Below are 111,682 nucleotides of genomic sequence, written 5' to 3'. Positions count from 1 at the left end.
TCAGTAGATCCGTCGGCCCTGTCGTGTGCCGGTCGCCGACGAGGCGGCGGCGCGGGCCTGGGCGTCCGGCCAGGAGCGGGATGGGGAGCGGGGGCGCGGACGGCAGATCCGGGTGCGGGTGGAGCCGGCCCGGCGGCTGGCGTACACCCGGATCGCCAAGGCGCAGGTCGCGCATCCGCAGATCATCGCCGCCTTCGAGGCGGTGGAGGCATGGATGAAGCGGGAGGGCTGGGAGTACGACGGGCCCTGCCTGGTCGCCCGGGTCACCCCGGTGACCCCTGCGATCTCCGTGAAGCATGCGTAGCCGGTGAAAGCACCGGGCCCTCTCGGCTAGGACGGCGATCTGGACGAGAGGGCCCGTGGTTGGTTCTTATGCAGTTGTCGCGGTAACCGGCCCCTATGACTTGACCGATGCCACGAAGTCGCTCCACGCGTCGGCGGGGAAGACGAGCGTCGGACCGTCCAGAACCTTGGAGTCCCGGACGACCAGCGCCTGTACCGGCGACTTGACCTCGACGCACGCACCGTTGCCCGTGGAGTACGAGGACTTGGTCCACGTGTGCGCGCTGCCCTGACGAATTGCCATTTTTGCTCCGGAGTGCAGTTGTTGAGTTGCGGTTCGCGCCAACCTTGTTGCTCGATGGCGTGATCGACGCTACTCGCCAACATCGACTGACGAAGCGACTATTCACTCGACCGGATGACATATTCCAATGGAAACTTCCATCCTGACGGGGTGAGGGTTTATCATGCGGCACTTCCCGCTCACGGCACGTACTTCTTGGCGATGTCGGCGATGAACTGACGCGACTGGTCCACGTTCAGAGCCTGCGCGCGCAGATGCTCGTACATCACGCTGTACTTCTGCACATCGTTCGGCTTCTCCAGGTAGAGGTCACTGGTGACGCCCTCGATGTAGACGACGCTGGAGTCGGCCGTGTCCGGGAACTCCAGGATCGCGTACTGGCCGTTCAGACCCGGATGCGCGCCCATGTCGAACGGGATCACCTGCACGGTGACATGCGGCAACTGGGACTGCTCGACGAGGTGTTCCAGCTGCTCCCGCATCAGCTCACGACTGCCGACGACTCTCCGGAGCGCGGATTCGTCCATGACGCTCCACAACCTGAGCGGGTTCTCACCGGAGGAGACACGTTCCTGCCGACGCATGCGCACCTGCACACGCTTCTCGATCTCCGTGTGCGCGGTCTCCGGCAGCGCGCCCGAGATCAGCGCCTCCGCGTACTGACGGGTCTGCAGCAGCCCGGGCACCACCTGCGGGTCGTACACGCGCAGGCTCGCCGCGTCCGTCTCCAGGCCGATGTAGACGCTGTAGGGGACATCGCCGAAGGCATGCCACCAGCCCTGCTGGCGGGAGTCCTTGGCCATCTCCATCAGCGAGTCGACCATCCGCTGGTCCTCGACCTCGTACACCCCGCACAGGTCACGGACGTCACGCTGACTGATGCTGCGCCGGCCGTTCTCCAGCCGGCTGATCTTCGACTGGGACACCAGCAGGCGCTCGGCGACCTCTTCGGCCGTCATGCCCTTGAGCTCACGGAGCCGACGCAGCTCCTGGCCCAGCCGGCGTCGCCTGACAGTGGGATTGACATTGGACGCCACGGGACGTGCACCTCCGGCTGCGTGCCTGTAACTAACACTTTGCGTATCTGCTGTTGAGCAGACTGCCACCAAGGTGCTTTCTACCGCTGGAAAACGGTGGATATGCGGCCGGTACACGCCAGTTCGGGTCAGTCCCCCGACAGGCTTCCGGCCAGGCTCCAGGGCCCCAAGGTCTGTCCGGACTCCCGACATGCGTCCGCGCGGGGCGATGGGTCAGTGACGTCCCATCACCCCGCGCGGGCCGCGGCGGCTCCCGAACGGGTCCTAGTTTGTTGCGTTGTTGCGTTGTCGCCTGTTTGCGCTACTGCGTTGTCGCCCTTATTACGTTGTTGCTTGTCTGCGGTCCTGTGTGCGCGGTGTCGTGGGACTGCGGCTCAGTGGGCCACGACACGCGCCATGGGACCGCGGCGCGGCTGCGCCGGAACGCCACGGGCTGGCTCCGGAGCGGGCCTGGCCGCCCCCGGTCCGGCCTGACGGCCGGGGGGTGCTGCCTGGTTGCGGCGCGGCTGTGCAGCCGCACCGTTCTGGACGTCCATCACGGCGTGCGCCACGAGGCCGCCCATCGGGTCGTGCCTGATCAGGTCCCGCAGCCGGGAGCGGGACGAGCGTCCCTCGTTCCCCGGATACAGGTGCTTGCCGAGGCCGACCGCGTGCGCCAGTGCGGCGAGCGCGGCAGTCCGCGGGTCCGGCGGTACGCCGGTGCGGATCGCGGAGTCCAGTCGGGCCTTGATCTCCCGGCTGATCTCGTTGTCCGTCGCTTGATAGCGAGTCGTCGGCAAGACTCCGCACATCTGGCCCGCCACGGCATGCACCATGCCGCACCGCTCCAGATGCGAGAGGTAGGTCTGGCGCAGCCCAAGGCGCGGCCCGCCGATCCAGTGGACGGCACGTACCGGAGCGCCACGCCTTCGCAGCAACTCCAACGCACAGTCCAGTGTCGGATCTCCAGTCGGCCGTGGTGCCACCACGGCGATACGATCCCCGTCAGGGGCTATCCGTCCGGCCAGCGCGAGCTCCACTAGCTGCGCTCCGGCCAGACCGAGGTCGAGCGACTGCGGCTGTGCGGTGGTACCCGTGGTCGGGTCCAACGCCAGCAGCAAAAGCTCTTCCGGAAGTGTTCTGCGGCTCCTGCCCATCCATGCCTCCCCGCGTGGATGAATGACAGGGTGACCCCTCTCACATTGGTCTGTCGAGGGTGCGTGACCTGTTTGTAGTGGAACCAGTAGGTATGTCGTTCTCGTCTACCGCAGGAGCCAAGCCCACTACACAGGACACTGGTACATGGTTCGGACACCTGCAAGACGGTCCGGGGCGGGGCGGGTTCACGGTTCGGCAGGCGCGCGCGGTGGGCGTGCGGCACAAGGAGGAGGCATCGGTGGCGGGCGAGTCCCCCGACAGGTCGAAGCAGCGCGAGTCGTCGGCAGAACCGACGTCGGGGAGCGCGGGCACGGTTCCCGAAGCACGCGAGTCCCGTGACTCCGGCGGCGTCCGCGAGGTCCGCGACCCGCGGGTCGCGGTGGCGCGGGAGGCCGAGCCGTCCGCGTCGCGCGGCGGCGTGGACACGGCGACGCGCGTGTTCTCGGTACGGGACCTGAAGACCGAGGACCCGGAGGAGCCCACGAGGGCGGCCGCGGAGTCCGAGGCCGAGGACGGCGAGACCGCCGAGAGCGCCGGGAGCGCCGCCGAGACCGAGACCGAGGCGGAAGCCGCGGACGAGGGCGAGAGCGAGCCCGAGGGCGACGGGGAGCCCGAGGACGCCGAGGAGCCCACAGAGGCCGCTGCGGAGACCGAGGCCGAGGAGGACCCCCAGGACGGCCCTGAGGGCGTCGAGGAGGCCGTGAGCGCCTCCGAGGGCCCCACGGGCGGCTCCGGGGGCGGTGACGAGCGCCTGCGGGCGGCTGTGGCCCAGTGGGTGGTCTCGGCGGACGAGGCCACGGACGAGGACACGGACGGCGAGACGGACGGCGAGACGGACGGCGATGCCGACACCGATGTCGGTGCCGACGCCGACGCCGGCACCGACGTGGAGGAACGTTCCGAGAGCCTCACCGAGGAAGCCGACGAGTCCGACGAGCCCGAGGACTCGGCACCCGAGGCCGAGGCCGAGGCCGAGCCGGTCTCCAAGCCCGCGCCGAAGTGGGCCTCCGGCGTCGACGAGACGGACAAGAACGGCAAGGCGGACAAGGCCGACGAGCCCGACGAGCCCGAGGCCGCGGACGACTCCCCCGTCGACCAGCCCACCGCCGTCTTCAAGGCTCCCCGTCCCAAGCCCGCCGTCGACCAGCCGACCACCATGCTGAAGCTGGGCGACGTCGCCAGGCCCAAGCCCAAGCCGGGCAAGGACGAGGCCGAAGCCGAGACCGAAGCCAAGGCCGAGGCTGCGCCCAAGGCCGAGGCCAAGACCGGGGCCGAGGCGCCCCCCGCCGAGCGGACCAGCCGGTTCGTCGCGCTCAAGCCGCTCGACGAGCCCCGGCTGCCCAAGCAGGACGTCACCGCGCTCGTCCCGCAGGTCGGCCCCGAGCGGACCACCCAGCAGCCGCTGCCGCCGAAGCCGCCGCTGGACCTGCTGGCCGAGCTGACGAACACCCCGCCGCCCCCGCCGACCCCGATGCGCACGCTCGGCCGGCGGATCAAGATCTGGACCCCGCTGGTCATCCTGCTGCTGGTCGTGTTTGCGATCGCGCAGGCCGTCCGACCGCTGCCGGCGCCCGCGCTGACGCTCACCGCGAAGGACGCGTACACCTTCGACGGCGGCAAGACGCAACTGCCCTGGCCGAACGAGGGGCAGGGCTGGATGGACATCGACGGCGTCGGCACGATGGGCAGCTTCGGCAAGCAGACGCCCGTGGCCATCGGCTCGGTCGCCAAGACGATGACCGCGTACATCATCCTCAAGGACCACCCGATGAAGGCCGGGGAAGAGGGCCCGGAGATCGAGATCGACGCGACGGCGGAGAAGGAGGGCGGCTACGACGTCACCGGCGACGAGTCGACGCTCAACACCGTCAAGGCCGGCGACAAGCTCACCGAGAAGCAGGCCCTGTCGGCCGTTCTGATCCCCTCCGCCAACAACATCGCGCGGCTCCTCGCGCGCTGGGACGCGGGCTCGGAGGAGGCGTTCGTGAAGAAGATGAACGCCACCGCCAAGGAACTGGGGATGACGAACACGACGTACACCGACCCCTCGGGCCTGAAGGAGACCACCGTCTCCACGGCCGAGGACCAGGTGAAGCTGGGCCGCGCGTTCGTGCAGGTGCCGGCCCTGGTCGCGATCTCCGGTGCGGCCAGCTGGACCGACCCGTCCGGCAAGTACTGGAACAACTACAACGAGCTGCCGTACCTGATCGGCGCGATCGGCATCAAGACCGGCAGCACCACCGCGGCCGGCGGCAACCTGCTCTTCGCCTCCCGCAAGGAGGTCGACGGGCGGACGGTGACCATCGTCGGCGCGGTCCTGGGCCAGCACAAGCAGAAGATCCTCGCCACGGTCAACGCGGTCAGCAAGACCGCGCTGCTCGCCGCCCAGGACGCGCTCACCTCGGCGAAGATCGTGAAGAAGGGCGACGTCGTCGGGTACGTGGACGACAAGATGGGCCACCACACGCCGGTCGTCGTCACCAAGGACGTCCCGGCGGTCGGCTGGGCCGGGCTGACGGTGAAGCTGTCCTTCGCCGCCGGCGAGGTCCCGCACACCGCGAAGGCCGGCGCCCAGGTGGGCACGCTCACCGTCGGGGACGGCTCCAGCAGCGCGGTCAAGGTGCCGGTCACGCTGCAGACGGACCTGGTCGAGCCGGGCTTCACGGACAAGCTGACCCGCATCGGCTGACCCTCGTCCCTCGCACACAGCCTCCGTCACCCCGTCGGGCAGCCGCCCGGCGGGGTGCGTGCTAGCGTCGCGAAACGGGACAGGTCGCCGGTCGCAAGGGCGCAGCCGTGAAGCGGACGCGAACGGGACGCGACCGAGAGCAGAAGACGGGACACGGGGAGTGCCTTCAGGTGGCCACTGCGGAGCCGACACGCGCCGACGACACCGGTCCGGGCCCGGACGCCGGCCCGCGGGCGAGGGTGCCCGCACCCCAGTCCGGCGACCACGACCGCGACAGCCGTGACCCGGTGGTCGACCCGGTGGTAGACATCGAGCAGGGCCACGTCCCGGAGCACACGGAGGCTCCGCGTGAGCCGTCCCGGCTGCGCTCCGCTCTCGACCGGCTCGGGGCCCGGCTCCGCCGGCACCTCGTCCTGTCCATGACGGCGCTGTCCGGCGTTCTGCACCTCGTCTGGTTCTTCACTTTCGCGAACAGCGGCGGCGACCTGGCCGCGCAGGACGCGTGGGCCGAGTTCGTCGGCCGGCATCCCGACTCCGCGTACAACCTCGCCTGGTACGGCGGCATGCACCCGGTGTCGTACAGCATGGTGTCGCCGTATCTGATGTCCGTGCTCGGCGTCCGGACGACGATGATGATCGCGGGGACGCTCTCGGCGGGGCTGCTCACCCTCGTCCTGCTGCGCTGCCGACCGGTGAAGAACCCCGTGTGGCCGGCGCTGGCCGGGGTCTTCGCGCTGCTGTGCAACGCCGCGTCCGGACGCGTCACGTTCGGGCTCGGCAATCTGTTCGCGCTGGGCGCGGTCGCCGTCGTCTTCTGCTGGCCGCACAGCTGGCGGTATCACCGGTACTGGAAGGCCGCCTGTGCGGCGCCGCTCGCCGCGCTCGCCACGATGGGCTCGCCGGTGGCCGGGCTCTTCGTGGGCATAGTCGCCGTCGCGCTGTTCCTGCAGAAGCGGCGGCCGGGCGCATGGGCGCTGGGGCTGGCCCCGACGGCCGTCGTCGCCGTCTCCGCCTGGCTGTTCCCGTTCTCCGGCACCCAGCCGATGGCCTTCGGCTCGGCGTCGCTGCCGCTGATGTCGGCGGCGGTCGTCTACTACGTCGCCCCGCGCGACTGGAAGACCGTGCGGATCACCGCGGCCGTGTACGGGCTCGGGGTGCTGCTGGTGTGGCTGATCAGCTCGCAGATCGGGTCCAACATCACCCGGCTCGCGATGCTGTTCACGGGCGTGGTGCTGATGGCGGCGCTGCCGTTCGCCGTGCCGCGCAGCCGCAAGTGGTACGTGATCGTCGTGGCGTTCGTCGGGTTCGTGGGCTGGATCGGCTTCAAGTCGGTCGACGACGTCGTGCGGACGACTCCGGCAGCCTCCTGGGCGCGTGAGCTGGCGCCGCTGATCAACGAGTTGCAGGAGGTCGGCGCGGAGAAGGGGCGGGTGGAGGTCGTGCCGGCCCGCTCGCACCGGGAGGCGTCCGCGCTCGCGCCGTACGTCAACCTCGCCCGCGGCTGGAACCGTCAGGCCGACATGGAGCGCAACCCGCTCTTCTACGACGACACCCTCAACTCCGCGAACTACCACGACTGGCTCCAGCGGTGGGCCGTGCACTTCGTCGTCGTCCCGAAGGAGGCGCTGGACGGGGACGGGGGCGAGCGGGAGCGGGAGCTGGTGCAGCGCGGGCTGCCGTATCTGGAGCAGATCTGGGGCGACGCCAACTGGCAGTTGTTCAAGGTCACCGACCCGGCCCCGCTCGCGGAGCCGAACGCGGTCGTGCAGCGGGCCGAGCAGGGCGAGATGACGATCACCGTGCGCAAGGCGGGGCGGATCCTGATCCGGATCCCGTACTCGCCGTGGCTGAGCGTCGTCGACGCGGAGGGCAAGAGCCTGAAGCCGCCGCAGGAGACGGACGCGTCCAAGGACCGGGCGGAGGGGGAGCCGAAGACGTACGACAACGTCAACGGATGCCTGTTCGAGACGGAGGAGGACGCGGAGGGCGACAAGTGGACGATGCTGGTCGCTCCGCAGGCGGGGGTGTACCGGCTGGCCGCGCCCTACCAGCTGCCGCGGGGCACACCGTGTCCGGACGAGCTGAAGCAGCCGTGATCAGTGGCCGCTCCGAAGCGGCTCACCCGTGCCGACGGCCGCAGACCAGAATCAAGCCGCTGTACCCGTCCCGTACAAGGCTCCCTGGATCCTCGATACGGTACGTCTTCATCTCCTGGGCATATGCGTCGAGCGCCTCCTCGACATCGGAATAGTCAACAGCGCAGGCCGGGAACTCGACATCGCCCACGTGATATCCGTGGGAGTGCTCCATGAACGCGGCGGCGAAGGGAGCCCCTGGTGCAAGAGAGCGCATGAAACAGCCCGCCCCGTGCAGGAATTCATGGCGCGATGCGGTGATGGATTCGGCGACGAAGAACATCGTGCCCACATCCCAGCGGCCGGGGTGATCGCCGAGGTCGAAGAGACTGCCCTGCTGGAGGTGCACGGCCTGCCTGAAGCGCTCCCGGGGCGGGACGTCGAGTAGGGCGTAGGCCGGCTCCTCGCACAGGACGCCCCAGAACTGATCCCAGTGCGGGTGGTAGGCGTCGCGCTGACCTCTCAGGTAGTCCAGGTTCCGAGGGGAGCGCTCCAGGAGCGTGATGTTCTCGGCCCAGGGCAGCATGGCGAGGGCGGGATACAGATTGCCCCCGGCGCCGACGTCGATGCCGGAATGCGCCCGGCCGTTACCCTGGAAATGGTCACTGAAGTGATCGCGCACCCGGGAAACGATCTCTGCGTCCTCCCGGCTCATCAGGGCGTAGTTGCGCACGCTGTACTCATGCGGATCGAATGCATCCCAGGGTGCGTCGTCATTCAGTGTTTCGTCCGCCCTGCGGCCGCTTCCCCCAGTCTGCGCCTGCACGGCGGAGAGCCGGGATCGCACCGTCGCGGCGCCGACCGGCACCGCCCGTTCTGCGGAGTTCTTCGGGCCCTGGCCGCGGTGCTCCTCGGTGAGCTCCCGCACCTGGCCGCGCAGCACCTTGATCTCCTGCCGCAGCTGCCGCAGTTGCTCCCGCTGGGTTTCGAGGAGGGCGTCGGAATTCCTGGCGTACTCCGCCGCCGCGAACAGTTGTCTCCGGGCCTCGGTCACCTCGGCGGCGGCCTCCTCAGTCTGGCGCTCGGCTTCCTCGACACGCCTTTCCGCCTGCTTGCGCCGCTTGCGCTCCTTCACCCGCCTGCCGCGTTCCTGGTCGGCACGCCGCTCTTCTGTCTGGACGAGTTCGAGAAGCCGGTCGACGCGTCGCAGGAGACGGGGCTTGGTGTCCTCGACTCCGTGGACGTGGCCGTGGAGGGCCGCGACGCGGGCTCGGAGATCTTCGACCTGTTCCTGAAGGTGGGGGTAGTCGACTTGGTCGGATGCAAGAGGTGCGGGAAGCCCGTCGGCGGCGCCGACGTGAGCCGGGTCCCGGCGCCGCGCCGGAGGACGGGGAGGCTGTGCCTCGTCCAGCAGGGTCCGCCATCTGCTGTCGTCGCATGGCACGCCCGCCCACGAACTCCACAGCGTGACCACGGCCATCAGCTGCTCGCCGCTGCTGGGATCCGGTGTCCTCGCGTCGCCCCACTCCTCGGGCAGCCACTCCGCGAGGCGCCTGTCCAGGGTCGATTCGGGGCCCTCGGCCTTCCGCGCGGCCTCACGACGCGAATACTTCTGGCCCTTCTGTCTCTCGTGCGCGGCTTTGGCTTTCGCTTCCAGGGCCCGCAGCGCGTCGTACAACTCGCGAGCCTTGGGCGGCTTCCCCATCCGTGCCCCCGCTTCGTCGTGCCCGTCGTGCCAAGCCGCCCGCCCCGGGCACGGCGGGCACGCCCCTGACAAGGAGCGTAGAGGGACTTTGCCCGCAGTGCCCGCCTTATCGGACATCGCCTGCCCGCACCGGCACGATCTTTCTGCCCGGCCACTCCGGCCGACGGCGATCAAGGGGAGGCACTCGTGGACAGGACCAAGTTCTTCAGCCGCGCGCTCGGCCGCGCCGCGCTGTTCAGCCTGGTACGCGGCGCAGCCTGGGCAGCGGGTTCCGCGCTCGGGGCCGCCATCGTGTGGTGGGTGCAGAGCCGGTAACCCGCCGCGGCGGGCGTGGGGCCGGGAGCGGCCCGGCCCCACGCCTGCACCGCCACGCTCCGTCCCCGGCCCCCGGCCCCCGACTCCGGGCGACGGCGCTGACGACTCACCGCAACGCGGCCACGTACCGGTCCGTGCCCGGGACCGTCGGGATGAACGGTGCGACCAGTTCATCCCGGCCCAGTCCGGATTCGCCCACCGCCTCCGCAAGGTCCCCGAAGTGCTGGTCCCAGCAGTCCCTGGGGTCGGTCTCCAGGAACCACAGGAGGGTCAGGCGGGTGTCGACGCCCTCGACCTGCTTGACGTAGGTCATGCGGTCGCCGGGCAGGGGGGTGGGGCGGAAGACGGTGACCATGGCCGTCGGGGAGCCGGCCAGCCGCTTGGGGAGGTGGCGGGCGCGCAGCCATTCGAGGAGTTCGGCGCGCTGCTCGGGGCTCTCGGCGTCGATCACCTGGAGCACCAGGCCGGCGTACGGGTGGTCCAGGGCGTGGAAGTCCCGCGGTCCCGCCGCGCCGTCCCGGTAGACGGTCGCCTCGTGGTCCTGGAAGGCCGTGAAGACGTGGGTGCGGTCCTGGTAGACCCGCGCGTCCCGGTTGAGGCGTTTGTTGATGCCGACCGTCCATCGCATGTGGTCGTCGTAGCGGCCGTCGGTGATCCAGTAGGTGGAGAGGTAGCAGCCCGCGGTGACGGGCTGGGCGATCGCCGACTTCTCCGGCTGCCGCAGCAGCTGGAGATCGCGGGTCGCCACCCATCGCCGGCCGGCGAACATCCAGGGCATGGCCATCGCGCCGGCGTAGTAGTGGTCGTCCTCGTACCAGCGGTTGTAGGCGTACTCGTGGCCGGGATGCGGTTCGACCATGGTGATCAGGGCGTGTCCGGGGCTGACCCCGTAGGGGCCTACGGCGGCCAGTTCGGCGTATGTCTCGCTGCGGGTCTCGTCACTCATGGGTCGTCCCCTTCCGTCCTCTTCCGTCCTTCTGCACCGGCCCCTACTCTGACGCCCCGTCAGATAAGACGCCAGAGCCGGGAGGTCATCGATGTCACTGCTCGCGGGCAAGACGGTCGTCGTGTCGGGGGTCGGAGCCGGGCTCGGTCACCGGATCGCGGCCGCGGTCGTGCGGGACGGCGGGAACGCCGTGCTGGGGGCGCGCACCGAGGCGCATCTCGCCAAGAGCGCGGCCGAGATCGACCCGTCGGGGGCGAGTACGGCGTACCGGGCCACCGACATCACCGACGAGGGGCAGTGCGAGGCGCTGGCCGCGCTGGCGCTGGAGCGGTTCGGGGGGATCGACGCGGTGGTCCAGGTCGCCGCCTGGGACTCCTACTTCGGCGGGCTCGCGGACGCCGACTTCGCGACCTGGCAGTCGGTGATCGACGTGAACCTGCTGGGGAGTCTGCGGATGACCCGGGCCTGTCTGGCGGGGCTGCGGGCCCGCGGGGGCGGGTCGGTCGTGTTCATCGGGACGCAGTCGGCGGTGGCCGCGCCCTCGCAGGTGCGGCAGGCGGCGTACGCGGCGTCGAAGGGGGCGCTGACCAGCGCGATGTACTCGCTGGCGCGGGAGCTGGGGCCGGACCAGATCCGGGTCAACACGGTGCTGCCGGGGTGGATGTGGGGGCCGCCGGTGCAGGCGTTCGTCCAGTTCACCGCGCACACGGAGGGCGTGCCGGAGGAGGAGGTGCTGGGGCGGCTCACCGGGCGGATGGCGCTGCCCGAGCTTGCCACGGACGGGGATGTGGCGGACGCGGCGGTGTTCCTGGCGTCGGACCGAGCTCGGGCGATCACCGGACAGTCGTTGCTGGTCAACGCGGGGGAGCTGATGCGATGAGTTCACGTATCTGAACACGAACCACCATATCGAATTCCTTTACCTCCCTTTGACCCGACGGTTACTTGTCGTGTCCACGCGGTAGCGCCCACGATGAGCGCCGGGCTGAACCCTGGGAGGGCGCACATGAACGGTCTCGACTGGGCCGTGCTCATCGGCTATTTCGGCGTCATGGTCGCCATCGGCGTCTGGTCGCACAAACGCGTCGACAACGTCAGCGACTTCTTCACCGCCGGCGGCAAGATGCCCTGGTGGCTGTCCGGCATCTCGCACCACATGTCGGGCTACAGCGCGGTGATGTTCACCGGCTACGCGGGCATCGCCTACACCTACGGCGTCACCTCGTTCGTCACCTGGTCCTTCCCCATCGCCCTCGGCATCGCCATCGGCTCGAGGCTGTTCGCGCCACGCATCAACCGACTGCGGTCCCGACTCCATGTGGCTTCCCCGCTGGAGTACCTGAAGAACCGCTACGACCTCAAGACCCAGCAGGCGCTGGCCTGGTCCGGCATGCTGCTGAAGATCGTGGACGTCGGCGCCAAGTGGGCGGCGATCGCCACCCTGTTGTCCGTCTTCACCGGCATCTCCCTCAACCAGGGCATCCTCATCACCGGCGCGATCACGGCCGTCTACTGCACGATCGGCGGCCTGTGGGCGGACGCGCTGACCGAACTCGGCCAGTTCGTCATCCAGTTGCTGGCCGGTGTCGCGATGTTCGTCGCCGTCGTCATGAAGCTGAACGACAAGGGCATCGGGTTCTTCGGCGCCTGGGACGAACCGGCACTGCAGGGCCACGGCGAGCCGCTGGTCGGCCCGTACGGCACGGTGTTCCTGCTCGCGTTCCTCTTCATCAAGCTCTTCGAGTACAACGGCGGCATGCTCAACCAGGCCCAGCGGTACATGGCCACGGCCACCCCGAAGGAGGCCGAGCGGTCGGCCCGGCTGTCCGCGGCGCTGTGGCTGATCTGGCCGGTCGTCCTCTTCTTCCCCATGTGGATGTCCCCGCTGCTGGTCACCGCGCAGAAGCCGGACGGCTCCGACAGTTACGGCCTGATGACCGAACAGCTGCTGCCGCACGGACTGTTGGGCCTGGTCATCGTCGGGTTCTTCTCGCACACCATGGCCATGTGCTCCTCCGACGCCAACGCCATCGCGGCCGTCTTCACCCGGGACTGCGCACCCGTGCTCTCGGCCAGGGCGCGGGCGTGGGACGCGCGTTCGGGACTGATCGCGGCCCGGATCACGACCGTCGTCTTCCTCGGCCTGTCCATGGCGGCGGCCACGCAGGTCAACTCCCCCGCCTTCAAGGACATCATCACGGTCGTCATCAAGTGGGTGGCCGGTCTGATGGGCCCGATGGCGATCCCGATGATGCTCGGCCTGCTGCGCCCGTTCCGCCGCTCCGGCCCGACCGCCGCGCTGGTCAGCTGGTCGATGGGCCTGTTCGCCTTCTGGCTGGTCAACTACCCGATCAACTGGAACGTCGACGGCGGGGTCCCGCTCCAGTACCAGGTCTCGATCCCGCTGGCCGTGTCCCTGGTCCTCTACATCCTCGTCGGCTTCCTGAAGCCGGAAGACACCCCGGAGCGCCTCGCGATCATCGAGACGATCAACACGGACGACGACTCGTCGGGCGCGGCGGCGGCGATCCCGGCACCGCGGGACGCCGTACCCGTGAAGGACTGACCGTCAAAAACTAGCCTCGGGGATATCTGGCCAGCCAGCCCGGGGAGGCGGACGCCGGGTTGTGGAGGGCCGGGCCCTGGGTCATCTCCATGGCGAAGTCGTCGGCCAGCTCCAGGATCGTGGGACGGCCCTCCAGTTCGGCCAGCCAGGCCGGCGGGAGGGCCGTTTCGCCGTGCAGGGCGCCGAGGAGGCCGCCGGCCAGGGCCGCGGTCGGGCCCGAGGGGGCGCCGTGGTTCACGGCGAGGCGCAGGCCGTGGCGGACGTCCTCCGCCACCAGGGCGCAGTAGACGGCCGCGGCGAGGACCGCCTCCGCGGTGCCCGATCCCGCCAGCTCCTCCACCCGCGCCGGGCCCGGCAGCCCCTGACGCACCGCGCCCAGCGCCCGCTGGAGGGCCTCCGACACCGGCTCGTGGCCCGGGCGGGCCGCCAGATGGGCGAGTGCCCGTTGCACCCCGCCGTCCAGGCTCTCGCCGCGGGCCAGTGCGTGCACGGTGACCGCGTACGCGCCCGCCGAGAAGTACGCCGTGGGGTGGCCGTGGGTCTGCGCCGCGCACTCCACCGCCAACTGCGCGACGAGCTGCGGCTCCCAGCCGACGAGCAGCCCGAACGGCACCGAGCGCGGGACGACCTCCGGCCCGGCCGCGCCGGGGCTCTTGGGCGCGTCCAGGGTGCCCATGCGATCGTCGCCCAGGCCCAGGAGCAGGGTCCGGGTGGGATCGCGGCGGGCGTACAGCCACTCCTCGTGAGCGAGCCAGCCGTCGTCCTTGCGGCGCAGGTCGGGGCCCCAGTCGCGCTGGGTCGCCGCCCATCTCAGATACGCCCGGTGCAGATCCGTCGGCGGATGCCAGGCGCCGGTGTCACGGCGGACCTGGGCCCGGATCAGGCCGTCCACGGTGAAGAGGGTGAGCTGGGTGAGGTGGGTGATCGCGCCGCGCCGCCCGTAGGCGGGGGCCAGGTCCACGACGCCCTCGGGGCCGTGCGCCTGCCGGATCTTCTCGATGCCCAGCCCGTCGACGGGCGCCCCCAGCGCGTCCCCGACGGCTGCGCCCAGCAGCGTGCCGCGCACCCGGCTGCGGAAGTCCTGCTGTTCGGTACGGCCCCAGACGGGCCCGGCAGTCGCACCCACCAAGTCCTCCCGGGCACCGTCCGTACGTACGACGCTCGTCACTGTAATCGAACACCGCTCTGTCGCCGCCTGGTGCAGGGGCCGTCCTGTGGAGGGGTGGAGGAGACCTCGTGGGGCGAAGTCGGCTGCGGTGCGGCAGCACCTTAAGGGGCGCGAGGAACTGCGCGACAAGCCACGACGGCGCCGCAGCGAACGACGGCGCATCTCGGCACTTCCAGCGGAGCGCCTCGCGGAGCGCCTACTCGACGACCCTGACCTTCGTTCCCGTCTCGCCGAAGGCCCACAGCGCGGTGCCGTCCGCCTTGGCCATCCGGATGCCGCCGGTCTGCGCGCCGGCGGCGGCCGGGGGCGGGGAGGAGCCGTCGACGGCGTTGGAGAACGCGATGTTGACGCCCGACACGGCGGAGAAGTAGACGACGTGCTCGATGGCCACGCCGTCGGAGCCCGTGATGGCGTCCTTGCGGAGCGACACCGTGTAGCTGCCGACGACCGGGTCGACCGTGCCGGGCCAGACGGTGAAGGTGCGGCGGGCGGTGTCGTCCGCGTCGACCAGCCAGAGCCGGTGCTGTCCCAGGGAGTAGACGATCCGGCGGCCGGTGCCCGAGCTGTCGGGCACCTGGGCCGCCTTGGGGGTCGCCGACGGCTTCGGTGTGGCCGAGGGCTTCGCGTCGGCCGAGGCCGAGGTCTTCGGGCGGTCGGCCGCGGACGCCGTGGGGTGCGGGCCCTTCTCGGCCTGTGCCGTCAGGGCGACGACCACGGCGATCGCGCCGGCCGTCAGGCCGGTGACCCAGGCCCAGGAGGGAAGCCGTCGGGCAGGCACGGGCACGCATCTCCTCAGCTACGGGACCCCTCGGTCAGGAGGGGTCCGATCATCGTACTGTGAGGCGGCTGTCCCACGGTTCCGCAGCGGGTTCTCAGTCCAGTACCGGGAGCAGTTCCGGCAGGTGGCCGTCCGAGGCCGTCGCCGCCCGCTGCCGTTCCTCCGGCACCTCGCCGTAGAGCGTGGTCCGGGGCTTCGCCGGACGGCCGGCCGCTTCCGCGACGGCGATCAGGTCCTTGACGGACTTGTAGGAGCCGTACGACGAGCCCGCCATCCGCGAGATCGTCTCTTCCATCAGCGTGCCGCCCAGGTCGTTCGCCCCCGAGCGGAGCATCTCCGCCGCGCCCTCCGTGCCCAGTTTCACCCAGCTCGTCTGGATGTTGGGGATGTACGGGTGGAGGAGGAGACGGGCCATCGCCGTGACGGCACGGTTGTCGCGCATCGTCGGGCCGGGCCGGGAGATGCCGGCCAGATACACCGGCGCGTTGGTGTGGATGAAGGGGAGCGTGACGAACTCCGTGAAACCGCCGGTCTGCTGCTGGATGCGGGCGAGGGTGCGCAGGTGGCCCAGCCAGTGCCGCGGCTGGTCGACATGGCCGTACATCATGGTCGAGGACGACCGGATCCCGACCTCGTGGGCCGTCGTGACGACCTCGATCCAGGTCGCCGTCGGCAGCTTGCCCTTGGTCAGGACCCAGCGGACCTCGTCGTCGAGGATCTCGGCCGCGGTGCCGGGGATGGAGTCGAGCCCGGCCTCCTTCGCCGCCGTCAGCCACTCGCGGATCGACAGGCCGGTGCGGGTCGCGCCGTTGACGACCTCCATCGGCGAGAAGGCGTGCACATGCATCCCGGGGACGCGGGCCTTCACGGCGCGGGCGATGTCGAAGTAGGCCGTGCCGGGCAGGTCGGGGTGGATGCCGCCCTGCATGCAGACCTCCACCGCGCCCAGTTCCCAGGCCTGCTGGGCGCGGTCGGCGACCTGGTCGAGGGAGAGCGTGTAGGCGTCGGCGTCGGTGCGGCGCTGGGCGAAGGCGCAGAACCGGCAGCCGGTGTAGCAGACGTTGGTGAAGTTGATGTTCCGCGTGACGATGTAGGTGACGTCGTCGCCGACCGCCGCGCGGCGGACGTCGTCGGCGATGCGGGTGAGGGCGTCGAGGGCCGGGCCGTCGGCGTGCAGAAGGGCGAGGGCCTCGGCGTCGGTGAGCTTCGTCGGATCGTCGGCGGCGGTCGCCAGGGCCTGGCGGACGTCGGTGTCGATGCGCTCGGGCGCCATGCCGGGGGCGGCGGCCTCGCGCAGGGCGCCCCAGTCGCCGTACACCTCGTCGAAGTCGTCGCGGCGGTCGGAGGTGCGGCCGTCGGTGTCGATGGTGCGGTGCAGCTCGGTGCGGCCGGACGCGACGAAGACCTCCTCCGGCTCCTGCCACGGACGGCCCTCGACGACGGCGTCCGGCAGGGCGAGGCCCGTCTCGGGGTCGGCCAGCGCGCGCACGTGCGGCAGCAGCCGCGGGTCCAGCCAGGGCTCGCCGCGCCGGACGAACTCCGGGTAGGCGCAGAGCCGTTCGCGCAGTTCGAAGCCGGCGGCCCTGGAGCGTTCGGTGAGTTCCTCGATCTGCGGCCAGGGACGCTCGGGGTTGACGTGGTCGATGGTCAGCGGCGAGACCCCGCCCCAGTCGTCGATGCCCGCGCCGATCAGCCGCTCGTACTCGCTGTCCACCAGGTTGGGCGGGGCCTGGATGTTGGCGGCCGGGCCCATGATGTGGCGGGCGACGGCCACCGTGGCGACCAGCTCGTCGAGTTCCGCGTCCGGCATGCCGCGCATCGCGGTGTCCGGCTTGGCGCGGAAGTTCTGGATGATCAGCTCCTGGACGCCGTGGTAGGCGCGGGAGATCTTCCGCAGCGCGAAGAGGGAGTCGGCCCGCTCCTCGAACGTCTCGCCGATGCCGATCAGGATCCCGGAGGTGAACGGGACGGAGGAGCGGCCGGCGTCCTCCAGGACGCGCAGCCGGACGGCGGGCTCCTTGTCCGGGGAGCCGTGGTGGGGGCCGCCGGGCTCCGACCACAGGCGGGTGGCGGTGGTCTCCAGCATCATGCCCATGCTGGGCGCCACGGGCTTCAGCCGCTGGAAGTCCGTCCAGGTCATGACGCCCGGGTTGAGGTGCGGGAGCAGTCCCGTCTCCTCGAGGATGCGGATGGAGATGGCGCGGACGTAGGCGATGGTGTCGTCGTAGCCGTGCGCGTCGAGCCACTCCCTGGCCTCCGGCCAGCGCTCCTCGGGCTTGTCGCCGAGGGTGATGAGGGCTTCCTTGCAGCCGAGGGCCGCGCCGCGCCGGGCGATGTCGAGCACCTCGTCGGGAGACATGAACATCCCGTGGCCCGCGCGGCGCAGCTTGCCGGGGACGGTGACGAACGTGCAGTAGTGGCACTTGTCCCGGCACAGCCGCGTGAGGGGGATGAAGACGCTCTTCGAGTAGGTGATGACCCCGGGACGGCCGGCGGCCTCCAGTCCGGCGTCCCGCACCCGGGCGGCCGACGCGGCGAGATCGCGCAGCGCCTCGCCGCGCGCCTGCAGCAGGACGGCCGCCTCGCCGACGTCGAGGGCGACGCCGTCCCGAGCGCGTTTGAGGGCACGACGCATGGAGTTCTCGGTCGGACCGGTGGCGCCGGGGCGCTCGGTGGGGCCGGTGGGTCCGGTTCCGGAGGTCGCGGAGGTCGTCATCCTTTGAGCATACGTTCGGGCTGATCAGGGCCGATGGGGACGTCCGATTCGTCCCTCCCGGACACCGTTACACGGTGTCACTGGAATCGGGCGAGGTCGTCGAGTACCCGCAGCACCTCGGCCTCCCCGGCCGGCGGCAGCTGCACGACGGTCTCCTCGATGCCCAACTCCGCGTAGTGCGCGAGCTTGCCGGGGGACGGCTGGACGGCGTACGGCACGACCTGGAGCGCTTCCGGCTCCCGCCCGGCGTCCGCCCACGCGGCGCGCAGGGCCGGGAGGGACTCCGACAGCCCGCGGCCGCCGATCGGCAGCCAGCCGTCGGCGTACTCGCAGATGTGCGAGAACAGCTTCGGGCCCGCGGCGCCGCCGATGAGGGTGCGGGGGCCGGTGACCGGGCCGCGCGGCTTCTGCACGGGCTTGGGGTGGGCGGAACTGGCCCGGACGCTTCCGTACTCGCCGTCGTACGCCGTCGGTTCCTCCGCCCACAGGGCCTGCATCAGCCGCATCCGGTCCCGGACCAGCTCCCGGCGGGTACGCCACGCGACGCCGTGGTCGGCGGCCTCCTCCACGTTCCAGCCGTAGCCGAGGCCCAGGGTGAGCCGGCCGCCGGAGAGGTGGTCCACGGTCGCGATCTGCTTGGCCAGGTCGATCGGGTCGTGCTGGGCGACGAGCGTGATGCCGGTGCCGAGGCCCAGCGTCTGGGTGACGGCCGCCGCCTGGCCGAGGGCGACGAAGGGGTCGAGGGTGCGGCCGTACTCGCGGGGCAGGTCGCCGCCGGCGGGGTAAGGGGTCGTGCGCTCGACGGGGATGTGCGTGTGCTCGGGCAGGTAGAGCCCGGCGAACCCGCGCTGCTCCAGCTCACGGGCGAGGCGGGTGGGGGTGATCGTCTCGTCGGTGAGGAAGATCGTGACGGCGATGCGCATGGGGGGCATGGGGGGCCTTTCGCTGCGTACGGCGGCTTCGGACGGGTGGGTCGGCGGGTGCGTCCGCGGGGTCGTCCCGGGTGACGTTGTCATCTGTACCGGGAGACGGGGCGAGTGTCCATACCGACTGGTCGGCATTGCTGGCGTTCGACACCCGCCGGGCCTGTGTACATGACATCCCGACAGGGGCCGATTCCCTTGCCGTTCACGGGAGTTCACACGGGCCGGAGAAACTGGCGGGCATGTGTGACGACGCACACCCCATCGCCCGTAGAGCCCTGTTCGTGACGGGGGCCGCCACCGCGCTCACACTGGGAAGCGTGAGCTTCGCAGCGGCGGCCGGCCGCGAGGAGGGGGCCCAGGAGACGCGCACGCTCCAGGGCACTCTGCCCACCGGATCGCCGGACTTCGTCTACGTGCCCGTGGAAGTCCCGGCGGGAGTACGGGAGTTCAGGGTCGGGTACAGCTACGAACGGCCCTCCGTCCCGGCCGGCACGCCCGGCAATGCGCTCGACATCGGCGTCTTCGACGAGCGCGGCACCGAGCTGGGCGGGAAGGGCTTCCGGGGCTGGTCGGGAGGCGCCCGCAGCGAGTTCTTCATCCGGACGGACGACGCGACCCCGGGATATGTGGCGGGCCCGGTCCGCGAGGGCGTCTGGCACATCGCCCTCGGCCCCTACACGGTGGCGCCGCAGGGCCTGGCCTACCGGATCACGGTGACGTTGACGTACGGCGAGCCGGCGCCGGTCGCGCGGCCCTCCTACCCGTCGTCCCGGGCGCGCGGCCGGGGCCGGGCCTGGTACCGGGGCGACTGCCACCTGCACTCCTGGTACTCCGACGGCCGCCGCACGCCCGCCGAGATCGGCGCGCTCGCACGGGCGGCGGGACTGGACTTCGTCAACACCTCGGAGCACAACACCCACGCGGGGCACGCCCATTGGGCGGACGTGGCCGGGGACGACCTGCTGGTCATGCTGGGCGAGGAGATCACGACGAGGAACGGCCACGTCCTGGCCCTGGGCACGGATCCCGGGGAGTTCGTGGACTGGCGCTACCGGGCCCGCGACAACCGCTTCGGACGCTTCGCCCGCCAGATCCGACGGGCCGGCGGCCTGGTCGTACCGGCGCATCCGCACGCGACCTGCATCGGCTGCGGCTGGAAGTTCGGCTTCGGCGAGGCGGACGCGGTGGAGGTGTGGAACGGCCCGTACACGCCCGACGACGAGGTGGCCCTGGCGGACTGGGACGCGATGCTGGTGGCGGGGGTGCGGGGCGGCGGCCCTCCGGGGACCCGGCAGTGGCTTCCCGCCGTCGGCAACAGCGACGCCCACCGGGATCCGGACGTGGTCGGACTCCCCCAGACGGTGGTCCTGGCCGAGGACCTGACCCGGGAGGCGATCCAGGAGGGCATCCGGGCGGGCCGGTCCTACGTGGCCGAGTCGCAGCACCTGGCCCTGGACTTCACCGCGACGGGCGGACGCGGCCGCCGGGCCGGGATCGGGGAGTGCCTGAAAGTGGGCAAGGAGGCCCCCGTGACGATCCGCCTCGCGGTGACCGGCGCCCCACGCTGCACGATCCGCTTCGTGACGGACGAGGGCCTGCTCTTCACGAGCGCCCCGCTGCCGGACTCGGGCGCGGGGGTCGCCGAGTGGCGTACGACGCCGTCGTACGCGGCCTACGTACGGGCGGAGGTCCGCCACGAGGCGACGGCCCCTCCGCTCCCCGGCGCACTGGCCGCGTTCACGAACCCGGTGTTCCTGGAGTGAGCAGATCGATCACGAGCTCGTACCGCTCCCGGTCCGGTCCCAGGTCCTCCGAACGGTGCTCGAGCGCCCTGCGCGCCGACGCGAGTGCGCGTGCCGTGGGCTGCGCACCACGGTCGAGCAGCAGCCGCACGACCTCCACATGCCCGCACCAGGCCGCGACGCCCAGGGGTGTCGTGCCGTTGCGCATACGGCGGTCGTCGACGTCCGCGCCCCGGTCCAGGAGCAGCGCCACGGTCGCCTGATGCCCGCCGCCGGCGGCCACGACCACCGGCACGAGCCCACTCCGGTTGCGTTCGTCGACCCGGACCCCGGCGTCGAGCAGCACCTCGACGACCTCGGTACGCCCGAGCATCGCCGCCAGGCACATCAGGTTGAGATCGTGGTACGGCCCCGCCGGCCCGTCCAGCGGGGCCCCGGCCGCGAGCAGCACCCGGACCACTTCGGCATGCCCCGCGTGCACGGCGAGGTCCAGCGCGGTCCGGTGCTCGCGGTTCGTGGCGCTCAGGCCGGCGCCCGCGTCGAGCAGCCGGGCGACGAGACCGGCGTCGCCCTCCCACGCGGCCTGCGTCAACTTCTCGGCAAGGTCCATACGTTGATCATCCCGGGGTCACGGGCTGATCGGAACGACCGGAACGACCGGAACGACCGGCGGCGGCGTATTGGCGAATCCCCGAGGAGACTCCCGCCCCGACGGCGAGCACACAGACCGTCAGACCGCCGAAGACGACCGGGTTCACCCAGCCCGGCACGATCTCGGTCCCCACGCCCTCCTCCGTCACGCACTGCACGCTGACCGGCAGCGACATCCGCGTCTCGATGTATTCGCCCGCCGCGCCCTTGGCCGCGCACAGCTGATCCGGGTCCAGGACGAAGAAGCCGGACATCACACCCCACGCATACGCGCCGAGCGCGGCGGCGCCGGCCATGACCGTCACCAGCACACAGGAATGGACATTCGGCAGCCGCCACCCGCTGCCCGCCTCCCGCCGCCAGGCCCGCACAGCGAGCGCGAGGGCAGCGCCCACGACGACGAACGGGGTGAGCAACGGCGCGAGAGTCAGAACCAGGAAGAGTAAGGTCGCCACGCCTTACCAGACATCGTTGGGGGACGAGTGGTTCTGGCCGAGGGCGGCGGTCAGTCCACCAACGGGACTTCACTCACGCCTTGCCTCCACCGGCGCGCGCGTCCTCCAGGGCTGCCATGACCTCGGGCGAGTTCCTGATCAGGATGCGGTGTCGGTAGGCCCGCACCACCGCCGCGGCACCCTCGAAATCGTTCGTGAGCGAAGCTCCTATGGCCGCCGCCAGCTCCTCCTCGAACCGCTCCCGGTCTCCCGGGAAGCCGTAGCGGCTGAGGGCGCTGCGTAGGTCGTCCACGGTTCGGATCTCCGGGAGGGGCGTGATCGTCACTTCGTTCCGCCCCCGCAGTCCGCCCACAGCAGTTTGCCGCCCTTGGATGCGCCCAGGTGGCGGAGTACCGATACTCCGACGTCGTCCGCGCACGCCCGTACGAGGTGCAGGCCTCGGCCGGTTTCGGCGTCCGCCGGGGGTGCGGTGCCGAGGGGGCCTTCCTTGAAGCCGGGAGGGACGCGCGGGTCCGTGTCCCAGACGGCCACGCGGACTCCGCCCGGCCGTGTCGACATCAGACGCAGCGCGTACGCGCCCTCGGTGTGCAGGTGCGAGTTCGCCAACAGCTCGGCCGCGAGGAGCTCCGCGGTGGGGGTGAGGTCGGGTACCTCGTGGGCGGCGAGGATGAGTCTGAGGGCGCCCCTTGCGATGCCCGGTGCGCGTGGATCACGGGGAAGGTGCAAGGTGTAGTTCCAGGACGGCGATACGGTGGCCATCGGAAGTCTCCGGTCACTGAGGGGAGTTGAACGGGTGCCTGGTGTCGATGCCGTGGCGTCCCACGGTGCGCTTCCGGGCGGGGCGCCTGGTTCAGTAAGCTACCGGCCCGCCACCTAATACATTTCCCATTCCGGCAATCGCATGAGGTTTTACCTCGTGTGGGTGACACCAATGCGCGGCTTTGCAAGGAGAGTTGCCCCATGGCTCCCAGGACCGCCACGAGCGCCCGCCGCCTCCGCCTCGGCACGGAGCTGCGAAGGCTTCGTGAGAGGGCGGGTCTGTCCGTCACCGAGGGGGCGCGTCAACTCGGCGTCAGCCAGGCCCAGCTCAGCAACATCGAGGCCAGCCGATTCGGCGTGAGCGCGGACCGCCTGCGCGCCCTGGCCCGCATTTACCGGTGCTCCGACGCCGCCTACCTCGACGGACTGATCGATCTGGCCGGGGAACGGAAGGGCGGCTGGTGGGAGACGTTTCGGGAGATGCTCCCCGCCGCGCTGCTCGACCTGGCGGAGATCGAGCACAATGCGGCCCGGCTCCACGCGGCGAACACGGCGCACATCCCCGGTCTGCTCCAGCTCGCCGACCACGCCCGCGCCATCTTCGACCACGCCGTGCCCGAGTTCAGCCGTCGCGATCTCGAGCTCCGGGTGAACTTCCGGCTCCAGCGCCAGGCGCTACTGGACCAGGACACCCCGGTGCCGTACCAGGCGATCATCCACGAAGCCGCACTCCGCGTACCCGTGGGCGGGACAGTGGTGGCCAAGCGCCAGTTGCAGCACCTGTTGGCCCAGAGCGAGCGCGACGGGATCACGATCCGGGTGATCCCCTTCACCATCGGGGCCTACCCGGGTTCCGGACAGACGTTCGTCCACATCCATGGCGCGGTCCCCCGACTCGATACCGTCTCGCTGGACCAGTCGCACGGCCCGGCGCTGGTCGACGCAGAAGCCGAGCTGGACGTGTACCGGAGCCTGCTGCAACGCATGGAATCCGTAGCACTTGCCCCGGAGCGGACCCGGGACTTCATCCACGACCTGGCCGCCGAGCTATGAGAGGACCCCGCATGACCGCCTACGCCTGGCAGAAGTCGTCCTACTGCGCCCAGGGCGACTCGTGCCTCCATGTCGCCGCTACCGCGCAGAAGTCGTCCTACTGCCAAGAAGGCGACGCCTGCGTCCACATATCCGCCGGCGCCGCCACCATCCACCTCACCGAATCCGCCGACCCCTCCCGCTCCGTCCTCTCCACCACCCCCTCCGCCTTCGCCGCCCTGGTCGACGCGTTCAGCCGGCCTTCGCCGTGACCTAGCCGTTCACCTCGTACTGGCCGACCTCGATGAAGTACCGCAGTTCTTCCGGCGTGCCGTCGATGACCTGCTCGGCTGCCGCTCGGAGGGCGTCGCTGATGGTCGGGTCGGCCAGGATGCGGAAGACGGCGACAAGGTCGTCCTCGGCCTGGGCCAGGCGGTAACCGGTCGCCAGGAAGGCGCGCAGGGCCTCCGGGGTGCCGATCTCCAGGGCCTTCGCGGCCTCCCGGAGGACGGCCTTGCCGGAGTTCTTGTCTCCCAGGATGCGGAAGACGGCGACCTGGTCGTCCTCGAACTGGGCCAGACGGTAACCGGTCTTCAGGAACGTGCGCAGGTCCTCGACGGTGCCGTCGAGAGCCTTGTTGGCCTCGCGGACGACCGCCTTGCCGCTGTCCTCGTCCGCCAGGATGCGCAGGACCGCGATGCGGAGGTCGTCGTCCGACATCTCGTCCACCGGCGTATCGGACGTCGCCGTCGTGGTCGTCGTGGTCGTCGCGGTCGTCGCGCTCGTTGCCGTCGTGGTCGTCCCAGTCGTGGCGAACGCCGGGGTCGTGAAGAGGATGGCCGGCGTCAGAGCGATGGTCGCTATGAACAGGGCCGTGCGGTGCTGGTTCATGGGGTTCCCTCCGTTGTGTGCCACCAGTGTGAAGATCCTCTCCGTGGAGCGCCAACGGATTCTCGATCACGGCGGCCCGGCCAACTCCCCTGCATGTCAAGGGTGTTCGGCGGCCTTACGTGGGAGGTAATCGCGTGGGCCCGGCGGTTCCGGTCAGACTGGCGGCCGCTTCGCGTCAGCGGGACGCGGCTCCAATGGGGAGGGATCGACCTTGTCGTCGGACACGCAGTCGTCAGCCACAAGCACCACCACCCGCGCCACCGTGCAGGAACTGCTGCGGCGGATCGGGGAGGGGGATCCCGAGCGCATCGCGGAGCTGTACGCCGAGCGGGGTGACTGGAAGCTGGACTGGCCCGCGGCCGAGCACGGTCGTCCGCTGAGCGCCACGCCGTGGATCCGGCATCGGTCCACCCGTGCCGACGCCGCCGCCCACTACCGCGAGCTCGCCGAGCACCACGTGCCCGGGGCGGCCGCCACCGAGATCGAGCGCATCCTCGTCGACGGGGACGACGCGGTCGTGCTCGGCGAGATCCGCCAGACCGCCCGCTCCACCGGACGGGCCTACCGCGCCCGGTTCGCGCTGCATCTCACGATCGAGCAGGGCAGCGGTCTCGTCGTGCGGCATCACGTCTATGAGGACAGCCTTGCTGTCGCCCGCGCGTTCGATTCGGTGGCGGACTGACCCTCCGCCAGGTCCGCCGCCACCGCCGCGTGGTCCGAGGGCCAGACCCCGTCGACAGGGCCGTGGCCCGCCCGCCACACCTTCCGCACGTGCCCCTCGCCCGCCGGGCCGGGCAGGCCCACGTGGATGTAGTCGATGCGGGCCGGCGGTTCCAACACCCGGGCCGCGTAGGGGTTCTCGGGGGTCCAGGTGGCCGCGGGGGCGGTCGGGTCGGCGTAGTCCCAGGCGTCGTAGAGGATCTGGCCGGGGACGGCCGGCGCGGTCCTCGTCCCGCCGAAGAGGCGCACCTCGTCGGAGTCCGGCCAGGCGTTGAAGTCGCCGGTGACGACGGGCGGGAAGAGGGTGTCGGCGCGGTGCCGGGCGACGAACTCCGCCAGCGCGGTCACCTGGGCACAGCGCACCGCCGACGCGTGCGTGACCGAGGTGAGGTGCGCGGTGAAGACGGGGACGTCGAAGGCGGGGGCGGCCACGCGCGCGTAGAGGGCCATGCGGCCGTCGGCCAGGTCGGGGGGCGTGGGGAGCGGCAGCGTCTCGCGCTCCACCACCGGCCAGCGGCTCAGCACCGCGGTGCCGATGTCGACCCCGTCGTCCCCGATACGGCGCCGCCAGCGTTCCGGGGCCGGCGACGGCGCCCATGTGCAGTGCAGACCCAGCTCGCCGGCCAGCCACTCGGCGAGGTTCTCGTCGCCGGCCGCCCACACCTCCTGGAGGCCGACCACATCGGGTCGCAGCTCCCGCAACACCGACAGGATCGCCTTCTGACGTTCCCGCCAGGGGCCGAACCGCCACCACAGGTTCCAGGTCACCACGCGCATGTGCAGCCACCCGCTCTCGTCGCACAGAAGGGGTCGGGGGACCATTGAAGCAACAGCAGCGACAGCAGTAACTCTGTCTGCGAAGGAGTCCCACGGATCATGGCCCGGCCCACCGACCTCCGTTTCCGCGCGACCACCGCCGTTCAGCGGTATGTCGCCAACCCGCTCATGCGCCGCCTGCCGTTCCACACGCTCCTGGAGACCACCGGCCGGGTCTCCGGCCTGCCCCGCCGCACCCCGCTGGGCGGCCGGCGCGAGGGCGACTCGTTCTGGCTGGTCTCGGAGTTCGGGGAGCGGTCGCAGTACGTCCGCAACATCCAGGCCGATCCGCGGGTGCGGGTGCGGATCGGCGGGCGGTGGCACCACGGCACCGCCCACCTGCTGCCCGACGACGACCCGGTCGCCCGCCTGCGCACCCTGCCCAAGGCCAACAGCACGGCCGTACGGGCGCTGGGGACGGGGCTGCTCACCGTGCGGGTGGATCTCACCGACTGACGTCCGATCGGGCGAAGCGCCTCGGCTCAGGCCGGGGCTTTGGCCGCCCGCGTGTGCAGGCTCGCCACCAGTTCCGCCACCGCCCGCGGTGCGCGCAGCGTCGGGAAGTGGTCGCAGTCCGGTTGGCGGAGCAGCTCGCAGCCGGGGATGTGGGCGGCCATCTCCTCGTTGCAGCGCACCACTTCGGGCTGGTCCCGTTCGCCGAGGAGCAACGCGCAGGGCAGGTCCAGCTCGCCGAGGCGGTCGAAGAGCGGGGGCTCCTCGGCCTCGTGGCCGTAGGTCGTGAACCAGGCGGGGATCGCCGCGCGCAGGGCGGCGGTGGCCTCCGCGTCGGGGGGTGTGCCCGCCCCTCCCCACAGGCGCAGCCCGAGGGCGACGAGGCCGTCCATGTCGCCGGCCTTGGCCAGGGTCTCGATCTGTTCGGTCACCTCCCGCACCTCCACGTCGGGGTAGCCCGAGACGCCCGGCACCAGCAGTCCGAGTCCGGCGACTCGGCCGGGCTCGTCCAGCGCCATGCCGATCGCCGTACGGCCGCCCATGCTGGAGCCGACGAGCACGGCCCGCTCCACGCCGAAGTGGTCGAGGATCGCGCGCAGGTCCGCGCGCTGGCTGTAACCCGTCGTGGGCTCGGGCGAGTTGCCGTAGCCGCGCGCGTCGTAGCGGATCAGACGGGGGAGGTGGGTCAGGTGGGGCAGGACCGGATCCCAGAGCCGGGAGTCCCCGACTCCGGGGTGGAGCAGGACCACCGGTAGGCCCTGGCCGCCGCCGGCCCCCGTCTCCGCCGCCCAGATTTCGCCGTTCTCGACCGTCACCATACGTTCCATACCGGTCACCGTACGTTGCCATGGCGACGGGGGCCATGGTGCGGCGGCCGGAACGCCGACGGGGTGCGGCCCGCGCGGGGCGCGGGTGCCCGCAGATGCAGAGGATTCGCACGAAAGTGCTAGTAAGGTAATGTGACCGCGCGTGACAAGCCTCAATGACCTCACCGCCGCTTCTCAGCAACGAGCAGGCGATGCGGGGTCCTCCGGAACCCGCCGGAGAAAAGGCGTACGACTGTCGCGCCGGTGGATGCTCCCCGCGCTGATTGCCATCGCGTACATAGTTCTCCAGATCGTCGGCAAGCCCACCCTGGCACCGGCCAACGACGCCTACCGCTACAACAAGGCTGCACTGCGGCTCCTCGGTGACTCTCCGGAGCAGGCGCACCGGACCGCTTTGAAGGCGTACTGCCACGACCAGGTGCGATGGGAGACCCGTCGCCACGGGCTGAGGCCGGAGAGTCTGCGTGACGACGCTGCTCCGTACCCCACGCCAGAGAAGCGTTTCTCCGCCTGCATGGCAGCGTCGGCGGACGGGCTGAAGCCGACCAGTCCTCGCTATGAGCGCATATTCGACGTCCGGCCGGGGTTCCCGGTGCTGGCCGCGCCGTTCGTCGCCGTGTTCGGCGCGGGTTCGGGACTGCTCGTCACCTCGGTCCTGTTCACCGTTGCCGGCGGCCTCTTCGCCTTCCTGCTGCTGCGCGCGGTGGGGGCGCCTGCAAGAATCGCCCTGCTCGGCCAGGCCTTCTTCTACGCCTGTCCGATCGGCTGGTGGGGCGGATACCCCCTCACCGAGGGCCCTGTCCTGGCTCTCACCATGAGCGCCTTGCTGGGTGCGTGGTGGATGTTCAACCGTCGCCTTGCCGAAGGAACGCTCCTGCTCGCCGGGTCCATGGTGGTGGGCACAGCTGTCAAGTACTCGACCTTCCTGCTCATTGCGGGCGCATTGGCGGCTGCTGCGACGGTGTGCCTGGCACTGGTGGCCGGCACCAGGCATCGGGGCACGTACCTCATGGCAGCCCTGAACGCGGCCGTGGTTCTCGGGATCGGTGCGCTGAGCATCCGCTACAGCCTGCCGGGAAGCGCCGAGACGTTGCAGGACACTTTCACCGACCACTTCGCCCAGTCCGATGTCGCCGCTCCCTGGCCCATGCTGGGCGAGCTGAACGGCAACTACTGGACCAGCTGGATTCAGGAGCAGGTCCGCAGCCCCTGGCTCATCGCTGCTGTCGGCCTCGGCACATGGGGCCTGTTCCGGCACAGCCGCGTGCTCGGCTGGCTCGTTGTGGCCGTCGGACTGACGGGAATCGCGGCCGAGGTCGCGCACCCCGTCGACAGCCAGGGCGACCGGCTCATGCTCAACGTGTGGGTCATCGCCGTCCTCGGTCTGCCGCTCCTGCTCCACCAGCTCCTCCGGAAGCGTTTGACATCCTCCCCCTCTTAAAGAGGGGGATTCCAACCCACTTTTGCTGAGCTTCACGGGCACTCGAACGGCCGGCGTCCGCCGCGACGAGGACGCCGGATCGCCCTGACGGCGATCCGGCTGCCCCTGCCCCGCTGCGCGGGAGCGGGCATTCAATCCGGCCCTGAAGGACCGGGCACCCTGCCCGAAAACCAGGTGGGCCAGAGCCTTACTTCGGGTCGCGGTTGAACGTCGAGGCCGACCAGAAGTAGCCGAGCACCGCGAGCCCCAGGCACCAGGCGACCGCGAGCCACCCGTTGTGGCCGATCTCGGTGCCGAGGAGCAGTCCGCGCAGGGTCTCGATGGCGGGGGTGAAGGGCTGGTACTCGGCGATGGGCCGGAACCAGCCCGGCATGGTGTCGGCCGGGATGAAGGCGCTGGAGATGAGCGGCAGCAGGATCAGCGGCTGGGCGCTGTTGGCGGCGGCCTCGGCGTTCGGGCTGGCCAGGCCCATGCCGACGGCGATCCAGGTGAGCGCCAGGGAGAAGAGCACGAGCAGCCCGAACGCGGCCAGCCATTCCAGGGGCGTGGCGTCGGTGGACCGGAAGCCGATGGCCACCCCGACGCCGCCGACGAGGACCACGCTAGCGACGCACTGCAGCACGCTGCCGACGACGTGCCCGATGAGCACGGAGCCGCGGTGGATCGCCATCGTGCGGAAGCGGGCGATGATGCCCTCGTTCATGTCCGTGGAGACGGACACCGCGGTCCCGACGACGGTGCCGCCGATGGTCAGCATCAGGATGCCCGGGACGATGTAGGCGATGTAGTCGGAGCGGTCCGTGCCGCCGATGCCCACGCTCATCACGTCGCCGAAGATGTAGACGAAGAGCAGGAGCAGCATGACCGGGGTGAGCAGCAGGTTCAGGGTGAGGGAGGGGTAGCGCCGGGCGTGCAGCAGGTTGCGGCGCAGCATCGTGGACGAGTCGCGCACGGCGAGGGAGAGGGAACTCATCGGACAGACTCCTTGGACTGGCTGGGCCGGCTGGACTGGCTGGACTGGCCGGGGACGTCGGCGCTGCCGGTCAGGGCGAAGAAGACGTCGTCGAGGTCGGGGGTGTGCACGGTGAGTTCGTCCGCCTCGACGCCGGCCGTGTCCAGCCGGTCGAGGAGAACGCGCAGTTCGCGCTGGCTGCCGTCGCCGGCGATCTGGAGCGCGAGTGCCTCGTCGTCCCGGGTGACCTCGCCCAGCGCGGAGGCGGCGGACCGGTAGGCCTCCGGGTCGGTGAAGCGGAGCCGGACGTGTCCGCCCGGGACGATCCGCTTCAGCTCCTCGGCGGTGCCCTCGGCGGCGATCCGGCCGTCGTTGAGCACGGCGATCCGGTCGGCGAGCTGGTCGGCCTCCTCCAGGTACTGGGTGGTGAGGAACACCGTCACCCCGTCGGAGACCAGCTCGCGGATGATCTGCCACATGTTGTGGCGGCTGCGCGGGTCGAGTCCCGTGGTCGGCTCGTCGAGGAAGATGATCCGCGGGCCGCCGACCAGCGTCATCGCGATGTCCAGGCGGCGCTTCATGCCGCCGGAGTAGCCGGCGGCCGGCTTCTTCGCGGCCTCGGTGAGGTCGAAGCGCTCCAGCAACTCGGCGGCGGCCCGTCGGCCCGCACCGCGGGGCAGGTGGTGCAGGTCCGCCATGAGCTGCATGTTCTCCTCGCCGGTGATCAGACCGTCGACGGCGGAGAACTGCCCGGTGACGCCGATCGCCGCACGCACCGCCTGCGGTTCGGCGGCGAGGTCGCGGCCCGCGACCTGGGCCTGCCCGCCGTCGGCCGTGATGAGCGTGGAGAGGATCTTCACGGCGGTGGTCTTGCCGGCGCCGTTCGGGCCGAGCAGGGAGAAGACCGTTCCCTCGGGCACGGCCAGGTCGATGCCGTCGAGCACGACCTTGTCGCCGTAGGACTTGCGCAGCCCGTTCGCCGCGATGGCCAAGCTGGTCATGATGGGTGCTCCTTCGGAGGCTGCTTCAGCGATGGTGGGCGGCGCGGTCAGAGGCTGCGGGCGGTGATGTCGCCGTAGCCGGTGGTGGCGTGGACGGTCAGGCCGGCGTCGGCGCCGTCCGCGTTCTTGAGGGTGTTGTGGATCCGGCCGAAGCCGGTGCCGGCGTCCAGGGAGGCGGAGACGCCGTGGGCCGCGCCGACCGAGATGTCGCCGTGCTGGGTGCTCAGGGTGAGCGTGCCGGTCGCGGCCTCGGCGATGCGGAGGTCGCCCTTCTGGGTGCTGATCTCCGCCGGGCCGCTCAGGCGGCCGACCGAGATGTCGCCGGCGAGGGCGGTGAGGCGGACGCTTGCGGCCTCGTCGAGCTTGACCGCGTCCTGCGGGCCGTACGCGCCCTCGAAGGCGACGTCGCCGAGCCGTCCGACGCCCCGGAGCTCGGCGCTGGCCGCCTTCGCGTCGACGCGGGAGCCGGCGGGCAGTTGGACGGTCACCTCGACGGATCCGGAGGAGCCGAGGATCCGGTTCTTCGCGGCCGGGGCCTCGATCCGCAGGACGCCGTCCGCGTAGGCGACCGTGATCTGCTCCGCCGCCTTCACGTCGCGGCTCTTGGAGGCGTTCGCGGGCAGGACCTCGACCGTGGTGTCGGAGCGGTCGGCGGCGATGAACCGGATGCGTCCCGCGGGGATGTCGAGGACGGTGGAGACCGGGGCGGGGGTGTCGAACTTCTGCATCGTGCTCTCCTTGGACTTGTTGTTTCCGATGAGGAAAAAGCTACGTTGCGTTCATGAAGTTGGCAACGCTGTCGTTGCATAGAAACAACATCAACGCAGGTGAGAGCAGATAATTCGTTGCAACGTGCTGGCGGCTAACGCAATAGCCGCACTCCGTGCGTTGCAATGAAATGGAAGTGAACGCTATATTGGGCGACACCACGGAGCACCACGGGACACCACGGAGCACGAAGGAGACCGCGATGCCGGGAGGCAGGCTCACCCAGCAGGAACGCCGGCAGATCGCGCTGGGCCTGGCCGACGGCCACGCCTACGCGGAGATCGCCAGAGGCATCGATCGTCCGACCTCGACGGTCACGCGTGAGGTGATGCGCAACGGCGGCCCCACCGCCTACCGCGCCGAACTCGCCCATCGCGCCACCGAACACCGCGCCCACCGGCGCAAGCAGGCCGCGCCCCGCGACCCGAAGGCGCCCCCGCAGCCCCACGGGCGCGACGCGGAGGCGGTGCGCGCGTACGAGGAGGTGCTCACCAACGTGTTCATCTCGTCGGGCACGCCCACGATGATGGCCCGGGTGCTGGCCGGCCTCATGCTCACGGACTCGGGGAGCCTCACCGCGTCCGAACTCGCCGAGCGTCTGCAGGTCAGCCCGGCGTCCGTCTCCAAGGCGATCGCGTTCCTCGACAGCCAGGGCATGGTCCGCCGGGAACGCAGCGAGCGCCGGCGCGAGCGCTATGTCGTCGACGACAACATCATGTACGACTCGATGATGGCCAGCGCCCGTGGCACCGCCCAGGTCGCCGAGACCGCACGGCAGGGCGTCGGCGTCCTCGGCCGTCAGACGCCGGCCGCCGTCCGCCTCGAGAACATGGCCCGCTTCCTCGACTTCGTCTCGGAGAGCATCACCCGCGCCGCGGAACAGGCCCGCGACATCCTCCACACGAAACCCGCGACGACGACCACGGACGACGCGGACGACACGGACGATACGAACGATACGAACGACACTGCCGAGTCGAAGCCGCATCACGCATAGCACCGGGCACGACAGAGCCCCCTACGGATCCTTGTCCTCGGATCCGTAGGGGGCTCAGCCGTTGCTGCCGCCTACCGTCTACCGCTCGGTTCGGCTCCGCTCGGCTGGGGTCACTTCGCCGGCTTGTAGAACGCGTACGTGGCCGAGTACGGCACGCTGACCTGCTCGGCGCCCGTGCAGGCCGCGGCCGGGGCCACCCCGCCGGACGTGTCGAGGCGCTGGATGTAGCTGACGTCCGCGAAGACGCCCGCGCCACGCGTGGCGGTGGACTTCAGGAGCAGCTCGGGGATGGTGCCGGTCTTGGGGGACGTGGCGACGGCCGCGGCGTTGACGGCGCTGCCGTCCACCGTGGACACCCAGACCGGGCCGCGGGAGTGCAGCGCGACCGGGCGGTGGGCGCGGTCTCTCTTGACCGACAGGGTGGCGGCGGGCTCCAGGAGCTTCCAGACGCCGTCGGTGCAGGTGTAGGTCTGGACGCCGCGGGCGTCGAAGACTCCGGTGAGACGGTTGCCGTCCGGCACCGCGAGGGCGGCCGGAGCCTTGACCGAGGTGACGGACGACTGCGCGGGCGCGGCGACGGCCGTCGTGGCCAGCACGGTACCGGCGGTCGCGACGGCGACGGCCGTGGCGGTGAGGGCGAGACGCTTGGCGAGCTTCAAGTGTGGTCTCCAGAACGTTTTCTGAATGTCCTTCAGGGGTAGACACATCGAATGGACAGATGCGCTGTCCGTGTCTCCCGCGTCGGGACGCTACGTGCCCGCCCGCACGATTCGGAGGCTACTGGCCGGTTTTGGGCCTCCGGCACCACGCTGTCTGCACGCCCGGGACAGCCTCGTGGCTCCAAAGGGCACGTCATCCCGGCCAGACGATCGCCTGCACCTCGCTGTACGCGTGCAGCGCGTACGAGCCGACGTCCCTGCCGACGCCGCTTCTCTTGAACCCGCCGAACGGGGCCTCCATGTTGCGCCCCACGGTGTTGATCCCGACGCCCCCGGCCCGCAGCCGCCGTGCCACGCGGAAGGCGCGGGCCACGTCGGCCGACCAGACGTAGTCGATGAGGCCGTAGTCGCTGTCGTTGGCCAGGGCGACGCCCTCGTCCTCCTCGTCGAACGGGACGACCGTCACCACCGGGCCGAAGATCTCCTCCCTGGCCACCCGCATGTCGTTCGTGCAGTCGGCGAGGAGGGTCGGGGCGACGTAGAAACCCTGGTCCAGGGAGGGGCGTTCGCCGCCCGCGACGACCACCGCGCCTTCCTTCCGGCCCAGTTCGACGTACGACTCCACCCGGTCCCGGTGCGCGCCCGAGATCACCGGCCCGACCACCGTGCCCGCCTCCCTCGGATCTCCCACCATCAACCGCCCCGCATACACGGCCAGTTGCTCCACCAGCCGGTCGTACACCCCGCGCTGTGCCAGCACCCGCGTGGGGGCCGTGCAGATCTGGCCGCTGTAGAAGGAGAAGGTCGTCCCGATGCCGGCCACCGCCGAGCCGATGTCCGCGTCGTCCAGGACGACCGCCGCGCCCTTCCCGCCCAGCTCCATCAACTGGCGTTTCATGTCCCGGCCGCACACCTCGGCGATGCGCTGTCCGACGGCCGTCGAGCCGGTGAAGCTCACCATGTCGACGTCCGGCGACGACACCGCCGTCTCACCGATCTCGACCGCGCGCCCTGAGACGACGTTCACCACCCCGCGCGGCACGCCCGCCGCCTCCAGCGCCTCCGCCATCCGGTAGACGGACAGGGGGTCCTGCGGGGCCGGCTTCACCACCACCGTGTTGCCCATGGCGAGGGCGGGGGCGATCTTCCCGGCCGGGTTCGCCCAGGGGTTGTTGTAGGAGGTGATGCAGGTGACGACCCCGACCGGCTGCCGGACCGCCACCGCGCCCATCACCCCCGCCTTCCCCATCGGGCCGGCCTCGTTGATCTGCGGCGGGACCGGCCACTCGGCGGGCTCCACGCGCGCGTAGCGCCGGAAGCGGGCCGCGCCCACCCCGACCTGCATCCCGCGCGCGGTCCCGGTCGTGGCGCCCGTCTCCGCCTGGGCGAGCGCGGCGTACGGCACCAGCCGGCCGCGGATGATGTCCGCGGCCCGGCCGAGCACCGCCGCCCGCTCCTCGGGCGCGGTGCGCGACCACGGGCCGAAGGCCTCGCGGGCAGCGGCGCAGGCCGCCCGCACCTGATCCCGCGAGGCCTCCGGGGCCCACCCGACGGTCCCCTCGGTCGCCGGGTCGACGACCTCGTAGTGCCCGCAGTCCGGCTCGGTCCAGACCCCGCCCACGAACAGCCGCTGCCCGTCGGGGACTTCGCCCTCGGTCACCTCGCCGCTCACCTGGTGCTCACCGTCCTGGTGTCCCGCCCCGAGCGCAGCACCCGTCCCGGCACGGCGCCCGTCACGACGTCGTCCCGGATGGCCGCCACGCCGTTGACCCAGACCGCCCGCACCCCGATCGCCTTGGAGTCCAGCCGCGGACTGTCACCCGGCAGGTCGTGCACCAGGGTGGCCTTGCCCGCGTCGATCCGCTCCGGGTCGAACAGGACGAGATCCGCGTGGAAGCCCTCCTGGACGCGCCCCCGCTCCCGCAGACCGAAGAGCCGCGCCGGATCGTCCGTGAGCATCTTCACCGCCTGCTCCAGACCGGCCAGCCTGCGGCCGCGCAGACAGTCGCCGAGGAAGCGCGTGGTGTACGGCGCCCCGCACATGCGGTCCAGGTGCGCGCCGGCGTCGGAGCCGCCGAGCAGAACGTCCTCGTGCTGCCAGGTCTCCGCCCGCAGCGCCCAGGAGTCGGGGTCGTTGTCCGTGGGCATCGGCCACAGCACCGTCCGCAGTTCGTCGGCCGCGCAGATCTCGACCAGGCAGGCGAAGGCGTCCAGCCCGCGCTCGGCGGCGATGTCCCGCACCACCCGGCCGGTGAGCCCCTCGTTCGCCGCGCTGTACGTGTCGCCGATGACATACCGCCCGAAGTTCGTCAGCCGCCGGAAGACGCCCGCCTCCTTCGACTCCCCCCGCCGCACCATCTCCGCGCGGACGTCCGGGTCGCGCAGCCGCTCGATGCGCTCCGGGACCGGCAGGGCGAGGATCGGCCCCCACCCCGGGATCAGGTTCAGCGCGCAGAACGTGCCCAGGGACATGTTCATCGGCGTGAGGATCGGCATGGTCAGCGCCACGACCCGGCCGCCGGCCTTGCGCGCCCGCTCGCTCGCGAACAGCTGCCGGGGCACCCGCTCCGGGACGGCCGCGTCGATCGTGAGGACGTTCCAGTTCAGCGGACGTCCGGCCGCCGCGCTCATCTCCACGAACAGATCGATCTCGGCGTCGCTGAACTGGTCCAGACAGCCCGCGACGATCGCCTCGATCTGCGTGCCCTCGTGCTCGCCGACGGCCCGCGACATCGCCAGCAGTTCCTCCGGGAGCGCGTGGCGCGACGCGACGGGCTGCCCGTCACCGTCGGAGTGGGTCGAGGACTGGGTGGTGGAGAAGCCCCACGCGCCCGCGTCCATGGCCTCGTGCAACAGCCCGACGATGGCGGCCAGTTGCTCCTCACTGGGCTGCCCGCCCACCGCGTCCGGGCCCATCACATGCCGCCGCAGCGCGCAATGCCCCACCATGAAGCCCGCGTTGACGGCGATCCGCCCCTCCAGCGCGTCCAGGTACTCCCCGAACCCCTGCCAGCTCCAGGGCGCCCCCTCCTCCAACGCGACCAGGGACATCCCCTCCACCTTGGACATCATCCGCCGGGTGTAGTCGGCGTCCTCGGGGCGAGCGGGATTCAGCGGCGCGAGCGTGAACCCGCAGTTCCCGGCGGCGACGGTCGTCACACCGTGGTTGAGCGACGGCGTCGCATACGGGTCCCAGAACAGCTGAGCGTCGTAGTGCGTATGCGGATCGACGAACCCGGGCGCGAGGACGAGCCCGGCGGCGTCCTCGGCCGTACGGGACTCCTCGGTGACCGAGCCGACGACGGCGATCCGCCCGTCCCGGATCCCGACGTCGGCGACAAAGGCGGGCGCACCGGTCCCGTCAACGACGGTCGCGCCCTTGATGACGTGATCGAGCATGCAGCCCCTCCTCGACTCCGGGGAGATCAGGTCTTTTTGGGGGCGCGGGGAACTGCGCGACAAGCCACGACGCACCCGCACCCCGCAACGGCGATCAAGAGGCTTGACGGAACCGGGTCGTCCGATGCACAGGATCCGTGTCGATCTTCGGAATCACGTGCTCCCCGATCAACCGGATCGTCTGCAGCGTCTCCTCCTTCGGCACCCCCACCGGCAGCCCGAACGACAGCTGATCGGCCCCCGCCTGCTCCCACCGCTTGCACTGCCGCGTCACCTCGTCGGGATCGCCGCAGATCAACAGCTCTTCCTCGACGAGGAGTTCGACGAACTCGGCGTTGTACTCGGGCAGCGTCTCCGGCCAGACGGGGAAGCCCTCGGGCTTGGGGAACGTGTCGTGGTAGCGGAACACCAGCGACGGCAGGTAGTGCAGCCCGCCGTCCACGGCGATCCGGATCGCCTCGTCGTGCGTGGGCGCACAGATCGCCGTCGTCGTCACCATCACGTTGTCGTTGACGAAGTCGCCGATCGGCTCGGCGTTCACGACCGCCGTCTTGTACTGCTCCAGCACCCACTCCATGTCGGACACCTTCTGGATGCTGAAGCCGAGGACGCCCAGCCCCTTGCGCGCGGCCATCGCGTACGAGGGCGGCGAGCCGGCCGCGTACCACATCGCCGGGTGCGACTTCCCGTGCGGCTTCGGCAGGACCTTGCGCGGCGGCAGCTGCCAGTGCTTGCCCTGGAAGCCGACGTACTCGTCCTGGAGCCACATCTTCGGGAACTCGGCGATGGTCTCCTCCCAGATCTCCTTCGTGTAGTTCATGTCGGTGATCCCGGGGAGGAAGCCGAGGATCTCGTGCGAGCCGGCGCCGCGTCCGCTGCCGAACTCGAAGCGGTTCTCGGTGAGATGGTCGAGCATGGCGACCTTCTCGGCGACCTTCACCGGGTGGTTGACCTGGGCGAGCGGGTTGAAGATCCCCGAGCCCAGATGGATCCGCTCCGTCGCGTGGGCGAGGTAGCCGAGGAAGACGTCGTTGGCGGAGAGGTGCGAGTACTCCTCCAGGAAGTGGTGCTCGGACGCCCAGGCGTACTTGAACCCGGACTGGTCCGCCTGGATGACGTACTCGGTCTCCTCCATCAGCGCCTTGTGCTCGGCCAGTGGATCGGTCTCGGCACGCTTGCCCACGTATCCCTGTACAAAGAGCCCGAATTCCAAGGAGGTTCACCGTCCCCAGTCAGTCAAGAGCATCATTTCTGACGGATCGTCAGGTTCAACTGCCGCCGACTGTGGCACCGGCGGCATGCACCGTCAATACCTGACGACTAGTCAGAAGGGCTGATATCGGGACTCGGAACGTCTCGGGACTCAGAACAACGACACCCCGGCCAGCCAGCCCCCGTCGATCACGAACGGCTGGCCGGTGATGTACGAGGAGTCGTCCGAGGTGAGGAAGAGGGCGAGCCGCGCCACCTCCTCGGGCCGGCCGATCCGGCCGAGCGGCACGAGCTTGCGGTAGAGCCCGTCGAGGGCCTTCGAGGTCTCCTCGGGGTCCGCGTCCGGGTCCAGCAGGGACGGGTTGGACATCGCGGTGTCGACGGCGCCGGGGCACATCGCGTTGACCCGGATCCCGCGCGGCGCGAGCTCCAGGGCGGCGACCCGGGTGAGCCCGAGGATCGCGTGCTTGGTCGCCGCGTACGCGCCCACCGCCGCCATCCCGGTCAGGGCCGTGTACGAGGCCGTGTTGACGATCGTGCCGCCGTCCGTCAGCACCGGCGCCACCGTCTTCACGCCGAGGAAGCAGCCGACCTGGTTGACCTGCACGACCTGCATGAACTCGTCGAGGGGCGTGTCGACGAGGGCGTTGAAGCGCAGGATGCCGGCGTTGTTGACGAGGCCGTCGAGCCGGCCATGAGCCTCCTGCACGGTGCGCACGGCGGACTGCCAGGCGTCCTCCCGTCCGACGTCGAGATGGACGTACCGCGCGCCTATCTCGTCCGCGAGCGCCTGCCCCTGCTCGTCGAGCACATCGGCGACGACGACCTCCGCGCCCTCCTCCCGGAACAGCCTCGCCTCCTGCTCGCCCTGGCCCCGTGCGGCCCCGGTGACGAGGACGACCCGTCCGTCGAGCTTGCCCATGTGGACCCCCTTCGCATCGCTGGAGCTCAGCATCGTAACGCCGGAGCTGACGAATCGTCAGATGCGCGGGCCACGACTGCCGGATTGCACAAGCACACATCAAGTGACCCGGAGGTAGGGACATTTGACTCTGTCCAGAGCTTGTACGGGACCCCAATAATCCTTCACAGCTCGGTAAAGACATCCCCAAGGACGGAGTTCGGCGTGGCCAGGAGAAAACTGCGGAACAGGAAAGTCCGGTACGTGGCGATCGGTGCCGCGCTCGCGACCGGTGGAGCGATCATCACCTTGCTCCCCTCGGCCAACGCGGCGGACGCGAAAACGCCCGACCAGATCATGACGATGTGCGAGCGCTCCGCGGTGGTCAACGGCAAGCAGCGCTCGGTGAGCGACTTCGGCGGCGCGTTCGCGGACGGTTTCCAGGCCGACAACTGCGACTACGTCGAGACGAACTTCGAGACCTTCGACGGCCCCACCGAGAAGTCCTCCATCGATTTCCCGAACTGCGAGCCGAACGCCACCGCCACGGCGAAGGTGTCCGTCTCCTGGACGGCGACCGCGGCCCAGGGACAGGGCAAGTACATCGTCACCCAGCAGGGCGCCGGAGGAGGTCTCTTCGGTTTCCTCAGCGGGTCCTGGCTGAAGCACAAGGGCACCCTGGACATGACCGTGAAGTCGGGCACGGCGAGCGCGACGGAACAGCACGAGGTGCCGGTCGGCAAGGTGCTGCACATGGAGTTCACGCCGAAGATCCAGCGCATGACCGGCGAATGGCGGGTGCGCATCGACGCCGACCCCGGCAGCTTCGCGGTGAACCCGTCCCCGGAGCAGAACTTCGTGGCGCCGGAGGTCGTCGAGGGGCCCGTGATCCTGCCCGGCGCGGCGGGCGCGCCCGGTGTCGTGGACGGCACCTCCAAGCCGGTCCTGGAGGACTGCTGAGCCCCCGCCCAGCGCCCCGATCCCCGCGATCCCCTCGATCACCCCTGTTCAGAGCCCCTGCTCAGAGCCCCTGCTCAGAGCCCCTGCTCAGAGCCCCTGTCTCCCGGGAGAACCCATGACCACCCCCGCCTCCGCCCCTTCCCCCCGCCCCAGAAGGCACCGCAGCAGGAAGAAGCGCATCACGCTCGCGCTCGCCCCCGTGGCAGCCCTCGCGGTGATCGTCCCGCTGATGAACCAGGCCGGCGCCGCCACCCCTTCCGAGGTGACCGCCGACTGTTCCGCCGACTCGGACAAACTGGAGAACTGCGAGTTCGTCGACGTCCAGTTCAAGGCGAACAGCCTCGGCCCGAACCAGCGGGTCTCGCCGGTGACGCAGAACTGCGGGACGACGACCGCGGCGACGAACACCTTCAGCGTGAGCACCTCCGTCACCAGGACCATTCAGCTGGAGGACGGATTCACCGTCAACGCCGACACGAAACTGGGCAGCTCGTTCTTCGAGATCGGCATCAAGTTCAACACGTCGGAGATCAACATCACGCGTGACGACAAGACGACCGGTCTCTCGTTCAGCCGCTCCGACACCGTCCAGCCGGACAACATCGGTTTCTTCATGTGGTCGGCCAAGCGCACCGATGTGAGCGGATTCCTGAGGGCCACCTACAAGGAGGCGCAGGACGGCCAGAAGGTGTTCTTCGCGCCGAGCGAGGGCGCCTCGACCGTGCATGTCTTCTATCCGCAGATCCTGAAGAACGGAACTCCGGACGGCCGGCTCTGGCTCCGCAATGTGAAATGCGGAACGCCCGAGGCGAACGGAATCATCAACTCGGGCAACAGCCTCAGGGCGGAACCCGGATTCGGTGAGGGCGGCGACAACGTCACCGATGTGGAGATCTCGCCGGCGGACATTCCGGCGCAGGGATGAGCAACTGACTCGTTCTCAGGTGCGAAGCACGGGCGTGGCCGGTGTGGCCCCCAGCCACCGCAGAACCGCGTCCGTGCTGCCCCGCGCGTCCAGCTTGGCGTAGATGTTGCTGAGGTTGTTGCGGACGGTCTTCTCGCTCAGCCGTAATCTCAGCCCGATCTCCTGCGCGCCCAGACCGGTCGAGAGCAGCTCCATGACCTGCCGTTCACGCGGCGAGAGCAACGACCGCAGCCGCTCGACGGCGTCGCCGACACCGGCACCGGCACCGACGGCGACGCTCGTGGGTATCCGCCGGACCCCGTCCCGCAGCGCGGCGCACGCGGACGGCGAGAGGTAGGTGTGTCCGACGGTGGCCGCCACGAGCGCCGAGGACAGCATCTGGGGGCAGTAGTCGCTCTCGGCCAGATAGCCCGCCCCGCTGCGGAACGCCTCGACCACCGCCTCGGTGTCCCGGCGGGGGCTGATGAAGATCACCGGGACGCCGCCGGCGTCCAGGCCCCGCAGTACGGCCACCGGGTCCGCGCAGTGCACCACGAGCACGTCCACGCCCCCGGCGACGCGGAAGGGCGGCGAGAGCCGCACGACCCGGCCCACGTGCGGGTCGTCCGGGGCCGGCCAGTCGTCGTACGGCCAGTCGCCCTCCGCGCAGGCGAGCGCGACGGAGAGTCGTTGGGAGGGGCGCTCGGTGGATCGCACTTCACGGGTCCTTCCGCCGGGAGCCGGGCATGGCCTTGCGGCCGCACGTCCGTACGTCCGTACATACGCGACTCGGCGTGGACATGTTCAAAGGTTCAAGAAGTGCTGTCTGACAGGCCGTCCGAGAGCAGGGGTCCCACCTCCGCGCCGAACGCCTCGATCTGGTCGGTGAGTTCAGCCCGGCTGCGGCAGCGGAAGCGCACCTGGATCTGGTGCACGCCCATCGCCCGGTAGGCGCGCAGCGACTCGGCGAGGGCCTCCGGCGTCCCGCTGAGGGTGCGGCGGCCGACGTCCCAGTCGGGGACGCCGACGTGGAGCGGCTCGGCGATCGCCCCGATCGTGAGCGGGGCGTCGATCCCCGCCTCGCCGCGGAGCCGCCGGATCCGCTCGATCTGCGCGGGCAGCCGCTCCCTCGGGTCGCCCTGGGGCAGCCAGCCGTCCCCCTTGAGCGCGGCCCGGCGCACGGCGGCCGGTGAGGATCCGCCGACCCACAGCGGCACGTGCGCCTGGGCGGGCCGGGGCCGCTGCCCGAGCCCCTCGAAGTCGTACAGCTTCCCGTGATGGACCGGGAACTCCTCCTCCCCCAGTGCGGCCCGCAGCGCGTCGAGCGTCTCGTCGAGCACGGCCCCCCGCCGCTCGAAGTCCACCCCGAGAACCTCGAACTCCTCCCGTACGTGACCGGCGCCGACGCCGAGGATCAGCCGGCCGCCGCTGAGGTGGTCGAGGGTCGCGTACTGCTTGGCGGTGAGCAGCGGGTGGCGCAGGCCGACGACCGCGACATGCGCGAGCAGCCGGACGCGCTCGGTCACCGCGGCGAGATGGGCGAGGGTGGCGACGGGGTCGTACCAGACCGTGCTCATCGCCTCCGCGAGCCGGCGTGGGATCGCCACATGGTCGCAGCCGGCGACGTAGGCGAACCCGGCCCGGTCGGCGGCCCGCGCGATCGCGACCAGGTCGGCCGGTCCCGCGTCCGCCTCCCACGGCTCGGCGTAGATCGTGGACTGGGACTGGACCGGGAGCTGGATGCCGTAGGCGAGGCTCACCGCGGGCTCCACAGGCCGTCTGCGGTCAGCCCCAGCAGGTCGATCGCGTTGCCCCGTACGATCCGCTCGACCACGTCCGGGGCCAGGTGCCCCATCTGCGCCTCGCCGACCTCCCGCGACTTCGGCCAGGTGGAGTCGGAGTGCGGGTAGTCGGTCTCGTACAGGACGTTGCCGACGCCGACGGAGTCGAGGTTCCTGAGGCCGAAGGCGTCGTCGAAGAAGCAGCCGTAGACGTGGTCGGCGAAGAGTTCGGACGGGGGACGGTGGACCTTGTCCGCGACCCCGCCCCAGCCCCGGTTCTCCTCCCACACCACGTCGGCGCGCTCCAGGATGTAGGGGATCCACCCGATCTGGCCCTCCGCGTACATCACCTTCAGGTCGGGGAAGCGTTCGAACTTGCCGCTCATCAGCCAGTCGACCATCGAGAAGCAGCAGTTGGCGAAGGTGATCGTCGAGCCGACGGCCGGCGGGGCGTCCTCCGACGTGGACGGCATACGGCTGGAGGAGCCGATGTGCATGGCGACGACCGTGCCGGTCTCGTCGCAGGCGGCGAGGAACGGGTCCCAGTAGTCGGTGTGGACGGAGGGCAGGCCGAGGTGCGGGGGGATCTCGGAGAAGGCGACCGCCCGCACCCCGCGGGCGGCGTTGCGCCGGACCTCCGCGGCGGCCAGCTCGGCGTCCCAGAGGGGTATGAGGGTGAGGGGGATCAGCCGGCCGTGGGCCTGCGGGCCGCACCACTCCTCCACCATCCAGTCGTTGTAGGCGCGCACGCAGAGCAGGCCCAGTTCACGGTCGGCGGCCTCGGTGAAGGTCTGGCCGCAGAAGCGCGGGAAGGTGGGGAAGCAGACGGCGGACTGGACGTGGTTGACGTCCATGTCGGCGAGCCGGGACGGGACGTCGTAGGAGCCCGGCCGCATCTGCTCGTAGGTGATGACCTCCAGCTTGATCTCGTCCCGGCTGAAGCCGACGGCGGTGTCGAGGCGGGTGAGGGGGCGGTGCAGGTCCTCGTAGATCCACCAGTCGCCGATGGGGCCGTCGTCGCCGGGTTCGCCCATGACGGGCTTGAAGCGGCCGCCGAGGAAGGTCATCTCCTTCAGCGGGGCCCGGACGACGCGGGGTCCGGTGTCGAGGTACTTCTTCGGGAGGCGGTCCTGCCAGACCGTGCTGGGCTCTACGGTGTGGTCGTCGACGGAGATGATGAGCGGGAGAGGCGTGGCGGGCGTCGTACTCGTCGGTGTGGTCTCCATGAGGGCACGGTAGCGCCGATCTGACGGATCGTCAGCTGTCCGTCGTCCGTCGGGAATGGGCCGAGGCCCTACGGCAGTTGATCGACTTGATCGACTCTGTGCGGATGTGTGCACACACGATGCGCGCCGGATGTGAGGGCTGTGTGGACTCCCGTGCACCTCCCGGGGAGGCTGACGACCCCGGCATGGACAGGGCAAACTGACCTAGTAATTCGGATGCCTGAGGGAGCCCTGATGGACGACCGTGAAGGACACGGCGGCCCGCGAGTGCCGGAGCAGAGGCGTCCCGGCTCCCCCGCGGAGCCGGCGGCGCTGCACTTCACCGTGCTCGGCCCGGTGCGCGCGCACCGCGGCGAGGACCGGTTGGCCGTCGGCTCCCCCCAGCAACGCGCCCTGCTGGCAGCCCTGTTGCTGCGCGAGGGCCGTACGGCGACGGCCGCCGAGCTGATCGACGCGCTGTGGGGCGACGAGCCGCCGTCGCAGGCGCTGGCGGCGGTGCGCACCTACGCCTCCCGGCTGCGGAAGGTGATCGACCCGGACGTCCTGGTCAGCGAGTCGGGCGGCTACGCGGTGCGCGGGCTGGGCCCGGGGGCGCTGGATCTGACGGTGGCCCAGGAGTGGGCGGCGGAGGCCGAGAAGGCGAAGGCGGCCGGGGACCCGGGCCGGGCGCGGGAGGTGCTGAACCGGACCCTGGGCCTGTGGGACGGCGAGGTGCTGGCCGGCGTGCCCGGCCCCTACGCGGAGGCGCAGCGCGTCCGCCTCGAGGAGTGGCGGCTCGGCCTCCTCGAATCCCGCCTGGACATGGACCTGGAGCAGGGCTGCCACGCCGAGGCGGTCTCCGAGCTCACGGCGCTCACGGCGGCGTACCCGCTGCGCGAACGCCTGCGTGAGCTGCTGATGCTGGCGCTGTACCGGGGCGGCCGGCAGGCGGAGGCGCTCGCGGTGTACGCGGACACCCGGCGGCTGCTGGCCGAGGAGCTGGGGGTGGATCCGCGGGCCGGGCTGCGGGAGTTGCAGCGCCGCATCCTGCAGGCCGACCCGGAGCTCGCGGACCCGTCCGCCCCGGCGGCGGAACCGTCGGTCGTGCAGGTCCGCCCGGCCCAGCTCCCGGCGACGGTGCCCGACTTCACCGGGCGGTCGTCGTTCGTGCGGGATCTGAGCAAGGTGCTGTCGGCGGCGTCCGGCCCCGAGGGCGGCGGCGGGACGGGCCGGGTCATGGCCGTGTCGGCGCTGGCGGGGATCGGCGGCGTGGGCAAGACGACCCTCGCCGTGCACGTGGCCCATCAGGCCCGTTCGGCCTTCCCCGACGGGCAGTTGTACGTCGACCTGCAGGGCGCGGGAGCCCGGCCCGCGGAGCCGGAGACGGTACTGGGCTCGTTCCTGCGGGCGCTCGGGACGGCCGACTCGGCGATCCCCGACTCCCTGGAGGAACGGGCGGCGCTGTACCGCTCGCTCCTGGACGGCCGCCGGGTCCTCGTGCTGCTGGACAACGCGAAGGACGCGGCCCAGGTGCGCCCGCTGCTGCCGGGCACCGAGGGCTGCGCCGCACTGGTCACCGCGCGGGTGCGGATGGTGGACCTGGCGGGCGCGCATCTCGTCGACCTGGACGTCATGTCCCCCGACGAGGCGCTGGCCCTGTTCACGAAGATCGTGGGCGAGGAGCGGGTGGCCGCGGAGCGGGAGGCCGCCCTGGACGTGGTGGCGGCCTGCGGCTTCCTGCCGCTGGCGATCCGCATCGCCGCGTCCCGGCTCGCGGCCCGCCGCACCTGGACGGTGTCCGTCCTGGCGGCGAAGCTCGCCGACGAACGCCGTCGGCTGGACGAACTCCAGGCCGGCGACCTGGCCGTGAAGGCCACCTTCGAGCTGGGCTACGGCCAACTGGAGCCGGCCCAGGCCCGGGCGTTCCGGCTGCTGGGCCTGGCGGACGGCCCGGACATCTCGCTGGCGGCGGCCGCGGCCGTCCTGGACCTGTCGGCCGAGGACACCGAGGACCTGCTGGAGTCCCTCGTGGACACCTCCCTCCTGGAGTCGGCGGCCCCCGGCCGCTACCGCTTCCACGACCTCGTACGCCTGTACGCGCGTGCGTGCGCGGAGCGGGACGAGTCGCCGGCCGGTGAGCGGAAGGCGGCGCTGTCGCGGCTGCTGGACTTCTATCTGGCGACGACCGCACAGGTGTACGAGATCGAGCACCCCATGGACCGGCTCGTCGACCACCTGGAGCCCACGCGGTATCCGGGGCTGCGCCTCACCGAGGGGGCGGCCGCCCTCGACTGGCTGTACACGGAGGCGGGGCCGCTGCTGGCCTGCGTCCGGCAGGCCGCCGGCACGGAGCGACTGCGCAGAGCCGTCGATCTGCTCTGGGCGGCCAAGGACCTGACCGAGTCGGGAGCCAGCTCGTACCAGTACGAGATGACGGCGCGGGCCACCTGCGAGGCCACCCGGGCCATGGTCGACGAACGGGCGGAGGGCAGGGCCCGGACCGTCCTCAGCGACGTCCTGCTGGTCTCCGGCCGCATCGAGGAGGCGGAGGACGAGGCCCGGGTCGCCATGCAGCTCGCCGGGAACGCGCGGGACGCCACCGCCGTCAGCTGGGTGGCCAACAACCGGGGGCTCATCTGCCTGCACCAGGGCCGGTTCGCCGACGGCAAGGTGCTCTTCGACCAGGCCCTCGAAGGCCTGCGGGCGGCGCAGAACCGGCCCTTCGAGGCCACGGCCCTGGGCAACCTGTCCCGCGCGTACCTCGGCATGGGCGACACCGCCAAGGCCGTCGAGATCGCCCGCCGCGGCCTCGCGGCGCACAGCGAGATCGGCCGCTCGGTGCGCCTCGCCAACAGCCACTTCGCGCTGGGGGTCGCGCTGACCCAGGCCGACCGGTACGGCGAGGCGCTCGACGAGTTCGCCGACGCCCTGCGCATCTTCAAGGAGCACCGGCAGCGGCTGTGGGAGGGCGTGACCAACTTCCGCATCGCGCAGGTGCACCTCGCCGCGCGACGCCCCGCGCAGGCGGCCCAGCACGCCGAGGTGGCACTCACCCTGGGAGTCATCGGCGGCGACCGCATGCGGGGCAACGTCCTGACGCTGCTGGGCCGCACCCTCGCCGGGCTGGGCCAGGCGGACCGGGCCAAGGCCTGCTGGCGCGAGGCGCTCAACCTCTTCGAGCAGAGCTCCGCCCCGGAGACCCACGTCGTACGCTCGCTCCTGGCTCCCGCGTCCACGAGCTGACCCGACGCGAGCGGCGGCCGCGGGGCGGGGCGGGCGTTCAGCGTTTGTTTATCGCCGCCGGGCACTGTTTCGGGAGTCAGACCGTCGCGTCGGGGGGCAGACGGTCCGGCCAGGAGCCCTGCGGCTAATGTGCGGCTCCGAGCGCTCGTCCGGAAGCCCTCGGGGGAGCTTCCGGACGGGCGTTCCTCACTCGTCACCACAGCAGAGGAACTGAAGGACCATGAGCGACGACCAGACGAAGGACGCGACCGTCTCTCCGCAGAACAACGCGATGCCCAAGGAGCCGGCCGCCAAGGACGAGCAGATCATCTCGCTCAACAACGCCATGCCGAGCGAGCCCGCCGCCAAGGACGACCAGATCATCTCGCTCAACAACGCCATGCCGGCCCCGCCCGCCCTGGACCTGGACGGCAACTAGGCACTGCTGGGCACTGCTGAGCACCACTGGGCACCACTGGGGGCACCACCGAGCACCATTTCGACGGGGATCGGCCGCGGCGGCGCGGAGAGGGGAGCCGCCGCGGCCGAGGTGCGTCCGGGGCCGGGGCCCAGCCGGTTCACCGTGCCCGGAGTTCCCCCTTCACGACCTTCCCGCTCGCGTTGCGCGGCAGTTCGGGGACGAACTCCACCGCCCTGGGCACCTTGTAGTTGGCCATCTCCCGCCGGGCCCAGGCGATCAGGTCGTCGGCCGTCGACAGCGCGCCCCGCCGCCGGACCACGTACGCCTTGCCCACCTCGCCGAGGCGGGCGTCCGGGACGCCGATGACGGCCACGTCGGCCACGTCCGGGTGCAGGCCGAGGAGTTGCTCTATCTCCGCCGGGTAGGCGTTGAAGCCGCCGACGATGAACATGTCCTTCAGACGGTCGGTGATGCGCAGGTTGCCGGCGGCGTCGAGGACGCCCACGTCGCCCGTGCGCAGCCAGCCGTCGGCGGTCAGCACCTCCGCCGTGGCCGCCTCGTCCTCGTAGTAGCCGTCCATGACGTTGAAGCCCCGGACGAGGACCTCCCCCGGCTCGCCGGGAGCCGCGTCCACCCGTACCTCGGTGCCGGGGATCGCGCGTCCCGAGGTCGAGGCGATGACCGTCGGGTCGTCGCCCCGGCGGCACATCGTCACCACGCCGCTCGCCTCCGAGAGGCCGTACGCCGTGAGGACCGTCTCCACGCCCAGTTCGCCCCGCAGGCGTTCGACGAGCCGCAGCGGCACCACCGCCGCGCCCGTGACCACCAGCCGCAGCGCCGACAGGTCGTGCTTGTCGCGGGAGGCGTGGTCCAGGAGGGACTGGTGGAGCGTCGGGGGACCGGGCAGCACCGACACCCGCTCCGCCGCCACGTTCGCCAGGACCGTGTCCACGTTGAACACCGGCTGCGGGATCATCGTCGCGCCCCGCATCAGACAGGCGATCACGCCGGCCTTGTAGCCGAAGGTGTGGAAGAAGGGGTTGACGATGAGGTAGCGGTCGCCCCGCCGCAGCCCGGCCAGGTCGCTCCACGCCTCGTAGGCCCGCAGCGTCTGCGCGTGCGTGATCACCGCGCCCTTGGGACGGCCCGTCGTGCCGGAGGTGAAGACGATGTCCGACGGCCACTCCCCGCGCACCGCGTCCGCCCGCTCCCGGACCTCCGCCCGCCCCACCCCCTCCCCGCTCGCCAGGAAGTCCTTCCAGGTGCGGAAGTCGGCGGGCGCGTCGTCCGACAGCACCACCACCTCCGCCAGGTCCGGCAGCCCGGGCAGCGGCCCCGTGCCGCCGCCCTCGCCCGCCGCCCGCCGCAGCGACGCCACATACGACGTCCCCAGGAACGTGCCCGTCACGAACAGCAGCCGCGCGCCGCTCCTGCGCAGCACGTCCGCCGCCTCGACGCCCTTGAAGCGCGTGTTGACCGGCACCAGCACCGCTCCCGCGGACACCGCGCCCAGCGCCGCGACCATCCAGTCGAGGGAGTTCGGGGCCCAGATGCCGATCCGGTCGCCCGGTCCGATCCCGTTCGCCAGACAGGCCGCCGCCGCCCGCTCCACCCGGGCTCCGAGTTCCGCGTACGAGATCCTCGTCCGGCCCTCCACCACCGCCTCGGTGTCGGCGTACCGCTCGGCTGCCCGGCTCACCAGCCCGGGGATCGTTCCCCACTCCACGTCACCGCGCACGACCGGCCTCCCCACTAGCTGACTACCCGTCAGATTAGCTGTAACCTGACGGACTGTCAGCCGACTGTTGTCAGCCGCCATTTCCTCATGCGGAGGTGCGTGCAGCGTGACCCTCAAGGACGCCACCGCCGTCGTCGGCATCGGCCAGACGCCGTTCGCCAAGCACCTCCCCGACGACGAGAAGACCCTCGCCTGCCGAGCCGTCCTGGCCGCCCTCGACGACGCCGGGATCGCCCCGGGCGAGGTCGACGCCCTCGCCTCCTACACCATGGAGGAGACGGACGAGGTCGAGCTGGCGAAGGCCGTCGGCTTCGGCGACCTGACCTTCTTCAGCAAGGTCGGCTTCGGCGGCGGCGGCTCCTGCGCCACCGTCGCGCACCTGGCCGGCGCCATCGCCGCGGGCCAGGCCACGGTCGGCGTCGCCTGGCGGTCGAGGAAGCGCGGCAGCGGCCCCCGCCCGTGGACCAACACGGCCGTCCAGCTGCCCACCCCGGCCCAGTGGACCCGCCCCTTCGGCCTGCTGCGCCCCGCCGACGAGATAGCCATGCTCGCCCGCCGCCATATGCACGAGTACGGCACGACCCGCGACCACCTCTTCAACGTCGCCCTCGCCTGTCGCAACCGGGCCAACCAGAACCCGGCGGCGATCATGTACGACCGCCCGCTGACCCGCGAGATGTACATGACCGCCCGGTGGATCAGCGAGCCGCTCTGCCTCTACGACAACTGCCTGGAGACGGACGGGGCGCTGGCCTGCGTGATCGTCAGCAGGGAGCGCGCCCGGGACTGCCGCCGCCGCCCCGTCTACGTCCACTCCGCCGCCCAGGGCCTGCCCGCCCAGCACCACGGCATGGTCAACTACTGGAACGAGGACCCGCTCACCGGCCCCGCCTGGGCGGCGGCCCGACACCTGTGGAAACACGCCGACTTCACCCCGCACGACGTCGACGTGGCCCAGATCTACGACGCCTTCACCCCCCTCGTCCCGCTCTCCCTGGAGGGCTACGGCTTCTGCGGCCGGGGCGAGGGCGGCGCGTTCACCGAGGGCGGCGCGCTGGAGACCGGCGGACGGCTGCCGATCAACACCGGCGGGGGCGGCCTCAGCGAGGCCTACGTGCACGGGTTCAACCTGATCAACGAGGGCGTGAAGCAACTGCGCGGGACGAGCACCGCCCAGGTCCCCGGAGCCGCCACCTGCCTGGTCACGGCCGGCGAGGGCGTCCCGACGTCGGCCCTGCTGCTGAGGAACTGAGCGAGGAACGGACCGAGGAACCGGCCAAGAAACCGACCGAGGAACCGACCGAGGAACCGACGGAGAATCCGAGGGAGTCGAATCCGCGATGCTGACCCCCGTGCCCGACGCCGACGGCGCCCCCTTCTGGCGGTACGCCGCCCAGGGCGAGCTCCGCGTCCAGGCCTGCGCCGACTGCGGCGAACCCCGCTTCCCGCCCCGCCCCTGCTGCCCGCACTGCCGGTCCTTCGCGAGCGAGTGGCGTCCGACCTCCGGCCGCGGCCGCATCTGGTCCTACGTGGTCCCGCACCCACCGCTCCTGCCGGACTACGCGGCGCAGGCCCCCTACAACGTGATCCTCGTCGAACTGGCCGAAGCGCCCCGGATACGGCTGGTGGGCAACCTGGTGACCGAAGCGGGCGCCCCCCTCGACTCCCTCTCCCCCGACCGCGTCCGCATCGGCGCCCGGGTCCAGGCCGTCTTCGACGCCGACGGACTCCCGCAGTGGATCCTGGAGCGCCCATGACCGTACGACTCGCCGCCGACAAGGACACCGGGGTCGCGGTGGTCACCCTCGACCGCCCGGCGCGACTCAACGCGATCGATCTGCCGACGGTCGGCGAACTGACCGCGCTCTGGCGGGAGTTGCGCTTCGACGACACGGTCCGCGCGATCGTCCTGACCGGAGCCGGCGGGCGGGCCTTCTCCACCGGCCTGGACCGCGACGCGGTGGTCCCCCAACCCGACTCCCCCTATATGCAGGACGATCCGCTGCTCACCGTCGGCCCCAAGGCGAACGACCTGTTCAAGCCGGTCGTCGCCGCCGTGGAGGGAATGGCCTGCGGAGGCGCCTTCTATCTGCTCGGCGAGTGCGAGTTCGTCATCGCCGGCGGCGGTGCCGAGTTCTTCGACCCCCACACCACGTACGGCATGGTCAGCGCGTACGAGTCGGTGCTCCTGGCCCAGCGGATGCCGTACGGCGAGGTCGCCCGCATGATGCTCATGGGCACGGCGGAACGGATCTCCGCCCGGCGCGCCCACGAGATCGGCCTGGTCAGCGAAGTCACGGAGCCGGGCGGCGCGTTGGCCGCCGCGACAGCCTGCGCGACCGTCATCGCCGGCTACCCGCCCACCGGCGTCCAGGGCACGGTACGGGCCCTGTGGGCGGCGAAGGAAGCGGCCCGGGCAGCCGGCTACGCCCAGGCCCCCCACCTCATCGCCCTGGGCAACCTGCCCACCGAACGCCAGACAGAACTGTTCGCAACCCGCTCGACGGCAAAACCCCGGATCCGCTGAGTGCCGTCCCGTCAGCCCGCCGGCGCCGACGTCTCCGGCTCGCAGTGGTCGACCTCTGTCGCGACCCCCGGGCTCGACAGGTCGACCTGGACCGTTTCCGTGCCGTTCGCGGCGACGTACTCGTCCGTGGTGCCTTGCTCCACCCGGTGGGCGTCGGCGTCGAGGAAGTCGACCGTGACGGTGAAGTAGCCGCCGGTCGAGTTGGGGTTGGTGACCTCGACCGTCGCGTACGGCGTGGTCGGGGTCGCGCAGTCGACGAGTTGCACCGTGGCGTCCTGGAGGGTCGTGGACGCGTTCGAGGAGCCGCCGCTTCCCCCATTCGTGTCGTCATCGTCGTCGTAGTCGCGGTAGGTGCCGCCTCCGCCGCTCGATGACGACGACGAGCTGTCGTGGTTCTGGCTGGAGCTGCTGCATCCGCCTCCGCCGCCGCTGTGGCTGCTGCTGCCGTGGCCCCGGCCCGTCGAGAAACCGGTGAGCGCCAGGACGACGCCCGCCGCCACCGCTGTGAACTTGAGTTTCTGCCCCCGTCGATCCATAAGGACAGCGTAAGCAAACCCTGTCACGGTCATGTCACCGCGTGGCCACCGGCCCGTCCCCGGCGTAGCGTCTGCGGTGGCGGCCGCCGTCCGGATCCCTTCCGTGCACCCGGCACGACGGCCGTCCCGGGGTCCGAAAGGGCGACCGGCTACGCCGTTCTCGCCGTGCCCGTGCCCTTCTCCGCGTCCAGCGCGTACACGCAGCGGTCCTTGCTGCACGCGTACACGACGCCGTCGCGGACCACCGGGGAGCCGGTGATCTCGCCGCCGGTCGCCAGCTTCCAGCGCAGCCGGCCGTCGTCGGCCTTCAGGGTGTAGAGCAGGTGGTCCGTGGAGCCGAAGTGGATGCGGCCCTCCGCGACCGCCGGGGCGCCCACGATGTCGCCGCCCGCCTGGAAGCGCCACTTGGGCGTGCCGGTGACCGCGTCCAGGGTGTACAGCCCCTTGCCGCTGCCGACGTGGACATGGCCGGCGGCCACGAGCACCGGGTCGACGGAGGAACGCGCCTCCGTCGCGATGCGCCAGCGGTCGCGGCCGTCCGTGGCGTCGATGGCGTACACCGTGCCGAGGTAGTCGGCGAGGTAGACGCCACCGCCGGTCACGGCCGGGCCCGGGACGAAGGCCGGCGGGGAGAGGAAGACGGCCGGGGCCTCGAAGTGCCAGCGGACCATGCCGCTCGCGACGTCCACGGCGAGGACGCGGGTGCCGGCCGAGAGGTAGACGTAGCCGTCGGGGGCGGGGGTGACGCGGACCGGGACGCCGCCGCAGGAGGCGGTGTCGCCGATCGGGTACGACCAGCGCTCCTCGCCGGTGCGGGCGTCCAGGGCTCTGAGCCGGGCGTCCTGCCAGACGTAGACCGTGCCCTCGTGGAGCACCGGGCCGGCCTCCGGGGACTCGAAGTCGGTCTGGCAGCCGGTGATCTCCCAGAGCTTCTGGCCGCCCGAGGCCTCCCAGGCCTGGACGCCGCCGCCGCGCGTGCCGGTGACGACCGTGCCCCGCTCCGCCTTGAGCGAGTACACCCAGGCCTCCGTGGACAGCCGCCACAGGTCGCCGCCCTCGCGGGCGTCCAGGGCGAACAGGGTGGGGCCGTCGGAGGCGTGCACACGGCCGTCCGCGACCGCCATCGACCAGGCCACGTCACGCGTCTTGAAGCGACGGCGACCGGTGGCCACATCCAGGGCGTGCACCTCGAAGGAGGTGACGTAGACGAGGTCCCCGGCGACCGAGGGGGTGCCCCACACATCGTTCGACATGCGGAAACGCCAGGGCCGCCAGCCCGCCGGGGTCTCCGAGGGCGCGGTCTGGGGGGCCGGGACGGCGGTGTCGGCGCCGTTGACGCCGGGGCGCGGGCGGGACCAGCTGGCAACCAGGCCGGGCTCGGCCACCGGCGCCTTCACCGCGGCCGTGGCGCGCACGTCGGCGACGCGCGGCCCGGGCCCGATCGGGACGGCCGCGCCCGCCAGCCGGACGGGACCGATGTCGGGCGCGCCCACGGCGACGGGCGACTGCGGACGGGTGAGGACCACGGGGGCGTGCGGTGGCGGGGGCGGTACGGGCGGCAAGGCGGGCCGGGCCATGCCCACGCCGCCGCCCTGGCCGCCGCCGCTGCGCGGGCTGGGGGGCGCCGGCTTCGCCGGGCGGCCGCCGCGGCGGGTCTCGATGAGGGCGACCGCCTTCTCGGGCAGCCACGCCGACGCCGTACCGCTGTCGTCGGAGCCGGAGCCGAAGAGGTGGGGCGCGAGCTGGGCCTGGAGGTCGGCCGGGTTGGGGCGGCCCGTGGCCTCCATCTGCATACAGGACTCGATGAGCGGGCGGAGTTCGTCCGGGAGCCCTGTCAGGTCCGGGCCCTCGCGCAGCAGCATGAAGACCGTCTCGACCGGGTTGGCGCCGTGGAAGGGCGGGTGGCCGGTGGCGGCGAAGACCAGCATCGAGCCCAGCGAGAAGACATCGCTCGCGCCGGTCACGCTGCGCGAGTCCTTGGCCTGCTCGGGGGACATGTAGGCGGGGGTGCCGACGGCCACGTTGGTCATCGTCAAACGTGTGTTCGAGACGCCGGACGCGATACCGAAGTCGATCACCCGCGGCCCGTCCTCGACGACGAGCACGTTGGACGGCTTGAGGTCACGGTGGACCAGCCCCGCCCCGTGGATGGACTGGAGGGCCTCCGCCACGCCCGCCGCCAGCCAGCGCACCGCCTGGGCCGGCATCGGCCCGCAGTCGTTCACTATCTCCTCGAGGGAGGGCGCGGGGACGTAGGCGGTGGCGAGCCACGGCACGGCGGCACGCGGATCGGCGTCGACGACGGCGGCCGTGTAGAACCCGGAGACCGCCCGGGCCGCCTCCACCTCGCGCGTGAAGCGCACGCGGAAGAGCTGGTCCTCGGCGAGCTCCGTACGGACCGTCTTGATCGCCACGCGCCGGCCCGAGGCAGAGCGGGCCAGATAGACCAGTCCCATGCCGCCGGCACCCAGCCGTCCCAGCACCTCGAACGGCCCGATCCGCCGAGGATCGTGCTGCGTCAGCTGATCCACCACTTGCCTGCCACCTCCCCGTACGAGCCGCGTCACCCACTTGTGTACACGGCCCCGTGCAGCGTCTCACCCACCGCACCGCCATAACGGCACGCACCCTGATTCTTCCTGGCCGGGCGGCTGGTTGCGAACCCGGGGGCAATCGGGGTGTCTCATTTCATATGCGGGCATACAGCGCGCATATGGCGTCTGTCAGCGCTGGAGAAGCGCGAACGACGCCCCTTGATTGTCTGTGACGACCGCCACGGTTCCGTACGAGGCGGTGAACGGACCCGCCTGCACCCGCCCGCCGAGCCGGCTCACCGCGCCGAGGGCCGCCTCGCAGTCCTCCACGCCGAAGTGGACGAGGAAATGCGGCGGCATGACGTCCGGGAAGACGTCGCCGACCGGCGCCCGCCCGAAGTCGGGTTCGGCGCCCGGCCCGAACAGCGCCTCGTGGAAGAGATGGCCGTAGAAGGTGTTGGCGGCCTCGGTGTCGCGGGCGTAGAGCTGCGCCCAGGCGAAGGCGCCGGGCCGGTGCCGCACGCCGAAGCCGGGATGGCCGGCCGGCTGCCACAGGCCGAAGACCGCGCCCTCGGGGTCGGCGGCGAGCACGGCGGTGCCCGCCCCGCCGACCGGCAGCGGCCCCATGACGACCTGCCCGCCGGCGTTGCGGATGCGGCCGACGGTCTTCTGCGCGTCCGGGGTCGCGAAGTACACCGTCCAGACGGTGGGCATCCGGCCGTCCGTCTTGTGGGCGAGCGCGGCCACCGGAGCCTCCTCCAGCCTGGCCCACACCGAGGAGCCGTACGCCTCCTCGAAACCCCACCCGAAGAGCTCACCGTAGAACCGCTTGCCCGCGTCCACGTCGGGGAGCTGCGCGTCCACCCAGCAGGGGACGCCCTCTGCGTACACCGATGCCCTGTTTTCGGCCATGCAGCCAAACTAACGGTGCCGCACGCAAGCCGCAGACCAGGTACACCCGCCTCCGCACCCCCTCGCACCCCATTTGCAGTCGGCCGAATCGCGCTCCGATCACCCCTCGGTAAGCTGACGGCATGACAGGACAAGTGCGTACCGTCGACGGCCGCGTGGCCGGTCGACGCGGGCAGGCGACGCGGCAGAAGCTGCTCGACTGCCTCAGCGAGATGCTCAGCTCCTCTCCGTACCGGGACGTCAAGGTCATCGACGTCGCCCGGAAGGCGGGCACTTCACCCGCGACCTTCTACCAGTACTTCCCGGACGTCGAAGGCGCCGTCCTGGAGATCGCCGAGCAAATGGCCGCCGAGGGCGCCGAGTTGACCGAGCTGGTCGCCGGACGGTCCTGGGTCGGCAAGGCGGGCTGGCAGACGGCGCAGGAACTCGTGGACGGCTTCCTGGAGTTCTGGCGGAAGAACGACGCGATCCTCCGGGTGGTCGACCTGGGCGCGGCGGAAGGCGACAAGCGCTTCTACAAACTCCGCATGAAGATCCTCAACTCGGTGAACAACTCCCTGTCGGACGCGGTCGCCGACCTGCAGTCCAAGGGCAAGGTCGACAAGGACGTGAACCCGGCCGCGGTGGCCGGTGCGCTCGTCGCGATGCTCGCGGCGGTCGCCTCGCACCAGAAGGGCTTCCAGACGTGGGGCGTCAAGCAGGCTGAACTCAAGCCGAACCTGGCGCTGTTGGTGCATCTGGGCATCACCGGCAAGAAGCCGACGAAGTAGCCCCACGCGCCCGACACGCGTCCCACGCGCGCCCCACTTTTACGGTTGCCCCACGGCCACGTCCTGTCTGCCAGGCGGCGGTTCACTCAGGTGAACCGCCGCCTGCCGCGCGCCGTGGGGGCGACGGTCGGCGGGGACTGATCCGGAACAACCGGATCTCCCGCTCCACCCGCGCCTGATAGGTCGCGTACGGCGGCCAGAACACCAGCAGCGCCTTCCAGACGGTCGCCCGCTCCTCCCCCGCCAGCAGTACGGCCGTCACGGGGATGTCCCTGCCCTTCCAGCTGATCTCGGCGTCTGGGTGGGCGAGGAGGTTGGCGGTCCACGCGGGGTGTCCGGTGCGGCCGAAGTTGGAGCCGATGAGGATCCAGCTCGCGCCGCTCTCCTCGGGCATACAGGCCAGCGGCGTCCGGCGCGGCAGCCCGCTCCGCGCCCCGGTCACCGTGAGGATGACCCCGGGCAGCATCTGCGCGCTGAGCAGCACTTTTCCCCGGGTGAGCCGGTGGACGGCCCGGTCGAGGGCGGGGATGACATGCGGGGCGACCTTCGCGAAGGCCCGCGTCGAGGACACCTTCTGCACGGCTGCTCGCGCCGCTCGGCCACCGATCACACCGACACCTCCGTCCGCTCGAAGAGCCTGGCCGCCTCGGCCGCGTGGGCGCGCAGCCGATGCACGGGCCCGAACAGCAGTTCGTCCCCGGCGGCCCGCTTGAAGTACAGATGGGCCTCGTGCTCCCAGGTGAAACCGATGCCGCCGTGCAGCTGGATGCCCTCGGAGGCGGCCCGCCGCAGGGCGTCCAGCGCCTGCGCGAGGGCGAGCCCGCCGACCCGTTCCCCCTGCGCGCCCGGTCCGTCCGTCGCCCAGGCGGCGTAGTAGGCGGCGGACCGGGCCGCCTGGACCTGCACATACACATCGGCCAGCCGGTGCTGCACCGCCTGGAAGGACCCGATCACCCGCCCGAACTGCTGCCGCTGCCCGAGGTACTCGACGGTCCGCTCCAGCACCCGGCCGGCGGCCCCGACGGCCTCACAGGCGAGGAAGGCGGCGGCGAAGTCCCCGACCCGGGCCAGGACTTCACCGACGTCGACGCCCTCGCCCGGGAGATCCCCCAGCAACCGGGCTTCCACGTCCCGCAGTTGGACCCGCCCCTGGGGCCGCGTGGCGTCCAGGGCGGTCTGCCGGGCGCGGACGACCCCGGCGGCGTCCCCCGCGACGACGTACAGCAGGGTGCGCGACCGTACGAACCCGCCGGTGTGCGCGGGGACGACCAGCGCCCCGGCGCTGTGCCCGTCGAGCACCTGCACCGCCTCCCCGTACAGCCGCCAGCCGTCCCCCGCCCGACGCGCCTGCACGCCCCCCGCCCGGCCGCCGCCGGCCCAGTCGCCGCCGTTCACGCCGGTCAGGGCGAGGGCGGCGCCGAGGGCGGGGGCGGGCACGGCGAGGGCGGCGGTCAGGGCGCCGTCCGAGATCCGTGGCAGCAGGTCGGCGCGCTGGGCGTCGGTGCCGAGGGCGAGGATCAGGGGCGCGGCGAGGACGGAGGTCGCCAGGAGCGGGGAGGGGGCGAGGGCCCGTCCGGTCTCCTCGGCGGCGAGGGCGAGGTCGGTGACCGGGCAGCCGACACCGCCGTACCGCTCCGGGAGCGCGAGTCCGGGGAGCCCGAGCTGCTGGGCGAGGGCGGTCCAGAGGGCCGGATCGTGGCCGTCGGCCGTGTCGAGGGCCGCGCGGAGCTCTTCGGGGCCGCAGCGCTTGTGGAGCAGTTCGCGCAGGGCGCGGCGGATCCCGTCCTGCTCGGCGGTGAAGTCAGGGTTCATGGCACTTCCCTCCGGATCTGACGGGCCGTCATATTAGGAGCCCGGGATCCAGATGCACAGAGGGAGGTGGCCTTTCATGACGGCCAGGACCGCAGGCGGCAGAAAAGTGGCCGTGGTCGGGGTGGCGCTCTCCGACTGCGGCCGGGTGGACGACGCGACCCCGTACGCGCTGCACGCCCAGGCGGCCCGCCGCGCTCTCGCGGACGCGGGCCTGGACCGGTCCCTCGTCGACGGCGTGGCCTCCACCGGCACGGGCACCCTCGCCCCCGCCGAGATCGCCGAGTACCTGGGCCTGCGCCCCACCTGGGTCGACTCCACCTCGGTGGGCGGCGCGACCTGGGAGGTGATGGCGGCCCACGCGGCCGACGCGATCGCCGCCGGTCACGCGAACGTCGTCCTGCTGGCGTACGGATCGACGGCCCGCGCGGACGTCCGGGCCGGCCGCCGCACCGGCACCTTCGCCTTCGGCGGGCGCGGTCCGCTGCAGTTCGAGGTCCCCTACGGGCACACCCTGATCGCCAAGTACGCGATGGCCGCCCGCCGGCACATGATCCAGTACGGGACGACGATCGAGCAGCTGGCGGAGGTGGCGGTCCAGGCGCGGGCGAACGCCGCCCTGAACCCCGAGGCGATGTTCCGCGACCCGGTGACCGTGGACGACGTCCTGTCCGGCCCGATGATCGCCGACCCCTTCACGAAACTGCACTGCTGTCTGCGCTCCGACGGCGGCGCGGCGATCCTCCTGGCGGCCGAGGAGTACGTGCAGGACTGCCGTACCTCGCCCGTGTGGATCCTCGGTGCCGGCGAGCACGTCTCCCACGCGAGCCTGCCGGAGTGGGACGACTTCACGGTCTCCCCGGCGGCGGTGAGCGGCCGCCTGGCCTTCGAACGCGCGGGCCTGCGCCCCGAGGAGATGGACTTCGCGGAGATCTACGACGCGTTCACGTACATGACCCTGGTGACCCTCGAAGACCTCGGCTTCTGCGCAAAGGGCGAGGGCGGCGCCTTCGTGGAGAAGGGCCGGCTGCGCGCCGAGGGCGGCGCACTCCCGGTCAACACGGACGGCGGCGGCCTCTCGGCCCAACACCCGGGAATGCGCGGCCTGTTCCTCCTGGTGGAAGCGGTACGCCAGCTGCGGGGCGAGGGCGGGGCACGGCAAGTGCGGGCGCGGGACGGGGGGTTGCCACGGCTGGGGGTGGCGTCGGGAACCGGCGGGTGGTTCTGCTCCTCCGGGACGGTGGTGCTGGGGCGGGGGTGAACCGGGAGAGGCGTGTTGCGCACTTCCCGGCAACCTTCTCGGGCTCGGCGACCACTGAGAAGTCCGCAGCTTTCCCGGACGTGCTCCGCCGAACCGCGTAAGGATTCATCCGTGGCATCCTCCTCGCACCGCCGTTCCCGCCCCGACCGCCGCCCGATTCCCGCCCCCGCGGTGGTCGTGGCGGCCGTGGCCGCCGTCGTACTCGTCGTGTCCCTCGTCGTGGCCCTCCGGCCGGGCGGCGGGGGCGAGGACCCGGTGGAGTCCGTCGCGGGCGGGCAGGTGAGCGGGTCCCCGACGGCATCGACGTCGGCGTCGGCCTCGGCCTCGGGGACGGCGGCCTCCGCATCGCCGACTTCCTCCACGGCGTCCCCGACCTCGACGCCGGCGGCCGCCTCCGCGCGCCCCTCGCCCGCGCGCTCGACGCCGGCCGGCGCCGCCGCTGCCTCGGCCGAGCCCGTCGCCCGGGCGGCGTCCGGATCGGCGTCCCTGGCGGGGCGGATCCGGCCCGGGACCGCCTACGACGGGGTCGCGACCTCCTACGACGTCGGCAACGGCGACGGCGCCTGCTCGTACGGGCCGACCTCCGACGTCATGACCGCGGCGATGAACACCGCCGACTACGAGACGTCCAAGGCGTGCGGCGCGTATGTGTCCGTCCGGGCGGCGGGCGGGGCGTCGGTCACGGTCCGGATCACCAACGAGTGCCCGGCGCCGTGCGAGGCCGGCCAGATCGACCTCAGCCGGCAGGCTTTCGCCAAGCTCGCGCCCCTCTCGGCCGGGCGGATCCCGATCACCTGGAGCCTGCTGAGCCCGGCCGCGTCCGACCCGATCTCGATCCGCTACAAGACCGGCTCCACCCAGTACTGGTGCGGCATCCAGGCCATCGGCCACCGCAATCCGCTGGCCCGGCTGGAGGTCCGCAGCGGCGGCGCCTGGGTCCGCCTCGCCCGCACCGAGTACAACTACTTCCTGTCCGAGCAGGGCAGCGGATGCGGTGGCGCGATCCGGATCACGGACATCTACGGGGAGCAGCTGACGGTCGAGGGGATCGCCGTCCGGCCGGAGACCGTGCAGGCGACGAAGGTGCAGTTCGCCCGGCACTGACCGGGTGCGGACCATACTCGGAGCATGGCTACGGATCTTCATGAGCTGCTGAGGTCGCTGCGGGTATGGGCCCCCGAGGTCACCGAGCTGCCGCCCTTCGACCCGGCGTCGGCCCCCGACGACCCCCTGACGCTGTTCACGCAGTGGTTCGCGCAGGCGGTGACGGCCGGGCAGACCGAACCGCACACGATGACGCTGGCGACCTCGGACGCGGACGGACTGCCGGACGCCCGGATCGTGATGCTGCACGGCGCCGACGCCGCGGGCTGGTCCTTCGCGACCCACACCACCAGCCGCAAGGGCCGCCAGCTCGCCGCCCGCCCCTACGCGGCGCTCACCTTCTACTGGCCGGTGCAGGGCCGCCAGATCCGTGTCCGGGGCCCGGTGAACGTGGCTCCCGCCGAGGAGGCGCAGCGGGACCTGCGCGTCCGTTCGACGGGCGCGCTCGCGGCCGCGCTGACCGGACGCCAGAGCGAAGTGCTGGGCTCGGTGGCGGAGTTGGCGAGCGCCTCGGAGGAGGCCTGGGACCGAGCGTCCCGCGAGCCGCAGACGGAGGCCGCCTCCTGGACGCTGTACCGACTGCGCCCGGACACGGTCGAGTTCTTCCAGGGAGACGCCCGACGCCGACACACCCGACTGAACTACCGCAGGCAGGGGGACGCGGAAGGAGACAGCGGATGGTCGACGGAACTGCTCTGGCCGTGAGTCACAGCTCTCGCACGGCGAACTCCGGCTCCGGGTCCGTCGCCAAGCGGCCGTGGCGGTGGACGTCTCGGTAGGCGTCTCTGCGGCCCGCCTCCCACATCGCGCCGCGCAGCGTGCCCTCGTACGGGAAGCCGCAGCGTTCGGCGATCCGGCACGAGGCCTCGTGTCCCAGGGCGTGGCCCAGCTCCAGGCGGTGCAGGCCGACTTCGTCGAACGCCCAGCGTGCCGCGAGCAGCAGGGAGCGGGTGGCCACCCGCCCGCCGCGGGCCTCGGGCAGGACCCAGTAACCGACGACGCCCGAGCTCTGGATCCGGTCGATGGCGTTCACCGCCACCGAGCCGAGGATCGTGCCGTCCGCCGCGTCCGTCACACAGAAGGACGCGCTGCCGCCCGCGGCCACGTCCATCGCCTTCGCCCGCAGCGACTCCCGCGCGCCGCGGGCGTCCGTGATCGTCCTCAGCGGGGTGTTCCAGCGCAGGAACTCCGACTCGAGGTGCCCACGCAGCCATGCGTCGACGTCCCCGGCGGACTCCGGATCCCAGAAACGCAGGCGGAGACCATGCCCGTCGAGAGCGTCAAGGCCGTCGAAGCCACCGAGGCCGCCGAAGCGCGTGCCGGGCCGTGTCGAAGCGGACTCGTGGATGTCCATCCTCCGAATACTGAACCACCCGAGTCACCCGGACAACCCGCGCCCCGCCGCCCGGAACACCGGCACCCCCTCCCGGAAGGCGACCGTCAGCTCCATTCCCGCCCGGAGTTCGGCCTCTCCCGTGCCGGGTGCGCCGATGATCTCCGTGGACATCCGCGGGCCCTCCGCCAGGTCGACGACCGCCGCGATGTACGGCGTGCGCTCCCCGAAGGGCGGGAGGTCGTTGCGGTGGACGACGGACCAGGTGTAGAGGGTGGCCCGGCCGCTCGCGTCCTCCCAGGTCACGTCCTCGCTCCAGCAGTGCGGGCAGAACTCCCGGGGGTAGTGGTGGGGCCGGGCACAGGCTCCGCAGCGGCGGATCAGCAGGCGGCCCTCGGCGGCCGCGTCCCAGTACGTACGGGTGAAGGCGTCCACCTCGGGGAGGTCGAAACGCGCGTCCGCGCCCATCAGAACCACCTCAGCTCGCCGTCCACGCATCCATGGATCTGACGGTACGTCAGACGGATGAATCCGGGAACCCCATGTATTTCGCATGAGGGATTCCTTTGTGTTTGCCATGAAGCTGTGCGTCGCCCGTGAATGCCCCGCAGATTGTTGACGATTTTGTTGGCCCCGGATTACGTTCACAACCCGTAAGGCCAGACAGCACGCCGTACGTCCGAGAGGCAGCATCGTGAAGCACAGGGCAGTCAAGCGCAGGTCGGTCGTCTTGGGGCTCGGCGCCACCGCCGGCGTCGCGGCAGTGGGCGGCATCGCCCTGAGCGCACAGGCGTCCAGCGACACGTCCTCGGCCGAGGGCTCCGCCACGGGCTCGCTGGCCTTCGACCCGGACGGCTACACGGAGCTGACCACGACCGTCACCGACACGGCCGGCACCGACCACGAGGTCAAGTACCACTTCTGGAAGGCGATCACCTACGTCGCCAAGCCGGTGGACGCCGCCTACCAGTCGCTGAACGTCAGTGTTCCGGTAGAGATCGACGGCACCGCGGTCGACGCGAGCAACGCGCCGATCCTGTTCGCGAACTCCGTCGGCGGCTACATGCCGTCCTCCGTGGCGGACGCCACCGGCGTCGGCGCCGGCGGCATGGGCAGCGGTATGGGCGGCGGCGCACCCAGCGGCGCACCCTCGGCCGACGCCAGCGCCAGCACCTCCGCGTCTGCCTCCGCGTCTGCCTCCGCCTCCGCCTCGGCTCCCGGCGCCAACGGCAACACCAACGCCACCGGCGGGGCCCTGGCCTCCAACCAGCTCCTGGCCCTGGCCGCCGGCTACGTCGTCGTCGAGCCCGGCGCCCGCGGCCGGACCCTCAAGAACTCCGCCGGCGAGTACTACGGCGTGGCCCCCGCCGCGATCGTCGACCTCAAGGCCGCCGTCCGGTACGTGCGGGCCAACAAGGGCCGCATCCCCGGCAACACCGACCGCATCGTGTCCGCCGGCACCAGCGCGGGCGGTGCGCTCTCCTCGCTGCTCGGCGCGTCCGGCGACAGCCCGATCTACGCCGAGTACCTCAAGGAGCTGGGCGCGGCCGACGCCTCCGACGCGATCTTCGCGACCGGCGCCTGGTGCCCGATCACCGACCTGGAGCACGCCGACGGCGCCTACGAGTGGAACTGGGGCGCCAACTCCCTCAGCACCGGCTCGCAGGTCGACCAGACGGTGTCGAAGACGCTGCAGTCGCAGTTCGCCGAGTACCAGGCCGGCCTGAAGCTGAAGGGCCTGAACGGCTTCGGCGCGCTGAACGCCCGCAACTACGACGAGTACCTGGTCGAGCAGTACATGGAGCCGTCGGCCACCGCCTACCTCACGGCCCTCTCGGACGCCGACCGCGCGACCTACCTCGCCGCCAACACCTTCATCACCTGGAAGAACGGCAAGGCGTCCTTCACCTGGGCCGACTTCCTCACCCACGTCGGCGCCCGCAAGAAGAACACCCCGGCCTTCGACGCCTTCGACCTCTCCGCCGGGGAGAACAACCTCTTCGGCAAGGGCACGGTCGTCTCCCGTCACTTCACGGCGTACAGCCTGAAGAACGACACCACCGGGCTCACCGCCACCCGCCTCGACAGTGACCTCCCCGAGGTGCTGCGGCTGATGAACCCGATGTACTTCCTGGCCGAGAAGCCCAACGCGGGCCGCAGCAAGCACTGGTGGATCCGCCTCGGCACGAAGGACTCCGACACCTCGCACACGGTCTCCGCGAACATCGCCGCCGCCGCGAGCGGCCTCGGCGACGACGTCGACCACCTCTACTACTGGGACGAGGGCCACGGCGCCAACACCGACCCGGGCGACTTCATCGCCTGGATCGCCAAGGTGACCGGCCACAAGGCCAAGAGCAAGAGCAAGACCAAGGTCAAGAAGTAGTAGTCCGCCTGCCTCCCTGCCCGTCAGGAGGCATCCTGAACGCGGCGGCGTCCGTTTCCCGTCATAGTCACTGACGTCACCGCCCGCGACGGCGTCTGTTTCCCGTCATAAGTCACCGACGCCGTTCGCACGCGACGCCTGGCCCGAGCGCACCTGGGCCAGGCGTCGCACCTTTTCCCGCACAACCAGGTGAGGTACGTCACCGGTCCCACCCATCTCTCCCCCACACGTGATCGATCCGCAACCAATTCCCCTCTTGACCGAGACCCATCAACCGTTCGCGTGATTACGCTCGCGCTCATGGAAGACTCCGCACCGCGCCCCACCCCCCAGGCGATCACCAGCGCGAACCCCGCCGACCGCCCCGTCTACGTCATCGGCGGCGGCCCCGGCGGACTCGCCACCGCGTACGCGCTGCGTGCCCAGGGCGTACGCGCGGTCGTCGTGGAGAAGGCCGACGGGGTCGGCGCGTCCTGGCGGGGCCACTACGACCGGCTGCATCTGCACACCACGCGCCGGCTCTCCGCCCTCCCGGGGCTGAAGATGCCGCGCCGGTTCGGGCGGTGGGTGGCCCGCGACGACATGGTGCGGTACCTGGAGAAGTACGCCGAGGTGCACGAGCTGGAGATCGTCACCGGCGTCGAGGTCTCCCGGATCGAGCGCGGCCCCGACGGCGTCGGCTGGCTGCTGCACGCCACCGGCGGCCGCGAGCTGACCGGCTCGGCGGTGATCGTCGCCACCGGCTACAACCACACCCCGCACCTGCCGAAGTGGCCCGGCCGCGAGGCGTTCACGGGTGAACTCACCCACGCCCGCGACTACCGCACCGGCAAGGACCACACCGGCCGGGACGTCCTCGTCGTCGGCGTCGGCAACACCGGCGCCGAGATCGCCGTCGACCTGGTGGAGAGCGGTGCGGCCCGGGTGCGGCTGTCCGTGCGCACGGCCCCGCACATCGTGCGCCGCTCCACGGCCGGGTGGGCCGCGCAGTACACGGCCGTCCTCGTACGGCGGCTGCCGGTGCGCCTCGTCGACCGGCTCGCGCGGCCGATGGCCAGACTGAGCGTGCCCGACCTGTCGGCGCACGGCCTGCCCCGCCCCGACAGCGGCCTCTACTCCCGGGTGCGGGAAGGCGCGATCCCGGTGCAGGACGTCGGCCTCATCGACGCGGTGCGCAAGGGCAAGGTGGAGATCGTGGCCGCCGTGGAGGGCTTCGAGGACGGCGGGAAGGTCGTCCTCGCCGACGGATCCCGGATCTCGCCGGACGCCGTCGTCGCCGCCACCGGATACGTCCGCGCCCTGGAGGGCCTGGTCGGTCACCTCGGCGTGCTCGACGACCGGGGCAGACCCGTCGCGCACGGCGCCCGCGCCCCGAAGGACGCCCCCGGCCTGTACTTCACCGGCTTCACCACCCCCATCAGCGGCACGCTCCGCGAACTGGCGATCGACGCGGAGAGGATCGCGAAGGCCGTCCGCAAGGCTTCCGACCGTCAACTGCGGTAATTCCGCTGCCCGTTACACCTGTGTCGGCTGACGACAGAAGTGGCGAGAGATGTAACGAGAGCGTTGTCGTGCGCCCCCGCACGGAGCCAGAATGTGAGCCCTGTTCACCTTTTCCGCTCCGCTCCCTCTCTACGGAGGACGCACGTGGCAAGTGAAAGTCAGCTCTCCCGCCGCTCCCTGCTCGGCCGCGGCGCGGCCGTGGCCGCCGGCGCCACCGCCCTCACCGCGACCGCCGCCGGCCCGGCCGCCGCGGCCGCCACCCGGGACGTGGACGTCGCCGTCGTGGGCGCCGGACTCGCCGGCCTCACCGCGGCCCGCGACCTGGTCGCCGCCGGCCGGACGGTCGCCGTCCTGGAGGCCCGCGACCGCGTGGGCGGCCGGGTGGTGAACCTGCCCCTGGCGAACGGCGGGGTCACGGAGGGCGGCGGCGAGTTCATCGGCCCCACCCAGGACCGGATGAAGGCGCTCGCCGACTCCCTCGGCGTGGCCACCTTCGCCACCTACAACACCGGCAAGAACCTCCTCTACAAGGACGGCAAGAAGACCCCGTACGCCACCGACGGCCTGCTCGGCTCGGTCCCGCCCATCGACGTGGCCGGGCTGGCCAACGCCGCGATCGTGCAGGCCTCGCTGGACGACATGGCCAAGACCGTGCCGGTCGACGCGCCCTGGACCGCCGCCAAGGCGGCCGAATGGGACAAGCAGACCTTCGAGACCTGGCTGAACGCCAACGCGGTCATCCCGTCGGCGAAGTTCCTCCTCGACGTGGCCTGCACCTCGATCTTCTCGGCCGAACCGCGCGAACTCTCGCTGCTCTTCGTGCTGTTCTACATCGCCGCCGCCGGCAACGCGTCGACGCCCGGCACCCTGGAACGCCTCACCGAGACCGCGAACGGCGCCCAGGAACTGCGCTTCGTCGGCGGCTCACAGCTCGTGCCGATCAAGCTCGCCGCCACCCTCGGCGACCGGGTGGTGCTGAACGCGCCGGTGCGCACGATCGCCAAGTCCGGAGCCAAGTACGTCGTGACGGCCGACGGCATCACCGTCACCGCCAAGCGGGTCGTCGTCGCCGTACCGCCGCCGCTCGCCGCCCGCATCACGTACGACCCGCTGCTGCCCGCCGCCCGCGACCAGCTCACCCAGCGTCTGCCGATGGCCTCGGTCGGCAAGGCGATCGCGATCTACGACACCCCGTTCTGGCGGGCCGACGGCCTCAACGGGCAGGTCGTCAGCGACACCGGCGTGGTCAGCTCCACGTTCGACAACTCCCCGCCGGACGCCTCCTACGGCGCGCTGATGGGCTTCATCGAGGCCGACGAGGCACGCGCCCACGACGCGGCGAGCGAGGCGGAGGTCAAGGCGGCGGTCCTGAAGGACTACGTGACGTACTTCGGCGAGAAAGCCGCCTCCCCCACGTCCTTCGTCCTGCAACGCTGGAACAACGAGGCCTACACGCGCGGCGGCCCGGTCTCCATCGCCGCGCCCGGCGTCCTGACCCAGTACGGCCCGGCCCTGCGCACGCCCGTCGGCGGCATCCACTGGGCCGGTACGGAGACGTCCGTCTACTGGATGGGCTTCATGGACGGAGCGGTGCGGTCGGGCGAGCGGGTGGCGAAGGAGGTCCTCGCGGTCCTGTAACCGTTCATTCAGCCGCTCATTTCCCGCTGCACGCCCATTCCTGACATCCCGTCAGTTATGTAATCTGACAGAGCGTCAGTTACTTGGCAGTCACACCTGACGGTCGGACATGGCAGTCACACAGGAGCGGGCGGACCGATGCTTGGATCAACCCACGGCACCCTCACCACCGACTCCCGCCGGGCCCGCGTCATCGCGTGCGGCGAGCAGCCCGGGCCTGCCGTCCACGGCCGGCGGGCCGCGGCGGACGACCTCGACGTCAGCGGGCGTCCGCTCTACGCGGACGTCCCCGATCTGGACCGGTTCTTCCGGCCCGAGTCGGTCGCGGTCGTCGGCGCCTCGGACGCCGAAGGGCGCCCCAACACCGGTGTCACCCGGCAACTGGTGAGCTGGGCCGAGCGGGTGGGGGCACGGCTGCATCCCGTGCACCCCACCCGCGAGACCGTTTTCGGCCGACTCTGCTTCCCGTCCGTCGGCGACCTGCCCGAACAGGTCGACCTGGCCGTCCTGTTGGTCGCCGACCCGCTGCCCGTGATCGAGCAGCTCGCCGAGACGAAGGTGAAGTTCGCGGTCGCCTTCGCCTCCGGGTTCGCGGAGACCGGCGAGGAGGGCGCGGCCGCGCAGGCACGGCTCGCGGCGGCCGTGACCCGCTCCGGCATCCGTCTCCTCGGCCCCAACACCAACCTCAACGCCTTCGAGCGGTTCCGCGAGGACCTCACCGGTCCGTCGATCGCGCTGATCACCCAGTCCGGCCACCAGGGCCGCCCGGTCTTCGCCCTCCAGGAGCTCGGCATCCGCCTCTCCCACTGGGCGCCGACCGGCAACGAGGCCGATCTGGAGACCGCCGACTTCCTCTCCTACTTCGCCGAACGCCCCGAGGTCGGCGCGATCGCCTGCTATGTGGAGGGCCTCAAGGACGGCCGCTCCTTCCTCCTCGCCGCCGACCGGGCCGCCCGCCGCGGGGTGCCGGTCGTCGCGGTCAAGGTGGGCCGCACCGAGACCGGCGCCCGCACCGCCGCCTCCCACACCGGCAAGCTGACCGGCGCGGACGAGGTCGTGGACGCCGCGATGCGCCAGTACGGCGTGATCCGCGTCGACGGTCTGGACGAACTCCAGGACACCGCGACCCTGTTGGCGCGGGCCCGGCCCCCACAGGCGGACGGCGTCGTCGTCTACTCCATCTCCGGCGGCACCGGCGCCCACGCGGCCGACCTGGCGACGACGGCGGGCCTCAACCTGCCGGTTCTGTCCACGACGAAACAGGCCGAACTGCACCAGTGGATCCCCGAGTACCTGAACGTGGCCAACCCGGTGGACAACGGGGGCCACCCGGTCGGCGACGAGCGCGGCCGGAAAATCATCGACGCGATCCTCGACGACCCGGCCGTCGGCGTCCTGATCTGCCCGATCACCGGCCCGTTCCCGCCCCTCAGCGACCGCCTGGTCCAGGACCTGGTGGACGCGGCGGAGCACACGGACAAGCTGGTATGCGTGATCTGGGGCTCCCCGGTGGGCACCGAACCGGCCTACCGGGACGTGCTGTTGGGCTCCTCCCGGGTGGCGACCTTCCGCACCCTCGCCAACTGCATCACGGCCGTCCGCGCCCACCTCGACCACCACCGCTTCGTCAGCGACTACCACTCCCCCTTCGACGAGGCCCCGCGCACCCTCTCCCCGTCCTTCCGCAAGGCGCAGCTCCTGATGCGGCCCGGACAGCAGCTGAGCGAGCACGCGGCGAAGCAGCTGCTGCGCGCCTACGGCATCCGGGTCCCGCGCGAGCAGCTGGTGACCAGCGCGGCGGCGGCCGTACGGGCGGCGGGACTGGTCGGCTACCCGGTGGTGATGAAGGCGTCCGGCGCGCAGATCGCCCACAAGACCGAACTCGGGCTGGTGAAGATCGGCCTGACCTCGGCCAGCCAGGTCAGGGACGCCTACCGCGAGTTGACCGACATCGCCCGCTACGAGGGCGTCGCCCTGGACGGCGTCCTGGTGTGCCAGATGGTGGAGCGGGGCGTGGAGATGGTGGTCGGCGTCACGCACGACGAGCTCTTCGGGCCCACGGTCACGGTCGGCCTGGGCGGAGTGCTGGTGGAGGTCCTCCGGGACGCGGCCGTGCGCGTCCCGCCGTTCGGCGAGGACCAGGCCCGCGACATGCTTGCCGAACTGCGCGGCCACGCCCTGCTGGACGGCGTCCGCGGCCGCCCCCCGGCCGATGTGGACGCCCTCGTCGAGGTCGTCCTGCGGGTCCAGCGCATGGCCCTGGAACTGGGCGACGACCTCGCCGAGCTCGACATCAACCCCCTGGTGGTACTGCCCTGGGGACAGGGTGCGGTGGCGTTGGACGCGCTGGCGGTGTGCCGATGACGACCGCCTCGGAAGGGAGCCCGACCATGCCCTCCACCTCTCCCGCTGTGGAGATCACGACCGACCACCAGGTCACGCACCTCGTCCTCAACCGCCCCGAGACCCTCAACGCCCTCACGCCCGAGGCCCGCGACCGGCTGATCGACCTCCTCGCCGCGGCCTCCGCCGACCCGGACGTACGCGCGGTGATCCTGACCGGCACCGGCCGCGGTTTCTGCGCGGGCGCGGACCTCCGGGGCGCGGGCGGCGCGACGGGCGAGCGGATCGCCGGTGACGTGGCCCGCACCCTTCGCGTCGGCGCCCAGCGCCTGATCGCCGCGGTCCTCGACTGCGAGAAGCCGGTCATAGCCGCCGTGAACGGCACGGCGGCCGGCCTCGGCGCGCATCTCGCCCTCGCCTGCGACCTCGTCCTGGCCGCCGAATCGGCCCGCTTCATCGAGGTGTTCGTCCGCCGCGGCCTGGTCCCGGACGGCGGCGGCGCCTATCTCCTCCCCCGGCTGATCGGCCCGCACCGCGCCAAGGAGCTGATGTTCTTCGGCGACGCCCTCACCGCGCCGGACGCCGAACGCCTGGGCCTGGTCAACCGGGTGGTCCCGGACGGCGACCTGGACAAGACCGCGCGCGAGTGGGCGGCCCGCCTCGCCGCAGGCCCCACCCGAGCCCTGGCCCTGACCAAGCAGCTCGTCAACGCCTCCCTCGACACCGACCGCACCACCGCCTTCGCCGCCGAGGCCACCGCCCAGGAGATCAACATGACGACGACAGACGCAAGGGAGGGCGTGGCAAGCTTCACGGAACGCCGCGAGGCCCACTTCCGGGGCCGCTGACCCTCACGAGCTCCGCACCTGCGCCGAAGAGTCTGCTCGCACTCTTCCTTCCTGACGGACCGTCAGCTTCAATGGAAAACGTGATGGGACATGCAGGAATGGCAGCCGCGGCCGTCCGATACCTCGGAACGGGCCGCCCGGTGGAGGCACTTCCACGCCCCGAACTGCGCTGCGTCCGCGCGGACGAGCGAGCGCCGGTGGATCAGGGGGAGTTCCGGCGGGTGCTGGGGAGCTTCGCGTCCGGTGTGACCGCTCTGACGGCTGCGACCCCGGACGGCCCCGCCGGCTTCGCCTGTCAGTCGTTCTCCGCCCTCTCCCTCGACCCGCCCCTGGTCGCCTTCATGGTCGGCCGCACCTCCACGACCTGGCCGCGCATCGCCCGCGCGGGCGCGTTCTGCGTGAACGTCCTGAGCGCGAGCCAGGGCCCGCTCTGCCGGGCCTTCGCGGCGAGCGGCACGGACAAGTTCGCGGGCGTCGACCACGACGCGGCCCCGGTGTCCGGCGCGCCGCGCCTCGCGGGCACGCTCGCGTGGATCGACTGCACGATCCACGCGGTCCACACGGGCGGCGACCACCTCATCGTCGTAGGCAGGGTGGACGCCCTGGGCACGGGCCCGGACACGGACGACGCCCCCCCGCTCCTGTTCCACAAGGGACGGTTCCTCTGACGGGTCGATGCTGTTGGGCCTCTGCTGACGGGCCTCTCACTTCACGTACTCGACGATCTGCATCATGCCCTCGTCGCCGTGCTGGAGCTGGTGGCAGTGCAGCATCGAGCGGCCGGTGAAGTCCTCGGCGCGCAGCCGGAAGGTGATCGTGCCGTGGGGCGGGATGCTGACGGTGTCGTGCCAGACGGGCGTGGCCAGCGGGCGGTTGTCGACGGCGGTGAGCAGGAAGTGGTTGGTGTGCAGGTGAAAGGGGTGATGGCTGTGGCTGTGGCTGCGGGAGTCGTTGGCGACCGTCCACTCCTCGACCTCGCCCAGCCGGATGCGCTGGTTGACGAAGTCGGGTGCGAAGCGGCCCCAGGCGAGATCGCTGTGGCCGGCGCGGGGGTCGGCGGGCGGGGTCTCGCCGTCGCCGAGGATGCGGTGGGCGTTCGGAAAGGCGCCTGACAGGACGTTCTGGTAGCTGCGGAAGGTCAGCGCGCGGGTGCGCGTGGGCGCGGGCAGACTGGTGGGCCGGCCGGGCAGGCTGGTCGGCAGCGCCATCGGCCGGGGGGCACCGGTGACGACCAGCGTCAGCAGGGGCTGAGCGGCGTCTCCGGCGGTGAACCGGTAGGTGCCGGGTGCGCCGCCGCGGACCAGCAGGTCGGCGCGCCCGCCCATCGGAAGGGTCAGTCCGGTGACGGCGACGGGGCTCATGAACGTAATGCCGTCGCAGGCGATCTGGTGCATCTCGTGCCCGCCCAGACTGAGGAAGTGAGCGGTGACCGGCCCGGCGTTGACGACCCGCCAGCGCTGGACCTCACCCGGGGCGATGGTCAGCATGGGGTTCTTCGCGCCGTTGACCAGGAACGTCGAGGGGAGGTCGTCGTACGTGCCTTCAGACGTCAGATCCGGCACCCGCCCGGCGGACAGCTTCAACTCATTGATGCAGACGACGACGTCCTTGGCGGCGGCGATCTCGGGCACCTCGTCGACGTCGCCCTCGACGATGATGACCCCGGCCAAGCCGCTCAGCAGCTGGGTCGTGGTGGACCCGTGCTGATGCGGGTGATACCAGAAGGTCCCGGCCGGATGATCGGCGGGAACGGCGATGCTGCTGCGGTAGACAGCGCCCTCCCCGTCCACCCCGTCCGCCGCACCCGCCGCACCCGCCGCGCCCGGCTCGAAGGCGCGGTAGACGTTGTCCGCATCCCCCGTGGGATCGACATGCATGCCGTGCGTGTGCAGGTTGAACGTGTTGAAGTGATGCGGCACGTTGACGTCCCCGTGCATCCCCGCGGTGTTCGGCGGCAACGCGTTGACATGCGTGATCTCGAGAGAGTCCCCGGCCCGCACCCGCAAGGTCGGCCCAGGCACACCCCCTTCGTAGGCCCGCGTGACGACACTGCCCACCCCGGGCAGAACCAGCTCGCTGAACCGAACACTCAACCGGGTGACCAGCCGCCCCGTCTCCGCCGACGCCCTGCGCACCTCCGGCTGGGGAAACCCGCCCTCGCCCGCTTCCCCCGCCCCCGCACGCGCCCCCGCCCCGGTCCCCACGCCGACCACGGCCGCCCCGGCGACAGCCGGCAGACACTTCAACACACCACGACGACCCACCGACGTCATGAACCACCTCTTCGGACGACCAACCCCATCACGCTATGTAGCCATACAATACGTGGAGTAGTCATGAGTGGGCGTCAAAAGGTCACATACCAACACGCGCCGCCGGAGATGCGCCACACAGGGCCACCGCCCTCAGGCCACCGCCAGTCCCGGAGTCGCCGGTGGCCGGCGGATCACCAGTGCCATCAGCGCCGCCGCCGCGCACAGCGCGCCCGAGGCGTACCAGACCAGGTCGTAGGAGCCGAAGGTGTCGCGGGCGAAGCCGCCCAGGAAGGCGATCAGGGCCGCGCCGACCTGATGGGAGGCCAGGACCCAGCCGAAGACGATGGCGCTGTCCTCGCCGTAGTGCTCACGGCACAGGGCAAGGGTGGGCGGGACGGTGGCGACCCAGTCGAGGCCGTAGAAGACGATGAAGAAGATCATCGGAGGGTGGACCGTCGGGGCGAGCAGCATCGGGAGGAAGAGCAGCGAGACGCCGCGCAGCGCGTAGTACACCGCCAGCAGTCGGCGCGCGTCGAAGCGATCCGTGAACCAGCCGGAGGCGATCGTGCCGACGACGTCGAAGACGCCGATGACGGCGAGGAGCGAGGCCGCGGCGGTGACCGGCATGCCGTGGTCGTGCGCCGCGGGCACGAAGTGGGTCTGGACCAGGCCGTTCGTCGAGGCGCCGCAGATCGCAAAGGTACCGGCCAGCAGCCAGAACGGGCCGGTGCGCACCGCCGAGAAGAGCACGCGCAGCGTGCGACGCGCGGCCCCCGTCACCGGCGCCGGCTTCGGCACGAACTCCGTCGCCCCGTACGGCTTCTGGCCCACGTCCGCCGGGTGGTCGCGCAGCAGCAGCCAGACGAAGGGGACGACGACCAGGGCGGCCAGCGCCACCGTCACCGCCGCCGGACGCCAGTCGTAGCGTGTGACCATCCAGGACAGCAGCGGCAGGAAGATCAGCTGGCCGGAGGCGGAGGCCGCGGTCAGGATGCCGCTGACCAGGCCCCGGCGCTCGGTGAACCAGCGGTTGGTGACCGTCGCGGCGAAGGCGAGCGCCATCGAGCCCGAGCCGAGGCCGACCAGCAGGCCCCAGTACAGCAGGAGTTGCCAGGCCGCCGTCATCCACACCGTCAGCAGCGAGCCGGCCGAGATCACGGTCAGGGCCACCGCGACGACGCGGCGGATGCCGAAGCGGTCCATCAGCGCCGCCGCGAACGGGGCGGTGAGGCCGTACAGCGCCAGGTTGATCGAGACCGCCGCGCCGATCGTGCCGCGCGACCAGCCGAACTCCTGGTGCAGCGGGTCGATGAGCAGGCCGGGGACGGAGCGGAAGGCCGCCGCGCCGATGATCGTGACGAAGGTGACGGCGGCGACGAACCAGGCGCGGTGGATGCGAAGGCGAGTAGGGGGCTTCTGATCCTCTATGGCTGCGGGAGCCTCGCTTGTCTGGGTCACGACATAAAGGGTGCGGTGTCCGTCTCCTCACATCGAGTGGCCCGAAGGACAGTATTCGTTAGGATCGGGCCATGAGCCTCCCCGGTCAGGACACTCCTCCGCAGGCGCCGCACCGTGTCGCCGTCCTCGCCCTCGACGGTCTGCTCCCCTTCGAGCTGGGCATCCCGCACCGCATCTTCGGCCGCCCCAAGGACGCCGCGGGACGGCATCTGTACGAGGTCGTCACCTGCTCCGTCCGGCCGCCGGGACCCGTCGAGACGGACGCCGACTTCGCGATCATGGTCGAGCACGGCCCGGAGACGCTGGCCACCGCCGACACCGTGATCGTCCCGGCGTCGTACGAGCTCGGGCCGGTCTTCGAGGAGGGCGTCCTGACCGAGGACCTCGCCGCCGCCCTCGCCCACATCCGGCCCGGCACCCGCCTCGCCTCCATCTGCACCGGCGTGTACGTCCTGGCCGCCGCCGGCTTCCTGGACGGCCGTCCCGCCACCACGCACTGGGCGGACGCGGACCGGCTGCAGCGGCTGTTCCCGCAGATCGAGGTCGACCAGGAGGTCCTGTTCATCGACGACGGCGACGTCCTCACCTCGGCCGGCGTCGCCGCCGGCATCGACCTGTGCCTGCACATGGTCCGCCGCGACCACGGCACCGCCGTCGCCAACGACGTCGCCCGCCGCACCGTCGTGCCGCCGCACCGCGACGGCGGCCAGGCGCAGTACATCGAGCGGCCGGTGCCCGACCCCCAGCAGGCGACCACGACGGCCGCCCGTGTGTGGGCGCTGGGCCGCCTCCACGAGCCGATCCAGCTGCGTGACATGGCCGAGCAGGAGGCCATGTCGGTACGGACGTTCACCCGCCGCTTCCGCGAGGAGGTCGGCATCAGCCCCGGCCAGTGGCTCGCCCAGCAGCGCGTCGAGCGGGCCCGGCACCTGCTGGAGTCCAGCGACCTGTCCGTCGACCAGATCGCCCGGGACGCCGGTTTCGGCACCGCCCAGTCGATGCGCCAGCACCTACAGGCGGCCCTCGGAGTCACCCCGACCGCCTACCGCCGAACCTTCCGGACCGGGGACGCCAGAGGCCTGCGAACCGGCGGGGCGCCGGCCGGCCGGACCTGACGCGACGGCGGTGTCGGCGCCCTGCACCGACCGGGCGGCGTGCCGTGCCTCGCCCCACCAGCCGAGCGTGGTCAGCGCCAGCGTCAGGCCCACCCCGGCCAGGATCGCGGTCGACGGCGCCACCACCCGGAGCAGCGCGCCGGCGAGCGAACCCGTCGCCGCGTAACCCGCCCCGGCCGCCGCGTACATGACGGAGTAGCCCGCGGCCAGGGCGTTCGGCGGGAGCGCCTCGCGCAGGGCGAGGTTGCGGGTGAGCATCGCGCCCGTCTGGAGCGTGCCGCCCACGGCCAGCGCCGCCGCGATCCCCACCGCGTCCGGTATCAGCGCGGCGAGGGTCACACAGACCGACGTCCCGGCCATCAGCGCCGCGCTGCGGGTGCGCAGCCGCCCCGGCCAGCTGCGCAGGCCGTAGGCGAACGCACCGAGGCCGCCGCCCACCGCCATCCCCGTCAGCAGCGGGCCGGACCAGCCGACGCCGACGCCCCGCTGTTCGAGCAGCGCCGGCAGGACGAGTTCGGCCAGGCCGAGCAGGGTCAGACTGGCCGCCCCCGTGACATACACCGGCCAGGCCCCGGCCAGCACCCGCATCCGCGCCCCACCGCCCCCGCCCCCACCGCCGGTGTCGTCCGCGCCCCAGGCGGCCGGCAGAAAGCACAGGCCGACGAGCGAGGACGCCATCAGCGCGGCGGCGAGGAGCAACGGGACGCGCGGCGCGACGCCCAGGGCCAGGCCGGCGACCGCGGCCGGGGAGACCGCCCACACGCCGGCCGTCAGCATCGACTCGACCGACAGCGCCTGCGTGGCCGCACGCTCCGGCACCAGCGCGGTGAGCAGCGTGCGCAGACCCCCGGTGGACGCGGCCGGGGCGGCGCCGGCCACGAGCGCGAACCCGGCGAGCACGACCGGATGCGCCCCCGGAAATCCCCCCAGCCCCGCGAAGCCGACGGCTCCGACCCCGAGCCCGACGGCCAGGTGCAGCCGGGCGCGCTCATGGCGCAGCCGCAGCCCGAGGACCGGCGCGCCCACGATCTCGCCGAGGACGTAGACCGCCGCGAGAAGCGCGCCCAGCGAGTAGCCGCCGGGGCGCTCGCGCACCAGGAACACCACGGCCAGCGGTGCCATGGCGACCGGCATACGAGCGCCGACGGCGGTTAAGGCCCAGGCCAGAACCTGTTTGGTGGCGACGTCACGGTAGGTCGTGACTCGACCGTAGGCGGTGGCGCCGACATCGCCCACGAATTTTCCCCGCCCTGTGGATAACTCCGGACAGCCCCCGCGCCACCGGTCCTGCCCCGAGTCCTGTCCCGACTCCTGGCCCGACTCCGGCCCGCAGTCCTGCCCCGAGTCCGGCCCTCAGCCCTGCCCCGAGTCCTGCCCCGAGTCCCGCGGCGCCCGTCAGAACGTCAGCACCCCCCGCGCCACCCGCCCCGCCTCCGCGTCCGCCGCCGCCTTCTCGAAGTCCTCGACCGGATAGACCTGCGTGACGAGTTCGTCGAGCAGCAGCCGGCCCTCGCGGTACAGCCCGGCGTACAGAGCGATGTCGCGCTGGGGGCGGGAGGCGCCGTAACGGCAGCCCAGGATCGCCTTGTCCAGGAACAGGGAGGAGACCCGGAAGGACGCCTCGGCGGTCGCCGGCGGCACGCCGAGCAGCACCGCCTGTCCGTGCCGGTCCAGCAGATCGATCGCCGCGCGGATCAGCTCGACCTTCCCCACGCATTCGAAGACATGGTCCGCGCCCGTCGGGAGGACGTCCCGCACGCCCTCCGCCGACGGCAGGAACTCGGTCGCCCCGAACTGCCGGGCCATCGCCTCCTTCGCCGGGTTCGCGTCGACGGCCACGATCCGCGACGCGCCCGCGATCCGCGCCCCCTGCAGCACGTTGAGCCCGATCCCGCCCGTCCCGATGACGACGACGCTCTCCCCGTACCCCACCCGCGCGCGGTTGAGCACGGCCCCGACCCCGGTCAGCACCCCGCAGCCGATCAGCGCGGCGGACGTCAGCGGGATGTCCTTCGGTATCGGCACCGCCTGCACCGCCTTCACCACCGTGCGCTCGGCGAAGGCGGAGTTGGCCGCGAACTGGTGGATCGCGCTCCCCGCGCGCGTGAACGGCTTCCGGGGCCGCCCGATGGCCTGCCGGCACATCGTCGGCCGACCGCGGTCGCACTCCGCGCAGGTACCGCAGTTGGCGAGCGTGGACAGCGCGACATGGTCCCCGGGGACGACATGCGTGACGCCCGCACCGACCTGCGCCACCACCCCCGCGCCCTCGTGCCCGAGGACGACAGGCGCCGGGAAGGGGATCGTCCCGTCGACCACCGACAGATCGCTGTGGCACAGCCCGGCCGCCGTGATCGCGACCAGCACCTCACCCGGCCCGGGGTCGCGCACCTCCAGGTCGTCGACGACCTCGGCCCGCTTCCCGTCGAACACCACGCCTCGCATCAGACGACCTCCTTGCGGTCTCTGGGCAGGCCGAGCACCCGCTCGGCAATAATCGTGCGCTGGATCTGGTCCGAGCCGCCGTAGATCGTGTCGGCCCGGGAGAACAGGAACAGGTGCTGCGCGTCGTCGAGTTCATACGGCGAGGAGGGCGACCAGTCGGCCGGTCCGACGCCCGCCGCCGCGCCCCGCACCTGCATCGCCACCTCGCCCAGCCGCTGGTGCCAGCCCGCCCACAGCAGCTTGGCCACGCTCGGCGCGCCCGGCCCGCCCGAGCCGCCCAGCGTCCGCAGCGCGTTCCACCGCATGGTGCGCAACTCGGCCCACAGCCGCACCAGCCGCTCGCGCACGACGGGGTCGTCGGCCGCGCCCGTCTCCACCGCGGTACGGATCACCCGCCCCAACTCCGCGGCGAAGCCGATCTGCTGGGCCAGGGTCGACACCCCGCGTTCGAAGCCGAGGAGGCTCATCGCGACCCGCCAGCCGTCGCCCTCCGCGCCCACGAGGTGCTCCACGCGCGCGTGCGCCCCGTCGAAGAAGACCTCGTTGAACTCGCTGGTGCCGGTCAGCTGCCGGATCGGCCGCACCTCGATCCGCCCCGGCTGGTCCATCGGGACGAGGAGAAAACTCAGGCCGCGATGCCGCCTCGACTCCGGGTCGGTCCGGGCGAGCACGAAGCACCAGTCGGCCTCATGGGCGAGCGACGTCCAGATCTTCTGGCCCGTGACCCGAAAACCCCCCGCCGACTCGCGCACGGCCGCGGTACGCACCCCGGCGAGATCCGACCCGGCCCCGGGCTCGCTGTACCCCTGGCACCAGAGCTCCGTGCCGGCGGCGACGGGCGGCAGGAACCGCTTCTTCTGCTCATCGCTGCCGTGTGCCAGGAGGGTGGGGGCGAGGAGGTTCTCCCCGATGTGCCCGGAGCGGGCCGGCGCCCCCGCCCCCGCGTACTCCTCGGCCCAGGCGACCTGCTGGGTGAGGGAGGCGGTCCGATTCCCGTACCCGCCTTCGCCCCACCCGAGCCCGATCCAGCCGGCCGCGCCGAGGCCGCGTTCCCAGGCCCGCCGGTCGGCCGGATACGGCGCCTGCCCGGCGAGCCAGGCCCGCGCCTCCAGGCGGAACTCCTCATCGACGGGAGTGAATCCGAACTCCACGTTCACCTCCTGAGTCAGGCCACGAAAGGCGCACCCCCGAGCTACCGGTCGTTCGGTCGAGCCCCGTCCCGCGCCGCTCGAGCCATCTCCTCCAACCGCGCGAGCATCGGCATCGGGTCCACCCCCACCGCCCCCGGCAACACCTCCGCGATCCGCTCAGGCGTCCAGGAGCCCCCCTCCGCATAGACCGAACGGAGTTCCCTGGGCTGCGCCCACACCGCGATCTTCGGTCCGGCGACCGTGTACACCTGCCCGGTGACCCCCGCGTCCCGCGCCTGCTCCGACAGCAGATAGACCACGAACGCGGCCACGTCCTCCGGCTCGCCGATCTCCGCCAGCTCCATGGGCACGCCGGCGGACATCCGCGTCCGCGCCACCGGCGCCACCGCGTTGGCGGTGACCCCGTACTTGTGCAGGCCGAGCGCCGCGCTCCGCACGAGCGAGATGATCCCGCCCTTCGCCGCGCTGTAGTTGGCCTGGGAGACGGACCCCTGGTGGTTGCCGCTGGTGAAGCCGATCAACGTTCCCGCCCGCTGCTGCCGCATCACCGCGGCGGCGGCCCGGAACACGGTGAACGTCCCCTTCAGATGGGTGGCGACGACCGGGTCCCACTCCTGCTCGGACATGTTGAACAGCATGCGCTCGCGCAGGATCCCGGCCACGCAGACGACCCCGTCGAGCCGTCCGTACGAGGCCAGCGCCACGTCGACGACGCGCTGTCCGCCCGCCATCGTGGAGATGTCGTCGGCGACGGCGACGGCCTCTCCGCCCGCCGCCTCGATCTCCTTGACGACGGTCTCGGCGATCTCGCTCGTGGGCGCGGCCCCGTCCACGCCCACCCCGTAGTCGTTGACGACGACCCGCGCGCCCTCGGCCGCCGCCGCCAGCGCGACCGCCCGGCCGATCCCGCGTCCGGCGCCCGTCACCGCGACGACCCTGCCTGCCAAGAAGTTCCCCACGCCCGGCCCCTTCCCACAGTTTCTGACGGACCGTTAGATTTTATGTCCCGTCAACTGGGCCAGGACAAGCCCCGGGGAGGCACCGGATGTCACTGCCGGCCGAGTTCCACGACATCGCCAAGCGCGTCAACAACTGGGGGCGATGGGGGGCCGACGACGAGATCGGCACACTGAACCTCATCACCGACGACGTCGTCCGGGCGGCGGCGGCCGAGATCCGCACCGGCCGCCGCGTCCCGCTCGCGCTGCCGCTCAGGGAGGACGGCGTGCAGACCGGGATGATCCCGGGGCGGGTCAACCCCCTGCACGCCATGGTGCAGATCAACCAGGAGATCTTCGGCCCGGGGACGGTGGCGTGCAGCGACGACGCCGTGACCATGGGCCTGCAGGCCGGCACCCACTGGGACGCGCTGACGCACGTCTCGCACTCGGGGAAGCTCTACAACGGCCGCCCGGCCGCCACCATCACCCCGCACGGCGGGGCCGAGTTCAGCGGCATCGACAAGGCGCGGCACATCGTCTCGCGCGGGGTGCTCCTGGACGTGGCACGCGCGCGTGGCGTCGATCGGCTGGCGGGCGGACACGCCGTCACCCCGGAGGACCTGGAGGCGGCCGAGGAACTGGCCGGCACGCGCGTGCGTGCGGGCGACATCGTGCTCGTACGGACCGGGCAGGTCCAGGTCTATCTGTCCGGCGACAAGCACGCCTACGGCTATCCGTCGCCCGGGCTGTCGGTCCGTACGCCGCAGTGGTTCCACGCGCGCGATGTGGCGGCGGTCGCCAACGACACCCTCACGTTCGAGATCTTCCCGCCGGAGATCGACGACCTGTGGCTGCCCGTACACGCGCTCGATCTCGTGGAGATGGGGATGCTGCAGGGCCAGAACTGGAATCTCGAAGAGTTGTCCACAGCCTGTGGACAAGCGGGCCGCTATGCGTTCTGGCTGTCGGCGATGCCCGAGCCGTTCGTCGGCGGGACGGGAACTCCGGTGGCCCCCGTAGCCGTTCTCTGAGCACCCCACGACCCCACCCACGACCCACCTCGGCTGGCGGCGCGCGGCTGCCCGCCCCGAGCACGGCACCGCGCACCGCCATCCGACTCCGGCGTACCTGCCCCGTCTCCCCTCGGCCCTGAGGGAACCGACGCCGAATCACGACCCACACTCGACAAGGGCTCCCGTCACCGAAGCCCTCGCCGTCCCCTCACGGCGAATCGCTGACCACAAGCGTGATCAAACGGACACGTGGCGTCAACACCAGAACGGGGATTTTTTACTTATGCCCGATTTGTAATGGGCGCGCACGGAAGCACAGCCAGGCGCACCGCCCCCCGCCCGGCCGAAGCCGACAGCGCTTTCTGCGCCCATGCTCCGCACCCTGCGAGGCATTCGCACCCGTGCGCCGTCAGCCGGTCGACCCGTGAACCCGGCAGCCCGGCAGTCGGTCGGCCCGTGAACCCGGCAGCCCGTCAGCCCGGCAGTCGGTGGGCCCGTCGGGCCGGCGCCCGTCCGCGCGCGAGTCCGTCGGGCCGGCGCCCGTCCGCACGCGGGTCCGGCAGCTGTCGGTCCGTCAGACGACCTCGTACGCGAGCCCTCCGTAAGCCGGCTCGACGGCCTCCTGCCGCACCGCCGCGCACTCGGCCGCGCCCCCGCGATCCGCCTCGACCTCGCTCGGCCTCGCACAGCGGTCCAGTTCGCACCAGATCCGCTTGCCCGCGCCCTCGACGCTCCAGCCCCAGCGGTCCGCGAGGCCGTCGACGAGGGCCAGACCGCGGCCGCCCGTCGCCTCGTCGCCGGCGCACCGGGGCACGGGGGCCCGGTCGCTGGTGTCGGCCACCTCCAGGCGGACGACGGACGGCTCGGCCGCCTGGCCCGGCCCCGCCGACCCGCCGGGCAGGGAGAGCCGCAGCACGGCCGGACAGCCGGTGTGCACCACGGCGTTGGTGACCAGTTCGGAGACGAGCAGGATCAACGTCTCGGCGAGCGGCTCCTCGTCCCCTATCCCGGACCCGGCCAGGCGCGAACGGGCCCACCTCCGGGCGCGCCCCACCTCAGCAGGGTCGGGCCGGATCTCCAGCTGCACTTGAAGCACCTGCACCGCTCACACCATCCGAACCGGCGGACACATGGCCGTACGCCACGCGAGCCACGCGAGCCGCGTGTGCACCATGACGACGGGGGCCACGATCGTAGCCATTTTCTGCATGGCCAGAACAACAGCCAGAGGCAGGGTGACGGAACGTGAATCCCTTACGAGACAGCTTGATTGACGGACAGTCACCTCAACAAGCGCTTCGGGCATATTCCAGCGCGAAGGATTACCCGTGCGGCATACTGTGCGACGCCCGCCCCGGGGAGTCGAACAGGCGGGGGCCGAAGGCCCGTCCGCCCTGCGAGCGGCGGCGCGCACCGCCGGATCCGGCACCGCCCCAGGGGCACCACCGGCATGGCTCATGCTCGGAACCACTCGCATCCCACAGAAGGTACCGGAGCGACCCGTCGACTCCGGGCCGTGACGGGTCACGCATCGGACACAACCCGATATCGACGCTGCGTGATTCCGGTATGCCACAATCCGCGACATCCGCACGGCCGTCCGCCCGCCGCCCCCGACCGTCACCGCAGGCAGACGCCGCCGACGGCCGCTATCGACCCGCCCCGGACAGCAGATCGCCCGCCAACAGCTCCTCACTCTCCGTAGCCGAACCCGCACGTCGGGTACGCACCCAGGCACGTTTCAGCAGGAGATGGACGTCCGCCTCCCAGGTGAACCCCATGCCGCCGTACACCTGGAGGCAGTCGCGCGCCCCGCGTACGGCGGCCTCGTCGGCGAGGAGCCGGGCCGCCGCGATGTCGACGGGGTCGGCCGTGACGGCGGCCGCGTAGACCGCCGCACGGGCCACCTCGACCCGCACCAGCAGCTCCGCGCACAGATGCTTGACCGCCTGGAAGGCCCCGATCGGCTGCCCGAACTGCTCACGCGCCCGGGCGTGTTGCACGGCCAGCTCGCACGCGCGTGTGGCGGTGCCCAGCTGCTCGGCCGCGGTGAGGAGGACGACGACGGGGTCCACGGCCGACGCGCCGGGCACCGCGCCCGGCACCCGGTGCAGCGGTGTGAGCGGGTCCACCGAGCGCAGCGGCACGGCCCCCTCGGCGTCCCCGCACACGACGTCCGCCGCCGCCAGCCACTCCACCGGCCCGCCGCCGTGGACGGCGGCGACGACCGTCTCGCCGTCGGCCGCGCCGGGCACGCGTCCCGCCGCGAGGTGCGTGGCCAGCAGCGGTCCGGGCAGCAGGGCCCGGCCCGCCTCCTCGAACGCCAACACCGCCTCGGGCAGCCCCAGTCCGACCCCGCCGTCCGCCTCGGGCAGCCGCAGGGCGAAGAAGCCGGCCGCCCCCAGCTCCCGCCACAGCGCGCGGTCCAGCGATCCCGGCCGGTCCACGGCGGCCCGCAGCGCCTCCCGGTCGAAGCGGCGCGCGAGCAGTCCCCGCACCCCGTCCCGCAGTGCTCGTTGATCGTCCGTCAGCTGAAAGCGCATGTCGGACCGTTCACCTCCCCTTCGGCAGGCCCAGGATCCGCTCGGCCACGATGTTCCGCTGGATCTGCGAGGTACCGGCGGCGATGGTGTACGACAGCGAGGAGAGCCGGTCGAGGGCCCAGGGGCGGTCGAGGTCGAGCGCCGCGTCGCCCAGGACGTCGGCGGCGGCTTCGTACAGCTCCTGGCGCGCCTGCGAATACCTCAGCTTGAAGACCGATCCCCCGACGCCCGGCAGGCCCCCGCCGGCCTCGGCCTCGCTCACGTTCCACTGGGTCAGCCGCCAGAGCGCCCGGAACTCGGCGTTGAGCAGGCCCAGCCGCCTCCGTAGGGCCGGATCGTCCCAGCGGCCGTTCCTCCATGCCTCATGGGCGAGTTCGCCGAGCACGCGCCGACAGGCGACGACCTCGCCCACGAAGGCGGTGCCGCGTTCGAAGGACAGCGTCACCATCGTCACCCGCCAGCCGTCGTTCTCGTCCCCCACCCGGTTCGCGACCGGCACCCGCACCTCGTCCAGGAACACCTCGGCGAACTCGGCGGACCCGGCGAGGGTGCGCAGCGGGCGGACGGTGACGCCGGGGACGTCCATGGGCATGGCGAGCCAGGTGATGCCCTTGTGCTTGGGGGCGGCCGGGTCCGTGCGGACCAACAGTTCGCACCAGTCGGCGACTTCCGCGTGCGAGGTCCAGATCTTGGAGCCGCTCACCACGTAGTCGTCGCCGTCGCGCCACGCGCGCGTGCGCAGCGCCGCGAGATCGGACCCCGCGTCGGGCTCGCTGAAGCCCTGGCACCAGACCTCCTCGCCGCGCAGCACGGGCGGCAGCCAGCGGTCCCGCTGCTCGGCCGTCCCCTCGGCCGCGATCGTCGGCCCCGCGTGCAGCAGTCCGACGAAACCCGCGCCCACATAGGGCGCGCCCGCCTTCTCCGTCTCCTCCAGGAAGATCAGCCGGACGGTCGGGGAGGCGTCCCAGTGAACGTGGGCGTACCCGGCGTCGTACAGCGTGCGCTGCCAGCCGAGGTCGTACGCCCTGCGGGCCGGCCAGTCGTCCGGGGACGGCTTCGGCGGCAGGCCCGGCAGCGTCTTGCCGAGCCACTCCCGCAGCCGCGCCCGGAACTCCTCTTCCTCCGGGGTGTACGTGAGGTCCATGGGCGGGCCTACTTGTCGAGATCCAGGTCCAGCATGCGGATCGCGTTGCCCCGCATCAGCTTGTAGACCGTCTCGTCGTCGAGTCCCTTCACATGGTCGAGGGCGACCTCCTTGGTGTGCGGGAAGGTCGAGTCGACGTGCGGGTAGTCCGTCTCGAAGGTGGCGTTGTCGCGCCCGACCACGTCCAGGGACGCGACCCCGTGCTTGTCGCGGAAGAAGCAGCAGAACATCTGCCGGTAGTAGTACGTGGACGGCGGCTCGGGGATGAGATCCCGGACGCCGCCCCACGCGCGGTGCTCCTCCCAGACGTCGTCGGCGCGCTCCAGGGCGTACGGGATCCAGCCCATCTGACCCTCGGAGTAGGCGAGTCTGAGGCGCGGGAAGCGCACCAGGACGCCGCTGAACAGGTAGTCCATCATCGAGGCCATCGCGTTGTTGAACGACAGGGACGCCTGGACGGCCGGGGGCGCGTCGGGCGAGGCGGCCGGCATCTGCGACGAGGAGCCGATGTGCATGTTGACGACCGTCCCCGTCTCCTCGCACACCGCGAAGAACGGGTCCCAGTAGCCCGAGTGGATCGACGGCAGCCCGAGGTGGCTGGGGATCTCGGAGAAGGTCACCGCGCGCACCCCGCGGGCCGCGTTGCGCCGGATCTCCGCGACCGCCAGGTCGATGTCCCACAGAGGGATCAGGCACAGCGGGATCAGCCGGCCGCCGCTGCCCCCGCACCACTCTTCGACCATCCAGTCGTTGTAGGCGCGCACACAGGCCAGCGCGACCTCCTTGTCGTGCGCCTCGGCGAAGGTCTGCCCGCAGAAGCGGGGGAAGGAGGGGAAGCAGAGGGAGGCCTCGACGTGGTTGAGGTCCATGTCCGCCAGCCGGGCCTTCGGGTCCCAGCAGCCGCGCCGCATCTCCTCGCGGGTGATGCCCTCCAGCGTCATCTCGTCGCGGTCGAAGCCGACGGCGGCGATATTGCGCTTGTACGGGAACTTCAGGTCCTCGTAGATCCACCAGTCGGTGGGCTGGCCGTCCGGGTCCATCGTGATCTGGTACTTCCCGGCGACGTAGGCGAGCTCGCCGATCCCGGCGGTGAGGGGCTGCGGCCCGCGGTCGCGGTATTTGCGCGGCAGCCAGGTCGCGAAGAGGTGCGCGGGTTCGATCACGTGGTCGTCGACGCTGACGATGCGCGGCAGTTCGGTCATGGGGACCCCCACTCGTGAATCCTCTGAGATCTGCTGGACGAGATCTGATGAGATCTGACGAGATCTGATGGACCGTCAGATTCGACGTACCGAGAAGGCTAGTGCGGCACCCCTGGACCAGCAAGGCACCGAGCCCTACGCTCTGCCCACGATCTGACAGACCGTCAGCTACAGGGGGCCGCCGTGACCGACACCGCCCACGAGCTGAGCGCGTCCCGAACCCTCTGGGACCTGCTCGCCCGCCGCGCCGAACTCACCCCCGACCGCCGGGTCCTCCTCCAGGAGGAGCGCGCGCTGACCTTCGGCGAGCTGCGCGAGCGGGCCGAGCGGGTCGCGGCCGGGCTGCACGACATGGGCGTCCGCCCCGGCACGGTCGTCGCCTGGCAGCTGCCGACCCGCCTGGAGACCGCCGTCCTGTCCTTCGCCCTGGCCCGCCTCGGGGCCGTGCAGTCGCCCGTCATCCCCTTCTACCGCGACCGCGAGGTCGGCTTCGCGCTGCGCGAGTCGAAGGCGGAGTTCTTCGCGGTGCCCGGCGTCTGGCGGGGCTTCGACCACACCGAGATGGCCCGGCGGCTCGGCGCGAAGGGCGTCTTCGAGGCCTACGACGACCTGCCCGAGGGCGATCCCGCGACGCTCCCCGCCCCGCCCGCCGACGGCACCTCGGTCCGCTGGATCTACTGGACCTCCGGCACCACCTCCGACCCCAAGGGTGTGCTGCACACCGACCGCTCGCTGATCGCCGGCGGCTCCTGCCTCGCCCACGCACTGCGCCTGACGGCGGACGACGTCGGCTCGATGGCGTTCCCGTACGCCCACATCGCCGGCCCCGACTACACCGTCATGCTCCTGCTGTACGGCTTCCCGGCGGTGATGTTCGAGCACTTCGCGCTGCCGGACGCACTGGAGGGGTACCGGCGGCACGGGGTGACGGTGGCGGGCGGCTCGACGGCCTTCTACTCGATGTTCCTCGCCGAGCAGCGCAAACAGCCGCACACGCGCGTGATCCCCACGCTACGGCTGCTCGCGGGCGGCGGAGCGCCCAAGCCGCCCGAGGTGTACCACGCGGTCGTGCGCGAGATGGGCGTGCAGCTGACGCACGGCTACGGGATGACCGAGGTCCCGATGATCACCATGGGGGCGCCGGACGACACCGCGGAGAACCTCGCGACCACGGAGGGGCGGCCGCCCGAGGGCATGGAGATCCGCGTGGTGGAGGGCGAGGTGCGGCTGCGCGGGGAGGCCGTGTGCCGGGGCTATCTGGATCCCGGCCAGAGCGCCGAGGCCTTCGACGCGGACGGGTTCCTGCGCACCGGCGACCTGGGGCACATGACCGACAGCGGGCATCTGGTCCTCACCGGGCGGTTGAAGGACGTCATCATCCGCAAGGGGGAGAACGTGTCCGCCAAGGAGATCGAGGACCTGCTGGCCGCCCACCCGGCCGTCGGGGACGTCGCGGTGATCGGCCTGCCGGACGCGGAGCGCGGCGAGCTGGTGTGCGCGGTGGTGGAACGGGCGCCGGGGGCCGGGGAGCCGTTGACCCTGGAGGCGGTCACGGCGTATCTGCGCGCGGGCGGGCTGTCGGTCCACAAGCTGCCGGAGCGGCTGGAGGTGGTGGAGGCGCTCCCGCGCAACGAGACGCTGCGGAAGGTGTTGAAGTACAAGCTGCGCGAGCGCTTCTCGCCGGCCGCCGGATAGCGGCCGCGGCTACGGCGCGGCTGCGGCCACGGTGCGGCTGCGGCCACGGTGCGGCTGCGGCTGTGGCTACTCGGGGACCGTGAAGTAGCGGGCGAAGGCGGGGACGATCTCCGCCTCGCCGACCCTGCCGTCCGCGTCGGCGTCGAGAGCCTCGGCGGCCGCCCGGGCGACCTCGTCGGGCGCTCCGAGGGCCGTGAGCACCCGTACCGTGTCCTCGACCGTGGCCCGGCCGTCGCCGTCGGCGTCGGCGATGTCCAGGGCCGCGTGCAGGAAGGGGCGGGCGATCTCGGCGAACCGCTCCGGGTTGTCCCTCAGGCGCTTGACCGCGCCGTTCACGAACTCGTCCCGGGTGATGCGCTGGTCGCCGTCCCGGTCGGCGATGCCGGCCATGCCCTGCCAGAAGGCCTCGGCGCCCGCGTAGAGGGCCTGCCCCTTGTCGGAGCGGGCCGTGGCGCCGAACTCGGCGAGCACCGCCTTGGCCGCCGCGCCGAAGTCCTCCCGGTCGATGTAGCCGTTGCCGTCCTGGTCGAAGGTGGCGAACCGCGCGGCGATCCTGCGTCCGTACTCACTGCTGACCATGTCTTCTCGGACCACCTGACGTCGTCGTGTGGAGATGCTTCCGGCAGGGAGCGTACGACGCCGGGGACGTCCGGGCGGCGGGAAAGCGACGCCTGTGCCAAGACCGGGGGAATTTCAGGACAAGGGTGTGGCAGAGCGACTACAGGGCCCGGGCCGGGAACTACGCCGAGAGCGGTTCCGTCCCGTCGTCCACCGCGGCCGCGAGGTCGCCGTAGACGTCGAAGAGCCGGCGCACCCCCAGCGCGCCCAGGACCCGGTTGACGTGGGAGCCCTCGGCCGCGCCCCGCGCGGGGAGGATCAGCCGCAGTCGCCCCCGGCAGGAGCGGATGAGGCGGCGGGCGGCGATGAGGACGCCGACGCCGCTGGAGTCGCAGAAGTACACCTCGGAGAGGTCCAGGACGAGATCGTGGCGGCCCTCCGCCACCTCGTCGTGGACCCGCTGACGCAGCGCCGGCGACGTCACCAGGTCCAGCTCGCCCGACACATGGAGCACGGCCCATCCGCCCTGCTCGCCGCCGGTCACTTTGAAGGCCACCACCACGCCTTTCGCTCGCTGTAGCGCGCCGCAGCCCGCCGAAAACGGAAGCTGTCCCTTCGCTTCCTTGCAGCGCGGCTGCCCAGCGGCCGTGCCCCGAAACACCGACGGGAAAACGGATCCATAGCGAATGAGAGAGAAAGAGGCTTGTTCCAGTCAGTTCCAGTCCGATTCGATCCTTGTCGGTCGGGTAGGCGCGACTCATACCACCCACTCGCTGACAAGGGGCGCTCATTGAAACAAAGGGGCGTGCGTTGTCGGACGTGCCGACTACATTCGAGGTGACGGTGGACGCACGCTGGACACGGACACGGGCACGGTCCGAGACACGGGCACGGGTGAGGGGGCAGCATGGCGAAGAGGGACGCACCGCCCCGCTGGGACCGCAAGATGCAGCAGCGACTCGCGCGCGGTGAGGCGGCCGCCCTCGGCGAGCTCTACGACCGGTTCGCTTCGCTCGTGCACGGTCTCGCCCACCGCGTGCTCGCGGACGAACGAGCGGCCGACGGCATCACCCGCGAGGTCTTCGCCCACGTCTGGGAGCACCCCGAGTCCTACGACCCCAAGCAGGGCCCACTGCGCACCTGGGTCGCCGCACTGACCCACCGCCTCGCCGTGCAGCGGCTGCGCGCCACCGAGACCGCCGCCCTGGCCGAGGCCGGCCACGGCTCCGCCGAGGCCACCGAGGAACTGGAGCTGCGCGTGCGACACGCGTCCGTCGCCGCCCGCGCCGACTACATCGTCCAGGCCATGCCCGCCCCACTGCGGGCCGCCCTGGAACTGGCCTACTTCCAGCGCCGCGACTACCGCCAGACCGCGGTCGACCTCGGCGTCACCGAGGACGAGGCCCGCCGTCGGCTCCGCCTCGGCCTGCAACTCCTCTCCACGGCTCACGACGCCGCGTCACCGGGGGCGCCGCCCGGATACGGAGGTGCGGCGTGAGCGGCACGGACGGGTTCGATCCGCACGACGGCGGCGAGGAGGACGAGACCCACGACCGGCAGGACCCCCTGCCCATCCCCGTCCCCCGCGCCTCCGTCGAGGACGGCGGCCTGCCGCTGCCCGCACCCGCCGAGCCGACCGGCCCGGAGCCGCTCAGGCTCGAACACCCGGTGCTGAAGTCCCTGCTGGGCGCATGGGCGCTGGCGGCCTGCTCCGCGGAGGAGACGGCGGCCGTCGAGGAGCACCTCGGCGACTGCGGAGCCTGCGCGGACGAGGCACGGCGGCTGCGCGAAGCCGTCGGCCTCCTCCAGCGCCCGGAGAGCCTCGACCTCGACCCCGGCCTGCGCACCCGCGTCCTCGACGGCTGCCTGGACCGCCGTCCGCCCCGCATCCCGGTGCCCGCCTGGGCGGCGTCGTACGACGCCGAGACGGCACGGCTGGACGCGCTGCTCCAGGACTTCGGGGACGCCGAGTGGCACGCGCCCGTGCGGCTGCGCTGGTTCCGCGGCGAGGAGCCGACGAGCCGCCGCACCACCGTCGCCGGGGTCATCGCCCACCTCCTCGCGGTGGATGGCCTTGTCGCCGTGGCCCTGGGCCTGGACGACCCGCTCACCACGGGCGGCGAACCTGGCGAACCGGGCAGGCCGAAGGAACCGGATGAACCAGCTGCACCGGACGCAGCGGACGCACCGAGGGCCACGCCCTCCCGCCGCACGGAGGCGTTCTGGGCGGGCTCGCACTACCCGCCCACCCGGTCCGTGCGCGGCCCCTGGCGGGAGCAGACCCACGCCCTCGTGCGCACGGTGTCCTTCACCGGCGGAGGCCCCGGCCGCCTGCCGGTGTCGTACGGCGGCTTCGAGCTGCCCCTGCGGGACGCGATGCTGGACCGGGCCTTCGAGTGCTGGGTGCACGCCGAGGACATCGCGGAAGCGGTCGACTACCCCTACGCGCCGCCCGCCCCGCGCCATCTCCACGGCATGATCGACCTGGCCGCGCGGATGCTGCCGGAGACGCTCGCCGCCCGCCGCCGCGCGGGGCTCGCCTCCCGCTCGCACACCCGCCATCTGGTGACCGCCGGCCGCCCCGGTCGCAGCCTGCGGCTGGAGATCGAGGGCTCGGGCGGCGGCGAGTGGCTCATCCCCCTGGACTCACCGGGCGCGGTGGGCTCCGCCGACCACGAGGTGGCCCACGTCGCCCTGGACGACGTGGAGTTCTGCCGCCTGGCCGCCGGGCATGTGGCCCCCGCGGAAGCCGCGGCGGGCCAGGTCGGCGACCGCGAGGCGATCAGGGACGTCCTGTTCGCGGCGGCGGCGCTGAGCCGGATGTAGGGGCGGGCACCTGAGCAGCCGACGCGAAGGTGGCCCGCCCAGGGGCGCGGGAAACTGCGCGACCGGCCCACGACCACCCGCAGCTGCACCCTCAGCCGCACCCTCAGCCGCCCCCGAACAGAACGCCCCGCGCTCCTAGGCGCTCATGGGCGCTCCCGGGCACTCCCGGGCACTCCTACGCGAAGACGACCGTCCGTCGCCCGTTGAGCAGAATCCGTCGCTCCGCATGCCACTTGACGGCCCGCGCCAGCGCCTGGCACTCGACATCGCGTCCGACGGCGACCAGCTGGTCCGGCGTGACCCCGTGCCCCACGCGCTCGACCTCCTGCTCGATGATCGGCCCCTCGTCGAGATCCGCGGTCACATAGTGCGCCGTGGCCCCGATCAGCTTCACGCCCCGCTCGTGCGCCTGGTGGTACGGCTTCGCGCCCTTGAAGCTCGGCAGGAAGGAGTGGTGGATGTTGATGATCCGCCCGCTGAGCTGCTTGCACAGGTCGTCGGAGAGAACCTGCATATAGCGGGCCAGGACGACCAGCTCGACGTTCTGCTCCCGGACCAGCTCCAGCAGCTGCGCCTCCGCCTGCGCCTTGTTCTCCTTCGTCACCGGGATGTGGTGGAAGGGAACGTGGTACGAGCCCACGAGGTCGGCGAAGTCGGTGTGGTTGGACACCACGGCCGCGATCTCCACCGGCAGCGCGCCGATGCTGGCGCGGAACAGCAGGTCGTTCAGGCAGTGCCCGAACTTGCTGACCATGAGGACGATGCGCATCTTCTCGTCGGCCCGGTTGATCTGCCAGTCCATGTGGAAGGCGTCGCCGATCGCCGCGAAGCTGGCCCGCAGCTTGTCCACGGTGACCGGGGGCTCGGCCGAGAAGTGGACGCGCAGGAAGAACAGGCCCGTGTCGTGGTCGCCGAACTGCTGACTGTCCTCGATGTTGCAGCCGGTCATGAAGAGATAGCTCGACACGGCGTGCACGATGCCCTGCTTGTCGGGGCAGGAGAGCGTGAGGACGTACTGGTCGGCGGGGGTCGCCGCGGCTCGGGCAGACTGCGCGTTCATGCCCGACAGGGTCGCATACCGCCCACGACCGTGGACAACCGTCCCGCAGGCCGGAACACGCCTCCCGTGCCCGCTGCCCGGGACCGCCTCCCGTGCCCGCTGCCCGGGACCCGCTGCCCCGGCACCGGTCTCCCGTTGCCGCGCCTACGCGGTCCGCGTCATGATCCGCAGCACCTCTAGGGTCCGGGGCGGTGCATCGGGGTCGTCGCCGTCGCTCGCCGCCATGCGCACATGCGCGTCCCGCGCCGCCCGCACCGCCTCCGGCCACGCCTCGTGGTCGACGTACGCGGAGACCGGGGCGTCCGGCCCGACCTGGTGCATGATGCGCAGGACGCGGAGCACGGCGGTGTCGACGAGGGCCGCCTCCTGCGAGTCACGGAAGATCGTGCCCACGTACTTCTCGGCGGACCAGTTGTCGAGCCAGGTGTCCTCGACGAGGCGGTACACGGCGTCGGTGACGTCCCCGTACCCCTCGACGCCGGCCAGCCAGACGTTCTGCTGGAACGCCGGATCGGAGAGCATGTGCAGCGCGGAGCGCACATTGCTGCGCCAGCGCCACCACGGCATGTCGTTGAGTGGCATGCCGCCCATGGTGGAGGAGCGACGGCCGCGACGGGAAGAGTTCTCCGAACCTTGCACGGTCATCGATCGTACGTTTCCCCGTCCCAGGAGCCTCACGGGCCCCTGTAATTCACCTGCACGTCACCCCTCATTGACCGAGGGTCACTCCCAGGTTAGCGATGTGACGGAATCGTGCGTGCACATGACCGGCAAGCGACGCACCTCCACGCGAAGCACCTTCCTCCCCAGGTCCTTCCGCTTCACCAGGTCCGGCAGCGCAACCGCCCTCGCGGCGGGTGCGCTGATCGCCTGCGCGTCGCTCGCCGTCGGATGCGGCGTCGTCCCCGGTACCACGGGGGGTTCCGGGGACGACCCGATCGTCGTGATGACCTGGGCGCCCGAGGGCACGTCCGCGACCAACAAGCCCGGCATGCCCGCCTTCGCCCTCGCCTACGCGCGCTGGATCAACGCCGAGGGCGGTCTGGGTGGCCGCAAGCTCAAGGTCCTGACCTGCAACGCCCGTAACGACACCGTGTCCACGGCCAAGTGCGCCCGGCGCGCCGTCAAGGAGGGCGCGGTCGCCGTCGTCGGCTCCTACAGCCAGCACTCCGACGCGTTCTTCCCGTATCTGGAAGGCGCCGGCATCCCGTACGTAGGCGGCTACGGCGTCACGAACGCCGAGTTCACCAGCCCGCTGTCCTATCCGGTCAACGGCGGCCAGCCCTCGCTCCTGGCCGGCCTCGGCAAGGAGATGGCGGCGGCCTGCGGCGCCGTCTCCCTCGTCCGCCCCGACACGATCGCGGGCGACGCGCTGCCCCCGATGCTCGACGCCGGGCTCACTGCGGGCGGACACGCCGTGTCCAAGGACCTGCGGGCCCCGGAGGACGCGACCGAGTACTCGGCACAGGCCAAGTCCGCGCTGCAGACGGCGACCGCGGGCCGGTCCAAGGACGAGGACACCGACACGGACTCGGACTCGGACGGCAAGAAGGGGTGCGTGGTGACCGCCCTCGGCGACCGCACCGGCACCTTCATGGACTCCTTCCGCCGCACCCGCGACGACTACCCCGAGGTGCGCACCGCCACCGTCCTCGGCAGCGTCGACCAGACGGTGATCAACGCCTCCGGCGCCGCCTCCGGGCCGTTCGAGGGGGCGTACGTCACCGGCTGGTATCCGGTGACGAGCGACGCCGCCTGGGCGTCGATGAAGAAGGTGATCAGCGAAGAGGCCTTCTCCGACACCCGGATCGACCCCACCGACACCGGCGTGCAGACCACCTGGATCGCCTACACCGTGTTCCGGCAGGTCGTGGAGTCGCTGGACGGCGACGAGGTGACCGCCGCCAGTGTGCGGGGCGCCCTGGACGACGGCCTGAAGGTCACCACGGGCGGGCTCACGCCGACGCTCCGCTGGCAGTTCACCGACCGCCTCGCCTCCATCGGCTTCCCGCGTCTGGTCAACGCCGACGTCACGCTCCAGAGCGTGCAGAAGGGCGTGCTCGCCCCCGCCAAGAAGGGCTTCGTCGACATGACGCAGACCCTGGAGAAGGCGGACGTCGACTGACGCCCGGCCGGTTACAGCTGCACGGGCTGGCGCTCGGTCAGGCCGTACGTCTTCGCGATCGCGTTCCACAACTTCGCGGCCTGGGACTTCTGGGTGCTCGCGGTGCCGCTGTCCCGGTTGCCGGCCTGTGTCTCGGCGGTCGAGCGGGCCGTGCCCTTCTTGCAGCTCTTCTTCTTGGTGGCGGCGACCTGGTCGGCCCAGGCCGCGTAGTGGTTGTCCGCGGACGCCGACGCCTGCCACGCCTTGGTGAGCGCGGTGGTCAGCGCCGCATGGTCCGGGAGCTCGTCGACCTTCAGCGCGGCCAGGCTGGTGACCAGACCGGTGCGCTGCTTCGCCGCGTCCCGCAGATCCGTGGCGGCCTGGGCGAGATTGCCGCACGCCTTCACATCGGCCACCGCGCTGATCACACTGGCCCGGCTGTCGCCGCTGTCGGCCAGCAGCTTGTCCAGTGCGACGGCCTGCTGCTCGGCCGCCCCGGCAGACGCCGACGCCGACCCCTCCGCCGCGGGCGCCGAGGCGGCGACGGTCTTGTTGTCGTCCCCGCTCTGATCGCCGCCCCCGCCCGCGAGCATCGCGCCCGCGCCGACGCCGACGACCGCGAGGGCCACCCCGATCGCCGCGTACAACGGCACCCGTGAGCCGGTACGGCCTCCTCGGCCGCCTCCGTCGTCGTCACGCATCCCGCGCCGCCCGCCCGCCGCAGGACCGCCGGGCGGGGCGTAGGGCGGGGTGTAGGCGGCCTGCGGGGAACGCGCGGCGGGTCCGGCGCCGTAGCCCGGCCGGCCGTCCGGCTCGGAGAAGCGCGGGAGCTGCTGGGTGGATCCGGCGGGGCTCTCGCTGCCCGGCCCGCTGCGGAAGAGGTTCTCGAACTCGGCGGGCGGCTGCCGGTCCCCACCGTCCTGCGCGGGGACGGGCGGGATGTACTGCGTCGCCTCGGCGTCGGGGTGCGCGCCGAGCGGCTGTGCGCCGGGGGCGGGCATCGGGCCCGGGGAGTGCTGCGGGGTGCGGCCCAGGAAGTGGGTGGACTCGGCCGGCGCCTCGGGCGGCAGAGCGCCCGGCACGACCGGCGGGAGGAACTGCGTCGCGCCCTCGTCGACGGGGGCGGCGGGGACGGGCGGCAGGTACTGGGTGGCGCCCTCGTCGGCCGGGGACGCCGGTGCGGCCGGGACCGGCGGTATGTACTGCGTCGCGCCCTCGTCGACCGGCGGCAGGGGGACGCCCGGCGTGCCCTGGCCGTACGTCGGATTCGCCGGGGCGGGTGCGCCCTCCGGCGGCAGCGGGCCGGCACCGACCTGGGCGCCGCCGTTCCACTGCTGCTGGGGCTGCTGCTGGTGCTCTTGGTGCTGCGTGTGCTGCTGGTGCTGCTGAGCCTGCGGGTGCTGCTCCTGGTGCGCCTGGCCCGTCTGGTCCGCCGGGAGCGGCCAGCCCTGGGCCGGCTGCTGCGGGGCGGGGGCCTGCTGGTCCGGGCCCCAGGGCTGTCCCCAGGTCTGTCCCGCGGCCGGGGCCTGCTGCCCGTAGTCCGGTTGTCCGTAGTCCGGCTGTCTGTAGTCCGGTTGTCCGTAGTCCTGCTGCCCGTACTCCTGCTGCCCGTACGGCTGCCGGCCGAGCGGCGGCTGCTGCTGCCCGTACGCCGACTGCTCGTGCTCCGGCGGTTCATGCTCCGACTGCCCGTACTCCGGCCTACTGGGCTGCTGAGCGCCGTACTGGCCGGAATAATGTCCCGGCAGCAGGGGCTCCCCACCGTCGGAGGGCAGCACGATGCCTTCGCGCGCGGGCTGCGCCGAGGGCTCCTCGCCCTGTCCACTCTGCGTCACCGGGACTCCTACGAATGGGGGACCTTCGGAATCGTCGGCTCACGCTACCGGGTCCCCGGAACCCCGTGCCACGCAGCTCAGAACGTGATCTGCCTCCCAGTGAGTCCAGCAGTGACGTCGGTAACAGATCCGGAGCGCCGTGCGCTGTATCCGCCGCACCGGCGCCCCGTCCGTTCACGCCGCGGTCTGCAACTCCAGCCGCGCCCCGAACTCCCGTACCACCGACTCGTCCCGGAACGGTTCCAGCCGCTGTTGAAGATCCTCGAGGTACTCGGCCCCCCGGTTGGAGCGGAGCGTCTCCAGGAGCTCGACCGCCCGCAGACCGGTGTTGCAGGCCTGCTCGATCTCGCGCTGCTGCACCTGCGCGGTGGCCAGCAGGACGTACCCGATCGCGCGCCGGCGCGCACGGCTCTCCGGGTGCCCGGCGAGGGACTGCTCGGCACAGCGCGCCGCCGCCTCCGCCTGGCCCAGGTCGCGGTGGCAGTGCGCCAACTCGTCGGCGAGATAGGCCTCGTCGAAGTGCGCGATCCACGCGGGGTCGTCCCCGGAGGACGGATCGGCCGCCTCCAGCGCCGACACCGCACGGCCGGACGCCGTCTGCGCCCCGCGCGCGTCGCCCATCAGCGCGTGCCCCCGGGCCTCCGCCGCGAGGAACATCGCCTCCGCGCGCGGAGTCACCCGGCCACGCGCTCCCTCCTGCGCCGCCCGCGCCAACTGGGCGATCTCGCGCGGGTTCCCGAGCTGCGCGGCGAGGTGGCTCATGGAGGCGGCGAGGACGTATCCGCCGTACCCGCGGTCGCCGGCCGCCTGGGCGAGCCGCAGGGCCTGGATGTAGTAGCGCTGGGCCAGGCCCGGTTGACCGGTGTCGACGGCCATGTAGCCGGCGAGCTCCGTCAACCGGGCGACGGAGGCGAAGAGTTCACGGCCCACCGCCTCCCGGTAGGAACCGGCCAGCAGACCCGAGACGACGCTGTTGAGGTAGTGCACGACGACCGGACGCACATGCCCGCTGCCGTACTGGTGGTCCAGGTCCACCAGCGCCTGGGTCATCGCCTTGACGGCCGCCACGTCGGACAGCCCGACCCGGGGTCCCGCCGAGCGCGCCACCTGCGCGTCGGGGGAGGAGATCAGCCAGTCGCGGCTCGGTTCGACCAGCGCCGAGGCGGCCACGGACGAACCGGAGAGGAAGTCCCGCCGGCCCACGTCGCTGCGCCACAGCTCGCAGACCTGCTCGATGGCCCCCAGTACCGTCGGCGAGAACTGGAGACCCACGCCCGAGGCGAGGTTCTTGCCGTTGGCCATGCCGATCTCGTCGATCGTGACCGTACGGCCGAGTTTGCGGCCCAGGGCCTCCGCGATGATCGCCGGAGCGCGCCCGCGCGGCTGCTGTCCGCGCAGCCAACGCGCCACGGACGTCTTGTCGTAGCGCAGGTCGAGGCCGTGCTCGGCGCCGCACATGTTGACCCGGCGGGCGAGCCCGGCGTTCGAGCACCCCGCCTCCTGGATGAGCGCCTGCAGCCGTTCGTTCGGCTGCCGCGCGACTAGCGGCCTTGCGGCCATGGGCACTACCCCCTGTGGCTGCGGTGACCGGGGCGGCGGGTGCCTGCCCACACACCGAGTTGACGTGTCTTCCACCGTGTCTTCCACCGAAAAGTTCCGGCCGAGAAGATCAATGCCCCACGGACATACCGAAAATGCGAGGCATGAGAGGATTACTGATGATTGCTGCTCATTGCCGGTGATTACTGTGATTGCCGAGCAATACGGAGAATTGCCGGGTTACCGGCGGAAGCCGCCCCTCTACCTGGTTACCCGCTCCCGCGCCCGTTCCTCCCGCGCGCCCCCGCACGTGCACCCATGCGCCCCGGACGCGGAATCGATGCTCCTCCCCCGCGCAAAGTGGCGGGCGTAACCCCTGGTGACGGCTAGAGTTGTGTTCATCGTGGAAGAGACCATCGCGGGCGCCGACGCCACTCAAATCCCGAAGCAGCGCGGGGAATCGCTGCTCGAGACCGCTGTTCGCTACGCCGAGGAACGTCATTGGGACGTCTTCCCCGGCACCTGGCTGGAAGCCGTCGAGGGAGTGCAGCGCTGCTCCTGTGACGACGTCGCGTGCACCGCGCCGGGCGCGCACCCTGCACGCCCCGACTGGGCGACGCAGGCCACCGGCAGCGCGACGGTCGCGCGCCGGATGTGGCAGAAACAGCCGACCGCCTCGATCCTGCTGCCGACCGGACGTACGTTCGACGCGATCTCCGTGCCGGAGACGGCCGGGTTCCTCGCGCTGGCGCGCATGGAGCGGATGGAGTTGACGCTCGGTCCTGTCACCTTGACGCCGGACCGCCGGATGCAGTTCTTCGTGCTGCCGGGGGCGTCGGCGAAGGTGCCGGACCTGGTGCGCAAGCTGGGCTGGTCGCTGGGGGCGCTGGATCTGGTGACGCTCGGCGAGGGCACGTATGTGGCCGCGCCGCCCACGCGGTTCGGTTCCCGGGGCGCCGTGCAGTGGGCCTGCCGGCCCACCGCGGCCAACCGTTGGCTGCCGGATGCGGAGGAGTTGATCTCGCCGCTCGCCTATGCGTGTGGGCGGGACCGGTAGTTTCGCGCGCCCCTTCAGGGTGGGTCACCTGACCGTAGGGTGCAGATATGACGTCTGCCGCCGTACGTGTGCACGGGCTCTGGAAGCGGTTCGGGCAGCAAGTCGCTGTTGCCGGGATCGATCTCGATCTGCCCGCGGGGAAGTTCATCGGGCTGGTCGGGCCGAACGGAGCCGGGAAGACCACGACCCTCTCCATGGTGACCGGGTTGCTGCGGCCTGATCAGGGGACCGTCGAGGTCGTGGGGCACGACGTGTGGCGGGACCCCGTCGAGGTGAAGGCCCGGATCGGGGTGCTGCCGGAGGGACTGCGGCTGTTCGAGCGGCTGTCGGGGCGTGAACTGCTGGGCTACAGCGGGCGGTTGCGGGGGCTGCCCGGTGCCGAGGTCGACAAGCGGGCCACACAGTTGCTCGACGTCCTCGACCTGGCCGGCGCCCAGCACAAGCTCGTCGTCGACTACTCGACCGGCATGCGCAAGAAGATCGGGCTCGCGACCGCGCTGCTGCACAACCCCGAAGTCCTCTTCCTCGACGAGCCGTTCGAGGGCGTCGACCCCGTCTCCGCGCAGATCATCCGGGGCGTGCTGGAGCGGTACACGGCCTCCGGCGCGACGGTCGTCTTCTCCTCCCATGTGATGGAACTCGTCGAGTCGCTGTGCGACTGGGTGGCGGTGATGGCGGCTGGGCGGATCCGGGCGCACGGGACGCTGGCGGAGGTGCGGGGGACGGCTCCCTCGCTGCAGCAGGCGTTTCTCGAACTCGTCGGGGCTCAGGGCCGGGACACCGGCTCCCATCTCGACTGGCTGGGCGGCGGGGCGAGCCGGTGAGCGCGCCGACCTCCCCGCCCAGCCCCGTGGCCTCCCGGCCGGGTCCCGTGGCCTCTCCACCCGGCCTCGTCGCCACCGTCGTCCGGCTGAAGCTGTCGCTGCTGCGCAACGGGCTGCGGCAGTCCGCCGGCCGGCGGGCCGCTTACGTCGCCTCCGCCGTCGTCACCCTGCTGTTCGCCGCGCTGCTGCTGCTCGGGCTGATCGCGTTGCGGGGGAACGACCACGCGGTGTCGGTCGTGGTGCTCCTGGTGGCGGTGCTGGCGCTGGGGTGGGCGGTGATGCCGCTGTTCTTCCCCAGCGGCGACGAGACCCTCGACCCGACCCGGCTGGTGATGCTGCCGTTGCGGCCCCAGCCGCTGGTGCGGGCGCTGTTGGCCGCCTCGCTGGTGGGCATCGGGCCGCTGTTCACGCTGCTGTTGCTGGTGGGGTCGGTGATCTCCGTGGCGCACGGGGCGGCCGCCTGGGCGGTGGGGGTGCTCGCCGTCGCCCTCGGGCTGCTGATGTGCGTGGCGTTCGCGCGGGCCGTGGCCGCCGCCAACATCCGGCTGCTGAGCAGCCGCAAGGGACGCGATCTGGCGGTGCTGAGCGGGCTCGTCATCGCGGTCGGGGCGCAGGTCGTCAACTTCGGGGTGCAGCGGCTCGGGACGTCCGGGCTGGGCGAGCTCGATCCGGTGGCGGGCGTGCTGCGCTGGGTGCCGCCCGCGTCGGCGGTCGGCGCGGTGGACTCGGTGAGCGAGGGGGCGTACGGGGTCGCCGTCGCCCAACTCGCGGTCAGCGCAGTGGCGTTGGTGCTGGTGGTGGGGGTGTGGGCGCGGACCATGACGCGGCTGATGACCTCGCCGGACGGCTCCACGCTCCAGGCCGCCGAGCCGGCCGCGCGGGACCGGCGGCGCTCGGCGGGCCTGACCCGGCTGCTGCCGGGCGGACGCACCGGCACCGTGATGGAACGCAGCCTGCGCTACGTCTGGCGCGACCCGAAGACGAAGGCGGCCTGGGTGACCTCACTGGCCATCGGGCTGATCGTGCCCGTCTTCAACGCGCTGCAGGGCACCGGCTCGATCTACTTCGCCTGCTTCGCCGCCGGAATGCTCGGCATCCAGATGTACAACCAGTTCGGGCAGGACACCTCCGCGTTCTGGATGGTCGCGATGACGGTGTCGTCGACCCGGGACGCCTACGACGAGCTGCGCGCGCGGGCGCTGGCCCTGCTGCTCATCACCCTGCCGTACGCGACGCTGGTGACCGCGCTGACGACGGCGCTGCTCGGCGACTGGGAGAAGCTGCCCGAGGCGCTGGGGCTGTCCTTCGCGCTGCTCGGCGCGATGCTGGCGACGGGCGCGTGGACCTCGGCCCGCTTCCCCTACTCGATCCCGCAGGAGGGCTACAAGAACGTGGCCCCCGGTCAGGCCGGTCTCGCGTGGATAGCGGTCTTCGGCGGGATGGTCTCGGCGGCCCTGCTGTGCGCCCCCGTCATCGCGGTGACGATCTGGCTGAACGTCAGCTCGGGCGGCGAGGCGTGGACCTGGCTGCTGTTGCCGGGGGGTGCGGTGTACGGGACGGCGATCACGCTGCTGGGGCTCCGGCTGGCCGCCCCGCGAACGGCGACGCGACTGCCGGAGATCCTGGCGGCGGTCAGCAAGGGGTGACGGGCGCGGTGACGACGCAGTGACGACGACCCTCAGGAGGCCCCGGGAGTGCTGTGGGAATCGGGGATGCTGTGGGTGTCCGGAGCGCTCTGGGCGTCCGGGGTGCTCTGGGCGTCCGGGGTGCTCTGGGCGTCCGGGGCGCTGGGAGTCCCGGGCGTGAGGACGGCCTCCAGGAAGGGTTCGATCGCCGTGCGCCATCCCTCGGGCTGGTCGTAGTGGACGAGGTGGCCGGCGTCGGCGACCTCGGCGTACTCGCCGCGCGGAAGGACGCGGACCATTTCCTGTGCCTCGGCGCGACCGAGCTCCCCGTCGAGGCCGCGGACGACCAGGGCGGGGCACTGGACCTGGGTGAGCTCCTCCCAGTGCGCGTCGTAGACCCAGGTCTCGCGGGACTTGAGCATCTGCTCGGGCTCGAAGACGGGACGCCAGCCGTCGGGCGACTCCTGCATCACCTCGGCGTAGAACTCGCCTCGGGAGGGGTTCGGGCGCTCCACCCAGGGGTCGTCCTCGCCGAACCACTTGCGGACCTCGGCGAGGGTGGCGAAGGGGGCGGGCCAGGACTTGAACCAGTCGCCCCACTCGCGCTGCGAGGCCGCGCCGAGCGCGGAGGCCCGCATGTCGCAGACGACCAGGCCGCGTACCAGGTCGGGGCGCTTGGCGGCGAGCTGCCACGCGGTGAGCGCTCCCATGGCGTGGCCGATGAGGACGACCGGGGCGAGGCCGAGCTGTTCGAGGGCCGCTTCCGCGTCCTCGACGTAGGCCTCGCGGGTGAAGGCCGCCTGCGGCGGCTTCTCGCTCTGGCCGTGGCCGCGCTGGTCGAGGGCGACCGCGCGATGTCGCTCGGAGAGCCAGCGGGCGGTGGACGCCCAGTGCGAGGCCCGGCCCATGAGGCCGTGCAGTAACAGGACGCTGGGCCTGCTTCCCTCGCCGCCGTCGGCCGACGGGAGCCCCTTCTCTCCCGGCGGCTGCGCCGGAATCATGGGTTCCGGCACGGCCTTCGCCGGGTCGCCCTTGGGCGGGTCGCCGAACTCCCAGGCCGCCAGGCGTACGCCGCCCGCCCCGGTCACGTCGATGCGTCGCGCCATAGGTCCTGGCACCCCCCTAGCCGTCGTACCGCTGCGCTGCCGATGCCTTCGTACCGCCTTCGATCACCCGCAGGCTATCGAATGCTCTTTCGAGAAATGCACTCTCCGCGCACAACACCCCTCGTTCGAGTGACCCCGCTCAAGGAATGATCGGCGCTGCCGAGGGGAGACCTTCAGCGGGGGGCGGACCGCTCGGGGAAACCGGTCCGAGGGAAGTGACCTTGAGAGCTCGGGGCTCCAGGTCACAACAGGGGAGGACAGGCCCCGGTGCCGTACGGCACCGGGGCCTTCCACTGCTCTGCGGCACATCATCCCGCCCCCTCAGGTCATATGCCTCACGCGACAGCCTGGCACGTGAAGCGGCGGAGCGCTGCGATTCGACACAGGGAACCTTCGATTCGACGACATCGACAGGACGCCACAACTGACCCATGGGCCCCGGGAGTTGAACAATGCTCAGCTGGACGCTGCTCAGTTGGACGATGCTCAGCGCTTGGCGACGAACACGTGGGACGCGACGTCCGACTCCAGCTCGGCGGCCTCGCCGCCGCTGCCGACCAGCACACCGCCCGCCGACTCCGTCACGCTCACCACCGAACCGGGCTGCACGCCCGCGCGGCGCAGCGTGTACATCAGCTGCGCGTCCGTCTGGATCGGCTCGCCGATACGGCGCACGACGACCGTCTTGCCCTCCAGCCCCGGGTCGAGGTCGGCCAACGAGACCATCCCCTCGTCCAGGAACGGGTCGGCGCCGTCCTTCTCGCCCAGCTCCTCCAGGCCCGGGATGGGGTTGCCGTACGGCGACTCGGTCGGGTGCCGCAGCAGCTCCAGCACGCGCCGCTCCACGGCCTCGCTCATCACGTGCTCCCAGCGACAGGCCTCCGCGTGCACCTGCTCCCACTCCAGGCCGATCACGTCGACCAGGAGACACTCGGCGAGGCGGTGCTTGCGCATCACGCGCGTGGCGAGACGACGGCCCTCGTCGGTGAGCTCGAGGTGCCGGTCGCTGGCCACCGAGACCAAGCCGTCGCGCTCCATGCGCGCCACCGTCTGGCTGACCGTCGGCCCGCTCTGGTCGAGGCGCTCGGCGATCCGGGCACGCATGGGGACAACACCTTCCTCCTCCAGCTCGAGGATGGTGCGGAGATACATCTCCGTGGTGTCGATCAGTCCGGACATTCGTGCCCCTCGATTAGCTCTGCCGAAGGCTGGACCGCTCTCCGGCGCGTGCGCTGGCCCTGGACTCAATTCTGCCGGATACCACTGACAAGCGTGCCGCGCCGTTGAAACGAGGCGGTTACATCGGGGGGCGATCAGGGGGCGCGCCCGCGGAACGGGCCCCCAGGACGCCTCCGCTCCCCCACCGGCACCGGTGTCACCGGTGCCACCGGCCGTATTGACAGCGCACTGGTCCAGACCGCACGGTGATCCGCGACACGGACACCGCATACGGCAAAGGGGCCCCTCGGATGAGCGACCGCAAGCTCGCCGCCCAGTTCTTCGACGCCGCGATCACCCTGCTGCAGCGGGCCCGCGACGAGGAGGCCGAGGCCGTCGAGGCCGCCGGCACGCTCCTCGCCGACACCGTGGCAGCGGGCGGCCGCCTCTTCGCGTTCGGCGCCGGCCACTCCTCGCTCGCCGCCCAGGACGTCGTCTACCGCGCGGGCGGGCTCGCCCTGATGAACCTGCTCGCGGTGCCGGGCGTCGTCGGCGTCGACGTCCGGCCCGCCACCCTCGGCTCGGCCCTGGAGCGCGTCGACGGTCTCGCGAGCGCCGTCCTGGACACCTCGCCCCTCCGCGCGGGCGACGCCCTCGTGATCATCTCGCTGTCCGGCCGCAACGCGCTGCCCGTGGAGATGGCCCTGAACGCCCGCGCCCTGGGCGTGCGGGTCATCGGCGTGACGTCGGTGGCCTACGCCTCGGAGACGACGTCCCGGCATGTCTCGGGGACGTTCCTGAAGGATCACTGCGACGTCGTCCTGGACTCGAAGATCGCGGTCGGCGACGCCGAGCTGACCCTGGACACCATTCCCGCGCCGTTCGCCCCCGCGTCCACGGTCGTCACCTCGGCCCTGCTCCAGGCCGTCATGGCGACCGCGGCCGGCGTCCTCGCCGAGCGCGACATCGAGCCCCCGCTGCTGCGCTCCGGCAATGTGGACGGCGGCCACGACTGGAACGGACGGATCATGGACGAGTACGGGGACCGGATCTTCTACCGCCACTGAGACCAGCCGAGGCAAGTCGCTGGGACCAGCCGCTGAGAGCAACCGCCGAAACGCGCCACACGCGCGTGGTCAGTCTTCGGCGGCCGCCTCGGTCAGGTCCGCCAGGTCCAGGGCGGTCGCTATGCGCACGGCGACGTCCTCCGCGTAGGACGCGTCCGAGCGCTCGAAGGACGTACGGCCGCCGCCGCGGAGGAACGTGACGACGCCCAGGGTGCGGCCGCGGCTGCGCAGCACCGCGCACAGGGCGTGCACCGTGTCGTCGGGCCACTGGCGCGCCCGGGCCCACTCCCGCGCCTCGTCGGCCGTGACGGAGCCGACGCCGGCCCGCACGGAGCCGTTGCGCGCCACGCACTGCAGCGCAGGGTGCGTCTCGCCGTAGCGGACCGGCAGCCCCGCGTGTCCGGTGAGCGTGCTGGGGCCCGGCCCGCCCGACGGGGTCGCCGCGACCCGCATCAGCCGCAGCGGTCCGGCCGCCTCGGCGTCGGCCGCCGCCCGGCCCAGCACCCGGTCGACCAGGGCGTGGTCGGCGAATCCGGCGAGCGCGAAGTCGAGGTGGACGGTGGCCGCCTCGGCGGGGTCCTCGCACTCGGCGGCCGCGCGGGCGGCCCGGTGCAGCTGGTTGGCGCGGAAGCGCAGCAGCGAGGCCTCCTGCTCGCCCTGCTTGGCCTCGGTGACGTCCTGGAAGAGCCAGCCGACCCCGAGCGGCACCGGTTCCTCGGCGAGCGGCGAGGCGAGCCGCAGGAAGCCGCTGCGCCAGCAGCGCCGCTTCTCGCCCTCCGGGGTGCGCACCCCGACCCACAGTTCGGCGGGGGCGGGCGGGGCGCCCTCGGCCAGGACGTGCGTCAGCGCGTTCTCCAGCTCCTCGGCGCCCCGGGTGAGCAGTTCGCCCAGCGGGCGGCCCAGGACGGCCGTGCGGCCGGTGCCGAGCGCGCGGGCCGCGTGCGCGTTGACGACGGCGGGGCGCAGATCGGCGTCGACCAGCACGACGCCCCAGGAGGCGTCGTCGAAGAGGGCCTCGCTGAGCGCGATGGAACGCTCCAGGTCGATCTGGGCGTGCACCTCGCTGAAGGCGCAGTACAGCCCGGCGGGCTTGCCGTCCGGACCGCGCACGGCGGCGGACTGGGTGCGGACGAGGACCCGGCCGCCGTCCTTCGTCACCAGCGCGAACTCGTGCACCTGGCGGCCCTGCGCGTGCATGGCGGCCATCAGCCGCCCCTCGATGTCCTCGGCGTCGGCCTCGCGCACCGCCCACCCGGCGAAGCCGTGCCGGCCGACGGCCTCGGCGGCGCTCCAGCCGAGGATGCGCTCGGCCTCGCGGTTCCAGTGGGTGACGACTCCGTCGCCGTCGAAGGCGCACAGGGCCGCGTCCATGCCGTCGAGCAGCGCGGCGAGCAGGTCGGCGCCGTCCGGGCCGACCGGGCCTATGGTCTGCGGGCCGTCGTCACCCGACCGCTCGGGCTCGTCCGGCCCCAGCTCGTCGGTGGTCCCACTACGCCGGGAAGCACTCACCTGAACCCCCTGCAGGTTCGCTCACTTGCCCTCATTCAACTCGAACGTGACGCAGCCCACATATGGTTCCCGCAAGATTGCAGAGGAATCGTTGCACCACCGCGCTGGTCACAGCGGGGCAGGTGCCGCAGGTCCGCCCATTCCGCCGCCTCCGTCAAGTTCTCAGAAAAACACTTGAGCCGACGGCGAGCACTTCTTAGTGTGGCTACCACTTCGGAGAGGAGGTGGTTCGGCAGATGGATTCACACCGGACGGAAGAGGTGGCTGCGGGCTAGTGGCCCGTCACCACATCTAGTGCGGTGCCGGACCAGCGTGTGCCAGACGCACGCAGCCGGCCAAACCAACGCAGTCACCCGACCCGCGAGTCGCCGGTACGTCCGGCCGGCCCCCTCCTCCGGGAGGACCAGACTCGCGGGTCGTCTGCTTTTCGCAAGCAGTACGCTGGGCGCATGCTTTCGCTCGTTCGACGCCGCCACGTGGACTACGTCCGCGTCACGAGCATGGGCTGTCGACGCTCCAGCTCTGTCTGAGCCCCGTCCAGCCCTCCTTCGCGGTCACCACCGCCTGCGGTCTCCTTCTCTGCCCACTTGGCACCCGTGCGCCGTCCCACCCACAGTGGCGGCCGGGCCCCGTACACCCTGCGGACACACCATGACGAACTTGACGAACCTGTCGGCGAACCCGTCAGCGAACCCGTCGTACCAGCAACTGCCGATCATCGATCTCTCCGCCGCCGACCGCGGGCCCCAGGCGCGGGCGCTGCTGCACGCGCAGTTGCACAGTGCCGCGCATGACGTGGGGTTCTTCCAGCTGGTCGGACATGGGGTCGGCGAGCGGGAGACCGGTGATCTGCTGACCGCCATGCGGGCCTTCTTCGCCCTGCCGGAGGCCGAGCGGCTCGCGATCGACAACGTGAACTCGCCGCACTTCCGCGGATACACGCGGACCGGTGACGAGCGGACCGGTGGGCGACAGGACTGGCGGGACCAGCTGGACATCGGCGCGGAGCGGCCCGCGCGGATACCGGGGCCGGGCGAGCCCGCGTACTGGTGGCTGGAGGGGCCCAACCAGTGGCCCGCCGGACTTCCCGAGCTGCGGAGCGCCGCGCTCGCGTGGATCGAGCGGCTGAGCGCCGTCGCGGAGCGGCTGCTGCACGAGCTGCTCGCCGCGATCGGGGCGCCCGTCGACTTCTACGACGCGGTCTTCGGCGAGCGCGCGCATCCGCATCTGAAGCTCGTGCGGTATCCGGGGAGCGCGGGCGACGGGGCCGGTCAGGGGGTGGGGGCGCACAAGGACTACGGGTTCCTGACGCTGCTGCTCCAGGACCGGGTCGGCGGGCTGCAGGTGCAGCGCGAGGACGGGCTGTTCCATGACGTTCCGCCGTTGGACGGGGCCTTCGTGGTCAACCTGGGCGAGCTGCTGGAGGTGGCGACCGACGGGTATCTCGTCGCCACCAACCACCGGGTCGTGTCGCCGCCGAGCGCCGTCGAGCGGTTCTCCGTGCCGTTCTTCTACAACCCCCGGCTGGACGCCCGTGTCGAGCCGCTGCCCTTCCCGCACGCCTCCACCGCACCCGGCGTGACCGACGACCCGGCCAACCCCCTCTTCGCCGAGTACGGCTTCAACGAGCTGAAGGGCAAGCTGCGCGCCCACCCGCTGGTGGCCGAGCGGCATCACGCGGAGCTGCTCAGTCCCGCGTGACGCCGTCGCGCGTGACGCCGTCCTGATGCCGGGGGGTGCCGCGCTCAGTCCCTGATGTCCGCGTAGCCCTCGATCTCGCGCGGGTCGCGGGTGCCCGGGCCGATGTAGCGGGCGGACGGGCGGACCAGGCGGCCGGTGCGCTTCTGCTCCAGGATGTGCGCCGACCAGCCCGCCGTGCGGGCGCAGGTGAACATCGAGGTGAACATGTGCGCCGGCACCTCGGCGAAGTCCAGGACGATGGCCGCCCAGAACTCGACGTTCGTCGCCAGGACCCGGTCCGGGCGGCGGGCGTGGAGCTCGGCGAGGGCCGCCTTCTCCAGGGCCTCGGCCACCTCGAAGCGCGGTGCGCCCAGCTCGCGGGCCGTACGGCGCAGCACGCGCGCGCGTGGGTCCTCGGCGCGGTAGACGCGGTGGCCGAAGCCCATGAGGCGCTCGCCCTTGTCGAGGGCCTGCCGGACGTAGGCGTCCGCGTCCCCGGTCCGTTCGATCTCCTCGATCATGCCGAGGACGCGGGAGGGCGCGCCGCCGTGCAGCGGGCCGGACATGGCTCCCACGGCGCCGGAGAGGGCGGCGGCGACGTCCGCGCCGGTGGAGGCGATGACGCGGGCCGTGAAGGTGGACGCGTTCATGCCGTGTTCGGCCGCGCTCGTCCAGTAGGCGTCGACGGCGGCCACGTGTTTGGGGTCGGGCTCGCCGCGCCAGCGGATCATGAACCGTTCGACGACGGACCTGGCCTTGTCGATCTCCCGCTGCGGGACCATCGGCGTGCCCTGGCCGCGCGCGGACTGGGCGACGTAGGAGAGGGCCATGACGGCGGCGCGGGCGAGATCCTCGCGGGCCTGCTCGGCATCGATGTCGAGGAGGGGCTTGAGGCCCCAGACGGGGGCGAGCATGGCGAGCGCGGACTGCACGTCGACGCGGATGTCGCCGGAGTGAACGGGGATCGGGAACGGCTCGGCGGGCGGCAGGCCGGGGTTGAAGGCGCCGTCGACGAGCAGCCCCCAGACGTTGCCGAAGGAGACGTGGCCGACCAGGTCCTCGATGTCGACGCCCCGGTATCGCAGGGCGCCGCCTTCCTTGTCGGGTTCGGCGATCTCCGTCTCGAACGCGACGACTCCTTCGAGTCCGGGTACGAAGTCGGACATCAGGCGGCTCCTCGTGATGTGTGCGACAGATGACACCGGCGGTTCCACGGCCTCGGGGAAAGGCTCGCGGTCCTGGGCGGTCATCCCAGTGATGCCCCGTGCGGCTGACGGTCACCCAGCCGGGATGAACCGGGATGGCATCTGCACCATATCTCCGAGTGCCACCTTTGGGGAGTGGTCGCGGCACTCAGTGCCACCTTTCGTGGGGTGATCTGCGTCGGCGGGCCATGCGGCAAGATGACTGCGTGACCGACGCAGACGCCGTCTCCCCCGGCCCCGTCCCCGACCCCGCCGCCATGCGCAAGCAGTACCGGGCCGAGGGTCTCGCCGAGGCCGAGCTCGCCGCCACGCCCGTGGAGCAGTTCGCCCGCTGGTTCAAGGACGCGGCCGTCGAGGCCCATCTCTTCGAGCCGAACGCCATGGTCGTCTCCACCGCGGACGCCGAGGGCCGGCCCAGCTCCCGCACGGTGCTGCTGAAGCAGTTCGACGAGCAGGGATTCGTCTTCTACACCAACTACGACTCCCGCAAGGCCCGTGACCTCGCCGCGAACCCGTACGTCTCGCTGCTCTTCCCGTGGCATCCGATGGCCCGGCAGGTCATCGTGCGGGGCGTGGCCCGGCGCACCGGACGCGACGAGACCGCCGCGTACTTCCGGACCCGGCCGCACGGCTCGCAGCTCGGCGCGTGGGCCAGCGCCCAGTCCTCGGTGATCGCCACCCGCGCCGACCTCGACGCCTCCTACGCCGAGCTGGCGGCCCGCTACCCGGAGGGCGAGCAGGTGCCGGTGCCGCCGCACTGGGGCGGTTTCCGGGTGGCCCCGCAGGCGGTGGAGTTCTGGCAGGGCCGCCTGAACCGGCTGCACGACCGGCTGCGCTACACGGCCGCGGCGGACGGCAGCTGGCGGGTGGAGCGCCTCAGCCCGTGAGCGGCCCGGGCGGCTGGGCGCGGTTCAGATCTTGCCCGGGAGGAACGCCGTGCGGTGGCCCGGCAGGAACCCCGCTATCCCTGCGCGGAACTCCTCGCTGAGCCAGGGCCAGTTCCAGAACTCGAAGCCCAGGTGGACGAAGGCCAGATGGTCGTCGACCCAGTTCCAGGCGGGCAGCGGGACGGTCTCGGCGCAGGCGGGGCAGTCGACGTCGGCCTCGCCGGTCTCGTACCACCGGTCGATCGCGGTGGAGAAGAGCGCCGAGTCGCCCGCGGCCGCCCCGCAGCGCGGGCAGGTCCCCGCCCCGGCGTGGTCGTGGAAGTTGCTGTAGAAGATATGGCGCTCGGTGTACACGGCGACGCCCTCCGGCGCGCCCCAGCGGGCGTCGGCCACCGCCTTCTCCCAGTGCGGGCCGGGCGGATGGGCCGGATGGTCGCCCAGGGCCCAGCCCGGTTTCGCCTCGGCGAGGACGATGCCCTCGGCGACGAGCCACTCCACCACGGCCCGCGCGAGACGCGGCGCGTCCTCGGGGGTCGCGTCGCGGTCGACGATCGTCTGGAATGTGTCTCCCATGCCGCAACCGTAGGTCCCGGCACTGACAACGCCCTCAGCCCGGCTGCTCGTCGAGCTTCGCCGCCAGCAGTCCCGCCCACTGGGCCACCACCCGGTCCCGCCGCCCGCCGTCGTCGGTGAGGAGGTTGGCGAGGCCCAGGCCGCGGGCCATGTCCAGCAGGCCCTGGACCGTTTCGCGGACGCCGGGCACGGACTCGTCGGCGTCGAGGAGCTCGACGGCTATCCGGTGGGTCTCGCGGCCGACCCGGGCCTCCAGCTCCGTCACGCGCGGGCGCAGTTGCTCCTCGTTGGAGGCGGCGACCCAGAGGTGGAGGGCGGCGCGGAACAGCGGACCGGTGTAGAGGTCGACGAGGGCGGTGACGACCGCGCGCCGGTCGCCCGTCGCACCCTGCGGGAAGAGGTCGCGCAGGGCTGTCGAGCGTTCCTCGGCGACGTACTCGACGGCCGCGGTGAACAGGTCCTCGCGGGTGGGGAAGTGGTGCTGGGCGGCGCCGCGGGAGACGCCCGCGCGTTCGGCGACGACGGAGACCGTGGAGCCCGCCCAGCCGTGTTCGGCGAGGCAGGCCACGGCGGCCGCCAGGAGCCGCTGCCGGGTGGCCCGGCTGCGGTCCTGCTTGGGGGCGCGGTCGCGGTCGACTGCGCTCACAGCACCCATGCGGGATCCCGTCGTTCGAGGAAGGCCGTCATCCCCTCGCGGGCCTGCGGGGAGGCGAACAGCCGGGCCGAGAGCGCGGTGAGGTCGGCCGCGTCCCGGTCGAAGGTCTCCAGCACCCTAGCCGTGAGCAGCCGTTTCGTCTCGGCCAGCCCCTGGGGCGCGGATCTGCGCAGCCCGTCCAGGACGGGTTCGAGGACGGCGTCGACGTCGTCCCCCGCCGCGGTGAGCAGGCCGGTGCGGGCGGCCTCGGGGGCGTCGAAGCGCTCGCCGGTGAGGTAGTACCGGGAGAGGGCGCGGGGGTCGGTGCGCGGCAGCAGCGGCAGGGAGATCACCGCCGGCGCCACGCCGATGCGGACCTCGGTGAACGCGAAGGTGGACGTGGTGGAGGCGGCGGCGATGTCGCAGGCGGCGAGCAGGCCCAGGCCGCCGGCCCGGACATGTCCGGCGACCCGGGCGACGACCGGCTTGGGCAGCTCCACGATCTGCCGCAGCAGGCCGACGAACGCCTCCGGGTCGGGAGGGTCGCGCAGGTCGGCGCCGGCGCAGAAGGTGGTGCCGGTGTGGGTGAGGACGACGGCCCGGACCTCGGGATCCTCGCCGCACTCGGTGAGCGCGTCGGCCAGGTCGCCGACGAGGGCCGCCGACAGGGCGTTGCGGGTGCCGGGCGAGTCGAGGCTGAGCGTCTCGACCCCGCGTTCCCGGGCCCGTCCGATCACGGTGGGGTGCGTCGTGCCCGTCGTCGCCGTCGTGTGCGTCGTCGCCGTCGTGTGTGTCGTGTGCGTCATGTGCGCTCCCTCAGGTTGCGGCGCAGGATCTTCCCGCTGGCCGCGCGCGGTACGGCGTCGATGAAGGTGACCTCGCGGACGCGCTTGTAGGGCGCGACGCGTTCGGCGACGTACATCGCGATCTCTCCTTCGGAGAGATGGGGGGCGGCGGGCTGGCGGACCACGTACGCGTGCGGGACTTCGTTGCCGTCGTCGTTGTAGACGCCGATGACGGCCGCGTCCGCTATCCCGGGGTGGGTGAGCAGCAGGGCTTCCAGTTCGGCCGGGGCCACCTGGAAGCCCTTGTACTTGATGAGTTCCTTGACGCGGTCGACGACGAACAGCCAGCCGCCCTCGTCGACCCGCCCGACGTCGCCGGTGTGCAGCCAGCCGGCGCCGTCGATCATGTCGGCGGTGGCGTCGGGGCGCCCCAGGTAGCCCTTCATGATCTGCGGCCCCCGGATGAGGATCTCGCCGGCCTCGCCGACCTCCAGGTCCTTGTCGGGGTCGTCGAGCGACACGATCCGCATCTCGGTGCCGGCGATGAGCTTGCCGACGGTGCCCGCGGGGGCCTCGCGCATGGCGTCGAGCGGGACGATGTGCGTGCCCGGGGACAGCTCCGTCATGCCGTAG

100 protein-coding genes and 1 pseudogene (2 of these 101 cut by a window edge) are annotated in these 111,682 nt (G+C 71.8%); 42 read left to right on the top strand and 59 right to left on the bottom strand.

The window, feature by feature from the left end:
* Positions 1-250, top strand: a pseudogene (locus ACWD4O_RS15800) (MerR family transcriptional regulator) (its annotated part extends 186 nt beyond the left edge of the window); the annotation flags it as partial.
* Between the two features lie 147 nt (positions 251-397).
* Here ACWD4O_RS15800 and ACWD4O_RS15795 read toward each other — a convergent pair.
* From ACWD4O_RS15795 to ACWD4O_RS15785, 3 genes are all read right to left on the bottom strand, one after another.
* On the bottom strand, positions 398-586 hold the full coding sequence (locus tag ACWD4O_RS15795; protein WP_351904908.1) for a DUF397 domain-containing protein: 189 nt from the start codon (positions 584-586) through the stop codon (positions 398-400).
* Between the two features lie 179 nt (positions 587-765).
* On the bottom strand, positions 766-1,623 hold the full coding sequence (locus ACWD4O_RS15790; RefSeq protein ID WP_351904905.1) for a helix-turn-helix domain-containing protein: 858 nt from the start codon (positions 1,621-1,623) through the stop codon (positions 766-768).
* Positions 1,624-1,997: 374 nt separating this feature from the next.
* Positions 1,998-2,759, bottom strand: coding sequence for a GOLPH3/VPS74 family protein (locus ACWD4O_RS15785; RefSeq protein WP_363172182.1), 762 nt, complete (start codon positions 2,757-2,759; stop codon positions 1,998-2,000).
* 239 nt (positions 2,760-2,998) lie between these two features.
* Between ACWD4O_RS15785 and ACWD4O_RS15780 the strand changes: the two genes are divergently transcribed.
* The gene (locus ACWD4O_RS15780) at positions 2,999-5,449 is read left to right on the top strand and encodes a D-alanyl-D-alanine carboxypeptidase (RefSeq protein ID WP_451280242.1); all 2,451 of its coding nucleotides are present in this window, start codon (positions 2,999-3,001) and stop codon (positions 5,447-5,449) included.
* Positions 5,450-5,619: 170 nt separating this feature from the next.
* The gene (locus tag ACWD4O_RS15775) at positions 5,620-7,545 is read left to right on the top strand and encodes an MFS transporter (RefSeq protein ID WP_451280241.1); all 1,926 of its coding nucleotides are present in this window, start codon (positions 5,620-5,622) and stop codon (positions 7,543-7,545) included.
* A 22-nt stretch (positions 7,546-7,567) separates the two neighbouring features.
* On the opposite strand, the gene ACWD4O_RS15770 is transcribed toward ACWD4O_RS15775, so the two are convergent.
* The gene (locus ACWD4O_RS15770; RefSeq protein WP_451280240.1) at positions 7,568-9,202 is read right to left on the bottom strand and encodes an SCO2525 family SAM-dependent methyltransferase; all 1,635 of its coding nucleotides are present in this window, start codon (positions 9,200-9,202) and stop codon (positions 7,568-7,570) included.
* Between the two features lie 213 nt (positions 9,203-9,415).
* On the opposite strand from ACWD4O_RS15770, the gene ACWD4O_RS15765 reads away from it, so the two are divergent.
* A complete protein-coding gene (locus tag ACWD4O_RS15765; protein ID WP_451280239.1) occupies positions 9,416-9,544 on the top strand; it encodes a hypothetical protein in 129 nt (42 codons plus the stop codon).
* 106 nt (positions 9,545-9,650) lie between these two features.
* Here the strand turns inward: ACWD4O_RS15765 and ACWD4O_RS15760 are convergent, their stop codons facing one another.
* Positions 9,651-10,490: a hypothetical protein gene (locus ACWD4O_RS15760; RefSeq protein WP_451280238.1), complete on the bottom strand. Its 840-nt coding sequence runs from the start codon at positions 10,488-10,490 to the stop codon at positions 9,651-9,653.
* A gap of 91 nt (positions 10,491-10,581) precedes the next feature.
* Here ACWD4O_RS15760 and ACWD4O_RS15755 point away from each other — a divergent pair, with 91 nt between their 5' ends.
* Together ACWD4O_RS15755 and ACWD4O_RS15750 are read left to right on the top strand one after the other, a co-directional pair.
* On the top strand, positions 10,582-11,370 hold the full coding sequence (locus ACWD4O_RS15755) for an SDR family oxidoreductase (protein ID WP_451280237.1): 789 nt from the start codon (positions 10,582-10,584) through the stop codon (positions 11,368-11,370).
* A gap of 126 nt (positions 11,371-11,496) precedes the next feature.
* Entirely contained in the window at positions 11,497-13,056 is a 1,560-nt protein-coding gene (locus ACWD4O_RS15750) for a sodium:solute symporter family protein (protein ID WP_451280236.1), read from the top strand.
* Between the two features lie 10 nt (positions 13,057-13,066).
* On the opposite strand, the gene ACWD4O_RS15745 is transcribed toward ACWD4O_RS15750, so the two are convergent.
* The 4 genes from ACWD4O_RS15745 to ACWD4O_RS15730 all read right to left on the bottom strand — a co-directional run bounded on the left by ACWD4O_RS15745 (position 13,067) and on the right by ACWD4O_RS15730 (position 18,641).
* A complete protein-coding gene (locus ACWD4O_RS15745; protein WP_451280235.1) occupies positions 13,067-14,182 on the bottom strand; it encodes an ADP-ribosylglycohydrolase family protein in 1,116 nt (371 codons plus the stop codon).
* 238 nt (positions 14,183-14,420) lie between these two features.
* Positions 14,421-15,008 (bottom strand): hypothetical protein, encoded by a 588-nt coding sequence (locus ACWD4O_RS15740; protein ID WP_450949992.1) that lies wholly within the window; start codon positions 15,006-15,008, stop codon positions 14,421-14,423.
* An 88-nt stretch (positions 15,009-15,096) separates the two neighbouring features.
* Positions 15,097-17,718, bottom strand: a complete 2,622-nt coding sequence (locus ACWD4O_RS15735) for a bifunctional FO biosynthesis protein CofGH (protein ID WP_451280234.1) — start codon at positions 17,716-17,718, stop codon at positions 15,097-15,099.
* A gap of 77 nt (positions 17,719-17,795) precedes the next feature.
* Positions 17,796-18,641, bottom strand: coding sequence for an LLM class F420-dependent oxidoreductase (locus tag ACWD4O_RS15730; protein ID WP_451280233.1), 846 nt, complete (start codon positions 18,639-18,641; stop codon positions 17,796-17,798).
* A gap of 242 nt (positions 18,642-18,883) precedes the next feature.
* On the opposite strand from ACWD4O_RS15730, the gene ACWD4O_RS15725 reads away from it, so the two are divergent.
* Positions 18,884-20,407, top strand: coding sequence for a CehA/McbA family metallohydrolase (locus ACWD4O_RS15725; RefSeq protein ID WP_451280232.1), 1,524 nt, complete (start codon positions 18,884-18,886; stop codon positions 20,405-20,407).
* Here ACWD4O_RS15725 and ACWD4O_RS15720 read toward each other — a convergent pair.
* The 4 genes from ACWD4O_RS15720 to ACWD4O_RS15705 all read right to left on the bottom strand — a co-directional run bounded on the left by ACWD4O_RS15720 (position 20,382) and on the right by ACWD4O_RS15705 (position 22,251).
* A complete protein-coding gene (locus ACWD4O_RS15720; RefSeq protein WP_451280231.1) occupies positions 20,382-20,996 on the bottom strand; it encodes an ankyrin repeat domain-containing protein in 615 nt (204 codons plus the stop codon). The two genes, ACWD4O_RS15725 and ACWD4O_RS15720, sit on opposite strands and share 26 nt — an antisense overlap.
* Positions 20,997-21,003: 7 nt before the next feature.
* Complete coding sequence (locus ACWD4O_RS15715) at positions 21,004-21,492, bottom strand: hypothetical protein (RefSeq protein ID WP_451280230.1); 489 nt, start codon at positions 21,490-21,492, stop codon at positions 21,004-21,006.
* A 73-nt stretch (positions 21,493-21,565) separates the two neighbouring features.
* Positions 21,566-21,817 carry a hypothetical protein gene (locus tag ACWD4O_RS15710; protein ID WP_451280229.1) on the bottom strand — a complete coding sequence of 84 codons (252 nt, stop codon included), beginning with the start codon at positions 21,815-21,817 and terminating at the stop codon, positions 21,566-21,568.
* Positions 21,814-22,251 carry an ATP-binding protein gene (locus ACWD4O_RS15705; RefSeq protein WP_451280228.1) on the bottom strand — a complete coding sequence of 146 codons (438 nt, stop codon included), beginning with the start codon at positions 22,249-22,251 and terminating at the stop codon, positions 21,814-21,816. The genes ACWD4O_RS15710 and ACWD4O_RS15705 overlap by 4 nt, the downstream gene beginning before the upstream one ends.
* A gap of 201 nt (positions 22,252-22,452) precedes the next feature.
* Between ACWD4O_RS15705 and ACWD4O_RS15700 the strand changes: the two genes are divergently transcribed.
* Together ACWD4O_RS15700 and ACWD4O_RS15695 are read left to right on the top strand one after the other, a co-directional pair.
* A complete protein-coding gene (locus ACWD4O_RS15700) occupies positions 22,453-23,304 on the top strand; it encodes a helix-turn-helix domain-containing protein (protein ID WP_451280227.1) in 852 nt (283 codons plus the stop codon).
* An 11-nt stretch (positions 23,305-23,315) separates the two neighbouring features.
* Positions 23,316-23,555, top strand: coding sequence for a DUF397 domain-containing protein (locus tag ACWD4O_RS15695; protein WP_451280226.1), 240 nt, complete (start codon positions 23,316-23,318; stop codon positions 23,553-23,555).
* A gap of 1 nt (position 23,556) precedes the next feature.
* Here the strand turns inward: ACWD4O_RS15695 and ACWD4O_RS15690 are convergent, their stop codons facing one another.
* Positions 23,557-24,174, bottom strand: coding sequence for an ALF repeat-containing protein (locus ACWD4O_RS15690; protein ID WP_451280225.1), 618 nt, complete (start codon positions 24,172-24,174; stop codon positions 23,557-23,559).
* Positions 24,175-24,385: 211 nt separating this feature from the next.
* Between ACWD4O_RS15690 and ACWD4O_RS15685 the strand changes: the two genes are divergently transcribed.
* Entirely contained in the window at positions 24,386-24,856 is a 471-nt protein-coding gene (locus ACWD4O_RS15685) for a nuclear transport factor 2 family protein (protein WP_451280224.1), read from the top strand.
* Here the strand turns inward: ACWD4O_RS15685 and ACWD4O_RS15680 are convergent.
* Positions 24,805-25,671, bottom strand: a complete 867-nt coding sequence (locus ACWD4O_RS15680) for an endonuclease/exonuclease/phosphatase family protein (protein WP_451280223.1) — start codon at positions 25,669-25,671, stop codon at positions 24,805-24,807. The genes ACWD4O_RS15685 and ACWD4O_RS15680 overlap by 52 nt on opposite strands.
* A 99-nt stretch (positions 25,672-25,770) precedes the next feature.
* Between ACWD4O_RS15680 and ACWD4O_RS15675 the strand changes: the two genes are divergently transcribed.
* Entirely contained in the window at positions 25,771-26,166 is a 396-nt protein-coding gene (locus tag ACWD4O_RS15675; protein WP_451280222.1) for a nitroreductase/quinone reductase family protein, read from the top strand.
* Positions 26,167-26,192: 26 nt separating this feature from the next.
* Here the strand turns inward: ACWD4O_RS15675 and ACWD4O_RS15670 are convergent, their stop codons facing one another.
* On the bottom strand, positions 26,193-26,990 hold the full coding sequence (locus ACWD4O_RS15670; protein WP_451280221.1) for an alpha/beta fold hydrolase: 798 nt from the start codon (positions 26,988-26,990) through the stop codon (positions 26,193-26,195).
* Positions 26,991-27,237: 247 nt separating this feature from the next.
* Here ACWD4O_RS15670 and ACWD4O_RS15665 point away from each other — a divergent pair, with 247 nt between their 5' ends.
* Positions 27,238-28,431 carry a hypothetical protein gene (locus ACWD4O_RS15665; protein ID WP_451280220.1) on the top strand — a complete coding sequence of 398 codons (1,194 nt, stop codon included), beginning with the start codon at positions 27,238-27,240 and terminating at the stop codon, positions 28,429-28,431.
* A 187-nt stretch (positions 28,432-28,618) separates the two neighbouring features.
* Here the strand turns inward: ACWD4O_RS15665 and ACWD4O_RS15660 are convergent, their stop codons facing one another.
* The 3 genes from ACWD4O_RS15660 to ACWD4O_RS15650 are packed head-to-tail and all read right to left on the bottom strand — an operon-like array spanning position 28,619 to position 31,112.
* On the bottom strand, positions 28,619-29,404 hold the full coding sequence (locus ACWD4O_RS15660; RefSeq protein ID WP_451280219.1) for an ABC transporter permease: 786 nt from the start codon (positions 29,402-29,404) through the stop codon (positions 28,619-28,621).
* Positions 29,401-30,384, bottom strand: a complete 984-nt coding sequence (locus ACWD4O_RS15655; protein ID WP_451280218.1) for an ATP-binding cassette domain-containing protein — start codon at positions 30,382-30,384, stop codon at positions 29,401-29,403. The genes ACWD4O_RS15660 and ACWD4O_RS15655 overlap by 4 nt, the downstream gene beginning before the upstream one ends.
* A 47-nt stretch (positions 30,385-30,431) precedes the next feature.
* Positions 30,432-31,112 carry a DUF4097 family beta strand repeat-containing protein gene (locus ACWD4O_RS15650; protein WP_451280217.1) on the bottom strand — a complete coding sequence of 227 codons (681 nt, stop codon included), beginning with the start codon at positions 31,110-31,112 and terminating at the stop codon, positions 30,432-30,434.
* 242 nt (positions 31,113-31,354) lie between these two features.
* Here ACWD4O_RS15650 and ACWD4O_RS15645 point away from each other — a divergent pair, with 242 nt between their 5' ends.
* A complete protein-coding gene (locus tag ACWD4O_RS15645) occupies positions 31,355-32,149 on the top strand; it encodes a helix-turn-helix domain-containing protein (RefSeq protein WP_451280216.1) in 795 nt (264 codons plus the stop codon).
* A gap of 110 nt (positions 32,150-32,259) precedes the next feature.
* On the opposite strand, the gene ACWD4O_RS15640 is transcribed toward ACWD4O_RS15645, so the two are convergent.
* The 5 genes from ACWD4O_RS15640 to ACWD4O_RS15620 all read right to left on the bottom strand — a co-directional run bounded on the left by ACWD4O_RS15640 (position 32,260) and on the right by ACWD4O_RS15620 (position 38,341).
* Complete coding sequence (locus tag ACWD4O_RS15640; protein WP_451280215.1) at positions 32,260-32,808, bottom strand: DUF3455 domain-containing protein; 549 nt, start codon at positions 32,806-32,808, stop codon at positions 32,260-32,262.
* 193 nt (positions 32,809-33,001) lie between these two features.
* The gene (locus ACWD4O_RS15635) at positions 33,002-34,480 is read right to left on the bottom strand and encodes an aldehyde dehydrogenase family protein (RefSeq protein WP_451280214.1); all 1,479 of its coding nucleotides are present in this window, start codon (positions 34,478-34,480) and stop codon (positions 33,002-33,004) included.
* Complete coding sequence (locus tag ACWD4O_RS15630; RefSeq protein WP_451280213.1) at positions 34,477-36,207, bottom strand: N-acyl-D-amino-acid deacylase family protein; 1,731 nt, start codon at positions 36,205-36,207, stop codon at positions 34,477-34,479. Before ACWD4O_RS15630 ends, ACWD4O_RS15635 begins: the two co-directional genes overlap by 4 nt.
* A 94-nt stretch (positions 36,208-36,301) precedes the next feature.
* Positions 36,302-37,420, bottom strand: coding sequence for an LLM class flavin-dependent oxidoreductase (locus ACWD4O_RS15625; protein WP_451280212.1), 1,119 nt, complete (start codon positions 37,418-37,420; stop codon positions 36,302-36,304).
* A gap of 150 nt (positions 37,421-37,570) precedes the next feature.
* Positions 37,571-38,341, bottom strand: a complete 771-nt coding sequence (locus ACWD4O_RS15620) for an SDR family NAD(P)-dependent oxidoreductase (protein WP_351904810.1) — start codon at positions 38,339-38,341, stop codon at positions 37,571-37,573.
* Between the two features lie 243 nt (positions 38,342-38,584).
* On the opposite strand from ACWD4O_RS15620, the gene ACWD4O_RS15615 reads away from it, so the two are divergent.
* Both ACWD4O_RS15615 and ACWD4O_RS15610 read left to right on the top strand, forming a co-directional pair.
* A complete protein-coding gene (locus ACWD4O_RS15615) occupies positions 38,585-39,280 on the top strand; it encodes a hypothetical protein (RefSeq protein ID WP_451280211.1) in 696 nt (231 codons plus the stop codon).
* A 115-nt stretch (positions 39,281-39,395) separates the two neighbouring features.
* Positions 39,396-40,205 (top strand): hypothetical protein, encoded by an 810-nt coding sequence (locus ACWD4O_RS15610; RefSeq protein ID WP_451280210.1) that lies wholly within the window; start codon positions 39,396-39,398, stop codon positions 40,203-40,205.
* Positions 40,206-40,220: 15 nt separating this feature from the next.
* Here ACWD4O_RS15610 and ACWD4O_RS15605 read toward each other — a convergent pair whose 3' ends face one another.
* The 3 genes from ACWD4O_RS15605 to ACWD4O_RS15595 all read right to left on the bottom strand — a co-directional run bounded on the left by ACWD4O_RS15605 (position 40,221) and on the right by ACWD4O_RS15595 (position 43,191).
* A complete protein-coding gene (locus tag ACWD4O_RS15605) occupies positions 40,221-40,901 on the bottom strand; it encodes a LuxR C-terminal-related transcriptional regulator (protein ID WP_451280209.1) in 681 nt (226 codons plus the stop codon).
* A 95-nt stretch (positions 40,902-40,996) separates the two neighbouring features.
* Positions 40,997-41,944 carry an LLM class F420-dependent oxidoreductase gene (locus tag ACWD4O_RS15600; RefSeq protein ID WP_451280208.1) on the bottom strand — a complete coding sequence of 316 codons (948 nt, stop codon included), beginning with the start codon at positions 41,942-41,944 and terminating at the stop codon, positions 40,997-40,999.
* Entirely contained in the window at positions 41,941-43,191 is a 1,251-nt protein-coding gene (locus tag ACWD4O_RS15595) for an amidohydrolase family protein (protein WP_451280207.1), read from the bottom strand. Before ACWD4O_RS15595 ends, ACWD4O_RS15600 begins: the two co-directional genes overlap by 4 nt.
* A gap of 234 nt (positions 43,192-43,425) precedes the next feature.
* On the opposite strand from ACWD4O_RS15595, the gene ACWD4O_RS15590 reads away from it, so the two are divergent.
* Positions 43,426-46,413 (top strand): BTAD domain-containing putative transcriptional regulator, encoded by a 2,988-nt coding sequence (locus tag ACWD4O_RS15590; RefSeq protein WP_451280206.1) that lies wholly within the window; start codon positions 43,426-43,428, stop codon positions 46,411-46,413.
* Between the two features lie 220 nt (positions 46,414-46,633).
* Positions 46,634-46,831, top strand: a complete 198-nt coding sequence (locus ACWD4O_RS15585) for a hypothetical protein (RefSeq protein ID WP_451280205.1) — start codon at positions 46,634-46,636, stop codon at positions 46,829-46,831.
* Between the two features lie 139 nt (positions 46,832-46,970).
* Here ACWD4O_RS15585 and ACWD4O_RS15580 read toward each other — a convergent pair whose 3' ends face one another.
* A complete protein-coding gene (locus ACWD4O_RS15580) occupies positions 46,971-48,551 on the bottom strand; it encodes a FadD3 family acyl-CoA ligase (RefSeq protein ID WP_451280204.1) in 1,581 nt (526 codons plus the stop codon).
* 106 nt (positions 48,552-48,657) lie between these two features.
* On the opposite strand from ACWD4O_RS15580, the gene ACWD4O_RS15575 reads away from it, so the two are divergent.
* From ACWD4O_RS15575 to ACWD4O_RS15565, 3 genes are all read left to right on the top strand, one after another.
* Positions 48,658-49,803, top strand: coding sequence for a lipid-transfer protein (locus ACWD4O_RS15575; RefSeq protein ID WP_451280203.1), 1,146 nt, complete (start codon positions 48,658-48,660; stop codon positions 49,801-49,803).
* Between the two features lie 88 nt (positions 49,804-49,891).
* Entirely contained in the window at positions 49,892-50,308 is a 417-nt protein-coding gene (locus ACWD4O_RS15570) for a Zn-ribbon domain-containing OB-fold protein (protein ID WP_351904781.1), read from the top strand.
* Positions 50,305-51,078 carry an enoyl-CoA hydratase/isomerase family protein gene (locus tag ACWD4O_RS15565; RefSeq protein ID WP_451280202.1) on the top strand — a complete coding sequence of 258 codons (774 nt, stop codon included), beginning with the start codon at positions 50,305-50,307 and terminating at the stop codon, positions 51,076-51,078. Before ACWD4O_RS15570 ends, ACWD4O_RS15565 begins: the two co-directional genes overlap by 4 nt.
* 11 nt (positions 51,079-51,089) lie before the next feature.
* On the opposite strand, the gene ACWD4O_RS15560 is transcribed toward ACWD4O_RS15565, so the two are convergent.
* The 3 genes from ACWD4O_RS15560 to ACWD4O_RS15550 all read right to left on the bottom strand — a co-directional run bounded on the left by ACWD4O_RS15560 (position 51,090) and on the right by ACWD4O_RS15550 (position 55,060).
* Positions 51,090-51,614 carry a hypothetical protein gene (locus ACWD4O_RS15560; protein WP_451280201.1) on the bottom strand — a complete coding sequence of 175 codons (525 nt, stop codon included), beginning with the start codon at positions 51,612-51,614 and terminating at the stop codon, positions 51,090-51,092.
* Positions 51,615-51,763: 149 nt separating this feature from the next.
* Entirely contained in the window at positions 51,764-54,148 is a 2,385-nt protein-coding gene (locus ACWD4O_RS15555; RefSeq protein WP_451280200.1) for an outer membrane protein assembly factor BamB family protein, read from the bottom strand.
* A gap of 189 nt (positions 54,149-54,337) precedes the next feature.
* Entirely contained in the window at positions 54,338-55,060 is a 723-nt protein-coding gene (locus tag ACWD4O_RS15550; RefSeq protein ID WP_451280199.1) for a VOC family protein, read from the bottom strand.
* Between the two features lie 122 nt (positions 55,061-55,182).
* Between ACWD4O_RS15550 and ACWD4O_RS15545 the strand changes: the two genes are divergently transcribed.
* On the top strand, positions 55,183-55,830 hold the full coding sequence (locus tag ACWD4O_RS15545) for a TetR family transcriptional regulator (protein ID WP_451280198.1): 648 nt from the start codon (positions 55,183-55,185) through the stop codon (positions 55,828-55,830).
* Positions 55,831-55,912: 82 nt separating this feature from the next.
* Here ACWD4O_RS15545 and ACWD4O_RS15540 read toward each other — a convergent pair whose 3' ends face one another.
* Together ACWD4O_RS15540 and ACWD4O_RS15535 are read right to left on the bottom strand one after the other, a co-directional pair.
* The gene (locus ACWD4O_RS15540) at positions 55,913-56,440 is read right to left on the bottom strand and encodes a nitroreductase/quinone reductase family protein (protein ID WP_451280197.1); all 528 of its coding nucleotides are present in this window, start codon (positions 56,438-56,440) and stop codon (positions 55,913-55,915) included.
* Positions 56,437-57,642 carry an acyl-CoA dehydrogenase family protein gene (locus tag ACWD4O_RS15535; RefSeq protein WP_451280196.1) on the bottom strand — a complete coding sequence of 402 codons (1,206 nt, stop codon included), beginning with the start codon at positions 57,640-57,642 and terminating at the stop codon, positions 56,437-56,439. The genes ACWD4O_RS15540 and ACWD4O_RS15535 overlap by 4 nt, the downstream gene beginning before the upstream one ends.
* Positions 57,643-57,718: 76 nt before the next feature.
* Between ACWD4O_RS15535 and ACWD4O_RS15530 the strand changes: the two genes are divergently transcribed.
* The 3 genes from ACWD4O_RS15530 (at position 57,719) to ACWD4O_RS15520 (ending at position 60,709) form a co-directional block, all read left to right on the top strand.
* A complete protein-coding gene (locus ACWD4O_RS15530; RefSeq protein ID WP_451280195.1) occupies positions 57,719-58,900 on the top strand; it encodes a thiolase C-terminal domain-containing protein in 1,182 nt (393 codons plus the stop codon).
* A gap of 111 nt (positions 58,901-59,011) precedes the next feature.
* Positions 59,012-60,004: an expansin EXLX1 family cellulose-binding protein gene (locus ACWD4O_RS15525; protein WP_451280194.1), complete on the top strand. Its 993-nt coding sequence runs from the start codon at positions 59,012-59,014 to the stop codon at positions 60,002-60,004.
* 24 nt (positions 60,005-60,028) lie between these two features.
* The gene (locus tag ACWD4O_RS15520; protein ID WP_451280193.1) at positions 60,029-60,709 is read left to right on the top strand and encodes a pyridoxine/pyridoxamine 5'-phosphate oxidase; all 681 of its coding nucleotides are present in this window, start codon (positions 60,029-60,031) and stop codon (positions 60,707-60,709) included.
* A 1-nt stretch (position 60,710) separates the two neighbouring features.
* On the opposite strand, the gene ACWD4O_RS15515 is transcribed toward ACWD4O_RS15520, so the two are convergent.
* Positions 60,711-61,358, bottom strand: coding sequence for a GNAT family N-acetyltransferase (locus ACWD4O_RS15515; RefSeq protein WP_451280192.1), 648 nt, complete (start codon positions 61,356-61,358; stop codon positions 60,711-60,713).
* 24 nt (positions 61,359-61,382) lie between these two features.
* A complete protein-coding gene (locus ACWD4O_RS15510; protein WP_451280191.1) occupies positions 61,383-61,805 on the bottom strand; it encodes a Zn-ribbon domain-containing OB-fold protein in 423 nt (140 codons plus the stop codon).
* A gap of 226 nt (positions 61,806-62,031) precedes the next feature.
* Here ACWD4O_RS15510 and ACWD4O_RS15505 point away from each other — a divergent pair, with 226 nt between their 5' ends.
* The 6 genes from ACWD4O_RS15505 (at position 62,032) to ACWD4O_RS15480 (ending at position 70,723) form a co-directional block, all read left to right on the top strand.
* Positions 62,032-63,723, top strand: a complete 1,692-nt coding sequence (locus ACWD4O_RS15505) for a subtype B tannase (protein ID WP_451280190.1) — start codon at positions 62,032-62,034, stop codon at positions 63,721-63,723.
* A gap of 300 nt (positions 63,724-64,023) precedes the next feature.
* Positions 64,024-65,226, top strand: coding sequence for a flavin-containing monooxygenase (locus tag ACWD4O_RS15500; protein WP_451280189.1), 1,203 nt, complete (start codon positions 64,024-64,026; stop codon positions 65,224-65,226).
* Between the two features lie 144 nt (positions 65,227-65,370).
* The gene (locus tag ACWD4O_RS15495; protein ID WP_451280188.1) at positions 65,371-66,864 is read left to right on the top strand and encodes a flavin monoamine oxidase family protein; all 1,494 of its coding nucleotides are present in this window, start codon (positions 65,371-65,373) and stop codon (positions 66,862-66,864) included.
* Positions 66,865-67,002: 138 nt separating this feature from the next.
* Complete coding sequence (locus ACWD4O_RS15490; protein WP_451280187.1) at positions 67,003-69,228, top strand: acetate--CoA ligase family protein; 2,226 nt, start codon at positions 67,003-67,005, stop codon at positions 69,226-69,228.
* Positions 69,229-69,254: 26 nt separating this feature from the next.
* Positions 69,255-70,055: an enoyl-CoA hydratase/isomerase family protein gene (locus ACWD4O_RS15485; RefSeq protein ID WP_451280186.1), complete on the top strand. Its 801-nt coding sequence runs from the start codon at positions 69,255-69,257 to the stop codon at positions 70,053-70,055.
* Positions 70,056-70,138: 83 nt separating this feature from the next.
* Complete coding sequence (locus tag ACWD4O_RS15480; RefSeq protein ID WP_451280185.1) at positions 70,139-70,723, top strand: flavin reductase family protein; 585 nt, start codon at positions 70,139-70,141, stop codon at positions 70,721-70,723.
* Positions 70,724-70,759: 36 nt separating this feature from the next.
* Here the strand turns inward: ACWD4O_RS15480 and ACWD4O_RS15475 are convergent, their stop codons facing one another.
* Together ACWD4O_RS15475 and ACWD4O_RS15470 are read right to left on the bottom strand one after the other, a co-directional pair.
* Positions 70,760-72,328: a multicopper oxidase family protein gene (locus tag ACWD4O_RS15475; protein ID WP_451280184.1), complete on the bottom strand. Its 1,569-nt coding sequence runs from the start codon at positions 72,326-72,328 to the stop codon at positions 70,760-70,762.
* A 132-nt stretch (positions 72,329-72,460) separates the two neighbouring features.
* Positions 72,461-73,768 (bottom strand): MFS transporter, encoded by a 1,308-nt coding sequence (locus ACWD4O_RS15470; protein ID WP_451280183.1) that lies wholly within the window; start codon positions 73,766-73,768, stop codon positions 72,461-72,463.
* Positions 73,769-73,839: 71 nt separating this feature from the next.
* Between ACWD4O_RS15470 and ACWD4O_RS15465 the strand changes: the two genes are divergently transcribed.
* A complete protein-coding gene (locus ACWD4O_RS15465; protein WP_451280182.1) occupies positions 73,840-74,883 on the top strand; it encodes a GlxA family transcriptional regulator in 1,044 nt (347 codons plus the stop codon).
* Here the strand turns inward: ACWD4O_RS15465 and ACWD4O_RS15460 are convergent.
* The 4 genes from ACWD4O_RS15460 to ACWD4O_RS15445 form a co-directional block, all read right to left on the bottom strand.
* Complete coding sequence (locus tag ACWD4O_RS15460; protein ID WP_451280321.1) at positions 74,779-76,017, bottom strand: MFS transporter; 1,239 nt, start codon at positions 76,015-76,017, stop codon at positions 74,779-74,781. The two genes, ACWD4O_RS15465 and ACWD4O_RS15460, sit on opposite strands and share 105 nt — an antisense overlap.
* 261 nt (positions 76,018-76,278) lie before the next feature.
* On the bottom strand, positions 76,279-77,328 hold the full coding sequence (locus ACWD4O_RS15455; RefSeq protein WP_451280181.1) for a Zn-dependent alcohol dehydrogenase: 1,050 nt from the start codon (positions 77,326-77,328) through the stop codon (positions 76,279-76,281).
* Positions 77,328-78,479 carry an acyl-CoA dehydrogenase family protein gene (locus tag ACWD4O_RS15450; RefSeq protein WP_451280180.1) on the bottom strand — a complete coding sequence of 384 codons (1,152 nt, stop codon included), beginning with the start codon at positions 78,477-78,479 and terminating at the stop codon, positions 77,328-77,330. Before ACWD4O_RS15450 ends, ACWD4O_RS15455 begins: the two co-directional genes overlap by 1 nt.
* 41 nt (positions 78,480-78,520) lie before the next feature.
* Complete coding sequence (locus tag ACWD4O_RS15445) at positions 78,521-79,438, bottom strand: SDR family NAD(P)-dependent oxidoreductase (RefSeq protein WP_451280179.1); 918 nt, start codon at positions 79,436-79,438, stop codon at positions 78,521-78,523.
* Between the two features lie 86 nt (positions 79,439-79,524).
* On the opposite strand from ACWD4O_RS15445, the gene ACWD4O_RS15440 reads away from it, so the two are divergent.
* Positions 79,525-80,451, top strand: a complete 927-nt coding sequence (locus ACWD4O_RS15440) for a cyclase family protein (protein WP_451280178.1) — start codon at positions 79,525-79,527, stop codon at positions 80,449-80,451.
* A 556-nt stretch (positions 80,452-81,007) separates the two neighbouring features.
* On the opposite strand, the gene ACWD4O_RS15435 is transcribed toward ACWD4O_RS15440, so the two are convergent.
* From ACWD4O_RS15435 to ACWD4O_RS15420, 4 genes are all read right to left on the bottom strand, one after another.
* Positions 81,008-81,520 (bottom strand): ATP-binding protein, encoded by a 513-nt coding sequence (locus ACWD4O_RS15435; protein WP_451280320.1) that lies wholly within the window; start codon positions 81,518-81,520, stop codon positions 81,008-81,010.
* A gap of 562 nt (positions 81,521-82,082) precedes the next feature.
* Complete coding sequence (locus ACWD4O_RS15430; RefSeq protein ID WP_451280177.1) at positions 82,083-82,976, bottom strand: acyl-CoA dehydrogenase family protein; 894 nt, start codon at positions 82,974-82,976, stop codon at positions 82,083-82,085.
* Positions 82,977-82,986: 10 nt separating this feature from the next.
* Positions 82,987-84,120, bottom strand: coding sequence for an acyl-CoA dehydrogenase family protein (locus ACWD4O_RS15425; protein WP_451280176.1), 1,134 nt, complete (start codon positions 84,118-84,120; stop codon positions 82,987-82,989).
* An 8-nt stretch (positions 84,121-84,128) separates the two neighbouring features.
* On the bottom strand, positions 84,129-85,322 hold the full coding sequence (locus tag ACWD4O_RS15420; RefSeq protein WP_351904696.1) for an amidohydrolase family protein: 1,194 nt from the start codon (positions 85,320-85,322) through the stop codon (positions 84,129-84,131).
* Positions 85,323-85,505: 183 nt separating this feature from the next.
* Here ACWD4O_RS15420 and ACWD4O_RS15415 point away from each other — a divergent pair, with 183 nt between their 5' ends.
* The gene (locus tag ACWD4O_RS15415; RefSeq protein WP_451280175.1) at positions 85,506-87,017 is read left to right on the top strand and encodes a class I adenylate-forming enzyme family protein; all 1,512 of its coding nucleotides are present in this window, start codon (positions 85,506-85,508) and stop codon (positions 87,015-87,017) included.
* Between the two features lie 66 nt (positions 87,018-87,083).
* Here ACWD4O_RS15415 and ACWD4O_RS15410 read toward each other — a convergent pair whose 3' ends face one another.
* Together ACWD4O_RS15410 and ACWD4O_RS15405 are read right to left on the bottom strand one after the other, a co-directional pair.
* Positions 87,084-87,596: an EF-hand domain-containing protein gene (locus ACWD4O_RS15410; protein ID WP_451280174.1), complete on the bottom strand. Its 513-nt coding sequence runs from the start codon at positions 87,594-87,596 to the stop codon at positions 87,084-87,086.
* Positions 87,597-87,756: 160 nt separating this feature from the next.
* Positions 87,757-88,137 carry an STAS domain-containing protein gene (locus ACWD4O_RS15405; protein WP_451280173.1) on the bottom strand — a complete coding sequence of 127 codons (381 nt, stop codon included), beginning with the start codon at positions 88,135-88,137 and terminating at the stop codon, positions 87,757-87,759.
* 345 nt (positions 88,138-88,482) lie between these two features.
* Here ACWD4O_RS15405 and ACWD4O_RS15400 point away from each other — a divergent pair, with 345 nt between their 5' ends.
* The gene (locus ACWD4O_RS15400) at positions 88,483-89,073 is read left to right on the top strand and encodes a sigma-70 family RNA polymerase sigma factor (protein ID WP_450951208.1); all 591 of its coding nucleotides are present in this window, start codon (positions 88,483-88,485) and stop codon (positions 89,071-89,073) included.
* Positions 89,070-90,401: an anti-sigma factor family protein gene (locus ACWD4O_RS15395; protein ID WP_451280172.1), complete on the top strand. Its 1,332-nt coding sequence runs from the start codon at positions 89,070-89,072 to the stop codon at positions 90,399-90,401. Before ACWD4O_RS15400 ends, ACWD4O_RS15395 begins: the two co-directional genes overlap by 4 nt.
* A gap of 175 nt (positions 90,402-90,576) precedes the next feature.
* On the opposite strand, the gene purU is transcribed toward ACWD4O_RS15395, so the two are convergent.
* Positions 90,577-91,461 carry a formyltetrahydrofolate deformylase gene (gene purU / locus ACWD4O_RS15390; RefSeq protein ID WP_451280171.1) on the bottom strand — a complete coding sequence of 295 codons (885 nt, stop codon included), beginning with the start codon at positions 91,459-91,461 and terminating at the stop codon, positions 90,577-90,579.
* 144 nt (positions 91,462-91,605) lie between these two features.
* Entirely contained in the window at positions 91,606-92,106 is a 501-nt protein-coding gene (locus ACWD4O_RS15385; protein ID WP_351904674.1) for an SCO4402 family protein, read from the bottom strand.
* 118 nt (positions 92,107-92,224) lie between these two features.
* Here ACWD4O_RS15385 and ACWD4O_RS15380 point away from each other — a divergent pair, with 118 nt between their 5' ends.
* The gene (locus ACWD4O_RS15380; RefSeq protein WP_451280170.1) at positions 92,225-93,586 is read left to right on the top strand and encodes an ABC transporter substrate-binding protein; all 1,362 of its coding nucleotides are present in this window, start codon (positions 92,225-92,227) and stop codon (positions 93,584-93,586) included.
* Positions 93,587-93,597: 11 nt separating this feature from the next.
* On the opposite strand, the gene ACWD4O_RS15375 is transcribed toward ACWD4O_RS15380, so the two are convergent.
* Both ACWD4O_RS15375 and ACWD4O_RS15370 read right to left on the bottom strand, forming a co-directional pair.
* Positions 93,598-95,400 carry a hypothetical protein gene (locus ACWD4O_RS15375; RefSeq protein ID WP_451280169.1) on the bottom strand — a complete coding sequence of 601 codons (1,803 nt, stop codon included), beginning with the start codon at positions 95,398-95,400 and terminating at the stop codon, positions 93,598-93,600.
* A gap of 174 nt (positions 95,401-95,574) precedes the next feature.
* A complete protein-coding gene (locus ACWD4O_RS15370; protein WP_451280168.1) occupies positions 95,575-96,960 on the bottom strand; it encodes a transcriptional regulator in 1,386 nt (461 codons plus the stop codon).
* A gap of 373 nt (positions 96,961-97,333) precedes the next feature.
* On the opposite strand from ACWD4O_RS15370, the gene ACWD4O_RS15365 reads away from it, so the two are divergent.
* The 3 genes from ACWD4O_RS15365 to ACWD4O_RS15355 are packed head-to-tail and all read left to right on the top strand — an operon-like array spanning position 97,334 to position 100,466.
* Complete coding sequence (locus tag ACWD4O_RS15365) at positions 97,334-97,996, top strand: bifunctional DNA primase/polymerase (protein ID WP_451280167.1); 663 nt, start codon at positions 97,334-97,336, stop codon at positions 97,994-97,996.
* 47 nt (positions 97,997-98,043) lie between these two features.
* Positions 98,044-98,820 carry an ABC transporter ATP-binding protein gene (locus tag ACWD4O_RS15360; RefSeq protein ID WP_450948295.1) on the top strand — a complete coding sequence of 259 codons (777 nt, stop codon included), beginning with the start codon at positions 98,044-98,046 and terminating at the stop codon, positions 98,818-98,820.
* 26 nt (positions 98,821-98,846) lie between these two features.
* Positions 98,847-100,466 carry a transporter gene (locus ACWD4O_RS15355; protein WP_451280319.1) on the top strand — a complete coding sequence of 540 codons (1,620 nt, stop codon included), beginning with the start codon at positions 98,847-98,849 and terminating at the stop codon, positions 100,464-100,466.
* A 32-nt stretch (positions 100,467-100,498) separates the two neighbouring features.
* Here the strand turns inward: ACWD4O_RS15355 and ACWD4O_RS15350 are convergent, their stop codons facing one another.
* Together ACWD4O_RS15350 and ACWD4O_RS15345 are read right to left on the bottom strand one after the other, a co-directional pair.
* Positions 100,499-101,551 (bottom strand): alpha/beta fold hydrolase, encoded by a 1,053-nt coding sequence (locus ACWD4O_RS15350; RefSeq protein ID WP_451280166.1) that lies wholly within the window; start codon positions 101,549-101,551, stop codon positions 100,499-100,501.
* Positions 101,552-102,037: 486 nt separating this feature from the next.
* Positions 102,038-102,730 carry a metal-dependent transcriptional regulator gene (locus ACWD4O_RS15345; protein ID WP_020130217.1) on the bottom strand — a complete coding sequence of 231 codons (693 nt, stop codon included), beginning with the start codon at positions 102,728-102,730 and terminating at the stop codon, positions 102,038-102,040.
* 290 nt (positions 102,731-103,020) lie between these two features.
* Between ACWD4O_RS15345 and ACWD4O_RS15340 the strand changes: the two genes are divergently transcribed.
* Positions 103,021-103,776 (top strand): SIS domain-containing protein, encoded by a 756-nt coding sequence (locus tag ACWD4O_RS15340; RefSeq protein WP_451280165.1) that lies wholly within the window; start codon positions 103,021-103,023, stop codon positions 103,774-103,776.
* Between the two features lie 69 nt (positions 103,777-103,845).
* Here the strand turns inward: ACWD4O_RS15340 and ACWD4O_RS15335 are convergent, their stop codons facing one another.
* The gene (locus ACWD4O_RS15335; RefSeq protein WP_451280164.1) at positions 103,846-105,285 is read right to left on the bottom strand and encodes a PAS domain-containing protein; all 1,440 of its coding nucleotides are present in this window, start codon (positions 105,283-105,285) and stop codon (positions 103,846-103,848) included.
* A gap of 651 nt (positions 105,286-105,936) precedes the next feature.
* On the opposite strand from ACWD4O_RS15335, the gene ACWD4O_RS15330 reads away from it, so the two are divergent.
* On the top strand, positions 105,937-106,986 hold the full coding sequence (locus ACWD4O_RS15330) for an isopenicillin N synthase family dioxygenase (RefSeq protein WP_451280163.1): 1,050 nt from the start codon (positions 105,937-105,939) through the stop codon (positions 106,984-106,986).
* 44 nt (positions 106,987-107,030) lie between these two features.
* Here ACWD4O_RS15330 and ACWD4O_RS15325 read toward each other — a convergent pair whose 3' ends face one another.
* The gene (locus ACWD4O_RS15325) at positions 107,031-108,131 is read right to left on the bottom strand and encodes a citrate synthase 2 (RefSeq protein WP_351904643.1); all 1,101 of its coding nucleotides are present in this window, start codon (positions 108,129-108,131) and stop codon (positions 107,031-107,033) included.
* Positions 108,132-108,358: 227 nt separating this feature from the next.
* Here ACWD4O_RS15325 and pdxH point away from each other — a divergent pair, with 227 nt between their 5' ends.
* Complete coding sequence (gene pdxH, locus ACWD4O_RS15320) at positions 108,359-109,057, top strand: pyridoxamine 5'-phosphate oxidase (RefSeq protein WP_451280162.1); 699 nt, start codon at positions 108,359-108,361, stop codon at positions 109,055-109,057.
* 24 nt (positions 109,058-109,081) lie between these two features.
* On the opposite strand, the gene ACWD4O_RS15315 is transcribed toward pdxH, so the two are convergent.
* The 4 genes in view from ACWD4O_RS15315 to ACWD4O_RS15300 are tightly spaced (at most 34 nt apart) and all read right to left on the bottom strand, a layout consistent with a single transcriptional unit that may run on beyond the window.
* Positions 109,082-109,630 carry a hypothetical protein gene (locus ACWD4O_RS15315; protein WP_451280161.1) on the bottom strand — a complete coding sequence of 183 codons (549 nt, stop codon included), beginning with the start codon at positions 109,628-109,630 and terminating at the stop codon, positions 109,082-109,084.
* Between the two features lie 34 nt (positions 109,631-109,664).
* Positions 109,665-110,285, bottom strand: coding sequence for a TetR/AcrR family transcriptional regulator (locus ACWD4O_RS15310; RefSeq protein ID WP_451280160.1), 621 nt, complete (start codon positions 110,283-110,285; stop codon positions 109,665-109,667).
* Positions 110,273-111,070 (bottom strand): enoyl-CoA hydratase family protein, encoded by a 798-nt coding sequence (locus tag ACWD4O_RS15305; RefSeq protein ID WP_451280159.1) that lies wholly within the window; start codon positions 111,068-111,070, stop codon positions 110,273-110,275. Before ACWD4O_RS15305 ends, ACWD4O_RS15310 begins: the two co-directional genes overlap by 13 nt.
* A protein-coding gene (locus ACWD4O_RS15300; RefSeq protein WP_451280158.1) for a 4-coumarate--CoA ligase family protein crosses the window boundary here: on the bottom strand, positions 111,067-111,682 show its 3' end. It continues 953 nt past the right edge of the window; 616 of the gene's 1,569 nt are visible here — the last part of the coding sequence; its start codon lies off the right edge, out of view; its stop codon occupies positions 111,067-111,069. The genes ACWD4O_RS15305 and ACWD4O_RS15300 overlap by 4 nt, the downstream gene beginning before the upstream one ends.

Source organism: Streptomyces sp. NPDC002623 (assembly GCF_053592635.1).
Note: the sequence above shows the minus strand (reverse complement) of the source record. Positions and strands in the feature narration are given on the sequence as shown.

What these genes read in the sequence shown, in the direction of transcription:
- ACWD4O_RS15760 (WP_451280238.1), bottom strand. Translation starts at nt 10,490, where the DNA reads ATGAGTGACGAGACCCGCAGCGAGACATACGCCGAACTGGCCGCCGTA.
- ACWD4O_RS15440 (WP_451280178.1), top strand. Translation starts at nt 79,525, where the DNA reads ATGTCACTGCCGGCCGAGTTCCACGACATCGCCAAGCGCGTCAACAAC.
- ACWD4O_RS15655 (WP_451280218.1), bottom strand. Translation starts at nt 30,384, where the DNA reads ATGACCAGCTTGGCCATCGCGGCGAACGGGCTGCGCAAGTCCTACGGC.
- ACWD4O_RS15645 (WP_451280216.1), top strand. Translation starts at nt 31,355, where the DNA reads ATGCCGGGAGGCAGGCTCACCCAGCAGGAACGCCGGCAGATCGCGCTG.
- ACWD4O_RS15785 (WP_363172182.1), bottom strand. Translation starts at nt 2,759, where the DNA reads ATGGGCAGGAGCCGCAGAACACTTCCGGAAGAGCTTTTGCTGCTGGCG.
- ACWD4O_RS15665 (WP_451280220.1), top strand. Translation starts at nt 27,238, where the DNA reads ATGCTCCCCGCGCTGATTGCCATCGCGTACATAGTTCTCCAGATCGTC.
- ACWD4O_RS15570 (WP_351904781.1), top strand. Translation starts at nt 49,892, where the DNA reads ATGCTGACCCCCGTGCCCGACGCCGACGGCGCCCCCTTCTGGCGGTAC.
- ACWD4O_RS15370 (WP_451280168.1), bottom strand. Translation starts at nt 96,960, where the DNA reads ATGGCCGCAAGGCCGCTAGTCGCGCGGCAGCCGAACGAACGGCTGCAG.
- ACWD4O_RS15705 (WP_451280228.1), bottom strand. Translation starts at nt 22,251, where the DNA reads ATGGCCACCGTATCGCCGTCCTGGAACTACACCTTGCACCTTCCCCGT.
- ACWD4O_RS15315 (WP_451280161.1), bottom strand. Translation starts at nt 109,630, where the DNA reads ATGGGAGACACATTCCAGACGATCGTCGACCGCGACGCGACCCCCGAG.
- ACWD4O_RS15735 (WP_451280234.1), bottom strand. Translation starts at nt 17,718, where the DNA reads ATGACGACCTCCGCGACCTCCGGAACCGGACCCACCGGCCCCACCGAG.
- ACWD4O_RS15680 (WP_451280223.1), bottom strand. Translation starts at nt 25,671, where the DNA reads ATGCGCGTGGTGACCTGGAACCTGTGGTGGCGGTTCGGCCCCTGGCGG.
- ACWD4O_RS15340 (WP_451280165.1), top strand. Translation starts at nt 103,021, where the DNA reads ATGAGCGACCGCAAGCTCGCCGCCCAGTTCTTCGACGCCGCGATCACC.
- ACWD4O_RS15550 (WP_451280199.1), bottom strand. Translation starts at nt 55,060, where the DNA reads ATGGCCGAAAACAGGGCATCGGTGTACGCAGAGGGCGTCCCCTGCTGG.
- ACWD4O_RS15670 (WP_451280221.1), bottom strand. Translation starts at nt 26,990, where the DNA reads ATGGAACGTATGGTGACGGTCGAGAACGGCGAAATCTGGGCGGCGGAG.
- ACWD4O_RS15660 (WP_451280219.1), bottom strand. Translation starts at nt 29,404, where the DNA reads ATGAGTTCCCTCTCCCTCGCCGTGCGCGACTCGTCCACGATGCTGCGC.
- ACWD4O_RS15695 (WP_451280226.1), top strand. Translation starts at nt 23,316, where the DNA reads ATGACCGCCTACGCCTGGCAGAAGTCGTCCTACTGCGCCCAGGGCGAC.
- ACWD4O_RS15490 (WP_451280187.1), top strand. Translation starts at nt 67,003, where the DNA reads ATGCTTGGATCAACCCACGGCACCCTCACCACCGACTCCCGCCGGGCC.
- ACWD4O_RS15480 (WP_451280185.1), top strand. Translation starts at nt 70,139, where the DNA reads ATGGGACATGCAGGAATGGCAGCCGCGGCCGTCCGATACCTCGGAACG.
- ACWD4O_RS15515 (WP_451280192.1), bottom strand. Translation starts at nt 61,358, where the DNA reads ATGGACATCCACGAGTCCGCTTCGACACGGCCCGGCACGCGCTTCGGC.
- ACWD4O_RS15795 (WP_351904908.1), bottom strand. Translation starts at nt 586, where the DNA reads ATGGCAATTCGTCAGGGCAGCGCGCACACGTGGACCAAGTCCTCGTAC.
- ACWD4O_RS15750 (WP_451280236.1), top strand. Translation starts at nt 11,497, where the DNA reads ATGAACGGTCTCGACTGGGCCGTGCTCATCGGCTATTTCGGCGTCATG.
- ACWD4O_RS15630 (WP_451280213.1), bottom strand. Translation starts at nt 36,207, where the DNA reads ATGCTCGATCACGTCATCAAGGGCGCGACCGTCGTTGACGGGACCGGT.
- ACWD4O_RS15350 (WP_451280166.1), bottom strand. Translation starts at nt 101,551, where the DNA reads ATGGCGCGACGCATCGACGTGACCGGGGCGGGCGGCGTACGCCTGGCG.
- ACWD4O_RS15535 (WP_451280196.1), bottom strand. Translation starts at nt 57,642, where the DNA reads ATGAACCCTGACTTCACCGCCGAGCAGGACGGGATCCGCCGCGCCCTG.
- ACWD4O_RS15560 (WP_451280201.1), bottom strand. Translation starts at nt 51,614, where the DNA reads ATGGATCGACGGGGGCAGAAACTCAAGTTCACAGCGGTGGCGGCGGGC.
- pdxH (WP_451280162.1), top strand. Translation starts at nt 108,359, where the DNA reads ATGCGGCAAGATGACTGCGTGACCGACGCAGACGCCGTCTCCCCCGGC.
- ACWD4O_RS15755 (WP_451280237.1), top strand. Translation starts at nt 10,582, where the DNA reads ATGTCACTGCTCGCGGGCAAGACGGTCGTCGTGTCGGGGGTCGGAGCC.
- ACWD4O_RS15310 (WP_451280160.1), bottom strand. Translation starts at nt 110,285, where the DNA reads ATGGGTGCTGTGAGCGCAGTCGACCGCGACCGCGCCCCCAAGCAGGAC.
- ACWD4O_RS15530 (WP_451280195.1), top strand. Translation starts at nt 57,719, where the DNA reads ATGACGGCCAGGACCGCAGGCGGCAGAAAAGTGGCCGTGGTCGGGGTG.
- ACWD4O_RS15360 (WP_450948295.1), top strand. Translation starts at nt 98,044, where the DNA reads ATGACGTCTGCCGCCGTACGTGTGCACGGGCTCTGGAAGCGGTTCGGG.
- ACWD4O_RS15720 (WP_451280231.1), bottom strand. Translation starts at nt 20,996, where the DNA reads ATGGACCTTGCCGAGAAGTTGACGCAGGCCGCGTGGGAGGGCGACGCC.
- ACWD4O_RS15345 (WP_020130217.1), bottom strand. Translation starts at nt 102,730, where the DNA reads ATGTCCGGACTGATCGACACCACGGAGATGTATCTCCGCACCATCCTC.
- ACWD4O_RS15595 (WP_451280207.1), bottom strand. Translation starts at nt 43,191, where the DNA reads ATGGAGACCACACCGACGAGTACGACGCCCGCCACGCCTCTCCCGCTC.
- ACWD4O_RS15520 (WP_451280193.1), top strand. Translation starts at nt 60,029, where the DNA reads ATGGCTACGGATCTTCATGAGCTGCTGAGGTCGCTGCGGGTATGGGCC.
- ACWD4O_RS15430 (WP_451280177.1), bottom strand. Translation starts at nt 82,976, where the DNA reads ATGCGCTTTCAGCTGACGGACGATCAACGAGCACTGCGGGACGGGGTG.
- ACWD4O_RS15455 (WP_451280181.1), bottom strand. Translation starts at nt 77,328, where the DNA reads ATGCGAGGCGTGGTGTTCGACGGGAAGCGGGCCGAGGTCGTCGACGAC.
- ACWD4O_RS15730 (WP_451280233.1), bottom strand. Translation starts at nt 18,641, where the DNA reads ATGCGCATCGCCGTCACGATCTTCCTCACCGACGAGACGATCACCCCC.
- ACWD4O_RS15465 (WP_451280182.1), top strand. Translation starts at nt 73,840, where the DNA reads ATGAGCCTCCCCGGTCAGGACACTCCTCCGCAGGCGCCGCACCGTGTC.
- ACWD4O_RS15590 (WP_451280206.1), top strand. Translation starts at nt 43,426, where the DNA reads ATGGACGACCGTGAAGGACACGGCGGCCCGCGAGTGCCGGAGCAGAGG.
- ACWD4O_RS15325 (WP_351904643.1), bottom strand. Translation starts at nt 108,131, where the DNA reads ATGTCCGACTTCGTACCCGGACTCGAAGGAGTCGTCGCGTTCGAGACG.
- ACWD4O_RS15500 (WP_451280189.1), top strand. Translation starts at nt 64,024, where the DNA reads ATGGAAGACTCCGCACCGCGCCCCACCCCCCAGGCGATCACCAGCGCG.
- ACWD4O_RS15650 (WP_451280217.1), bottom strand. Translation starts at nt 31,112, where the DNA reads ATGCAGAAGTTCGACACCCCCGCCCCGGTCTCCACCGTCCTCGACATC.
- ACWD4O_RS15385 (WP_351904674.1), bottom strand. Translation starts at nt 92,106, where the DNA reads ATGACCGTGCAAGGTTCGGAGAACTCTTCCCGTCGCGGCCGTCGCTCC.
- ACWD4O_RS15425 (WP_451280176.1), bottom strand. Translation starts at nt 84,120, where the DNA reads ATGGACCTCACGTACACCCCGGAGGAAGAGGAGTTCCGGGCGCGGCTG.
- ACWD4O_RS15565 (WP_451280202.1), top strand. Translation starts at nt 50,305, where the DNA reads ATGACCGTACGACTCGCCGCCGACAAGGACACCGGGGTCGCGGTGGTC.
- ACWD4O_RS15475 (WP_451280184.1), bottom strand. Translation starts at nt 72,328, where the DNA reads ATGACGTCGGTGGGTCGTCGTGGTGTGTTGAAGTGTCTGCCGGCTGTC.
- ACWD4O_RS15410 (WP_451280174.1), bottom strand. Translation starts at nt 87,596, where the DNA reads ATGGTCAGCAGTGAGTACGGACGCAGGATCGCCGCGCGGTTCGCCACC.
- ACWD4O_RS15485 (WP_451280186.1), top strand. Translation starts at nt 69,255, where the DNA reads ATGCCCTCCACCTCTCCCGCTGTGGAGATCACGACCGACCACCAGGTC.
- ACWD4O_RS15380 (WP_451280170.1), top strand. Translation starts at nt 92,225, where the DNA reads ATGACCGGCAAGCGACGCACCTCCACGCGAAGCACCTTCCTCCCCAGG.
- ACWD4O_RS15690 (WP_451280225.1), bottom strand. Translation starts at nt 24,174, where the DNA reads ATGAACCAGCACCGCACGGCCCTGTTCATAGCGACCATCGCTCTGACG.
- ACWD4O_RS15620 (WP_351904810.1), bottom strand. Translation starts at nt 38,341, where the DNA reads ATGGGCAAGCTCGACGGACGGGTCGTCCTCGTCACCGGGGCCGCACGG.
- ACWD4O_RS15700 (WP_451280227.1), top strand. Translation starts at nt 22,453, where the DNA reads ATGGCTCCCAGGACCGCCACGAGCGCCCGCCGCCTCCGCCTCGGCACG.
- ACWD4O_RS15725 (WP_451280232.1), top strand. Translation starts at nt 18,884, where the DNA reads ATGTGTGACGACGCACACCCCATCGCCCGTAGAGCCCTGTTCGTGACG.
- purU (WP_451280171.1), bottom strand. Translation starts at nt 91,461, where the DNA reads ATGAACGCGCAGTCTGCCCGAGCCGCGGCGACCCCCGCCGACCAGTAC.
- ACWD4O_RS15400 (WP_450951208.1), top strand. Translation starts at nt 88,483, where the DNA reads ATGGCGAAGAGGGACGCACCGCCCCGCTGGGACCGCAAGATGCAGCAG.
- ACWD4O_RS15420 (WP_351904696.1), bottom strand. Translation starts at nt 85,322, where the DNA reads ATGACCGAACTGCCGCGCATCGTCAGCGTCGACGACCACGTGATCGAA.
- ACWD4O_RS15305 (WP_451280159.1), bottom strand. Translation starts at nt 111,070, where the DNA reads ATGACGCACACGACACACACGACGGCGACGACGCACACGACGGCGACG.
- ACWD4O_RS15460 (WP_451280321.1), bottom strand. Translation starts at nt 76,017, where the DNA reads ATGCCGGTCGCCATGGCACCGCTGGCCGTGGTGTTCCTGGTGCGCGAG.
- ACWD4O_RS15545 (WP_451280198.1), top strand. Translation starts at nt 55,183, where the DNA reads ATGACAGGACAAGTGCGTACCGTCGACGGCCGCGTGGCCGGTCGACGC.
- ACWD4O_RS15585 (WP_451280205.1), top strand. Translation starts at nt 46,634, where the DNA reads ATGAGCGACGACCAGACGAAGGACGCGACCGTCTCTCCGCAGAACAAC.
- ACWD4O_RS15510 (WP_451280191.1), bottom strand. Translation starts at nt 61,805, where the DNA reads ATGGGCGCGGACGCGCGTTTCGACCTCCCCGAGGTGGACGCCTTCACC.
- ACWD4O_RS15330 (WP_451280163.1), top strand. Translation starts at nt 105,937, where the DNA reads ATGACGAACTTGACGAACCTGTCGGCGAACCCGTCAGCGAACCCGTCG.
- ACWD4O_RS15610 (WP_451280210.1), top strand. Translation starts at nt 39,396, where the DNA reads ATGACCACCCCCGCCTCCGCCCCTTCCCCCCGCCCCAGAAGGCACCGC.
- ACWD4O_RS15675 (WP_451280222.1), top strand. Translation starts at nt 25,771, where the DNA reads ATGGCCCGGCCCACCGACCTCCGTTTCCGCGCGACCACCGCCGTTCAG.